The sequence below is a fragment of the Mesorhizobium sp. M0563 genome, assembly GCF_040321065.1.
In the GTDB taxonomy this organism is placed as follows: Bacteria; Pseudomonadota; Alphaproteobacteria; order Rhizobiales; family Rhizobiaceae; genus Mesorhizobium.
Window position 1 is genome coordinate 1 of sequence record NZ_JAMYQV010000007.1, and the last position, 113,021, is coordinate 113,021.

The window sequence follows — 113,021 nt, forward strand, 5'->3', positions numbered from 1 at the left end:
CGCTAAACACGGGGGCTGCGCGGCGGACACGCCGACGTCACAGCTACTGCCACGCCATTTTTGCAGAACTTGACGCACACAACTTAGGGCGGCTTTGATCGGAACGAGATTTTTCTCGCCGAATAGTGGGTGAATGTACCGCCTTGGAGATGGTGAGGCCCGATATCGGAACGGCAAAAATGGGTCGAATTCGGTCGTTCAGAGTGTTTGGTTTTTGACCCTAGAGCATTCTGCCTAATGGTGTTACTTGGCACCGCAGAAATGCGGCTAAACAACAGATAGAGCAGGATGCCTCGTCATTTGAACGCATCCTGGGGTGTCGCTTCATGCGTTGATAGGATCAAGATCAGCACGGCGCGAAAAAGGCGGGAATTTCCCGCCTTTTCATGTTCCATTGTCGTCTGATCAATGCAAGCGGCCGCTGGCGTGGGCCAGCATGGTGTAGACCTTGCCGGTATCCGACGTCAGGTAGGTCTGCGCCATGATGTTGTCGCGGTCGTTGCGCGACACGTCTTTGAGCAGCTTTTCGAAATCGTCGCAGTAACGATCGACAGCAGCGCGGAACTCCGCCTCCGACTGATATTTGCGGCGGATCTCGTCGAACGTCTGCTGGCCCTTCAGCGTGTAAAGACGGCGCGTGAAGACGTCGCGCTCGCCGCGCCGGTATCGGTTCCACAGCTCGATCGAGGCATCGTGATCGATGGCTCGGGCGATATCGACGGAGAGCGAGTTCAGCGATTCCACGACATGAAGCGGCGAACGCGGAGCGGGAGCCGGGCGCGGCGCTTCGGCAGGCGCCGCCGGCTTGGCGTCGTCTTCGCGCGATGCACCGGTCAGGAGGTCGCGCACCCAGCCGCCTTGCGGCGTGCGGCCGTTGGGGTCGCGCTGGCGCAGCGCTGTGTCTGCGGGACGCTCGAGGTCGAGCGTGCCGCGCAGCGCCGTCTCGCCCGAAGGCGCCTGCGGTGCACGGCGCTGTTCCGGAGCCGGAGCCGGGCGGCGTGGCGGCTCGGCGGCGCGTGCGGCAGGCGCTTGCGGCGCCGGACGCAGGTTGCGCTGTTCCGAACTGTCGGCGCTGCGGCCAGATTTGGCAACGATTTCAGAAAGTTCCTTCAGCGCGTTGATCTGCTCGGAAACGGCACGGCGGATAGCCGTGGTTGATTCCTTTGCCTCTTCCGGCATCTCGATGACGCCTTTCTTGAGCTCGGCTCGGGTGAGGTCGAGCTCGCTCTTGATCGAGCCGGCGGTGCGCCGCATTTCCTCGGTCGCATCGGCAAAGCGCTTGGTAGCCGAATCGACCACTTCGGAAATCGCGGCACGGATCTTGTCGGCGGATTCCAGCGTCTTGCCTTCGGCGTTCTGCAGCGTCTGGCCGACCAGATTCTCGAACGAGCGCATGACCCTTTCGAGATCTTCCGACTTCTTAACAAGGCCGACGGCGAGGTCCTCCAGCGACGATTGCCTTTCGAGCGTGTGCTCGAGGTTGCTCTGGGCCGAGCTCAGCAGATCCGAGGCGCTGGACAGCAACCGGCTGTGCTCGTCGAACTTGGTGGCGATAGAGGCAACCTCGCGCAAGGTCGAGGACGACAGCTCGGTGAGCCGCGTCGTGTTCGAATCGACAAGGCGCGCCGAGCTGGCGAAAGTCTGGGCGGTCTTTTCCGTGGTCGCCGCGAAGCTTTGCGTGCTCCCAGTCAGGCGTTCGTCGACCTGGCCGAGATTGGTCGCCGCCTGCTCGATCAATTGACCGAGCTGCGAGCTGGAGGTGGTCATGCGGCCGATGAGGTCGGCAACGCTGTCGGCAAGCGTCGAGCGCGCGCCTTCGACGGCCGACAGAGTTTCGGCCGTGCGGCTGGCGAGGGCGTCGACGAGGGCGGCGTTTTGAGTGCGCAGCTTCTCTGTCGCACGTTCGGTGACCTCTTCCATGCTCTTTTGCAGCTCGGAGCCGCCCTGGGCGAAGCGCTCGACCAGAGGCCGTGCCGTCTCGTCCAGGATTTTCGATATTTCGGCCGAACGTGCCGCAAGCATCGTACTGAGCTCGCGAGTATTGGCACCGATGGTCTTTGCAGCGTCGTTGGTGCTCTGGCCGATATGCTGGCCGACCGCGGTGAAGGTTTCGGCGATCGTGTTGGCACGCGAGACTAACTGCGCCTCGGCGTTCGAGACCTGTTCGTTGAGCTTTTGGCCCATTGTCTCGGCAGTGTAGGCGAGGCGGTTCTCGACGCTGGCGACCTGCTCCTCGACGCGGGCCGCTGTGGCGGCAGCACTCGATGCCAGGCGTTCGTCGGCACCGGCAAGCAGCTGCTCGATTTCACGGGCATGGACGGCGAGTTCCTGGCCAGTCTGCCTGGCGCGTTCGGCAACCCGCTGCTCGGTGCTGGTGAAGGCACCGACAATGTTGTCGGCATGTTCGCCGATTGCGGTGCTGCTGTCGGCGATACGGGACACCAGGCGATGATCGGCCTCCTCGAAGATGCGGCCGATCTCGGACGCACGTGCCGAAAGTGCTTCGGAGCCTTCGGCAATGCGCGAAATAAGTTGCTGGTCGGCGGCATCGAAAATGCGGCCGAGATCCGACGCACGTGCCGCGAGAGCTTCGGCGGATTCGCCGATGCGCACGCCCAGCCGCTCGTCAGCTGTTTCGAAATTGCGCAAGATGTCGCCGGCACGTGCAGCCAGCGACTGGGCCGTTTCGATGGCGCGAGAGACCAGCCTGTGGTCCGCCGCGTCGAAGGTACCGGCAATCTCACTTGCTCGGGTTGCCAGCTGATCGGCCGTCTCCTGGGCGCGCGCGAGCAAGGTGTTCGACGTGTCGTCGGCGCGGGCAATCAGTGCGCTCGACGTATCCTCGGCGCGGGCGGCGAGGCGACGATCCGCCTCCTCGAAGGTGCGGGCGATGTCCTCCGCCCTGGCGAGCAGAGCGGCCGAGGTCTGCTCGGCGCGCTCGGCGATCTTGCGGTCGGCATCGCTGAATGCAGCGCCCGCCTGCTCATGCAGAGCGCTGGTGACTTCCATGACCTTCTCGCGCAGCGCCCCGGCGACGAAGACCGCGCTTCTTTCGAGCACACTGCGAACGTTGTCGACACCCGTCGACAGCGCCCGCTCCATGGTGCTGGCGCGCTCCTCGATGATGCCTGTCTGCCGGCTGAACGCCTGCTCGATCTTTTCCACGTCGGCAGCGATGGCATCGGAGATGTCGGTGCTCCTGGCGGCGATCTGGTCGATATGGCCGGACAGCGAACGGTCGACATCCTTGCGCGTGTCGGCGAGCCTGGAGAGATCGTCCTGCAATGCGCGGGTCAGCATGTCGCGGCCCTCGGTCAGCTTGCCGACATGACCGGCGACAATCTCGTCGACCTCGCTGCGGCTCAATGCAAGCCTCTCCAGATCGGCTTCCAGAGCGCGCCTGAGGATGTCGCGGCCTTCGGCAAGCTTCTCGACCTGGCCGGCAACCAGCCCATCGATGCTCGAGCGGCTTTCGGCCAGCTTGGCGAGATCGTCCTCGAGCGCCTTCGACAGGGTCGAGCGGTCCTGGACGAGCTTCTCCGCGTGGGTAGCGACAAGGCTGTTGACGTTGCCGAGATCGGCCTCTAGGGCGCGCGAAAACTGTGCGCGATTGTCGGTTAATAGCTGCGACTGGTCGGCGATGGCGCCCCTGATCGTGTTGAGATCGGCCTCCAAAGCGCGTTTGAGGATGTCGCGGCCTTCGGCCAGTTTCTCGACCTGGCCGGAAACCAGCCCGTCGATGCTCGAGCGGCTTTCGGCCAGCTTGGCGAGATCGTCTTCCAGCGCGCGCTTGAGGATGTCGCGGCCCTCGGCCAGCTTCTCGACCTGACCGGAAACCAGCCCGTCGATGCTCGACCGGCTTTCTGCCAGCCTGGCGAGATCGTCCTCGAGCGCCTTCGACAGGGCCGAACGGTCCTCGGCGAGCTTGTTCATATGTTCGGAGACGACGCCCCGCACGGTCTCGAGATCGGTCTCCAGTGCGCGCGACAGCTGACCGCGATCCTCCCCCAGCTTCTCGGATTGACTGGCAATGACGCCCTTGACGGTGCTCAGATCGGCTTCCAGAGCGCGTTTGAGGATGTCGCGGCCCTCTGCCAGTTTTTCGACCTGGCCGGCAACCATCACATCGATGCTCGAGCGGCTTTCGGCCAACTTGGCGAGATCGTCTTCGAGCGCCTTCGACAGCGTCGAACGGTCTTCCGCGAGCTTGTTCATGTGATCGGAGACAACGCCGCGCACAGCCTCCAAGTCGCTCTCCAGTGCCCGTGACAGCTGGCCACGGTCTTCCGCCAGCTTTTCGGACTGGCCAGCGATGACGCCCTTGATCGCGTTCAGGTCCGATTCCAGCGCGCGCTTGAGGATATCGCGGCCTTCGGCAAGCTTCTCGACCTGGCCGGCAACCAGCCCGTCGATGCTCGACCGGCTTTCGGCCAGCTTGGCAAGATCGTCTTCAAGCGTCTTCGAAAGCAGGCTGCGATCATCGGCGAGCCTGCCCGAATGATCGGCGATCAGACCTCTGATGTCGGACAGGTCGTTCTCGAGCGACTGGGAAAGACCGCTGCGGTCTTGCGCCAATTTCGCCGAATGGGCCTCGATGAGGCCATTGATGCCGGCGATGTCGGATTCCAGCGCACTGGCGAGTATGGCGCGACCCTCGGCGATCTTTTCGACTTGACCGGCGACAAGGCCGTCGATGCTGGCGCGACTGTCTGCCAGCTTGCCGAGGTCGGCCTCGAGCGCGCGCGAAAGAATGCTGCGGCCTTCGGCGAGCTTTCCGACGTGCCCGGCAACCATTTCATCAATGATCGTGCGGGCTTGTACGAGTTTTCCAGAGTCTTCGTTCAAGGCCTGGGCGAGCCGGTTGCGGCCCTCTTCAAGGCTTTCTAGATGGCTGCCCAGCGAAGCGTCGATCGCTGCACGCGATTCGTTGACCTTGCGCAGATCCTCTTCAAGGGCGCGCGAGATCAGGCCGCGGCCTTCGGCAAGCTTCTGCACCTGGTTGGTCACCGCCGCATCGATTTCGGCGCGGCCCTCGGCGAACTTCGCCAGATCGGCCTGCATTGCCGCCGCCATCCGGTCGCGGCTTTCGGAAAGTTTGCGGCTGTGGTTTTCGACGGCTTCCTCGATGCCGGCGCGAGCATCCGCAAGCCGCTGGATGTCCGTATCGAACGATCGCGATACGACATGGCGCGCCGCTTCCATGCGCCCGGCGAAATCGCCGGCGCGGGCTTCGAGCATGGTCGAGGTCGATGAGATGATGTCGGCCATGTCGGCGCCGATCTGGGTCTTGCCCTGATCGATCATCGCCGACAGCGTCTCCTTGCTATCCTGGAAGGTGTGGGCGATTTCGCGCGCGCGCTCGACCAGCGTCTCGTTGATCTGGCGTGCGCGAGCCTCCAGCGCGGCGTTGAGCTTCTGCGTACCGGTGTCGAGCGCCTCGGCGCGGGTCTGGAACTCGCTGATCAGCGCCTGGCCACGTTCGGCAAGCGTCCGCTCGATGCCGTTGAGGCTGGCTTCGAATTCGGAATTGAGTGTGCGCGCGGCACCGCCGAGCAGCGACACCATGCCGGTCGTGCGGTCGTCGAGCAGGTCGGTCAGCGACCGCGTCAGGCCATCGGTGGTGTCCGTCAGCTTGGCGATGCGGGTGTCGAGCAGGCTGGCGAAGGCCTCGCCCGACGTCGACAGCCGGTCGGTGATCGATTCGAGCCGGCCTTCCACCGAATCGAAGATCGACATCGAGCTCCCGTTGATCCTGTCGATCAGCGTGTCGCCGGATTCGTTGATCGTCATCGACAGCTTGGTCGAGGCGTTGAGAATGCTGTCGCGAATGATATCGCTGGCGGCGTTGATCTCGTCCTTCAGCGTCTCGTGGGCACCGGTGATCGAGGCGCGCACACGCTCGGCATGGGTGACGACCGCTTCGCGCTCGCTGCCCAGCCCGTCGACCAGCGAGCGGATGCGGGACTCGTTCTCCGAATAGGAGCGCTCGATCTGGTTCACCTCGCTGTGAACCAGCGTTTCGAGCTCGACGGCGCGCGCAAGCGTGCGTTCGATGCCTTCGCCCATGGCCGCCACCTCGCGGCGAACCGCTTGGCCGATCATCATGACGCGATCCTGGGCAAGATTTTCCGGCTCGGCCAGACGGAAGGCCACCTCGGTCATCGACTGCGCGGCAAGGCGCATCTCCTGAGCGCGGCGAATCATCACTGCGAATGCCCAGAACAGGATGACGGGCACGATTGCCGCGACCGCCAGGCCGATCAGCTCGGGACGGGCGAAAAACTGATCGAAGGTGCGGATGTTCCAGATGCCAGGTCCGAACAACAGGTTCGCGAGGCCACCGGCGCCGGCGATCCAGGCCAGCGAAACAAAAGCCACGACCCAATAGATCGTGTTCGAGGCGCGCCGGTTGAGGGTGTGCAGGAGCGTCTTATAGTCTTTTTGACGATCGTCGTTGGCCGGCGAGAAAGCTGGCGGCTGCGAGCCATTGCGCGTTGCGACAGGACGCAACTCAGCCGGCTTGGCTTTTGGCGCGGGATTTAGGTTCTGGCTTTGATTGGCGGCGGGTGCTGCATTCTGGGCCTGGTCGGGGGCAGGCGCCTCGTTCTGGCTGCGGCCTTCGCGCGCCAGTTCGTCGGCGGCTTGCGATATCTGCGCTTCCAGATCTTCCATGGATGCCGCGATGTCGAAGTCGCCGCCGGCATCGCCGCTCAGATCGATATCAAGTGCCTTTTCGAGTTCCCTGGCTACGTCGCTGTCGAGCGTTTTTGTCGTCGTTGGTTTCTTCGCCATGCCTTCGCTACCCTCTACAAGCTGCCGCGGGACTTATGGTTGTGCTTATTGATTCTGCCTAGCGTGTCCCGCGCAGGAGGCTGAAAATGGACCTGTCGTATCGTAATGACACAGCGGGGTAAAGAAAACATGCATTCCGTCCGATACGTAAAACTTTAAATATAAGGTTAACACAGCCGTGATTCCGGCGCCGTTATCGCGACATTTTTCCGGGTCAATCATTAACCCGTTGTCCACCGGATACGCCTATTTTTTGCGGCGGTCGAAGAACGGAGTCTCAAAGTGATACGTGGCGAAAACGGCATTGCCTTCTCGATGCCCGGCGGTGACGTGTCAGGGACAGCTGGGGCGCGGCCGATCGATCTGGCGCATCTTGCGCGCCAGACGATGGGCGATCGGAGCCTCGAGCAAGAGGTGCTGGCACTGTTCGTGCAGCAGGCGCTATCGGTGCGCGACAAGATCGTCGATGCGGATGTCAGGCAGCGGCTGCTACTGGCGCACGGGCTCAAAGGCTCGGCGCGCGGGGTCGGCGCCTTCGCCATTGCCGATTGCGCCAGTGCGATCGAATGCCGGCCCGACGACGCCAGCACGCTGAAGCGCCTTGGCTCACTGATCGAAGAAGTGCGCGACTTCGTCGCCGCCATCAGCCGATAGAACTTATTCCCAAAACGCCACGCAGCGGCGCTTTCGCGCCGCAGTTGACTTGTCTGGCAGAGTGATTATGTCGGCTCAGACTCCCTTCAGGTGACAAATGACCAAGCTGACCTTCATCGCCCATGACGGCACGCATTTTGACGTGGATGCCGAAAACGGCTCGACCGTCATGGAAAATGCGATCCGCAATGCGGTGCCGGGAATAGAAGCGGAATGCGGCGGCGCCTGCGCCTGCGCGACCTGCCATGTCTATGTCGACGAAGCCTGGACGGCGGAGGTCGGCGAGCCGGAAGCCATGGAAGAAGACATGCTGGACTTCGCCTACGACGTCCAGCCGAATTCGCGGCTGTCATGCCAGATCAAGGTGCGCGACGCCCTCGATGGGCTGGTCGTGCGCGTGCCGGCCCGCCAAGGCTGAAGCCGATTTTTGCGGCTGCCGCTTGGCAGCGGACCAATGGTCATGCAGTGTCGCGCCGTTTTCCCATAAAGGCGCATGCTTCATGACCGCTATCACCAAGACGGACGTACTCATTGTCGGGGCAGGGCCTGTCGGCCTGTTTGCCGTATTCGAGCTCGGCCTCTTCGACATGAAGTGCCATCTGATCGACATACTCGACCGGCCCGGCGGGCAGTGCGCCGAACTCTACCCGGAAAAGCCGATCTACGACATTCCGGGTTGGCCCTCGATCTCGGCGCAAGGTCTGGTCGACAAGCTGCTTGAGCAGATCGCGCCGTTCAAGCCCGAATTCACCTATAACCGCATGGTTTCGAGCCTGGAAAGGCTGGAGGACGGCAGCTTCCGCGTCACTACCGACGAAAACGAGGTGTTCGAAGCCAAAATTGTGGTGATTGCCGCCGGCGGCGGCTCTTTCCAGCCGAAGCGGCCGCCGATTCCAGGCATCGAACCCTATGAAGGCAAGAGCGTGTTCTACTCGGTGCGCCGGATGGAGGACTTTCGCGGCCATGACCTCGTCATCGTCGGCGGCGGCGATTCGGCGCTCGACTGGACGCTGAACCTGCAGCCGGTGGCCAAGAGCGTGACGCTGGTGCATCGGCGGCCCGAATTCCGGGCAGCGCCCGACAGCGTCAACAAGATGTATGCCATGCAAGAGATGAAGCAGCTGGAATTCCAAGTCGGACAGGTGACGGGCCTGACCGGCAGCGACGGCCAGCTAGCCTCCGCCACGATCAAGGGGCCGGAGGGCGATGTCGAAGTGCCGTGCACGCGGATGCTGCCATTTTTCGGCCTGACGATGAAGCTCGGCCCAATCGCCGAATGGGGCCTCAATCTCCACGAAAACCTGATCCCGGTCGACACCGAAAAATTCCAGACGTCGGTGCCCGGCATCTTCGCCGTCGGCGACATCAACTGGTACCCCGGCAAGCTGAAGCTGATCCTGTCGGGCTTCCATGAGGTCGCTCTAATGGCACAGGCAGCCAAGCGCATCATCAGCCCCGGCGAGCGCATCGTGTTCCAGTATACGACTTCGTCGACCAGCCTGCAGAAGAAGCTCGGCGTGGTCGACTGAAGCTCGCCGGATTTCACCAGGCCGGTCTACTCCGCCAGGGCTGGGGCCGAAGCCTCGGCATGGCCGCGAAGCGTTTTCTCCGGCATCAGCCAGAGCGTGATGAACGACAGCAGCAAGGTCGCGGCGGCGGCAAGAAAGATCATCACGAACGGCGTGGCTGAGGCGATATGGCCGGCCGTCTGCGTGCCTTCGCTGGCCAGCGGCAGCCCGTAACCAAGGGCGACGGCACCAAGCATGGCGACGCCAAGCGCACTGCCCAGCGAGCGGAGGAAGGTGAGAACGCCGGTCGCCACGCCAAGGTGCATGCGATCGACGGCGTTCTGGACCGAGACAGTGGCAACCGGAAAGGTCGTGCCTGTGCCCAGGCCTATGCAGGTCGTCAACACCTCGACAAGCAATAGCGAGGCATGCCCGGCGGCCAGGCTGAGCACGCCGAGGCACAGGATCGAGAAAACAGTTCCGACCATGGCAATGCGCTTGTAGTGGAAAAAGCGTGGGATCATTCGCGCGCTGAATGTCGCACCGGCCACCGTGCCGAGCATCAGCCCAAGCAACGCGGTGCCAGATTCGCTGACTGACAGGCCGACGACCGATTGCAGGTAGACCGGCAGATAGACCGACAAGCCGACATTGGCGGCCTGCAGCAGGAACATCGACAACGTGCCGGCGAGAACGATCGGATTGCCGAGCACTTCCAGCGAGATCAGCGGTTCGGCCGCGCGCATCAGCCGCAGCGCGAACGCGCTCCAGAACACCGCTGAGCAGGCGAGCAGTCCAAGGATTTCACGCGACAGCCACGGATACTCGCTGCCGCCCCAGTTCAAGGCAAGCAGCAGCAGCGAGGTGGCCGCGACCAGAAGCAGCGCGCCGAGGCCGTCGATGCGGTGATGTTTTGCGGCGATCGGCAGCTTCTTGAGCGGATTGTTAATGATCGCCATCGCCAGCAGGCCGAGCGGAATGTTGATCCAGAAGATCAGCGACCAATGCAGATGTTCGGCGAAGGTGCCGCCGAGCAGCGGCCCGGCGATGCTGGCGACGGCCCAGGTGCCCGAAATCCAGGCGGCGTAGCGAGCCCGCTCGCGCGGCGGCACGAGGTCGCCGATCACGGTCTGCGTCAGGGCGAAGAGCCCGCCGCCGCCGGCGCCCTGGATCGCCCGGCCGACAACCAGGACCAGCATGTTGGGGGCCGTGGCGCTGACCAGCGACCCGGCGAGAAAGATCAGGATTGCCGCATAGACGGTCGGCCGGCGGCCATAGATATCGGAGATCTTGCCGTAGAGCGGCGCCACTGCGGTCGCGGTCAGAAGATAGCCGGTTACGATCCACGGCAGATATTCGGCATGCCCGAGCAGACGTGCCATCGTCGGCATCGCCGGCGCGACGATGGTCTGGTCGAGCGCCGCCAGCAGCATTGACAAAAGCACGCCGCCGATGATGGCGTTTTTCTCGGTTTCGGTCAGCGGCGTGCTGGTTTCCACCATCGCTTGCTTGTCGATAGCCTGGTCCATATCCGTTCATCCATTATGCCTGCGTGCACTTCCGCGACGGGCTGGGAAGCATCTAGTACGCCGATTGGCGTTTGCCGGAGGCTGATCCCTGCGAACCTGGCATATGTCGTTCGCTATAGGCCGATTTCGACAGCGGCTCGAAAGTTTTTCGAAGCTGGCACTATGCTTCGCCAAATTGGCTTTGTTCCAAATTTGGCTTTGTCCGACGCGGAGTTCAGCCGGGAGCGAGCCGTCCATTCTCAATGCGCTCGATGCGATAGTGCAAAAGCCGCAGGATGCGGCTTTGGAAATTGACGCTTTCCACACGATCGAAGCGCATCTGGTCCTGGTCGTGCTTGGCAAGCATGGCCGCTGTAATTTTCGCGGCCTTGGCCTTGGCCAATTCGCAGGTCTTTTCAGGGTAGCTCGCCTTCAAGGCGTCTTCTAGTTCGCGGCCATGGTTCTTGGCAATCTCGACGTGGCGTTCCTCATGGCGCTTGATGTCGGAGGACAAAGTCTCCCAGAACAGCTTGACGCCTGCATCGGCTTTGCGCGGGCGGCGCCACTCGGGAAGGATAACCTTGACCTTGACGGTAACGGCAGCGTCGGCAATCCAGCACGAGCCCGGCTTTTGCGCATAACTGACGCGGGTGGTGAACGCCATCTGGGTGGCGCCGGGATGCCGCGACCCGGTGCTTTTCACCTGAGGCCCGAGTTTCGACAGCTGGGTCCCGATGTCATCGAGCGTCCTGCCGCCGATCGGGAAATAACTATATGTCTTGACGAGAGTCGTAGCGCCGGCCGGGAATGCGGTCAGAGCGAGCATCAGGGCGCAGAGGAGGGATCGTTTCATCGTGTTGCCTCTTTACCCACCTTGCTTTACCGCCGTCTCCGGCGCAACGGAATTGATCCCCGGTCATGACGTGGGATCGAACATGGTTGATGGGCAATGATGACAGGGCGATGGCAGCTGGCGCATGGGCGCCATCTTGACCTTGGCGGCAAGGCCATCGTCGTCGGCATCCTCAACGTCACGCCGGACAGTTTTTCCGACGGCGGGCTGTTCGATGCCCCGGAAAAAGCGGTGGACCAGGCGCGCCGTATGGTGGAGGAGGGAGCCTCCGTCATCGACATCGGCGGAGAATCGACGCGTCCCGGTGCCTCTCCGGTGTCTGCAAAGGAAGAGCAGGCCCGCATAGTGCCCATCATCGAGGCGCTCGCGACGTCTGGCGGAACGCTGATCTCGGTCGATACCTATCGCCAGGATACGGCGCGGCTTGCCGTCCAAGCCGGTGCACATATCGTCAACGACGTCTGGGGCCTGCAGCGCGAGCCGGGCATTGCCAGCGTCGCTGCCGAAACCGGCGCCGGCCTTGTCATCATGCACACGGGACGGGACCGGCAGAAACTGCCCGACGTGATTGCCGATCAGCTCTTCTTCCTCAGGAAGTCGCTGGAAATCGCGCAACGGAGCGGTGTTGCCGACGACCACATCGTGCTCGATCCGGGCTTCGGCTTCGCCAAGGAGACAGCCGCGGAAAACCTTGACCTGATGGCACGGTTTTCCGAGCTTCGTGCGCTGGGCTTTCCGCTGATGGCCGGCACATCGCGAAAGCGCTTTATCGGCACCGTCACCGGCCGCGACGCAGCGGCAAGGGGCGCCGGAACCGCCGCCACAAGCGTCATCCTGAGGCTCAAAGGCGCGCATCTTTTTCGCGTCCACGATGTCGCAATCAACGTGGATGCGTTGGCTATTGCCGATGCTATGCTGGCACGTGAGATCGGGGAAAGCTGAGCCATGTATGTCATCCGCATGAAGAACTGCGCCTTCTTCGCCCGGCACGGTGTGCTGGACGAAGAGGAGACGCTCGGCCAGCGCTTTTATGTCGATGCGGCGCTCACGGTAGACCCCGGGCGGGCGCTGGTCGACGATTCTATCGAGGACACCGTCAATTACGGCATCGCCTTTGCGGTCATCGAAAAGATCATTACCGGCGAGCGGCGCTTTCTGATCGAAGCGCTGGCGCTCGAAGTGGCGAGGGCGCTGACGGCGCGGTTTCCGCAGATCAAAAAGGCCGAGATCACCGTGCGCAAGCCGAACGCCCCGGTGCCGGGTGTGCTCGATCATGTCGAGGTGACCGTTGTCTGGCCAGAATAGTAACAACAACACCGTCTATCTCAGCCTTGGCGGCAATCTCGGTGATCCGGCGAAGTCGATGGCTGCGGCACTGGGCATTCTGGATGCCGACGAGAGCACGCGCGTCGTTGCCGTTTCGTCGCTCTACCGAACGCCGCCCTGGGGCAAGCTCGATCAGCCGGATTTCCTCAATGCGGCGGCCGAGATCTCGACCGCGCTTGCGCCGCGGGCTTTGCTCGACCTTTGCCTCGACGCCGAGCGAAAACTGAAGCGGGTGCGGGAGGAGCGCTGGGGTCCGCGCCTGATCGACATCGACATTCTGGTGTTCGGTGACCGCATCATCCACGAGACCGGACTGGAGGTGCCGCATCCGCGCATGCTGGAGCGCGCCTTCGTGCTGGCACCGCTGGCAGAAATTGCACCGAAGCTTGTGGTCGACGGCAAGAGCGTGTCGGAGCGACTGGCCGCCGTCGACACGTCGGGTATTGAACGGCTGCCGTCAGGCCGGAAATGGTGGAAGACCTGACGCTGCCGCCATTGGTGGCCGAAAATCAGCCGGAAAACCCACCACCGTCGAGGAACATTTGTTCGTCCGGTGTCGTCTCCCGGCCAAGCATCCTGTTTCGGTGTGGAAAGCGGCCGAAGCGCTGGATGATGTCGCGGTGTTCTACCGCATATTTCAGATAGGACGGGGCTTTGGCGGCGGTAAGCTCCATCGATTTGAGCTGATCGGCGAGATCCTCCGAATGCTCATAGGGCAGATAAAGAAAGACGCGGAGCTCTTCGTCGAGCGCCAAGTCATGGCCGGCAGCGATCGCCTTCCCGGCAAAATGCCGCGCCAGCGGGTCCGTGGCGTACATGTGGCCAGTGCCGCGAAAGCAGTTTCGCGGAAACTGGTCGAGCAGGATCATCAGTGCCAGCGACCCTTCGGCGTGTTCGGACCAGCCGTCGCATTCGCGGCGGGCGGCGGCGAAGTGCAGATCGAGAAACCGGGTGCGGAAGTCGGCATCAAAAGCGTCGTTCTTCTCGAACCATGCGTCCTCCCCGGCGTGGCGCCAGAATCTGGTGACGGAGAGCGCGCGTTCGTCCAGTTCATCCATCATTCGCATCTTCCCAAGGATTAATCGGCCGGCTCGGATTTCTGCAGCACGCCGGCGGTTTCCTCATTGAGCGCCTGACCCGCGCGGCGTGGTGTGCTGAGCGGCGTCGGGATGGGGGTGCCAATATTGCCTTTGAGGAAGCGCCGTCCGGCGCGGATGCCTTCGGCCTGTTGAAGCTCGAAACGGGCAGCGTCGCGGCGGCGGACGTCCTCGACTACCTCGGCGACCTCTTCCGGGTCGACGCCGAGGGCTTCCAGCGTCGAGCCGCCGAAGACAAGCGCCGATTCGAACGTCTCGCGGAGCTGATAGTCAACGCCGGCACGAATGAGCTGCAACGCGGTGCCGCGGTCGAACGCCCGTGCCAGCACTGTCAGCAAGGGAAACTCCGCCTTGATCAGTTCCGCGATGCGCACGGCGGCATCGGGCTTGTCAACGCAGATCAGCACGGCGCGTGCCCGCCCGGCTCCCGCGGCTCGCAGGATGTCCAGCCGCGTGCCGTCGCCGTAATAGACCTTGAAGCCGAAATCGGCCGCTGCTTGGATCATTTCGACCTCGTTGTCGATGATCGACACGTCGATGCCGCGCAACAAAAGCGGCTGGCTGGCGATCTGGCCGAACCGGCCAAAGCCTATGATCAGCACGCTGCCGGTCAGGCCGTTGGCGACATCCACGCCTTCAAGCGACTGCTCGTCGCGCGGCGTCAGATACCGCTGTGCAATGATCGCCAACGGCGTCAGCACCATGGAAATGATGACAATGGCGGTCAGCATCGCATTGGCTTGGCCGTCGATAATGCCCACCGCAGCCGCCGCGGAATAGAGGACGAAGGCGAATTCGCCGCCTTGCGCCATGAAGACGGCGCGCTCGAGCGCTTCCCGATGGTCGGTTTTGAGGACGCGGGCAACGATATAGATGCCGATCGCCTTCATCACCATGTAGGCGACAACATAGATGGCAATGAGCTGCCAGTTGACGACGACGACATGCAGGTCGAGCGACATGCCGACGGCGAGGAAGAACAGCCCGAGCAGAATGCCGCGGAACGGTTCGATGTCGGCCTCCAGCTGGTGGCGGAAGGTCGATTCCGACAAAAGCACGCCGGCCAGGAAGGCGCCCATGGCCATCGACAGGCCGGAAAGCTGCATGGCGAGCGCTGACCCGAGAACGACCAGAAGGGCAGCTGCGGTCATCACCTCACGGGCGCGCGCATCCGCCAGGATACGGAAGAACGGATTGAGCAGATAGCGCCCGGCAACCACCAGCCCGACGATCGCGGCAAGGCCGATGCCGACCTCCGTCAACCTATCCGACAGGCTCATATCGGCGCCGCCCGGCGCGAGGAAGGCGATCAGCGCCAGCAGCGGCACGATGGCCAGATCTTCCAAAAGCAGGACCGAGACGATGCGCTGGCCCTTGGGCGTTGCCAGGTCGCCGCGTTCTTCCAGCAATTGCATGACGATTGCCGTCGAGGTGAGTACGAAACCGGCGCCAGCGACGAAGGATTGCCCGATCGGGAAACCTCCCGCCAGGCCGACGCCGGTCAGCAGAACCGCGCAGACGCCGACCTGCAGCGCACCAAGCCCGAAAATCTCGCGGCGCAGGCCCCATAGGCGTGACGGCTGCATCTCCAGCCCGATGATGAACAGGAACATGACGACGCCGAGTTCGGCGACATGAAGAATGGCTTCCGATTCCGAAAAGACGCGCAGCCCGAATGGGCCGATCACGACGCCGGCCGCCAAATAGCCGAGGATGGAGCCAAGTCCCATGCGCCTGAAGATCGGCACCGCAACGACGCCGGCGGCAAGCAGCGCCACCACCTGGATCAGATCGCTGTTCGATGCCTCTGCCGCCATGCCTGCCCTTCCGCTCGCCTGGGAGTCAAGCGGCCAAGATAGGGGCTTCGGAGCGGATCGAACAGTGTGAATCCGGCGCATTGTGCAGGCGTTATTGCAGGCGCACTGCACAGGATAATGGGCCTCCGGGCGTTGCTCGTTTTCCGGCGCTAAGGACGCCCGGCTTCGGCCAGTGGAGGGTGAGCGACGATCAAGTCGCGGCCCTTTTTGAGGAGATGACTGACATGAAGAAGTTCTTGCTGGTTGCCGTTGGCATCGCGGCACTTGCCGGCTCTGCCTGTTCGAAGGCACCCGAGTGCACGACCGAGATGCTGACCAAGAAGGCTCAGGACATGACTGCGGCACTTCAGGCTGCGATTACCAAGGATCCGGCCAAGGCAGCCGACCTCACAGCCAAGGTCCAGGCGGTCACAACCAAGTATCAGGGCGGCACGACAGCAGCCGAGGCCTGCAAGGCCTATGACGAGCTGATTGCAGCGATCAAGGGCTGAGCACCCATCTGCATGTCAAGGAGGGCGGCGGCGTTTGGTTGCCGCCTTTTCACGCCGAAAGCTCAGTTCGGAGTTATGGAGCCGACCTCGACTGCATCGATCCGCTTCAACTTCATGCCGATGACCGGGACCAGCTGCTGGTCGACGCGCACGGCAACGGTCACCGTCATCGAATTGTCGTCGGGGACAAGCGCCTGCATCACGCCGCGCAACTGATTGCGATTAATGGTGAAAACCACCTTGTGCGCATCGATGACATTGCCACCGATAATGTCGAGGCCGGAGCCAGCGGCCCCGCCCATGAAGCTGCCCTTGTAGCCCTGCCGGCCCTTGTGTTCGATCGTTGCCGACATCTGCTGGGTGAACATACCGACCCGGCAGCCGCCGTCGAGCGACATGCCGACCTTGCCGTCAGGCGTCGAGCCAATGAAGCTGCAGGTGAATTTCGTGCCCTTGTATTTGCCGGCAACGATTTCTCCGGGGCCGACCCATTTGCCCTCGACCGATCGAAAGAACTGCTTGTCCGGTTCTGCCGCCGAAGCCTTTCCGGCAATGCCGATGGTTGCGACAAGGGCGAGCGCCACGGGCAGCACGCTGGACAAAATAACGCTTTTCATCGACGACACCCGGCAACAAAGAGACTGGTTTGGACGCTTCCGACCATGAACAAGATTGGTTAATGCTTTGTCACCCCAAGGCGATAGTCACGTCTCGGAAGCGGATGTTTCTTTTTCTTTCTTTGCCGCAAAGGAGGTCAGCGCGGAAAGGAAATCGCCCAATCCTGGACGCCTGACGGCGTTAAAGGGCAGGGGCCTTGCCGTTTCCATCGCTGCAATGCCGATGCGCGCCGTCATCATGCCGTTGACGACGCCTTCGCCGAGCTTGGCCGAGAGCCGAGCCGCAAGGCCATGGCCGACGATCTGCTGGACGAAACTGTCGCCGACGGCGATCGACCCAGTGACCGCGAGATGGGCGAGAACGCTGCGCGCCAGGCGAAAAAAGCCAAGCGTGCCGGGGCGGCCGCCATAGAGCTCCGACAGACGGCGAATCAGCCGGCCGGCTTCGAACACGACATAAGCGACGTCGACCAGCGCGCGCGGACTGACCGCGGTCACCAGGGACACGCGCTTCGCCGCTTCGAGGATCATCATCTTGGCGCGGGCATCGAGCGGGCCGAGGATCTCGGTCTCGGCCAGCCGCACCAGATTGCCGCCATCGATGATCTCGCCGCGCAATTCGGCCAGCGAGCGCCTGCCGGCCGCGGTTTCGGGCTTGGCCGCGACAAATGCCGACAACTCGTCGACCACGGCGCGGGCGGCCTTCGGATCATCGCGGGCAATCGCATCGAGCGCCCGCTTCTGCAACTTTTCGACCTCGGCGAGGCGAGCAATCGCCACGAATTCGCGGATAAGGATGACCACAAGCGCCAGGATGGCGATCAATGCCATTCCGGCCGCCAGCCAGCCCAGCCACTCGGCGCGCTCGAACAGGTCGCGAATCAGCTGGTCGGTCCAGAGGCCAAGGGCGAGCGAAACCAGAACGCCCAGCGCGCCGAAGAACAGGCTGCCAAGCAGCGAACGTTTTCGCGGCGCAATCGCCGGCGGCGGTTCGGCAGCGACGACATCAGGCTCGTCGAAGACGTCGATCTCCGCCGGTGTGACCACGGCAAGATCCGCCTTCACGTTACGCGGCTTTCGCGCCGGCGCGGCCTCGGCCCCGGAATGGCGAGCCGTCGGATCTACCTTCGGCTGGGGCTCCGGCTCGATGCGAAAGGCCGCCGGTCTGCGGGGCGCGCTCATGCGAGATGATCTCCGATCAGGAACTGCACCGTGCGGTCGAGCCTGATATGCGGCAGCGACAGCGTCACGCCCTCGGCCGTGCGCTCGAGTTTCGGCGGGCGAAAGCGCACGAAGCGGATCGCCGGGTCGTCATCGTTCTGCTGGTGCTTCGATTCGAAACCATCGAACACCGCATCAACTTTCTCCGGCAAATCACCGGGAAATATGGCTGTTTCGGTCTTTCCGTCAAAGGTTTCGCCATTGATTTTTTCGCCACGCAATGGCGTGCCGATAATGACCGGCAAAGTCTCACGGCCCTGCTTGACCGTGCCTTCCCGAGTCGCGCGCATGGCCGCCATGGCGACGACGTCGACGTCGGCACCAGTGAAATTCGCCCGCGCCACGGCGCGGTCGGCAAGCCGCCGCACGATCGCCTGCAGCCGGTCGTGGCTTTCGTGGTGCAGATGGTCGGCCTTGGTCGCGGCCACCAATATGCGGTCGATGCGTCTTGAAAACAGGTCGGTCAGGAAGTTGCCCCGGCCGGGCCGGAAACAGGACAGGATTTCGGTGACCGCGCGTTCCAGATCGGCCATCGCACCGGGGCCGGCGTTCAATGCCTGTAAGGCGTCGATGAGCACGATCTGCCGGTCGAGGCGCGTGATGTGTTCGCGAAAGAACGGTTTGACGACATACGTCTTGTAAGCCTCGTAGCGCCGCTCCATCATCGCCTGCAGCGATCCGGAGCGGGCGCGCCCGAGGCCGAGTTTCGGCAGCGGCGCAAAGGTCAGCGCCGGCGATCCTTCAAGATCGCCGGGCATCAGGAAGCGGCCGGGCGGTAGGGTCGAAAGCGCCCGCTCGTCAAGCTTGCAGGCCTTGAGGTAGGCGGCGAAGCTCTCGGCGAGACGGCGCGCCGTCATCTCGTCGGCGTCGGCGTTGGGGTCGACGGAGGCAGAGAGCGCCTGCCATTCCCGCGAAAGATCGACACGCACCGGCAACACGGCCATCTCGAAGGCCTCACGCGAAAAATCGGCGTAGGACTTGCCGAGCAGCGGCAGGTCGAGCAGCCATTCGCCGGGATAATCGACGACGTCGACGGACAATTTGCCGGCGGAAAACATGCGGCTCCAACCGGAGGCCGATTCGTATTCGATGGTGAGCCTCAGTTCGGAAATCGCACGCGTCGAGTCCGGCCAGACACGGTCGTCGACAAGAGCCGCGATGTGATCCTCGTACTGGAAGCGTGGTACGGCGTCGTCCGGCTGCTCTTCGAGAAAGGCCCTGGCGATGCGCCCCGATTTTTGTGCCTCAAACAGCGGCAAGCGTCCGCCATGGACCAGATTGTGCACAAGGGCCGAGATGAACACCGTCTTGCCGGCGCGGGACAGCCCGGTCACGCCAAGACGCAGCGACGGAGCGAAAAGCCCGGCAGCGCGGCCTGACAACGTATCCAAGGCGATCTTCGCCTCGTCGGTGAAAGTCGTCAGCGATGATGCCAAAATCTGTTCTCGCGGGGCCGGTCAGCCACCGATATAGGCTTTGAGGCGCGGCTTTGAAATGGCCTCAGATATCGGCAGGCGTCAGGAAGGCTTGGAGATAGCCGGCGCCAGGCGCAGCCTCCGCAAGACTGCCGTTGAACCGGACCACCGCAAGTGCGGAGGTCGGGAAGCCGTGGTTCAGCATGGCCCGCGCGGTCTCGTTGCCGTCGCCTGAGAGCGCCATGGCGAGATCCTCAATCATCGGATTGTGGCCAATGACGAGCAGGGCGTCCAGCCCGCCATTCTGCCGGACGGCAGCGAGGTACGCGGCGGCATCGTCGTTGTAGAGCGCGTCAAAGAACAGCACCCGGCCCGTGTCCGTATGGCCAGCTAAGCTTTCCAGCGTCTGGCGGGCACGCCTGGCGCTTGAGCACAGGGTGAGGCCCGGTACGTATTTGCGAGAACGCATCAGCACGCCCATCGCTTCGGCATCGGCGAAGCCAGATGTATAGAGCGGGCGGTCGAAGTCGGCGACGCCGGGCAGCGCCCAGCCGGCCTTCGCATGCCTCAGCAGGTAAAGTCTGGTCACCGGATCCCCGTTGTGCCGGGCACCGAACCCGTCAATACGCCGCAGGATTTGCCATCAGAAGAGCTCCGTGCGCAATGGCAAGCGTCCTTCAAGCATAGCGAATCATGTATGAATTCGGTCGTATTCTTCGCAAAAAGGGCATCGCGGATGCCGTTTGTCCGGGACTAACAATTGCGTGAAACAGTCGTCGATTGACCTTGTGCAGTTTTCGGTCCGCGAATATATAGGCGCCAAATTTGGGGTTTGTTGGGTGAGTCGAATGAACGACATCGTTACCGCCGATTACGTACCCTCCGAAGACGAGCCGTTCATGAACGAGCGGCAGAAATCCTACTTTCGCCTGAAGCTCGTCACCTGGAAGAACGACATCTTGCGCGAAGCGCGCGAAACTCTCGAAATCCTGCAGCAGGAAAACGCCAACCATCCCGATCTCGCCGATCGGGCTTCCTCAGAAACCGACCGCGCCATCGAACTTCGCGCCCGCGATCGCCAGCGAAAACTCATCTCGAAGATCGATTCCGCCCTCCAGCGCCTTGACGAAGGCACCTACGGCTATTGCGAGGAAACAGGCGAGCCGATCGCGCTGAAGCGGCTCGACGCGCGCCCGATCGCGACCTTGTCGATCGAGGCACAGGAGCGCCATGAGCGGCGCGAGAAGGTGTACCGCGACGACTGAGTCGGCGGGAAAAACAGAGCGGCATCGGTAAAGCGTTCAAAATGGCCGGTTTTCCGGCCATTTTCATTGGCCGTTCGCTATCAGCCTATCTTTTCTGATTGGACAACTCGCCGAGGAGCTTCGTCATCTCGTCGTCGAGAGAGGGCGATGCCTTCGCCACCGGCTTGCTCGGCGTTTGGCTGAAGCGTGGCTCGTCGAGGGAAACCTCCAGCTCCTTCATCAGCGCATCGTCGATCGACTCGTGCTGTGCCGGCGGCTCGTATCTTGCCGGGGAGTCCTGTCTTGTCGGCGGCGGCGCATGCCGTGAAGCATTGGCGTTGACGGATCCATAATTTGGCAACGGTGTGACGTTCGATGGCGGTTTCGGCGCCGGTGCCGGCATTGTTGCCGGCATTGTCGCCGTCTGGCGGGCTCGGACAGGGGTTGCGGCTACGCTTGCCGCCTGCGGCGGCGCTTGCCTCACCGGCGCGGCTGTGGTCTGAGCCGATCTTGCTGCCGGCTGGTGGCTGTTATCTCCGGTCAATGCCGGGCGGCGCAGCGCCGAGAGCCTGATGTCGCGCTCGACGACGACGTCGGTCGGACCACCGATCAAGAGCAGGTGCTCGATATCGTCGCGGCGCACCAGCACCAGCCGCCGGTGACTGTCGACCGCTGTGGCATCCATGACCGCCAGCCGCGTCTTGCGGTTCCTGCCGCCGGCGACGAATGTTCCGAAGGTCAGGCTGCGGACCAGCCTGATGATAAAAAGAATGATGAGCAGAAGGACAAGTACTGCAAACGTCCACAGGATTGCCGCGGCATAACCAGGACCCGCCACGCCATCCAGCCATTGCAGCATTGGTTCCCCCAAAATCAGCTTTCGAAGAGACGCGACACTAGACTGTTGCGGCAGGCCACCGCAAGTTGCCTTTCACGCTTCGTGAACAGCTTGAAACACCGGGAGCGGAACGGCGTCTTTTTAGCGGACATTTGCCGCCGGGCCTTTTCCCGACCCTGAGAATATGATTCAACCGACACCGGAATTCACGAGCAGGGGGAACATGGCCAAGGAAGCGCGCGGCGATTTCTATCCGGTACCTATCGTCGACCAGAACACGCGACCGGGCGCGGTCACCCGGCTCATCGTCTTCATCGTCGTCCTGACGGGGGCAGCGATCGTCTTCGGCCTTTTCCGCGAGCGACTTGGCGACCCATTCCTGCTCGGCATGCTTGGCGTGTTGGCGATGATCGGCGTCGGCTTTCTGTTCGCCACTGCGATCGGCTTCGTGCACGTCACGCCGCGCTCGACAAGCGACGAACTGTCGAAAGCTTTCGTCGATTCGATGTCGCAAGGCCTCCTGGTCACCGATACCAAAGGCCGGATCATCTACGCCAACCGGACCTATGCCGACATGACTGGCGCCGAGTCGGCCGCCGACCTCAAGACGGTCGAAGGTTTGCTTTCAGACGTTCCCGAGGCCTCAGTGACCATATACCGGCTGGCGTCAGGCCTGCGCGACGGCCAGGCGGGCGACGGCGAGTTTCGGCTCGCGCAGTCCATTCGGCCAGGCGCCGAATCGGGCGCGCGCTGGTACCGCGTCCGGGCCCGCGCGTTCAGCGTTCCAGGCCAGCGGCTGCCCATGCTTGCTTGGCAGCTTGCTGATATCTCGCGGGAACGGGCCGAGCAGGAGCGGTTCTTTCTCGACCTGCAAAAGGCCATCGATCACCTCGACCACGCGCCGGCCGGTTTCTTTTCGGCCGACCAGGAAGGCCGCGTCACCTATATCAACGCGACCCTTGCGGAGTGGCTGGGCATCGACCTGGCCAGCTTCACCCCCGGCGCCATCACGCTGCCGGAGATCGTCGCCGGCGACGGCATGGCGCTGGTCCGTTCGGTCAAGGCCGACGCGGGTACCACGCGCAATGCCGTTATCGATCTCGATCTGACGACGATGACCGGGGAGGCGTTGCCGGTGCGCTTCATGCATCGTGTTTCGGCCAGCCGAGAGGGGCTCAACGGCCCGACTCGCACCATCGTGCTCAACCGGACGCAAGGCGAGGACGCTTCGGCCGACCTTCGCGCCTCGGAAATACGCTTCACGCGATTCTTCAACTCGACGCCGATGGCGATTGCCGGCGTCGACCATGCCGGTCGCATCCTGCGCACCAATGCGCCGTTCCTGTCGCTATTTTCCTCGGTCGTCGACCGCGACGCGGTCGATCGGCGTGTGCGGCTGGATACGGTGATCCACGAGCGCGACCGGCCGGCCTTCGCCGCGGCGTTCGAAAAGGCACGCCAGCAACAGGCTGATATCGAGCCGATCGATACGGTGCTGCCCGGCAATGAGGAACGACACATACGCTTCTACGTCAATGCGGTCGCAGACGGCACCGGCGGCGAGGGCGCCGAGGAATCGGCCATCGTCTATGCCGTCGAGACCACCGAGCAAAAGGCCCTCGAGGGCCAGATGGCGCAGAGCCAGAAGATGCAGGCGGTCGGCCAGCTCGCCGGCGGCATCGCGCATGATTTCAACAATGTGCTGACCGCCATCATCATGGCCTCAGACCTGCTTTTGACCAACCACCGGCCGTCCGATCCGTCGTTCCCGGACATCATGAACATCAAGCAGAATGCCAACCGGGCGGCCTCGCTGGTGCGGCAGTTGCTGGCCTTCTCGCGCAAGCAGACGCTGCGACCGGAGGTGCTCAACCTGACCGACGTGCTCGCCGACCTAAGGATGCTGCTTGCCCGTCTGGTCGGCAACGATATCAAGCTCAAGATCGACCATGGCCGCGACCTGTGGCCGGTCAGGGTCGATATCGGGCAGTTCGAGCAAGTGGTGGTCAATCTGGCGGTCAATGCGCGCGATGCGATGCCGGCCGGCGGCGACCTCACCGTTCGCACCCGCAACGTCAGCGCCGGGGAATGCAAGACCTTTTCCTATCGCGAACTTACTCCGGCCGACTATGTGCTGGTCGAGGTCGAGGACAGCGGCAGCGGTATCGCGCCTGATGTGCTGAAAAAGATCTTTGAGCCCTTCTTCACGACAAAGGAGGTTGGCAAGGGAACGGGCCTCGGCCTGTCCATGGTCTATGGCATCATCAAGCAGACAGGCGGCTTCATCTTCTGCGATTCCGAAGTCGGCAAGGGATCCCTGTTCCGCATCTTCCTGCCGCGGCACATTGCGGAGGCAAGGAAGGCGGGCGAGGCTGGAGAAGTGCCGGCCGCACCTGCCAAGATCGCCGACTCAGCCAAGGATCTGTCGGGCTCGGCCACGGTGCTGCTGGTCGAGGACGAGGACGCCGTACGCATGGGCGGCATGCGTGCACTAAAGTCGCGCGGCTACACCGTCCACGAGGCGTCGTCGGGCGTCGAGGCGCTTGAAGTCTACGAAGCGCTCGGCGGCAAGGTCGACATCGTGGTCTCAGACGTGGTGATGCCGGAAATGGACGGCCCGACGCTGCTTGGCGAATTGCGCAAGCGGCAGCCCGACATCAAGTTCATCTTCGTGTCCGGATATGCGGAAGACGCATTCGCCAAGAACTTGCCGGCCGACGCACATTTCGGCTTTTTGCCCAAGCCGTTTTCGCTCAAGCAATTGGCCACGATCGTCAAGGACATGCTGGAATCCTGACCCTTCCAATGCTCCGCTTGCGCAATGCCGTGAGACTGCCATGATTGCAGGCGAAACGGGCGACGGGTTTTGGAAAGCATGCCGTGACGCCACACAACGAGGCCAGCAAGGGCGACTACGCAAGCACGGTGCTGCTGCCGGGCGATCCGCAGCGCGCAGAATGGATGGCGCAGACTTTTCTGGAGGCGCCGCGCTGCGTCAACCGCCGCCGCGGCGCGCTTGGTTTTACCGGCCTGTTTCGCGGCAAGCCTATCAGCATCCAGTCCACCGGCATCGGCGTCCCGTCATTCCTGGTCTACGTGCACGAGCTGCTGGATTTCTATGGTGCGAAAACACTGATCCGCACCGGCACCTGCGGCGGGCTGACCGCCGAGCTGGCGCTGCGCAGTCTGGTGATCGCGCAATCGGTGCGCGGTGAAAGCTCAGAAAGCGTTCAGAGTTTCGGGCTCTATCGTGCCAACGCCAGCCCCGATCCGGCATTGTTGGCCCAGGCGTTGACCCGGGCCGCCGAACTCGGCATCGACCAGCGGGCCGGCCTGACCATCTGCAGCGATATTTTTTATCATCCGCAGGGGCGTGAGCGCTTTGCCGAAGCGCAGGCACAGGGCGCGCTCGCCGTGGACATGGAAACCAGCGCGCTCTACCGCATCGCGGCCGATTTTGGTGCCCGGGCACTGTCGATCCTGACCGTCGTCGACAATGTGGCAACCGGCGAGCAGACCGACTATGCAGAACGCCAGGGGCTTTTCACCAATATGACCCGGCTGGCGCTCGACGTGGCGGCGGAGAGCTAGGCGGCTCTCTGCCTTCCGGTGCTAATTCTCACGAGGTTGCGCATATTTTTTTCAACGTTTGGTGCAGGTCGAGGCGGTAAAGGCACCGTCCGGCTGCTTCATGATGATGTCGAAGGAGGGGGTGGTTCCGCTTTCCAGCGTCGCTTGCGTAAGCGAGATCGAGTTGCCGCCGCTGGTGTAGCCGCCCAGCGGACCCAGCCAAGTGATCACCCCGTCTGCATCCATCTGGTAGTTATAACTCTGCCGCGCGGTGCCGAAGCTCACCGGACCGCTATAGACGTTTCCCTTGATGGTGATGTCGCCGAGGCTGAGGAACATGCCAAGCAGATAGACTTCGCAATGATAGGGGCCGTCCGGCAGCTTGCCGTCGCTGAAGCCGGCGCGCGCTACAGTCGTCGTCGCCAGCAGAAGCATGGTGATGAAAATGCAAGACGTTCGGAAGGCCATGGCGTCGCTCGTTTAAGGGTTCGAACTTGCCCCATTTCGCTGCGGCGCTGCAATCCTCGCCAGTGCTCTTGTGATGCTGCTCAAAATTCGGGCATTGGCCCGTACATGAGTAAAACTTAGGCTGATACGGGTGATCTTTTCTCAGTTCGAACCTGGCAGGCGAGGTTCATCTCCTGCGCCTAATACATTAACCGACTGACAGAGCTGGGAAATCTCAGATCTTCCGATCTTGCTCCGGTAATTGGCACAGCCGTTGCATGGTCTGTTCCGATGCAGTTAACCAGCTTGGGAGTTTAAAAGTATGAGGGGCAGTTTCTCGACAATAACAAAAATGTTTTCGGCCGGCGTGGTCACCGCCGGCCTGCTGATGAGCATTCCCGCCAAGGCGGCCGACGACACCATCAAGGTCGGCATCCTCCATTCGCTGTCGGGAACCATGGCGATCTCGGAGACGACGCTAAAGGACGCCATGCTGATGCTCATCGAAGAGCAGAATGCCAAGGGTGGCCTGCTCGGCAAGAAGCTCGAGGCGGTGGTCGTCGATCCGGCTTCCAACTGGCCGCTGTTCGCAGAAAAAGCGCGCGAGCTGATCTCGAAGGACAAGGTCGCGGCGGTGTTCGGCTGCTGGACCTCGGTGTCGCGCAAATCGGTGCTGCCGGTGTTCAGCGAACTCGACAACATCCTGTTCTACCCGGTTCAATATGAGGGCGAGGAGAGCGAGCGCAACGTGTTCTACACCGGTGCGGCGCCGAACCAGCAAGCCATTCCCGCGGTCGACTATCTGATGAGCGAGGATGGCGGTTCGGTGAAGCGCTGGGTGCTCGAAGGCACCGACTATGTCTATCCGCGCACCACCAACAAAATTCTTGAAGCCTATCTGAAGGCGAAGGGCGTTGCTGCCGAAGACATCATGGTCAACTATACGCCGTTCGGCTTCTCCGACTGGCAGACCGAAGTCTCGGCAATCAAGAAGTTCGGCTCGGCCGGCAAGAAGACCGCTGTCGTCTCGACCGTCAACGGCGACGCCAACGTGCCGTTCTACAAGGAACTCGGCAATCAGGGCATCAAGGCCGAGGATATTCCGGTCATGGCCTTCTCGGTTGGTGAGGAAGAGCTTGCCGGTCTCGACACCGCGCCGCTCGTCGGCCATCTCGCCGCCTGGAATTATTTCGAGAGCGTCGACACGCCCGAGAACGCGAAGTTCATCGCCGATTGGCACAAATTCATCAAGAACGACAAGCGCACCACCAACGACCCAATGGAAGCCCACTATATCGGCTTCAACATGTGGGTGAAGGCGGTAGAGAAGGCCGGTACCACCGATCCGGACAAGGTCATCGACGCCATGGTCGGCGTCTCGGTGCCGAACCTGACCGGCGGTTATTCGACCATGATGCCGAACCATCATATCACCAAGCCGGTGCTGATCGGCGAAATCCAGGCCGACGGCCAGTTCGAAACCGTCTCGCAGACGCCGGGCCTGGTGATGGGCGACGAATGGTCCGACTACCTGCCCGACTCCAAGGACCTGATCTCCGATTGGCGCGCGCCTCTATCCTGCGGCAACTTCAACGTTGCCACCGGCAAATGCGGCGGCAAGGGAACCAACTAATCCTCCCGGTCTGTCCTCCCAGACCGCAAAGCCTCCGGGCGGGCTCCTTTCTCCAGCCTGCCCGGAGGCGACATTCAACCTCCAAGAGCCACCAGAAACCGATGATCCTGATCCGCGCGATTGGCCTGATGCTGCTGCTCCTCCTGGGGGCGCTGCTGCCGTCGAACGCCAGCGAAGCAGATCTGCGCGCCGTCATCGCCAAATTCGCCACTGCCGCCAATTTTCCGGCGATCGAAGCCGTCGTGCGCGAGCTTGCGGCTTCCGGCGATCCGGCCGTCGAACGGCCGCTTGCCGCGCTTGCGGAGGGCAGCCTTTACGTCCGCAAGGCCGATTCACTGGTCTTTGTCGGCAAGGAGAGCGGCGACGGTATTGAGCTGCTCGATGCGCTCACCGGCGAAAAATCGGGCGAAGCTGCCAAGGCCGACATCACCAAGATCAAAGTCAACAACACGCTGCGCCGCGTCATCCGCGACGCGCTGGGCACACTGACGCTTGGCTCCAAGGACCCGGCCGTGCGCATTGCCGCCGCGGACACCATGTTCAAGACGCCGGACGCGGCAAACATCGAGCCGCTCGACACCGCCATCGCCAATGAGAGCGTGGCAAGCGTCAAGGCGCTGCTCGAACATGCCCGCGCCGCGTCGGTTCTCGTTTCCGACAGGCCGGAGGCCGACAAACTGGCGGCTATCGCTCTCATCGGCGCGCGCGGCGACCGCGATGCGGTGTCGCTGCTCACGTCGGTAGAGGCCAATTCCGAAGGTGCGGTGAAGGACGCGGCGACGGCTGCGATCGCCAATATCAATTCGACGCTGGCGCTGTGGGATGCCGGCCAGAATATCTGGTACGGCATATCGCTCGGATCGGTGCTGCTGCTGGCGGCGATTGGCCTGGCCATCACCTTCGGCGTCATGGGCGTCATCAACATGGCGCATGGCGAGATGGTCATGCTCGGTGCCTACACGACCTTCGTCGTGCAGGAGGTGATCCGGAATTCCTTTCCCGGTCTGTTCGACTGGTCGCTGGTCATCGCCTTGCCGCTGGCCTTCCTAGTGGCGGCGCTCGTCGGCCTTGTCATCGAGCGCGGGCTGATCCGCTTCCTCTACGGCCGGCCGCTGGAGACGCTGCTGGCGACATGGGGTGTGTCGCTGATCCTGCAGCAGGCCGTACGCACCATCTTTGGGCCGACCAACCAGGAGGTAGGCAACCCGTCATGGATGTCCGGCTCGTTCAATATCGGCCAGCTTGCCGTGACATGGAACCGGCTCTGGATCCTGGTATTCGCGCTTGGCGTGTTCGCGGTGCTGCTCTACGTGATGAAGCGCACGCCTTGGGGGCTGCAGATGCGTGCAGTCACCGCCAACCGCCGCATGGCCGCCTCGATGGGCATCAGGACGCCGTGGGTCGACGCCCTGACGTTTGCACTCGGCTCCGGCATTGCCGGCATAGCCGGTGTCGCGCTCAGCCAGATCGACAACGTCTCGCCCAATCTCGGTCGTGGCTACATCATCGATAGCTTCATGGTCGTCGTCTTCGGCGGTGTCGGCAATCTCTGGGGCACGCTGGTCGGCGCCTTCTCGCTCGGCATCGTCAACAAGTTCCTCGAACCTTATGCCGGAGCGGTGCTCGGCAAGATCGTCGTCCTGGTGCTGATCATCCTGTTCATCCAGAAACGCCCGCGCGGCTTGTTTGCGCTCAAGGGCAGGTCGGTGGAAGCATGATCACGGGATGTTTCTTTGCCGCCGGCGCCGATCGTCGCGTCGCCATCACCATCTTCGTCCTGCTGGCGGCCGCCATCGTCGTGCCGCTGCTCAACCTTGCGGTCTCGCCGACAAGTTCCTTCTACGTGCCGTCTTATATCGTGGCGCTCACCGGCAAATATCTCTGCTACGCACTGCTCGCCTTGGCGCTCGATCTCGTCTGGGGCTATTGCGGCATCCTCTCACTCGGCCACGGCGCCTTCTTCGCGCTCGGCGGCTATGCGATGGGCATGTACCTGATGCGCCAGATCGGCTCGCGAGGCGTCTACGGCAATCCGCTGCTGCCCGACTTCATGGTGTTCCTGAACTACAAGGAATTGCCGTGGTTCTGGTATGGCTTCGACCATTTCTGGTTCGCGGCGGTCATGGTGCTTGCGGTGCCCGGCCTGCTCGCCTTCGTCTTCGGCTGGTTTGCCTTCCGCAGCCGCGTCACCGGCGTCTATCTGTCGATCATCACCCAGGCGATGACCTATGCGCTGCTGCTTGCCTTTTTCCGCAACGACATGGGTTTCGGCGGCAATAACGGCCTGACCGATTTCAAGGACATTCTAGGCTTCAACGTGCAGGCCGACATGACACGCTCGGCGCTGTTCGCGGCCAGCGCCGTCATGCTCGCGTTTGCCGTCTTCGTCACCTGGGCAATCGTCGGTTCCAAATACGGCAAGCTTTTGATGGCGGTGCGCGACGCCGAAAGCCGCACGCGCTTTCTCGGCTGGCGGGCGGAGAACGTCAAACTGTTCGCCTTCACCGTGTCGGCGGTGATGGCCGGCATCGCCGGTGCGCTTTACGTGCCGCAAGTCGGCATCATCAACCCTGGCGAGTTCGAGCCGTCCAATTCGATCGAGGTGGTGGTGTGGGCGGCCGTCGGCGGGCGCGGCACCATCGTCGGACCGATCATTGGCGCGCTTCTGGTCAATGCCGGTAAATCCTGGTTCACCGGCGTGCTGCCGGAGTTCTGGCTGTTTGCGCTGGGCGGCCTGTTTGTCGCCGTCACGCTGTTCCTGCCCAAGGGCATCATCGGCATGTGGGATTCCTGGCGCGGCAATGCCAAGGCGCTGCGGGCAGCCTCGATTGCCGAGGAAGCCGGCACCGATCCTGACACGCCGGTGCCGCCGAAAACCGATCGCTCGGCGGCGAGAAGGCCGGGCGACTGGTCGGCCTCCGGTGCCGAACCGCAGCCGGCGGAGTGATGGCCTGATGTCGAAGAGCAACACCATCCTCTATCTCGACGGCGTGTCGGTTTCCTTCGATGGTTTTCGCGCCATCAACAACCTGTCGCTGGTGCTCGACAAGGGCGAGATGCGGGCGATCATCGGCCCCAACGGCGCCGGCAAGACGACGATGATGGACATCGTCACCGGCAAGACGCGGCCCGACGCGGGCGAGGTCTTCTTCGACGGCGAGGTCGACCTGACTAAACACGACGAGGCCGAAATCGCCATGATGGGCATCGGCCGTAAATTCCAGAAGCCGACCGTCTTCGAAAGCCACACGATCGAGGACAATCTGATGCTGGCGCTGAAAGGCCCGCGCTCGATCTTCCCGGCACTGTTCCATCGTCGCTCGGCCGCGGAAGCGCGGCAGATCGACGACATTCTCGGCATCATCCGGCTTGGCGACAAGCGCGACGAACTCGCCGCCAATTTGAGCCATGGCCAAAAACAATGGCTCGAGATCGGCATGCTTTTGGCGCAGGATCCGAAGCTGCTGCTGGTCGACGAACCGGTTGCCGGCATGACAGACGCCGAGACTGAGGAAACCGCGCGGCTGCTTAGAGACATCGCGCGCGACCATTCGGTCATCGTCGTCGAGCACGACATGCATTTCGTGCGCGAGCTCGGCGTCAAGGTTACCTGCCTGCACGAAGGCTCGGTACTTTCCGAGGGCTCGCTCGACTTCGTTTCGGCCGACGAGCGCGTCGTCGAAGTCTACCTGGGGAGATGAGCATGGTCTGGCGCGTTCCGTTCCATCATTTCGACCTTTCGTTTTTCAGGCGTTGGAGAAAGCGCTGACCATGCTCGAAGTCTCCAATGCCACGCTGCATTACGGCGCCGCCCAGGCGCTGCGCGGCGTCTCGCTAAAGGCCGGCGCCGGCAAGATCACCTGTGTGCTCGGCCGCAACGGCGTCGGCAAAACCAGTTTGATGAGATCGATCGTCGGCCATCACCGGCTGACGAGCGGAAGTGTTGCCTTCGAGGGGAAGGCGCTCGACCGGAGCGCGGCGTATGATCGCGCCCGGTCGGGCATCGCATTCGTGCCGCAGGGCAGGGAGATCTTTCCACTGCTTACGGTGCGGGAAAACCTCGAATCGGGATTCGCGCCGCTGAAGCGCGCCGACCGCAACATTCCCGGTCACGTCTTCGAGCTGTTTCCGGTGCTGAAGCAGATGCTCGCGCGCCGCGGCGGCGATCTGTCCGGCGGCCAGCAGCAGCAGCTTGCCATCGGCAGGGCACTGGTAATGCGGCCGAAACTGCTGGTGCTCGACGAGCCGACCGAAGGCATCCAGCCGTCGATCATCAAGGATATCGGCCGCGCCATCCGCTATCTGCGCGACCAAGCCGGCATTGCCGTGCTTTTGGTCGAACAATATCTCGATTTCTGCCGGGAATTGGCCGACGAGGTCAATATCATGGACCGCGGCCAGATCGTCCATACCGGCCCCGCCGAGGATCTCGACCGGGCGGACGTGCGGAAATTCCTGACCGTCTGAATTCTTATTGATTCTATTACTTTGCAACTCTGGCGCGCCGAAGATTGCGTGCTAGATTTTGCTTGGCCTTGGTGAGTCGGCCGCTTTCCGTACCAGTTCCAAATTGGCAGATCAGGGGAAGGCGCGGGCCGCTTGCGCGCAAGCCGCTCCCTCCAGCGATCTGTTGTCGTCCAACATTTCGGGTGCTTGGGAGCCAGGGCCAGATGATGGAGCGCTATGTCGAGGACTACCAGAAACGACGGCTCACGGAGCGTGTCGACATCATAACCGCCATCAACATTCTGAAATCGCAGGGATATGAACACGACGAACTTATCGCGGAGATCACCAAGGTCTTCTATGTCGATCTCGATGCTTTCAACGAGATCGTCAGGGTTGATCGGCGTCCGGACGAGCGCGCCGCATAGGCGGTAATCTAGGAGCCGGCCAGCCGGACCGCCGACAGCGGGGCGTCAGCCTGCGACCCGCTTCATCAGCGCGATGGCGCCGAATGGAGCGCGGACCTTGCCCTCGGTGATGAAGTAGACGAACACGTCGCGTGGCTTGACCGGCGCGTCGGTCGAAGGATCGGCGCGCGGCAGCTCGGCCGGTACCTTGCCCTGCGCCCAAGTCTTGGCGCGGGCCGCCCATTCGTCGAGCGCCTTGGGCGTATAGCAATCGGGATTGTCGTCGCTGCCGGTCTGCAGCCGCGCATAGATGAAATCGCCGGTGACGTCGGCAATCGCTGGATATTTAGCATGATCAGCAAAAACGATCGCGACCTTGTGCTTGCGTGCCAAGGCGGCGAACTCGGGCACGACGAAGCTGTCATTGCGCACCTCGACCGCGTGGCGCAGCGCAACGCCGTCCTGCTTCTCCGGCAATAGCTTGAGGAACGCCTCGAAGTCGTCCGGGTCGAACCGCTTGGTCGGCGCGAACTGCCACAGGATCGGCCCAAGCTTGTCGCCAAGTGCCGCGACGCCCGACCCGAGGAAGCGCATCACCGATTCGCCGGCCTCGCCGAGCACGCGGCGGTTGGTGACGAAGCGGTTGCCCTTCAGCGAATAGACGAAACCATCCGGCGCCTCGTTGGCCCATTTGACGAAGGTCGGCTCCTTGAAGCTCGAATAATAGGTGCCGTTGACCTCGATGGTCGGCACCTGCCGGCTGGCGTAATTCAGCTGCTTGGCCTTCGACAATTTGTCCGGGTAGAAGGACGTGTCCCAGGGCTCGAAGGTCCAGCCGCCCATGCCAGCGCGGATTGTTCCTGATTGAGTCATGGTAGTCCTCCCGGTTTGCAGAAAAAGGATCACGCGATGGCGGTCGTCTCGACGGCTTTCGCCATGTCGACGACCGTCCATCCTGGCCGATATGGATTGGGCCGGCGACCCGTTTCGCGAAAGCCGTAGGCCTTATACAACGAAACGTTCCGTTCCATTCTGGAATTGGTGTAGAGTCGGATTTCAGGCAAGCTCCACAGGCGCGTCTGTTGCTCGGCCCAGTCGAGCAGCGCTATGCCGAAACCCTTGCCTTGAAAGGCGGGCGCAACGGCGACGCTGAAGATCACTGTGTGGTCATCGTGCCGTTCGAGAACGATCAGGCCGGCCGGCTGTCCGTACTGCTCCGAAAGCCAGACCTCGCCGCGTTCTATGCGCGGCGCATAGTCCTCGGTGACGGGGATCGGCGGCGCTCCGAACAGGGCAGTGTAGGGCGCGTAGGCGTCGGTGGTGAGCGAGATCACCGTAGGGAGATCATCGGCCCGAGCGGCTCTCATGATCAAAACTGGCCCGCGCCGGCAGCGGCCGCAATCACCTTGTCCATGCCGGCGGCGATCGCAGCGACGGCATTGCGACTAGCGTCGCCCAAGCCGTGGCGTTCCGCCAGCCAGTGTGCGTCATTGTAGGAGAGCCAGACCGTGCCTTGCTCGTCCTCCCAAGCCAGCGCCTTGACCGGCAGATCGATGCCGGCAAGCTGCCGGTCCTGCATCAGTGGCGTACCGCCTTTGGGATTGCCGAAAATCAGGAGCTGGGTTGGACGCAGTGATGTTTCGACATTGCGCGCACCGGCGGCGTGGTCAATGCGGGCGAAGACCAGCAATCCTGCACGTTCCACAGTCTCGACCAGGCGATCGATGGTTTCGGCCACGCCGAAGCTGCTTTGGACCGTGATGAGACCGTTCTTTGCCATCACTCCGCCGCTTCGCGCTTGCCTCCGGGGCGCCGCTCCAGCAATTCCCTCAGGAACTGCCCGGTATAGCTGCGCTTTTCGCGAACGATGTCCTCCGGCGTGCCGGACGCCACCAGCTCGCCGCCGCCGTCACCACCTTCGGGGCCAAGATCGAGAACCCAGTCAGCGGTCTTAATCACCTCTAGATTGTGCTCGATGACGACGACCGTGTTGCCCTGGTCGACCAGCTCGTGCAGCACTTCAAGCAGCTTGGCGACATCGTGGAAATGCAGGCCGGTGGTCGGTTCGTCGAGGATGTAGAGCGTTTTGCCGGTTGCCTTGCGCGACAGTTCCTTGGCGAGCTTGATGCGCTGCGCTTCGCCGCCCGATAAAGTCGTCGCCTGCTGGCCAACATGGATGTAGCCGAGGCCGACCCGTTTCAGCGTCTCCAGCTTGTCGCGCACGCCGGGCACGGCGGCGAAGAAATCGACGCCTTCCTCGACCGTCATGTCGAGCACGTCGGCGATGGACTTGCCCTTGAACAGCACGTCGAGCGTCTCGCGGTTGTAGCGCTTGCCGTGGCAGACATCACAGGTGACATAGACGTCGGGCAGAAAATGCATCTCGATCTTGATGACGCCGTCGCCCTGGCAGGCCTCGCAGCGGCCGCCCTTGACGTTGAACGAGAAACGGCCCGGCTGGTAGCCGCGCGCCTTGGCCTCCGGCAAGCCGGCGAACCAGTCGCGGATCGGCGTGAAGGCGCCGGTATAGGTTGCAGGGTTGGAGCGCGGGGTGCGCCCGATCGGCGACTGGTCGATATCGATGACCTTGTCGAGGAATTCCAGCCCTTCGATGCGGTCGTGATCGGCAGGATGCTCACGCGAGCCCATGATGCGGCGTGACGCCGCCTTGAACAAGGTCTCGATCAGGAAGGTCGACTTGCCGCCGCCGGACACGCCGGTGACGGCGGTAAACGTGCCGAGCGGGATTTCAGCGGTGACGTTCTTCAGATTGTTGCCGCGCGCGCCGACGACCTTCAGCCGGCGGTTCTTTTTCGCCTCGCGCCGAACCGCAGGCGTCGCCACTTCGAGCTCGCCCGACAGATATTTGCCGGTGATCGAGGCGGGAGTCGCCATGATCTGCTGCGGTGTGCCCTGGGCGATGATGTGACCGCCATGGATGCCGGCGGCCGGGCCGATATCGACGACGTAGTCGGCATGCAGGATGGCATCCTCGTCGTGCTCGACGACGATGACCGTGTTGCCGATGTCGCGCAGATGCTTCAGCGTGTCGAGCAGGCGGGCATTGTCGCGCTGATGCAGGCCGATCGACGGCTCGTCGAGCACGTAGAGCACGCCGGTCAGGCCGGAGCCGATCTGCGAAGCGAGGCGGATGCGCTGGCTCTCGCCGCCCGACAGCGTGCCGGAGTTGCGCGACAGCGTCAGATAGTCGAGACCGACATCGTTGAGGAAGCGCAGCCGCTCGCGGATTTCCTTGAGCACGCGCACTGCGATCTCGTTCTGCTTGTCGTTAAGCGAAGCAGGCAAATCGGTGAACCACTGGTCAGCCTTGCGGATCGACAGCTCGGTGACCTCGCCAATGTGCTTGCCGGCGATCTTGACTGCGAGCGCCTCGGGCTTCAGCCGGTAGCCGCGGCAGGCCGGGCAGGGCGTGGCCGACATGAAGCGCTCGATCTCCTCGCGCATCCAGGCGGATTCGGTTTCCTTCCAGCGGCGCTCGAGATTGGGGATGACGCCCTCGAAGGTCTTGGTCGTCTTGTAGGAGCGCAGCCCGTCATCATACTGGAAGGCGATTTCGCGCTCGCCAGTGCCGTGCAGGATGGCTTGCTTTGCCTCTTCGCTCAAATCCTTGAACTTGTCGCCGAGCTTGAAGCCATAGGCAACGCCCAGCGCTTCCAGCGTCTGCGCATAATAGGGTGAGGTCGACTTCGCCCACGGGCTGACGGCGCCGGCACGCAGCGAGACATTCTCGTCGGGCACGACCAGGCTGGCGTCAATGGCGCGCTGGCTGCCGAGCCCGTCACAGGTCGGGCAGGCGCCGAACGGATTGTTGAACGAGAACAGCCTGGGCTCGATCTCGGGAATGGTGAAGCCGGACACCGGGCAGGCGAATTTTTCCGAGAACAGCATGCGCTCATGCGTCTCGTTCTTCGACTTGTTGACCGAATCCTCGCCGGTCTGGCTGGCGTCGAGCGGCTTGTCGGCAAATTCCGCCACCGCCAGCCCGTCGGCCAGCTTCAGCGCGGTCTCGATGGAATCGGCGAGCCGCGTCGCCAGATCGCCGCGCACGACGATGCGGTCGACGACGACGTCGATGTCGTGCTTGTACTTCTTGTCCAGCGCCGGCACGTCGGCCATCTCGTAGAAGACGCCGTCGACCTTGACGCGCTGAAAACCCTTTTTCTGCAGCTCGAGCAGTTCCTTGCGGTACTCGCCTTTGCGGCCGCGCACCATCGGTGCCAGGATGAACAGCCGGGTGCCCTCTTCGACCGCAAGCACCCGGTCGACCATCTGCGAAACCGTCTGGCTCTCGATCGGCAGGCCGGTGGCCGGCGAATAGGGGATGCCGACGCGGGCGAACAAAAGCCGCATATAATCGTAGATCTCGGTGACGGTGCCGACCGTCGAGCGCGGGTTCTTCGAGGTGGTCTTCTGCTCGATGGAGATGGCCGGCGACAGGCCGTCGATCTGGTCGACGTCCGGCTTCTGCATCATCTCGAGGAATTGCCGTGCGTAGGCCGAAAGGCTCTCGACATAGCGGCGCTGGCCTTCGGCATAGATGGTGTCGAAGGCAAGCGACGACTTGCCGGACCCCGACAGGCCGGTCATGACAATCAGGCTGTCACGCGGCAGGTCGAGATCGACATTCTTCAGATTGTGTTCGCGTGCCCCGCGAATGGAGAGATATTTATGGTCGGCCATCGCCGGTCGCCGCCTCAGAATCTGGAATTCGTGGGATGGGCGGGTTTTCCCGACCACCCCCTATGTAGGTAATTTCGCCGCCTTTTCGAGAGACGCCACAACTCTCGACCAATGCGTTTAACCGCCTTTCGCGCGAACGGGCAAGCGGAAAGAACAAAGGCCGAACACGCTCCTGACAAAAGCTGCCCGTACAGCCGGCTTCACAATGCGTCTCGCGATCACATTTTTCGGTAATCGGCTATTCAAGGTTGACGTCCATGCGTCACGGGGGCAGACTCCAAACGTCAACGAAGCCGGCCGTCTTTCGATGGCCTCGCGGCCTGGGGCTAGCCTGCGAGACGCCGCGGGTTTTGCGATGAGCGCTTCGACGACGACAGTCGCAACGAACAGAAGGAGAGCAGAGGCATGACTCCACCGGATAGTTCCTTGAGGCTCCACGTGTCGCTGGAGCCGCGGCAGGTATAAGTAGCCAGGTCAGGCGTTTAGCGCTACCTGCCAACGTTGACCTGCCGCTCCCCACAACAATCAGAGACTGCTAGTCGGATCGTCGGCTGAATGCCGCGAAGCATCCGAAATAAAAAGCCGGCAGTACACTCCCGGCAATTTGGATTTTAGATCCAAGAGGCCCCGTCAGTTGCACAAGCAATGGCGGGGCTGTTCGTTTGAAGCGCACATTTGCGGTGCATACCAGGCGAACTTAGCGGCTGGGTGGCCTGATCCCGCCGGTGGCGACATCGATGGTGATGCTACCGGAAATCCGAACTTCGGTATCGCCGATCTTGAATGTGCCGTAGCCGCTGCTGGGAACCGCCCCGTCGGGCTCGGGCTGCAGCGCTGGCTCGGCGATGCGATAGTCGCTGGTCACACCGGGCAGGGCGCCCCTTTGCGAAGACGTCGAATTATCTTGGGCAAGTGCCATGCCCACCAGCATGTTCGTGCCGGCAACGGTCGCGACGGCAACGCATAACAGGCTGGATGGACGGTTCGCGATCATCACCGGACTATAGTGCCGCGATAGCGGCAAGACCAGACCGACTGCCCTGAAATTGCTGGGCGCTCAGTCGCCTCAGTGCCGGCCGCCGCCTTCGCTCGTTCACGCGGCCTGTTTGCGAGTGTCGAAAACATAGTCAACGAGGCCCCAATCCTTGGCCTCCTGCGCGGTCATGAAAAAGTCGCGGTCGAGCGTGCGTTCCACTTCTTCGTAGGTGCGGCCGCAATGCTGGGCGTAAAGATCGGTCATGCGCCGCTTGGTGCGAAGGATGCCCTCGGCATGGCGCTGGATGTCGGAGGCCTGGCCCTGGAAACCGCCGAGAGGCTGATGCAGCACGATGCTGGCGTTGGGCAATGCGATGCGCCGCCCCGGCGTGCCCGCCATCAAGAGGAACGAGGCCATCGAGGCGGCGAAGCCCATACAAACGGTGGAGACCGGGCAGCTGATGTACTGCATCGTGTCGTAGATGGCGAAACCGCTGGTCACCACGCCGCCCGGCGAGTTGATGTAGAGCGAGACCTCCTTGTCGGGATTGTCGGATTCCAGCGACAGAAGCTGGGCGCAGACCAGCGCCGAGGTGCCGTCGTCGATCGGGCCGTTGATGAAGACGATGCGCTCGCGCAGCAGCCGCGAAAATATGTCGAAGGCGCGTTCGCCGCGGCTCGACTGCTCGATCACCATCGGCACCAGATTGGCAAGGCCGCTCATCGTTTCTCTCCGTTGACTATTGTCGTTCAGGCCGCGCGCAGGAAGAGGCGCGGGATGTTGGCGGCGATCTGCTTGTGCCTGGGATTGCGCGCTTCAAACGAAAGCCGACAGCCGGCGCCTGCCATCGCGATCTCCGGCATCGCTGCCCGAGCAAAACCATCATGGACGATGCGCAGATGCGTGCCGCCGGAAACGGTGCGATCGAGCGTAAAGGTGACGATGCTGTCCACCGGGCTGTCGTCCATTGGGCTGTCCACCGGGCTGCCGGGCGGCGCCTGTGTATCGCCGGGCGCCGGCCGTTCCCGCCAGGAATAGCGCAGCAGCCGTCCGGGATCGGCGTCGAGGATTTCGCATTCGATCGGCGCCTCCGGCGCTTTAAAGGCAAAGCGGCTACCGATCTTTGGTTCAATGTCGTTCGGCATCATCCAGGCCGCGAGCAGGTCCGGCACCGTCAGCGCCCGCCACACCTTTTCCGGCGGCTCCGGCAGCTCGCACTCGAACTCGATCTTGTCTGCCGCCATTTCCGCGCGTTCTTTGCCTCGGCTGGTCATTGGTCCATGTCCTTCAAAACCGTCTTGAGCCTTTCGATGCGCTCTGGCCAGAACGCGCGGTAGCGTTCGATCCAGCCGAGCAGTGGCGCAAGCCCCTTCGGATCGGCGCGGTAATAGGCGTTGCGACCGGCCCGGCGCTCGACCACGAGGCCGGCGCCGCGCAGCACGGCGAGGTGTTGCGATACCGCCGGCTGCGATACCGGCATGCCAGTGCGCAGTTCCGACACCGTCATCTCGCCGCCGGCGAGCCGCTCATAGACGGCGCGACGCGTCGGATCGGCCAGTGCCCGAAAAATCTCTGCTTCGATCATGTCAAAAGCATAAGTCGATACTTATCGGTTTGGCAAGCCGTGTTTTTAAGACAGGCGGTGTTTTTTAAGACGGGCGAGGTTTTACAAACTCGCTGGAAGCCAGCGTCTCACCATGTCAGGGGATCCGTTGAACGTCGCCTCGAAAACTGATGACGCGAGCACGGCATGGATATGAAGCATTTCGGAGCCGACGTTTCGGAAGCCATGTCGCCTGCGCGCGGCAACAACAAGCGACTGTCCGGCAGTCAAGACGACATGCTCTTCGTCGATCCACATCTCGGCCTTGCCAGCGATGACGGTAAGCACTTCCTCGACCGGGTGCCAATGTGTCGGGGCGCCAACCGCTGGTTCGACCCATTGTTCGAATATGCAAAGTTGAGTTGCGCCGTTGCGAGCCGAGACATGCATTCGGGTCTTTACCCCCGCCCGCCATTCTTCTTGCGGCTGATCGTCATGCGCAACCGTCTTCATGCGTTCCCCTCGATCCCATGGTCTGTGGAAATTCGACGCCAAGACACTACTTCTTGCTGACAACTATTGACAGTGCAGGGCCTGTACTATAGAACGAAAAGAGAACAAAAACGTTGTGGGAAAAGGCAGCGACGGCAGGCAGGGCTTATCCATAGCCTGTAAGGTGCAGCGACAGAAATCTGGTTTCGGATGAGCGCGGAGAAGTATCATGGCGGGTAGCGTCAACAAGGTCATTCTGGTGGGCAACCTCGGGGCGGACCCTGAAATCCGCCGCCTGAATTCGGGTGACCCGGTTGTCAACATCCGCATCGCGACGTCGGAAAGCTGGCGCGACAAGACGTCCGGAGAGCGCAAGGAAAAGACCGAGTGGCACAATGTCGTGATCTTCAACGATCAGATCGCCAAGGTGGCCGAGCAGTATCTGAAGAAGGGCATGAAAGTCTACGTCGAGGGCCAGTTGCAGACGCGCAAGTGGCAGGACCAGACCGGCAATGACCGCTATACGACCGAAATCGTGCTGCAGAAATTCCGCGGCGAGCTGCAGATGCTCGATGCACGGGGCGAGGGCGGCGGCCAGGTCGGCAACTATGCCGGTGGTGGTGCCAGCCGCGGGTCCGATTTCGGCCAGTCCGGCCCGGGAGAAAGTTTCAATCGCGGTGGCGCCAACAAGGGCACCGGCGGTGGTTCGTCGCGCGAACTGGACGACGAAATCCCGTTCTGATTTCTCGGGGCGGACTGCCCTTGCGGCGAAAAGCGCCAGCACCTTGGCCACGAAATGGCGTCCCGAAAATCTGTCTTGGATTTTCGGGACGTTGTGCGTTTGAGCGGTGAAAGGACGGATCAGTGAAAGCAAGGGTCAAATGGGTCGAGGAGCGCACTTTCGTCGGCGAGTCCGCCAGTGGGCACAAGCTGGTGCTAGGCACTGCGTTCGGGCCGGAGGGCAAGACGCCGGGGCCGAGCCCAATGGAGCTGGTGCTGATCGGCACCGGCGGCTGTTCGGCTTATGACGTGGTCCATATCCTGGAAAAGGGGCGCGAGGCGGTCGAAGATTGCGTCGTCGAACTCGATGCCGACCGTGCAGAAGCCGATCCCAAGGTGTTCACCCGCATCCACATGCATTTCGTCGTCAAGGGCCGGGCGCTGTCGCACGACAAGGTAAAGCGCGCGATCGAGCTTTCGATCGAGAAATACTGCTCGGCCTCGGCAATGATGGCCAAGACCGCCGTGATCACCCATGACTTCGAAGTGATCGAGACGGCGAAGTAGGGCGGTTCCTACGTCGCCATCAGTGCCTTGATGCCGTCGGCGACGAACTGCACGGCGAGCGCCGCCAGTATGACGCCAAGCAGCCGCGTGAGGATCGAACGGCCGGTCTGGCCGAGGATACGGTCGATGCGCTCTGACAGCACGAACACCAGGTAGGTGATGACAAGGCAGATCGCGATGATGCCGACAAGTGCTGTCTGCGCGCTAAAACCCTGAAACGAGCTTGAGAGCAGGACGGTCGCCGAAATCGCGCCGGGACCCGCAATAAGCGGGATCGCCAGCGGAAAGGCGGCGATGTTGTGGATCATGTCCCTGGTGATGGCGACATCGCCGATCTTCTCCTTGCGGTCCTGCCGGCGCTCGAACACCATTTCGAAGGCGATGAAGAACAGCAGAAAGCCGCCGGCGACGCGGAAGGCCGGCAGGGTGATGCCGAAGACTGACAGGATCGACGCGCCGGCGACTGCGAACAACGCCATCACCAGGAAGGCGATGACCGAGGCGCGCACGGAGACCTGGTTGCGCTCCTCGCGGTTCATGCCGCGGGTCACGGCGAGGAAGAGCGGCGCCAGGCCGGGCGGATCGATCGTCACCAGTATGGTGACGAAGGCGTTGAACAGGCTGTCGAAGCTCGGCATGCTGACCCTCCCCGCCGGCAATGCCGGATAACGGGATTGGTAGAGCAAAGCGGTGCCAGTGGAAACCGTGCGGATCAGGGGCTGGCGGCGCGCCGCGCCAGAAACTCGACTTCGACACGCCAGGTGGCGCCGTCGTCATACGAGCGCTCGCCCAGCCAGCGGAAGGAATCTCCGGTGATCCGGGAAAAGCTCCAGCGTACCGAAGCGCCGGTGCCGTCTGCGCCCAATTGGACGATCGTGTCGCCTTCGACGCGGCCCAGCTGGCGGCTGTAATACTGGTTGCGCGGGTCGCTCCAGAAGATGTGCCAGGCGTCGACGCCTGGGTCATAGACGCGCAACGTCGTGCCATAGAAGGTCCATTTGCCGAGCGACGGCGAGGGGCCGGCGTCGCGAGCGGGCAGGATCCATACGTCCTGGATCGCTCGGCCTTCTAGCACCCAGCCGAAGTGCACCTCGCCGCGCCCGGTCAGCACCTGGCCGTCTTCGAGATGGCGCGTGGCGTCGAACGTCCAGGCGCCGACGAAGCGGCCGTAAAGGTTCAGTTTCTCGGCAAGGGCCGGTGCGGGCCCATCGCTGTGCAGGGCCTTGGCAAAGGAATTGGACATGGCTTCGCTCTCATCTTGTCAGGAGACCGGCAAGCATAGAAGCCGACAGGGGTTCTGCGCTTGGGAAAAATTGCTATGTTTCGGCGATGACGACGAGCGCGCATAGGCTGGCGTCGGGCCGAGGCTGGCAGGTGTTGGATGTCATCTGCACCGCTAGTGCCGCCGACAGGCCATTCGAGGAGGAGCATCGGGATTTCTGCGTCGCCGCCGTGACCAGCGGCACGTTCCGCTATCGTGCGCGCCAGGGCACGGCGATGCTGGCGCCGGGCGCGCTCCTGCTCGGCAATCCCGGCACCTGCTACGAATGCGGGCATGAGCATGGCACCGGCGACCGCTGCCTCTCCTTCCATTTCGGACTGGCCTATATGGAGCGGATCGTCGCCGACGCGGGCGCAAAGCAGCTTGATTTCAGCATGCCGCGCCTGCCGCCTTTGTCGGCGCTGGTGCCGCTGCTCGCCGAAGCGGAGGCGGCGCGCGAGATGGCCGACACCGGCGCGTTCGAGGAACTCGCCCTGCGCATTGCCGGCGCAGCCGTGACAGCGGCTTGCGGCGATACGGATCGGGGACGAGCGCCAAGCCGCCGTGACCAGAAGCGTGTCGCCGAAGCGGTGCGCCGCATCGAAATCGATGCCGACCGGCCGATCTCGCTTGCCGAACTCGCCGACGAGACCGCCACCAGCCCTTACCATTTCCTGCGCACCTTCCGGCACGTTGCCGGCATGACGCCCTATCAGTTCCTGCTGAGAGCGCGGCTGCACAGGGCAGCCGTGCGGCTGCGGACGTCAGATCAGGCGATCTCGGCGATCGCCTTTGCGGCGGGATTCAACGATCTATCAACCTTCAACCGCCGTTTCCGGCGGCTAATGGGCGAGACGCCGGGAACTTATCGCGCCCGCCGGCGACGCTCGTGAAAGGGTGCCACGGCCATATCGTCGCAATTGGTGTATCCTTTTGAATTTGCCGCTAAAAACGACACTGGAAAACTGCCGCGATTATTGGAGTTTCGGGCCGGCTTCCTATATAAGCACCAAGTGATTCCTGATTAGATTGTGATCCGATTTGACCGACCAAAAGACACCGCGCGGCGCCGACGGCGGCCCCACCGGCATCGAGCCGATATCCATCATCGAGGAGATGCAGCGCTCCTATCTCGATTACGCCATGAGCGTAATCGTCAGCCGTGCGCTGCCGGACGTGCGCGACGGCCTCAAGCCGGTGCATCGCCGCATCCTCTACGCCGCCTATGAGAGCGGCTATCACTGGAACCGCAAATATGTGAAATCGGCACGCCCGGTCGCCGACGTGATGGGTAAATACCATCCGCATGGCGACGCCTCGATCTATGACGCTTTGGTGCGCATGGCGCAGGATTGGTCGCTGCGCGTTCCGCTGATCGACGGGCAGGGCAATTTCGGCTCGATCGACGGCGATCCGCCGGCGGCGATGCGCTACACGGAATCGCGGCTGACCAAGGTCGCGCATGAGTTGCTGGAGGACATCGACAAGGACACCGTCGATTTCCAGGACACTTACGATGCGTCGGGCAGTGAACCGAAAGTCCTGCCGGCGCGCTTCCCGAACCTGTTGGTCAACGGCTCCGGCGGTATCGCCGTTGGCATGGCCACCAACATCCCGCCGCACAATCTGGGCGAGGTCTGCAACGGCGCCATTGCCCTCATCGACAATCCGGCGATCGACCTGCCGGCGCTGATGGAGATCATTCCTGGACCGGATTTCCCGACCGGCGGCATCGTGCTTGGCCGCTCCGGCATCTACAGCGCCTATTCGACCGGCCGCGGTTCCATCGTCATGCGCGGCCGCGTCAACGTCGAGCCACGCGGCAACGACCGTGAATCGATCGTCATCACCGAGGTTCCCTACCAGGTGAACAAGGCGTCGATGATCGAGAAGATGGCCGAGCTGGTGCGCGATAAGCGCATCGAGGGCATTTCCGACATCCGCGACGAGAGCGACCGCCAGGGTTACCGCGTCGTTATCGAACTGAAGCGCGACGCCGTCGCCGACGTCATCCTGAACCAGCTTTACCGCTTCACCCCGCTGCAGACGTCCTTCGGCGCCAATATGGTGGCGCTGAACGGCGGCAAGCCGGAATTGCTGACGCTGACCGACATGCTGAAGGCGTTCGTCGCCTTCCGTGAGGAGGTGATCAGCCGGCGCACGAAATTCCTGCTGCGCAAGGCGCGCGACCGCGCCCATGTGCTGGTCGGCCTTGCCATCGCTGTTGCCAACATCGATGAAGTCATCAAGCTGATCCGCACGGCGCCGGACCCGCAGACGGCGCGCGAGCAGTTGATGGAGCGGCGCTGGCCTTCGGGCGACGTGGAATCGCTGATTCTGTTGATCGACGATCCGCGCCATCGCATCAACGAGGACGGAACCTACAATCTCTCCGAGGAGCAGGCCCGCGCCATCCTCGAACTGCGCCTGCAGCGCCTGACCGCGCTCGGCCGCGACGAGATCGCGGACGAGCTGAATACGATCGGCAACGAGATCAAGGATTACCTGGACATCCTGTCGTCCCGCGCCCGCATCCAGCAGATCGTCAAGGACGAACTCATCGCCGTGCGCGACGAGTTCGGCACACCGCGCCGCACCGAGCTCGCCGAGGGCGGGGCCGACATGGAAGACGAGGACCTCATCCAGCGCGAGGACATGGTCGTCACCGTCAGCCATTCCGGTTACATCAAGCGCGTGCCGCTGTCGCTCTACCGGGCGCAGCGCCGCGGCGGCAAGGGCCGCTCCGGCATGTCGACCAAGGACGAGGATTTCGTCACCCGGCTGTTCGTCGCCAACACGCACACGCCGGTGCTGTTCTTCTCCTCACGCGGTATCGTCTACAAGGAAAAGGTCTGGCGCCTCCCGATCGGCAACCCGCAATCGCGCGGCAAGGCGCTGATCAACATGCTGCCGCTCGAACAGGGCGAGCGCATCACCACCATCATGCCGCTGCCGGAGGATGAGACGAGCTGGGGCGAGCTCGACGTGATGTTCGCCACCACGCGCGGCACGGTGCGTCGCAACAAGCTTTCGGACTTCGTCCAGGTCAACCGCAACGGCAAGATCGCCATGAAGCTGGACGAGGAAGGCGACGAGATCCTCGGCGTCGAGACCTGCACCGACAATGACGACGTGCTTTTGACGGCAAGTTCCGGCCAGTGCATTCGCTTTTCGGTCAGCGACGTACGCGTCTTCCAGAGCCGCAATTCGGTCGGTGTACGCGGCATAGCCATGGCCGATGGCGACCGGGTGATCTCGATGGCGGTGATCGAGCATGTCGATGCGCCGCCGGCCGAGCGGGCCGCCTACCTCAAGCGGGTGGTGGCTGAACGCCGGCTTGTCGTCGACATTGCCGCCGGTGAGGAGGAAGAAATCCAGCTTACCAATGAGGAGGTCGGCGAAGAGGCGGAGCTTTCCGACGAGCGCTACGAATTCCTCAAGGCACATGAGCAGTTCGTGCTGACGGTTACGGAATATGGCTACGGCAAGCGTTCGTCGTCCTACGATTTCCGTCTGACCGGCCGTGGCGGCAAGGGTATCCGCGCCACCGACGTGTCGAAAACGGCCGAAATCGGCCGCCTGGTGGCGACTTTCCCGGTCGGCAATGACGATCAGATCATGCTGGTTTCGGATGGCGGCACCGTCATCCGCGTCCCGGTCAACGGCATTCGTTTTGCCAGCCGCGCCACCAAGGGCGTTACGATCTTTAATACCGCAGAGGGCGAGAAGGTCGTTTCGGTGGAGCGGATTTCAGAGCCGCAAGCCGACGAAGAGATCGAAGAGAGTGTCCATGCTGAAGGTGGCGCTGCTACCGATGCCGAAGGTGGGGAGCCTGACACTACCGTCGAGTGAGTTTGCCGCGACGGCGCCAGCCCTATGGGCCGGCGTTCTCAAGAAACCCCAGCAATCTAGAAGTGGCGATAAGGCTTGCGGATGCCGAAGCCTTCGAACCGTTTGGTATTGGCCTTGGCGCGGACTCGCTGTGCTTCCTGATGCAACCCGAATACGGTAGCGATCAGCATGGCGACGGTCATTGCGGTGGCGAGCATGTAGATCAGCATGTGCGTGTTCTCCTGCGCCTAACAACGGTTAGATGGGTGTTTGGTTTCATCTTTCGAAGCTGCAACTTAGTGAACACTGCGTGAAGCCGTTGTGAGCGGCACATTCATCTGTCGTTCACGTCGGCCAAAAGGTTCATGGGGCGGGCCTGCCGATCGGATTTGCCTTTAGGGGAGAGGCTCGCTAGAAGCACCTGCCATGACCGAACGCATCGCCCTTTATGCCGGCTCTTTCGACCCGCTGACCAACGGCCATCTCGACGTGCTGAAGGCGTCGCTGGCCGTGGCGGACACCATCTATGCGGCGATCGGCATCCATCCCGGCAAGAAGCCATTGTTTTCCTTCGAGGAACGGGTCGATCTGATCGAAACGGCAACGAAGGCGGAATTCGGCAGCGACGGTGCGCGCATCAAAGTGGTCGCCTTCGACGGTCTGGTCATCGACGCGGCCAGGAAGCATGGCGCCTCGATCATGATCCGCGGCCTGCGCGACGGCACCGATCTCGACTACGAGATGCAGATGGCCGGCATGAACGAGACCATGGCGCCTGAGCTGCAGACGGTTTTCCTGCCCGCCAGCCCCTCGGTGCGCACCATTACCGCCACACTTGTGCGCCAGATAGCTTCGATGGGAGGCGACATCCGCCACTTCGTGCCGGCGGCCGTGGCCGGCGCGCTCACCGCCAAATTCGCGAAATAAATGCATGTCGCTCAAAAGTGGAGCCCGGTTTTGGGTAACGACATGCATGGACGAAGATATTCGGAGAAAGATCCCATGCAGCTGAAAAAGCTTGCCTTCTTGCTTGCCGTGCTTGCCGGTCTTGTGACGGCATCCGTGTCGGCCTTTGCCGCCGATCCGGAAAACACCATGATCGTAACGCTGAAGGACGGCGACGTGACCGTCGCGCTGAGGCCCGACCTTGCGCCGAAGCACGTCGCGCAGATCAAAAAGCTGGTGCGCCAGGGCGCCTACGACAACGTCGCCTTCCACCGCGTCATCGACGGCTTCATGGCGCAGACCGGCGACGTCAAGTTCGGCAATATGAAGAGCGGCTTCAATGCCGACGCCGTCGGCACCGGCGGTTCCGATCTTCCCGACCTGCCGGCCGAATTCTCCAGCACCGAGCACTACCAGCGCGGCGTGGTCGGCATGGCCCGCTCCGACGATCCGAATTCCGCCAATTCGCAATTCTTCATCATGTTCGCGCCGGCACCGCCGCTCGACGGCCAGTACACCATCGTCGGCAATGTCGTCAGCGGCATGGAGCTGGTGGACCACATCAAGAAAGGCGAAGCGGCGCAGAACGGGACGGTGACCGACCCCGATCGCATGATCAAGGTGCGTATCGCCGCTGACGGTAAGTAAACCCAAGTTTCAAAAGGATATTTCTGACATGGCCGAGATCAAGGACCGCGAGAACGCGCTTATCATGGACACGACCAAGGGCAAGGTCGTCGTCGAATTGTTTCCAGACCTGGCGCCCGGCCATGTCGGCCGTATCAAGGAACTGGCACGCGAAGGCGCCTATGACGGCGTGGTCTTCCACCGCGTCATCGACGGCTTCATGGCGCAGACCGGCGACGTCAAGTTCGGCAATTCCAACAAGCCGTCTTTCGCGCCGTCGCGCGCCGGCACTGGCGGTTCCGACAAACCCGATCTGAAGGCCGAGTTCTCCAACGCCAACCACGGTCGCGGCACCTGCTCGATGGCCCGCTCGCAGAACCCGAACTCGGCCAATTCGCAGTTCTTCATCTGCTTCGACGATGCCGCCTTCCTCAACCGCCAATACACGGTATGGGGCCAGGTCATCGAAGGCATGGACAATGTCGACAAGATCAAGCGCGGCGAACCGGTGCAGGATCCGGACAAGATCGTGTCGCTCAAGGTCGCGGCCGACGTGAAATGACCGGCCGGGCTGTCGCGGCCATCGCATTTGTGCTCGTCGCGGCGGCCACTCCGGCGCTGGCGACGGAATCGATCGTCTGCAGCGCCGACGGCGGCGCCGCATCGATCGACGTTTTGATGGGACACACGGCCGTCATTGCGGTGGCGCGTGTGTGGCTGGAGGCCGGCGGCAAGACATGGACCACGGACGGCCAGCCGGGTTCAACGAAAGTCATCGTCGGACAGGCATTCGAAGACGACGACCGCATGCTGATTGATCTCACTGATGAGGGCCTCAGCTCGGTCGTCGCCAAATTGCAACTGGTCAAGGCCAGCGAGCAGTCCAGCTTCGCAATGGGCGGTACGCTGAGCATAGACGGTGTCGGCGCCTGGGCGGTGACCTGCCCGGAACCTTGAGGCGGGGATTTCTTGCGCGTCGATCTTTTCGACTTCGATCTGCCGGACGAGCGCATCGCGCTTCGCCCAGCCGAACCGCGCGACAGTGCCAGGATGCTGGTGGTCAGGCCGGGCGCAGGGCTCGAGGACATGACCGTGCGCGACCTGCCGTCCCTGCTCAAGGCTGGTGATGTGCTGGTCTTCAACGACACCAAGGTCATTCCTGCGCAGCTGAAAGGCATCAGGCGGCGCGGCGAAGCAGCGGCGCAGGTCGAAGCCACGCTGCACATGCGGACGGCGCCCGACCGCTGGCTCGCCTTCATGCGGCCGGGCAAGCGCATCGCCGCCGGCGATCGTATCCATTTCGGTCATGACGCCAACTCCTGCTTTCTCGGCCAACTCGATGCGACCGTGATCGAGAAGGGGGAAGGTGGCGAGGTGCTGCTCGGCTTCGACCTGTCAGGTCCGTTCCTCGACGAGGCGCTGCGCTCCGTCGGCCACATCCCGCTGCCGCCCTACATCGCCTCCAAGCGTGACGACGACGAACGCGACCGCAACGATTACCAGACCATTTATGCGAGGGAGGAGGGCGCCGTGGCCGCGCCGACGGCAGGGCTGCATTTCACGCCGGAGCTGTTTGCGACGCTCGACGCCAAGGGCATAGAGCGCCGTTTCGTCACGCTGCATGTCGGCGCCGGCACGTTCCTGCCGGTGAAGGCGGACGACACCGCCGACCACAAGATGCACGCCGAAACCGGTTCGGTCAGCCCGGAAACCGCCGAGGCGCTGAATGCGGCGAAAGCAAAAGGAGGGCGCATTATCGCCGTCGGCACGACATCGCTACGCTTGTTGGAGAGCGCGGCTGGCGAGGACGGCAGGCTGGCAGCATGGTCAGGCCCGACCGACATCTTCATCACGCCCGGCTATCGCTTCAAGACCGCAGACATGCTGATGACCAATTTCCATCTGCCGCGTTCGACGCTGTTCATGCTGGTTTCGGCCTTCTGCGGTTTGCAGACCATGCGCGCGGCCTATGCGCATGCCATCGAGAACCGCTACAGGTTCTATTCCTATGGAGACGCAAGTCTTCTGTTCAGGGAGGATAACGATGGACGATGACCTGGAAACTTTCGGCCGCGAAGCCTTGCTCGCCGAGGTCAGGAAACTGCGCGCCGGCATCCGCCAACACCGCGACGCCACCGGCCATGATCTGTGCTGGCATCACCCCGACCTCTGGTCGCTTTTACCCGAAAAGACCGAGCCGGCGATTGCCGTGCCGCCCTGGCCGAAATTCATGCGCGGCTGCATCCGCTACCGGCAGTCGCTCGACCGACAGGCTCCGGACGCGCCGGTGTTCGACAAGGAGTTCGATGGCTAGGGAATTCAATGACTAACGCATTCGCCTTCAAGGTGCTGGCGACCGAAGGCAGAGCCCGGCGCGGCTCAATCACCATGCCGCGCGGGGAAATCCGCACGCCCGCTTTCATGCCGGTCGGCACCGGCGGCACGGTGAAAGCCATGTATATGGATCAGGTGCGCGGTGTCGGCTCGGACATCATCCTTGGCAATACCTACCACCTGATGCTGAGACCCGGCGCCGAGCGCGTGGCTCGGCTCGGCGGCCTGCATGAATTCGCCCGCTGGCCCTATCCGATCCTCACCGACAGCGGCGGCTTCCAGGTGATGTCGCTGTCGAAGCTGAGGAAACTGACCGAGAACGGCGTGACCTTTCGTTCGCATATCGACGGCGGCGCCTACGAGATGTCGCCGGAGCGTTCCATCGAGATCCAGGGGCTGCTCGATTCAGACATCCAGATGCAACTCGACGAGTGCACGGCGCTGCCGGCCAAGGAAAAAGAGATCGAGCGTGCCATGGAGTTGTCGTTGCGCTGGGCCGAGCGCTGCAAGACGGCGTTCGGCGAGCAGCCCGGCAAGGCGATGTTCGGCATTGTGCAAGGCGGCGATATACCGGACCTGCGGCTGCGCTCGGCGCAGGCGCTGAAGGCGATGGAGCTGAAGGGCTACGCGGTCGGCGGGTTGGCCGTCGGCGAGCCGCAAGCGGTGATGCTGGAGATGCTCGACATCACTTGCCCGGAGTTGCCGGCTGATCGGCCGCGGTACCTGATGGGTGTCGGTACGCCGGACGACATCTTGAAGTCGGTGGCGCGCGGCATCGACATGTTCGACTGCGTGATGCCGACGCGGGCAGGGCGGCATGGCCTTGCCTATACACGGCGCGGCAAGGTCAATCTGCGCAACGCCCGCCATGCCGACGATCCGCGCCCGCTCGATGAGGAAAGCGACTGCCCGGCCGCACGCGACTATTCGCGCGCCTATCTGCACCACCTGGTGCGCTCGCAAGAGGCGCTCGGGGCGATGCTCCTGACCTGGAACAATCTGTCCTACTACCAGCAGCTGATGCGCGACGTTCGCGAAGCGATCGGGGCTGGCAGGTTCGCCGGACAAGCTGAGATCATCACGCAGCAATGGGCAAACGGTGACCTCCCCGTCCGGTAGGCGTGCTCGCCAGGAATCCGGCTCCAGGGAGGAGTCGCACCTGCCATGAACTGTTTTGAAACGTCTGCCTAATAAGCATTGCCGGACGACATCGGGCGAGGATCAAGAACCTGTTCGTTTCGGGGCAAGTTTCAGTTCCTGGCACGACGGTGCGGACGAATGGCAGCGCCGAGCCTTCGCCTTCGCCCTCCGTGGCGGTCCAGCAATGGACGGCGGGGTCGTTGCTTGCCGTTCTGGTCATCGCCGTGACCGGCTTGGTTTTGCGCTTGCTTGGCGCGCGCGGCGACCTTTGGCTGGACGAGATCTGGAGCTTTGCGCTGATTGAGCCGCTGACCTCGATCGACCAGATATTCTGGCGCGTCAATCACGACAACAATCATTTCCTCAACTCGGTCTATCTCTATCTCATCGGCCCCGACGCTTCGCCTTTGATCCAGCGAGGCCTGTCGATAGCACTAGGTGTTGCCACGACAGTTGCGGCGGCAGCGACCGCCGCACCGCACGGACGACGGGCGATGATTGCCACAAGCCTGTTGTTTGCCGTGAGCTATCCGATGGTGCACTACGGCTCGGAGGCGCGTGGCTATGCCGGCCTTGTGCTCTTTACGCTGCTTTCGGTGGTTTTTCTGGAGCGCCGGCTCGACAACAAACGGTTGTCTGGCACGGCCTTGGCAGCGGCGATCCTTTTCGGGTTCCTATGCCATCTCACCATGATCGGAATGGTGGCAGTCCTCGCAATCTGGACCGCGTGGCTCGCCTGGCAGCGTACGGCGAGGGTCAGCCGTGTCGTTGCGGATCTGGCGTCGATCTTCCTGCCGGCCTTGCTTGCCGTGCTGCCGCTGGCTGCCTGCGTGTTTATCGGCGGCAGGCTGTTCGGCTTCAGTGTCGGTGGTGTTTCGCCGTTCTCGATTGCCGCCTTCGCGCAGGGCTATGGCGGAATGATCCGCTCTCTGTTCGGGCTGCCCCCCTGGTTCGGCGACTGGCCGTATATCGTTGCCGCCTGCGGTCTTGTTGGCCTCTCCGCTGGTGTCTGGTGCGATCGCCGGGCCAGCCTCTATGTCATCGGGATTATCGGACTGCCTTTGCTCATGGCGGCGACACATCTGCCCAATCTCGAGTTTCCGCGCTATTTCATCATCAGCGAAACATTGCTGCTGCTCTGGGCCGGCGAGATGATCGGTCGCGGCTTGGCTGCTCGCGGGACTGCCAGGCTATTTGCGGTGGGAGCACTGGCGATCGTGGTGAGTGGAAGCATTTCGTCGCTGCTCCAATTCTATCAGTACGGACGCGGCTCGTACGCTGCTATGGTCGATGAAATGACCAGGAACGGCGCTGCCGCCTATGCGAGCAACAGTGATTTCCGCACCGCCATGGTCGTCGATTATTTTGCGGCGCGGACGGATCGTCGGGCTTGGCTGGTTCCGGAAAACAGGATGTGCGCCGACCGGCCGGCTTGGCTGATCCTCGAGGGGGATGTGGACAAGCAAGCCGAACATGTTGAACCGACGGCCTCATGCGCTTTGGCGTATGAACGGGCCGACGCGTCGAGACACTGGGGGTTTTCAGGCCTGAGCTGGACGCTCTACCGGCGACAGGATTGAGACAACTTTGCCCTCCTCAAGCACCCTCAGGTGCTGAGCGACGTGGACGCGCGCAGGCTGCAGCCGGTGATCCGAAAGCTGCCGTCAGGCTGTAGTTCGAGCGTGTAGACCGCCTCATAGTCCTTGCCATCCGGGCCGACGATCAGCACCTGCTGGATGATCGAGGTCGGGCTCGTCTCGCGAACCTTGCCGAAGGAGTAGGTCTGCGGTTGGCGCACCGGCGGGTAGCCGTTGGTCACCATGTTCATGAAGGTATCGACAGTTGGAAAGATGCGTTTCACATTTGGTGCGGCAAAGCTGTAGGCCGTCGCTCCGTCGTTGGCGATGAAGGCCTTCAATTGACCATCGATGACCGTTTGCGCCGCCTTGACTTCGGCGTCGCCAGCAAAGGCCTGGGATGCGAAAATGAATGGAACGACTGCGAATGCGAAAAACGCGCGGCGCATGGCCTGTCTCCGTTGTCCCTGAGAAATCGCTGTCCGAGGTACATGATACTATACGCTTTGCAGTGCTCGAGGGTTTCAGCCGAGCGCAAACATTCGGCGCCGCGAGCTGTGTCCAGACCGAGAAAGCATTGTCGAGGCTAGAACAGCCTGAGCGATGGCCGATGCTTGAAAGCCGGGCGGCAGTCTGCCACAAGGGCCGCTCGATTTTACCTAGAGCGTGCGATGTTGGGCAGGACCAGGCGATGAAAGCATTTTTCGTGCAGATAAAGTGCGATCTGGGCAAGGCCTATGACGTTGCCAGCGCCCTGGCCGATGCCGAGATCGCTTCCGAAATCTACTCGACAGCCGGAAATTACGACCTGCTCGCCAAATTCTATGTCGACGACGAGGAAGACATCGGCCACTTCGTCAACGAGAAAGTGCAGATTCTTCCCGGCATCAAAGACACGTTCACGGTCGTCACCTTTCGCGCGTTTTGATCCGCATCCGGCATCTGCCCGGACACGAAGCAAAGCCTGACTACGGCCCGATCGGCACTGCCTTAATTTTAGGCAAGAGCGATATACTGATCGCCGGCGCCCACCAAATCACCGATTGCGCTTGATTTTCTCCAGCGAGGCCAGTGAAATGGCGCCACAGGGGAGTATGCGATTGGCAGCGTTCGATGAAATGCTTCCGGAAGTTTCCGGGCTGAGAAAACCGTATTCGGCTTACGATCGCTGGCTGAAGGAACAGGACCCGGCCAGGCTTAACGAGAAGATGCAGGACGCCGAACGCGTCTTTCGCAAGACCGGCATCACATTCGCCGTTTACGGCGAGCAGGAAGCATCGGAGCGGCTGATACCCTTCGACATCGTTCCGCGCATCATTTCCGGCAACGAATGGCGACGGCTGACGCAAGGCATCGAGCAGCGCGTCCAGGCGCTGAACGCCTTTCTCGACGACATCTACCATCGTCAGGAAATCTTGCGTGCCGGCCGCGTGCCGAAGGAGTTGATCGCCAAGAACGAGGCGTTCCTGCCCGAAATGATCGGGGTGCGGCCGCCGGCCGGCGTCTATACCCATATCATCGGCGTCGACATCGTACGCATCAGCGAGAACGAGTTCTACGTGCTGGAGGACAATGCGCGCACGCCGTCCGGCGTCTCCTACATGCTGGAGAACCGCGAGACGATGATGCAGCTCTTTCCCGAGTTGTTCCAGCAGATCAAGGTGCGGCCGGTGGAGAATTATCCGCAGCTCTTGCGCCAGTCGCTGGCCGCAGTGCGGCCGCAAAGCACCAAGGGCGCGCCGACCATTGCCGTGCTGACGCCGGGCAGCTTCAACTCGGCCTATTTCGAACATGCTTTCCTTGCCGACCAGATGGGGGTGCAACTCGTCGAAGGGCAGGATCTGCGCGTCGTCGATGGCCATGTCGCGATGCGCACGACCGAGGGCTACAAGCAGATCGACGTGCTCTACCGGCGCGTCGACGACTCGTTCCTCGATCCGCTGACCTTCCGCCCGGACTCAGCCCTTGGCGTGCCGGGCATTATGGACGTCTACCGCGCCGGCAATATCACGATCGCCAATGCGCCCGGAACCGGCATTGCCGACGACAAGGCGATCTATTCCTACATGCCCGAAATCGTCGAATTCTACACCGGCCGCAAGGCGATGCTCGGCAACATCCCGACCTGGCGCTGCTCGGAACCGGACAGCCTGAAATATGTGCTGGAGCACATCGACGAACTGGTGATCAAGGAGGTCCACGGGTCCGGCGGTTACGGCATGCTGGTAGGACCTGCGGCGACCAAGAAGGAATGCGAGGATTTTTCCAAAAAGCTCGCGGCAAAACCGTCGAACTACATTGCCCAGCCGACGCTGGCGCTGTCGACCTGTCCGATCCTGACGGACAAGGGGCTGGCGCCGCGCCATGTCGATCTGCGCCCCTATGTGCTGGTGTCCGACCGTATCCAGATCGTGCCCGGTGGACTGACGCGAGTAGCGCTCAAGGAAGGCTCGCTGGTCGTCAATTCCTCGCAAGGCGGCGGCACGAAGGATACTTGGGTGTTGGATGATTAGAGCGAATAGCGAATAGTGAGTAGCGAATAGCGAATAGTGAGTAGCGAATAGGGAAGAGGGCACCAACACGACTATTAACTCTTACAGGGACTTGATTGTTTGGAAGGCGGCCGTTGAATTGGCTGTAGATTGCTATTCGGCAACGAAAGCCTTTCCGAGCAGCGAAGTTTACGGGATGACGTCTCAGATACGGCGATCATCTGTATCGATTGCGGCAAATGTCGCCGAAGGGCACGGGCGAGAAAACACGGGATCGTTCGTTCAATATCTTCGCATAGCGCAAGGTTCTCTCAAAGAGTTGGAAACGCACCTAATCTTGTCTGGAAGGGTAGCGCTGATGGTTGAGCAGGACGTATTGCGTTTGCTTGGCCAGGCCGATGAGATCGGGAGAATGCTGCGTTCGATGATCAGGAGTCTGCAACAGAAATCATGAAGCCGATTTTCCCCTATTCGCTATTCGCTATTCGCTACTCACTCAGCATCGAGGCACGTTGACATGCTTCTCGGCCGCACCGCCAACGGGCTCTATTGGATGAACCGCTATATCGAGCGGGCGGAGAACATGGCGCGGTTGGTGGATGCCGGCCTGCGCATGGCGCTCACTCGCACGCAGAATGCTTCGGAGGAGTGGAATTCGGTGCTGCTCAGCGCCGGCTCGGACGCCAGCTTCACGCAGAAATATTCGGACTACACCGCCGCCAATGTCGCCGACTACCTGCTGCGCGATACGTCGAACCCGTCGAGCACGATGTCGTCTATCGAAACGGCCCGTAACAATGCCCGCATGGTGCGCACAGCATTGACGCGTGAAACCTGGGAAAGCATCAACGAAGCCTGGATGTCGCTGAAACGGATGTTGGCCAAGCCGATCGACGAGCGCGACCTGCCCAGCGCGCTCGACGCAATCAAGCGCGAGACGGCGCTGATCCGCGGCTCGTTCTACGGCACCATGCTGCGCAACGAGATCTTCGATTTCTCGCAGCTCGGCACCTATGTCGAACGCGCCGACAACACCGCGCGCATCCTGGACGTGAAGTACTATGTTCTGTTGCCGTCGATCTCCTGGGTCGGCTCGACGCTCGACAACTACCAGTGGGAATCGATCCTGCGCTCGGTGTCGGCGCACCGCTCCTACCGCTGGGTCTATGACGCCGACTACAAGCCGAGCAACATCGCCGACTATCTGATCCTCAATGTCCGCATGCCGCGCTCGCTGACCTTTTGCTACCGCTTCCTGACGGAGCATCTCAAATTCCTGGGTGACGACTATGGTGAGCGCCACGCCTGTCATGCGACGGCCGCCAAGACCCATTCCATGCTGACGGCCGGCTCGATCAAGGATATTTTCGACGCCGGCCTGCACGAATTCCTGGCCAATTTCATCCGCGACAACACCAGGCTCGGCGATGAGATCGCGCAGGATTACAGGTTCTATTGAGCATGATCCCAAAAAACGAAGACCGGTTTTCGGTAAGGCTCATGCTCCAGGGACGAGAGCGATGCGGCTGAAGATCACCCACCGGACCGAATACCGCTACGATGCGCCGGTGCATTATCTGTTGCAGCGTTTGCGGCTGCTCCCGGTGAACGGGCGCACCCAGACGGTGCTGTCCTGGGCGCTGAAGATCGAAGGCGCGCGCGAGGAAGTGCGGTTCACCGACCATTTCGGCAATGATACCCGGCTGTTGAGCGTCGAGGGCGAGCGCGACTTCATCACAGTCGAAGCAGCCGGCGAAGTGGTGACGCGCGATACCGCCGGTGTCTGCGGACCGCATCAGGGTTTCGCGCCGCTCTGGCTGTTCGGCCATGAAACGCCGCTGACGACGATCGGCAGCGGCATTCGTGAGCTTGCTGCCTCGGTGGGCAAGGGCACCGACATCGAAAGGCTGCACCGGCTAATGGCCGTGATCGGCGAGCGTGTCGCTTATACACCCGGCACCACCAACGCGACGACGCCGGCCGAAGAGGCCCTTGCGCTCAAGACCGGCGTTTGCCAGGACCACAGCCATATCTTCGTTGCCGCGGCTCGCGCCATGGATTTCCCGGCGCGCTACGTCAGCGGCTATCTGATGATGGATGCAGCGATCGAGCAGGCGGCAAGCCACGCTTGGGCCGAGGCGCATGTCTCGGGCCTGGGCTGGGTCTCCTTCGATGTCGCCAACGGCATTTCTCCCGACGAGCGCTATGTAAAGGTGGCGATCGGCCGCGATTATCGCGACGCCACGCCGGTATCGGGAATTCGGCTGGGACAGGCGGAAGAACAGCTTGCGGTCACCGTCACCGTGGAGCAGTAATCCCGGCAAGATTGTTGCCAAAGAGATTCGATGACCTATTGCGTCGGCCTGAAGATCGATCGCGGGCTCGTGTTCATGTCGGACACGCGCACCAATGCCGGCATGGATTCGATCTCGACCTTCAGGAAGATGCATGTCTGGGAGGAGCCGGGCGAGCGCGTCATCGTTTTGATGTCGGCCGGCAATCTGGCGACAACCCAGGCCGTAGTCAGCCTGCTCGACGAACGCACCAAGGCAGTGGCGGAGCGCCATGCCACGCTGCTCGAAACGCCCTCCATGTACCAGACAGTCCGGTTGGTCGGAGACACCGTCAAGGAGGTCATCGCCAGTTCGTCGCCGGCCGGCGAAAAGGCGGATTCCTATTTCAACGCCTCCTTCATCCTCGGCGGTCAGATCAAGGGCAGCGCGCCGCGCCTGTTCATGATCTATCCGGAAGGCAATTTCATCGAATCGACCGACGATACGCCGTTCTTCCAGATCGGTGAGACCAAATACGGCAAGCCGATCATCATCCGGGCCTACGAAAAGACGATGAGTTTCGCCGAGACGGTAAAGCTGTTGCTGGTGTCGTTCGATTCGACGCTGAAGTCGAACCTGTCGGTCGGCCTGCCGCTCGACCTGCTGTTCTATGAAAAGGACACTTTCAAGGTCGGCCTCAAAAAGCGAATAAACCATGACGATCAATATTATCGCACGATCTCGGATAGCTGGTCGAACGCGCTGAAGACCGCCTTTGCGAGCTTGCCTGATTTTCCCGAATGAAACCTTCGTTTTTCGTGCTCTTTGATCGCGGCTCGATGAGGCGCTACGGAGGCGAAGATGAATAGCAACGAATTCCGCGAATGGTCGCTGCGAGCGGCTGAATGGGGCGCCGACTACAGAAACAGCCTTCGCGAAAGACCGGTGCGGCCGCTTGTCGAGCCGGGCGAAATCTTCAAAAGCATCGATGTCGCGCCGCCGGAAGACGGCGAAACGATGCAGGCAATCTTTGCCGATTTCGAGCAAAAGATCCTGCCGGGCATGACGCACTGGCAGCATCCGCGTTTCTTCGCCTATTTTCCGGCCAATGCGGCACCGGCCTCCGTCGTGGCCGAGTATCTGGTTTCCGCGATGGCTGCGCAATGCATGCTCTGGCAGACCTCGCCGGCAGCAACCGAGCTCGAGATGCGGGTCGTCGACTGGATGCGGCAGGCGCTTGGTCTGCCGGAGGGATTTTCCGGCGTCATGCAGGATTCGGCTTCATCGGCGACGCTTGCCGCCGTGCTGACCATGCGCGAGCGCGCGCTCGACTGGCAAGGCAACAAGAGCGGCCTGCAAGGCCAGCCGATCGTGCGGGTCTATTCTTCCGACCAAGTCCATACTTCCATAGACCGGGCGATCTGGGTGTCGGGCATCGGCGAGGCGAACCTCGTGCGCATTCCGGTCGCCGGACGCTTTCGCGCCATGCAGACGGCGGCTCTGGAAGCGGCGATCGTCACCGACCGCGAAAACGGCATGCTGCCGGCCGGCATCATCGCCAGCGTCGGCGGCACCAGTACCGGCGGCACCGACGATGTCGCGGCTGTTGGCGCGGTGGCGAAGCGGCACGGGCTCTACCTGCATGTCGATGCCGCATGGGCCGGCTCCGCCATGATCTGCCCCGAGTTCCGGCATTTCTGGGCCGGCGCCGAACATGCGGATTCGATCGTCTTCAATCCGCACAAATGGCTGGGCGCACAGTTCGATTGCTCGATGCAGTTTGTTCGCCAGCCGGAAGACCTCGTGCGTACGCTGGCGATCAAGCCCGAATTCCTGAGAACACATGGCCGCGACGGGGTCATCAATTATTCCGAATGGTCGGTGCCGCTCGGACGGAGGTTCCGCGCGCTGAAACTTTGGTTCCTGCTGCGTGCACATGGCTTGGAAAATCTGCGAACCATGATCCGCAATCATGTCGCCTGGAGCGAGAGCCTTGCCGCGCGGCTGGCTCGGGAACCGGATTTCGAGATCGTAACGGAGCCGATGCTGTCGCTGCTCTCGTTCCGGCATCTTACGGCTGCGGGCATCGACTCTGACGAGCACAATTTGCGGTTGGTCAGCGCGATCAACGATGACGGCCGCATCTACCTGACGCAGACTCGGGTGGACGGGCAGGTGGCGATCCGCTTTCAGGTCGGGCAGTTCGAAACGACTGCGGCGGACGTCGATACTGCTTTCGAGGTCATCACTGAGATCGCCCGGGGCCTGAGTTGATAGCCTCGTCGAGATTGCGCCGGAGCTTTTCTCTCTGCAGTCGCCCGATTTTCATTAGCCGGCTCATACCTGTTCATGGCTTTCGTTTTCAGCTATAGACGAGAAAAACGAAAATGAGAGGTTGCTAGATGTATCTGTCGCCGCGTCATTCCGAAATCATCCAGATGGCCAAAGATCATGGCCGCGTACTGGTCGAGGAGTTGGCGACGCATTTCAACGTGACGCCGCAGACGATCCGCAAGGATCTCAACGATCTCTGCGACCAGCGGCTTTTGTCCCGCATCCATGGCGGGGCATTGTTCCCGTCCGGCATCGAGAACATGGAATATGAGGCCCGGCGTAAGATCGCCGCCGAGGAGAAGGAGGCGATCGGCCGCGCGGCAGCCCGGCTGATCCCTGACAACGCCTCTCTGTTCATCAATATCGGGACCACGACGGAAGCGGTCAGCAAGTCGCTGCTCGATCATATTGGCCTGATGGTCATCACCAATAACATCAATGTTGCCAACAGAATGCGCATATATCCTTCGATCGAGGTGGTGATCGCCGGCGGTGTCGTGCGCGGTTCCGACGGCGGCGTGGTCGGCGAGGCAGCGGTCGATTTCATCAGGCAGTTCAAGGTCGATTTTGCGGTGATCGGCGCCTCGGCCATCGACCATGACGGCGCACTGCTCGACTTCGATTTTCGCGAGGTGAAGGTGGCTCAGGCGATCATCGCCAACGCGCGGCATGTGATCCTGGTGTCGGACCAGACCAAATTCGAGCGCACCGCGCCCGTCCGCATCGGCCATCTGTCGCAGGTCAACACCTTCATCACCGATCGTTGCGACATCCCGTCGGTGCGCAAGATCTGCCAGGAGGCAGAGGTTCAGCTGATCGAAACGTCGCTCTCCTAGAGATGCCGCTGCGGCATCTGCCGCCGATCATATTTCGTTTGACATTCGTTATCATTTCGAAATAATCCCGCCACGGTTTCGCAAAACTCAAAAATGCTGCAATGCGAAATCGAGGGAGGACTTCTTTGGGCGCATCACCGATCCATGACATTTTCGTCATCGGTGGCGGCATCAATGGCTGCGGCATTGCCCGCGATGCCGTTGGGCGTGGCTTTTCGGTCTTCCTTGCCGAGATGAACGATCTGGCCAGCGGAACCTCTTCCGGCTCGACCAAACTGATCCATGGCGGCTTGCGCTATCTCGAATTCTACGAATTCCGCCTGGTGCGCGAAGCGCTGATGGAACGCGAGATCCTGTGGAGGAACGCGCCGCATATCATCTGGCCGATGCGCTTCGTGCTGCCATACGCCAAGGGGCTGCGTCCGGCCTGGCTGATCCGGCTCGGGCTTTTTCTCTACGACCATATTGGCGGGCGCAAATTGCTGCCGCCGACGAAAACGCTGGACATGGCCAAGGATCCGGCCGGCAAGCCGCTGAAGCCGCTTTTTCGAAAGGCGTTCGAATATTCCGACGGTTGGGTCAACGATGCCCGGCTGGTTGTGTTGAACGCCCGTGACGCTGCCGAGCGCGGTGCAACCGTTCGAACCCGAACAAGGGTCGTCAGCGCACGCCGCGAAGGCAATCTCTGGACGGTCAGGCTTGAAAACGTGCGGACCGGCGATACCGAGGAGGTCAAGGCGCGGCTGCTGGTCAATGCCGCCGGCCCGTGGGTCGATCAGGTGCTTTCAGCCACCGTCGGCTTGAACGACGTGCACAATGTCCGCCTCGTGCAAGGCAGCCACATCGTCGTTGGCAAGAAATTCGACGACCCACGCGCCTATTTCTTTCAGAACAAGGACGGGCGCATCATTTTCGCCATCCCATACGAAGACGAGTTCACGCTCATCGGCACCACCGACCGGGACTATCCCGGCGATCCGCACGACGTCAGGATCAGTGATGCCGAGATCGACTATCTCTGCGCTGCGGCAAGCGAATATTTCGCGCAGCCGGTCAATCCGTCGGATATCGTCTGGACCTATTCCGCGGTGCGCCCGCTCTACGACGATGGCGCCTCAAAGGCGCAGGAAGCCACCCGCGACTATGTGCTGAAGGCCGATGGAGGCGAGGGTGCCGCCCCGATCGTCAACGCCTTTGGCGGCAAGATCACGACCTACCGCCGATTGTCGGAATCGATGCTCGAGAAGATCGAGGGTTTTCTCGGCAAGCGCGGCAAACCATGGACGGCAAACGCGCCGCTGCCCGGCGGTGACTTTCCCGTCACCGGCTTCGATGCCGAGGTGGCGAAACTGAAAACGGCGTACCCGTTCCTCGACGCGCGGCTGGCCCGCCGGTTGACTCGGCTCTACGGCACCCGCGCAAGGAAGCTGCTGGGCCTCGCCAAGTCGAACGTCGATCTTGGCCGCAACTTCGGCGCCGATCTCTACGAAGCCGAGGTGCGCTACCTCGTCGAAAACGAATGGGCGATGACCGCCGAGGATGTATTGTGGCGCCGGACCAAGCGCGGCCTGCGTCTCAGCCGTGAGCAGGCGGCAGTGCTCGACGAGTTCATGCGCGGAATAAGCCGGCAGCACGTAGCGGCTGCCGAATAGGGACGGCCGACTGATGCAGAAAGCCTGGGAGGAGGCATCATGCTTGAACTGAGAAACGTGACGAAGACGGTGGGTGCGGCGGAACATATCCGCGACGTCTCGCTGACGCTTCAGCACGGCTCGCTCAACGTCCTGCTCGGGCCGACGCTCTCCGGCAAGACCAGCCTGATGCGGCTGATGGCGGGCCTCGACGTGCCGACCTCCGGCTCGGTCTGGTTCGATGGCAAGGATGTCACCGGCATGCCTGTGCAAAAGCGCAACGTCGCCATGGTCTACCAGCAATTCATCAACTATCCGGCGATGACGGTCTACGAAAACATCGCCTCACCGCTGCGGGTGGCCGGCACGGATCAGGCAACGATCGACAGGGAGGTGCGCAATGCCGCCGCCCTTCTCAAACTCACGCCCTATCTCGATCGCACGCCTCTCAGTCTGTCGGGCGGCCAGCAGCAGCGCACCGCGCTGGCCCGCGCCATCGTCAAGAATGCCAGCCTCGTGCTGCTCGACGAGCCGCTCGCCAACCTAGACTACAAGCTGCGCGAAGAATTACGCGCGGAACTGCCGAAGATATTCGCGGCCGCCGGCACAATCTTCGTTTATGCCACGACCGAGCCGCACGAGGCCTTGCTGCTCGGCGGCAACACGGCGACGCTTTCCGAAGGCAGCATCACCCAGTTCGGGCCGACCATCGAAGTGTTCCGCAAGCCGGTCGATCTGGTGACGGCGAGAACCTTCGCCGATCCGCCGCTCAACACCATCGTGCTTGCCAAGAAGGGCCTGGATTTCCTGCTCGAGGGCGGCGTGAAATTGCCGGTGCCGGCCGAACTCTTCGGCATTGCCGATGCGATCTATACGATCGGCTTCCAGCCTCATCATCTTTCCCTCGATCGGCCCGACGCCGCCGCGGTGCCGGTGCGCGCAAAGGTGACGATCACCGAGATCACGGGATCGGAAAGCTTCATCCATCTCGATTTTGCCGATGCGCGCTGGGTCATGCTGACCCACGGCATTCGCGACTTCGAGCCGGACGAGGAGGTCGAGGTGTTCATCGACCCGCGCCACATCATGGTCTTCGACGAGCACGGCCGCGCCGTGGCCGCGCCGAAGCTGGCGGCTTAGGAGGAAGCGATGGCGCGCATCGATGTCAATCATATCCGCCACTCTTATCTGCAGAACCCCCGCACGGATGCCGATTTCGCGCTGAAGGAAGTGCACCACACGTTCGAGGATGGCGGCGCCTATGCGCTGCTAGGCCCGTCCGGCTGCGGCAAGACTACGCTGCTCAACATCATTTCGGGATTGCTGCATCCCTCGCACGGCCAGTTGCTGTTCAACGGCAGGGACGTGACCAATCTGTCGACCCAAGAGCGCAACATTGCCCAGGTCTTCCAGTTCCCGGTGATCTACGACACGATGACCGTCTACGACAATCTGGCGTTCCCGCTGCGCAATCGCGGCGTGCCGGAGGCCGACGTCGACCGCAAGGTGCGCGAGACGCTGGAGATGACCGGGCTGGCCGATATGGCCAAACGAAAGGCGCGCGGACTGACCGCCGATCAGAAGCAGAAAATCTCGCTCGGACGCGGGCTGGTGCGCTCCGACGTCAATGCCATCCTGTTCGACGAGCCTTTGACCGTCATCGACCCGCATATGAAATGGGTGCTGCGCTCGCAGTTGAAGCAGCTTCACCGCCGCTTCGGCTACACCATGGTCTATGTCACGCACGACCAGACTGAGGCGTTGACCTTCGCCGACAGGGTGGTCGTCATGTATGACGGCGAAATCGTGCAGATCGGCACACCGGCGGAGCTGTTCGAGCGCCCGCGCCACACCTTTGTCGGCTATTTCATCGGCTCGCCCGGCATGAATGTCATGCCGGTGGCGATCGACGGCAAGACCGCGAAGCTGGGCTCGCAGCAGATCGAACTGCCGGGCGTGCCCAAGGCGGGCGGCGGCGCCATCGAGCTCGGCATCCGTCCCGAATATGTGCGCCTGGGCAGCCAGGGCATGGCCGTCCGGGTCAGCAAGGTCGAGGACGTCGGCCGCCACAAGGTGGTCCGTGCCAATCTCGAAGGGCGCGAGATCGCCGCCATCATCGGCGAGGACGAGACAGTTCCGGCTGATCCGAAGGTGCGGTTCGACCCGGCCGGCATCAACATCTATGCCGATTCCTGGCGCGTCGAGATGGGAGCCTGAAGTGGAAAAGACCTGGAACAACAGAGCCTGGTTCCTGGTGCTGCCGGTGCTGCTGCTGGTGGCGTTCTCGGCGGTCATACCGCTGATGACGGTTGTCAATTATTCGGTGCAGGACACTTTCGGCAACAACGTCTTCTTCTGGGCCGGCACCGAGTGGTTCGAGGAACTGCTTTCCTCCAGCCGCTTCTGGCAGGCGATGATCCGCAACCTTGTCTTCTCCTTCATCATCCTGGCGATCGAAGTGCCGCTCGGCATCTTCATTGCGCTCAATATGCCGAAGAAGGGTTGGGGCGTGCCGGTCTGCCTGGTGCTGATGGCGCTGCCGCTGCTGATTCCATGGAACGTCGTCGGCACCATCTGGCAGGTGTTCGGTCGCAACGACATCGGCCTGTTCGGCTACTACGTCAATGCGCTCGGCATCGACTACAACTATGTGCAAGATCCCTACGACGCCTGGGTCACCGTCATCATTATGGACGTCTGGCATTGGACCAGCCTTGTGGTGCTGCTCTGCTATGCCGGCCTGGTCTCGATCCCGGATGCCTTCTACCAGGCTGCCAAGATCGACGGTGCCTCGCGCTGGGCGGTGTTCCGCTATATCCAGTTGCCGAAGATGAACCGGGTGCTGCTGATTGCAGTGCTGTTGCGCTTCATGGACAGCTTCATGATCTATACCGAGCCGTTCGTGGTGACCGGCGGCGGACCCGGCAACTCGACGACGTTCCTGTCCATCGACCTCGTCAAGACGGCGCTTGGCCAGTTCGATCTCGGCCCGGCGGCGGCGATGTCGCTGGTCTACTTCCTCATCGTCCTGTTGTTGTCATGGGTATTCTACACCGTGATGACCAATTACGACGCGGAGCGCTGAAATGAGCCGCACCGAAGAGAGAGCCGACAGAGTGAGCGAGACGACAGCTTCGGAAGGGCTCGTCAGCACACTGCGGCAGGACGAGATCGCACGGCTGATGCGCCGTCGCGGCGAGGAGTCGCGCTGGTGGTGGATCGTGCCGACGCTCTACATCATCGTCCTGCTTTTGCCGATCTACTGGCTCATCAATATGAGCTTCAAGACCAATGGCGAGATCGTCTCGTCGCTGACGCTCTACCCGCACGCGCCGACATTGGCGAATTACCGCACCATTTTCACTGACGCGTCCTGGTATTCGGGCTACATCAACTCGATCACCTATGTGGTTATGAACATGGTGATTTCGGTGGCCGCAGCACTGCCTGCTGCCTATGCTTTTTCGCGCTATCGCTTCCTCGGCGACAAGCATCTGTTCTTCTGGCTGCTGACCAACCGCATGGCGCCGCCGGCGGTGTTCGCGCTGCCATTCTTCCAGCTTTATTCGGCCTTCGGCCTTATCGACACCCATATCGCCGTGGCTCTGGCGCATTGCCTGTTCAACGTGCCGCTGGCGGTGTGGATCCTCGAAGGCTTCATGTCGGGGGTGCCGAAGGAGATCGATGAGACCGCCTATATCGACGGCTATTCGTTCCCGCGCTTCTTCATCAAGATCTTCATGCCGCTGATTGCGAGCGGCATCGGCGTGGCGTGCTTCTTCTGCTTCATGTTCTCGTGGGTCGAGCTGCTGATCGCCCGCACGCTGACGACCACGGACGCCAAGCCGATCGCCGCGACCATGACCCGCACCGTTTCGGCCGCCGGCATGGATTGGGGGCTGCTCGCCGCAGCCGGCGTGCTGACGCTGATTCCCGGCGCGCTCGTCATCTGGTTTGTGCGCAACTACATCGCCAAGGGCTTTGCCCTGGGGAGGGTATGATGGAGCAGGTCGACAGAAGCCCATGGTGGTGGGCCGTGCTGTTTCTCGCCCTGGTCGTCGTGGCCTGGGTGGCCCTTCAAATCGATTTCGTGGCAATAACGGTAGGCTTCAGCGATCCGGCCAATATCCGCCTGTGGGGATTTAACCTCTCGTCCAACCTCGATTTTTCGTGGATGGCCTGGACGTGGCCGACCGCGGCCTTCTTTGGAACCATCTTTCTGCTGCTTTGCGGCATGGCGGTGTGGGAATACGTCTCGCCGGGCGGCAATCCGCGCGTCGGCGTGCTGCGCTTCGAAACGACGCGCGGCGACCGCTTGTTCCTGTCGCTGCTTGGCAGTGCCTTTATCCATCTCGCTTGGCTGGGTCTAGTCGGACCCAATCTGTGGTGGGCTCTCGCTCTCTCCGTGGTCTACGCCGTCGGCGTGTTCCGCTACGTATAGAGGGGGAAACTGTTGGAACGGCGGCGTGCCGGCCGCCGATCCAGATCGCACTTTGAACTTAACAGTGGAGGAAATACATGCGACGGCAATTCTTGACATCAACAACTGCGCTTGTCCTGTTGCTCGGGGCAAGCAACGCCTATGCCGGAATGGACGAGGCCAAGGCCTTCCTGGACAAGGAAATCGGCGACCTGTCGACGCTCGACCGCGCCGGCCAGGAAGCCGAAATGCAATGGTTCATCGATGCCGCGAAACCTTTCGCCGGCATGGATATCAAGGTGGTTTCCGAAACCATCGCCACGCATCAGTATGAATCGCAGGTGCTGGCGCCGGCCTTTACAGCCATCACCGGCATCAAGGTTACGCACGACGTCACCCAGGAAGGCGACGTTGTCGAGAAGATCCAGACCCAGATGCAGACCGGCCAGAACCTCTATGACGGCTGGGTCAACGATTCCGATCTGATCGGCACGCACTGGCGCTACCAGCAGGTGCGCAACCTGACCGACTGGATGGCAGGCGACGGCAAGGATGTCACCAATCCGAATCTCGATCTGAAGGATTTCATCGGCACCTCGTTCACCACCGCGCCCGACAAGAAACTCTACCAGCTTCCTGACCAGCAGTTCGCGAACCTCTACTGGTTCCGTTACGACTGGTTCAACGACGAGAAGAACAAGGCGGACTTCAAGGCCAAATACGGCTACGACCTCGGCGTGCCGGTGAATTGGTCGGCCTATGAGGACATTGCAGCGTTCTTCACCGGGCGTGAGATCGACGGCAAGAAGGTCTACGGCCATATGGACTATGGCAAGAAGGACCCGTCGCTCGGCTGGCGGTTCACCGACGCCTGGCTGTCGATGGCCGGCAATGGCGACAAGGGCATTCCGAACGGTCTGCCCGTCGACGAATGGGGCATCAAGGTCGACGAGAATTCGCGTCCGGTCGGTTCCTGCACGGCGCGCGGCGGCGACACTAATGGTCCGGCTTCCGTCTACTCCATCCAGAAGTATCTCGATTGGCTGAAGGCCTATGCACCGGCGGAAGCCCAAGGCATGACCTTCTCCGAATCGGGGCCAGTTCCGGCGCAGGGCGCGGTTGCCCAGCAGATCTTCTGGTACACCGCCTTCACCGCCAGCATGGTCGACGCCAGCGCCAAGGCCGTGCTGAACGACGACGGCACGCCGAAGTGGCGCATGGCGCCGTCGCCGCATGGCGTCTACTGGAAGGACGGCATGAAGCTCGGCTATCAGGACGTCGGTTCCTGGACGCTGATGAAGTCGACGCCGACCGACCGCGCCAAGGCCGCCTGGCTCTACGCGCAGTTCGTCACCTCGAAGACGGTCGACGTGAAGAAGAGCCATGTCGGCCTGACCTTCATCCGCGAGAGCACGATCCACGACAAGAGCTTCACCGAACGTGCGCCAAAGCTCGGCGGCTTGATCGAGTTCTACCGCTCGCCGGCGCGCGTCCAGTGGTCGCCGACCGGCACCAACGTGCCGGACTATCCGAAGCTGGCACAGCTCTGGTGGCAGGCGATCGGCGATGCTTCGTCGGGCGCCAAGAGCCCGCAGGAAGCGATGGACTCGCTCTGCGCCGAGCAGGAAAAGGTGATGAGCCGCATCGAGAAGTCGGGCGTCCAGGGCGATATTGGCCCGAAGATGGCCGAAGAGCATGACCTCGCCTACTGGAACGCCGACGCGGTCAAGAAGGGCAATCTCGCTCCTCAGCTCAAGATCGAGAACGAGAAGGAAAAGCCGGTCACCATCAACTACGACGAGCTGGTGAAGAGCTGGCAGCAATAGGACCGTTTGATGCGGGCGTCCGCGCCCGTATCGCCATGCTCAGGGGAGGCGGCATGTTGCCGTCTCCCCTGTTTGCGTGAACGGCTCCGCGCCGTCTGGCGTCGAGACACCGTAGCACCTTTGAATTCGCTTCGACGGGAGAGAGAATGACCGGATACATCCTTGCAATCGACCAGGGGACGACATCGAGCCGGGCGATCCTGTTCGCCGACAAGATGAAGGTCGTCGGCAGCGGGCAAAAGGAATTCACTCAATATTATCCGGCCTCCGGCTGGGTCGAGCACGATCCCGAGGAGATATGGGCAAGCGTCGTGGAAACGGTGAAGGCCGCGCTGAAGACAGCTGGCCGCAACGCAGCCGAAGTCGCCGCGATCGGCATTACCAACCAGCGCGAAACCGTCGTCATCTGGGACAAAGAGACCGGCAAGCCGATCCACAACGCGATTGTCTGGCAGGACCGCCGCACCGCGCCGCTATGCCAGAAACTGAAGAAGCTGGGGCTGGAGAAGAAATTCACAAAAAAGACCGGCCTGCTACTCGATCCCTATTTCTCCGGCACCAAGATCGCCTGGATGCTGGACAAGGTGAAGGGCGCCAGAAAACGCGCCGAGAAGGGCGAACTGCTGGCCGGCACCATCGACAGTTTTCTGATTTGGCGCCTGACTGGCGGCAAGGTCCACGCCACTGACGCCACCAATGCCTCGCGCACACTGGTCTACAACATCGAACAAAATGCCTGGGACGACGAGCTGCTGGCCATTCTTGGCATACCTGCAAGAATGCTGCCGCAGGTGAAAGATTGTGCCGATGATTTTGGAATCACAGACAAAAGCCTGTTTGGTGCAGAGATCAGAATCCTCGGTGTGGCCGGCGACCAGCATGCGGCGGCGATCGGCCAGGCCTGTTTCGATCCGGGCATGATGAAATCCACCTACGGCACCGGTTGCTTCGCGCTGCTCAACACCGGCAGCGATCTGGTGCGTTCGAAGAACCGGCTTTTGACCACCATCGCCTATAGGCTGAACGGCAAGACCACCTATGCACTGGAGGGCTCGATCTTTATCGCAGGCGCCGCCGTACAATGGCTGCGCGACGGCATCAAGGTGATCGGCAAGGCCGAGCAGAGCGGCAAATTGGCGGCGGAAGCCGATCCAACGCAGAACGTCTATCTGGTGCCGGCTTTCGTCGGGCTCGGCGCACCGCACTGGGATGCCGAGGCGCGCGGCGCCATCTTCGGGCTGACCCGCAATTCGGGGCCGGCGGAATTTGCCCGCGCGGCACTGGAATCCGTTGCCTTCCAGACCCGCGACCTGCTTGACGCCATGCGAAAGGACTGGAAGGGCGCCTCGGCCAAGACCGTGCTCAGGGTCGATGGCGGCATGGTGGCGTCGGACTGGACCATGCAGCGGCTGGCCGACATTCTCGATGCGCCGGTCGACCGGCCGACAATTCTCGAGACGACGGCGCTTGGTGCGGCTTGGCTGGCCGGCTCGAAGGCGGGTGTCTGGCCGAAGGCCGCGGAATTCGCCAGGAGTTGGGCGCTCGAGCGCCGGTTCAAGCCGGACATGGATGCTTCGACACGTGCCGCCAAGCTGGCAGGTTGGCGCCACGCTGTACGCAGGACGCTCAGTACTCAATAGGCAGGGATGCCACCGGATACGCACTAATGAAACACCCGCGCCGTTTCGGGCGCGGGCCTGCAGCCTCTAATCTAATGCATGTCGCGCAAACAGCGGTTTTGCGATAGCGCGTCGCATGAGGCCGATCGAACGCGACGCGCTTTAGGACTCAGTAAGGCGACCGGCACTGCCGGCGCGGACCGTAGTTGGGCTGGTAAGTGTTGTCAGAAGCGCGATAGCTCCGATAACGGTCGTAGCACCACTGCACGTGGGCATCGCCACGATAGACACGATTCTGGCTGTTGACGATGGCGCCCGTAATCAGCGCTCCGGTGGCGAAGGCGGCCAGCGGGAACCAGTAGTCACCGTGACGGCGATAGCCGCGACGATATTCGCGATAGCCGCGATGGCCACGCCAATACATGCCATCGTCACGCGCAAAACTGCGCCGGGAGAAATCGCGACGCGAGAAATCGCGGTTGAAACTCCGGTGCCTCCGCCACGGCTCGTACTGGACGGTCTGGACATTCGAGGTGATCCCCTGGGCCGGGGGCGCATAGCTGGGCTGAGCGTTGACTGGCACGATCTCCGCGGCAGCGAATGAGATCGAAAGAGTGGTCGCCAGCAGGCCCGACATGATCCTATTCATGGTCTTCTCCTTGAAACGCATGTCCCTTATCGCGGGAAACGGGCAGGCTGCGCAAATTGTTCCGCCAAAAATCCCAAGTTGCTGATCCGCAAAGGTTCTCCCGATTTGCTGCTTGCCTTTGTCGCCATAGAGCGCGAGCTTCGGCCTTGTGCGAGAGGGAGGCAGTCCGTCAACGCCGAAGCGCTCCGCAAGGCATGATGACACTGCTGCAAAGCCCGGTGTGCGAGCCGTCTTTTTCCGGTTGACCGGCAGAGGCACTCTCCCTATGTTCCGCGCAATTTCGAGGGCGGCCTTTCTGAGCCCGCGGGAGCGCGTAGCTCAGCCGGTAGAGCAACTGACTTTTAATCAGTAGGTCATGGGTTCGAATCCCATCGCGCTCACCAAAATCCAGAGGTGTACGGCCCGGAGACATGGGTAACAGTTTGTACCTAAGAAATGGGTGACAACCTCGTGCCGAACGCATGCGGTGGCCTTAACCACCCGCCCCATCGTCCATCATCGTGCCGGTGAGCGCCTCATCGGCTCTGCTGCACAGCTGCGAATGCGGACAATCCTTCACGATAAGCGCCGGCACCACCGTGAGAACCGCTGCGGCAAGGATTTGCGGGCAAAGACCGACGGCGCTTACCTTTCTGCCGAACACGCCGGCCAGGAAAAAGTAGAGACCCTGGGCCATGCAGGCTGCCGTCAAAATGCCCAGAAGCGTGCTCGTCCCTCTTGCGAAGGGCGTTGTATAGCTGTCGGGAAAACCCAGCGTGCCGAGATCCATCGACCATTGCAGCGCCAGCACGACGCTCAATGCCGCCCAAACGAAGGCCGTCTTACGAGTGAACAGCGTCCGCTTTGGTTTGTTGCTTAGATCGGTCATGAAATCACGTCTGAATGCGCGCCGGGACATGCGCAAGCTCCCGGTCAAATCAGCGAGACACTACCGCCGGCATGGCGTTCGAGCCGGCCGGCGAGGTCGAGCTCCAGCAGCACCATGAACACTTGGGCGGGATGCAGGCCGGTGTGGCGGATGATCTCGTCGACTGCTACCGGCGTCGGGCCGAGTGCCTCGACGACGCGGTCGCGGTCATCCTCGCGCGGCGGCGGCGTTGCCGAAAAGTCGGGCGGCTCTTCAAGCGGCGATGTCCTTGGCGCCCAGGCGCCGACCAGCGGCGCGATCGCACTGGTGACATCGGCGGCCTCGGTGACAAGGGTGGCGCCGTCCTTGAGCAGGCCATTGGTGCCGGCGGCGCGCGGATCGAGCGGCGAACCGGGAACGGCGAAGACCAGTCGGCCCATCTCACCGGCAAGCCGGGCGCTGATCAGCGAGCCGGAGCGCTGTGCGGCCTCGACCACCACCAATCCCAATGCGGCGCCAGCAACAAGCCGGTTGCGGCGCGGAAAATCCTGCGCGCGCGGCTGCCAGCCAAATGGCATTTCCGAGACGATGGCGCCACCGCGCTCGGCAATCTCGTCGCACAGCCCGGCATTTTCGGGCGGGTAGGGCAAATCGAGGCCGCCGGCGAGCACACCGATCGTGCCGGTCGAAAGGCTGCCCTGGTGCGCGGCCGTATCGATGCCGCGCGCCAAGCCGGAGACGATGCCATAGCCGTCGCGGCCGAGATCCGCCGCCAGCCTCCGCGCCATCTTGATGCCGGCCAGCGAGGCGTTGCGAGCGCCGACGATGGCGACCGCGGGCAAGCGGAAAACCGCACTACTGCCCCTGACCGCGAGCAACGGCGGCGGATGGTCCATGCTCTTCATCAGCGGCGGATAATCCGCCTCGCCGATGCCGACGAAGCGGGCGCCCGCCCGCCTGGCTGCCTCCAGCTCGGCCTCGGCCTCGGCAATGGACGGAATGCGGACGATTTTTTTGGCGCCACCCGAAATCATCAGCTCCGGCAGCATCGCAAGCGCTGCTTCGGCCGAACCGAACCGGTTGATCAGGTCGCGAAAGGAAGCCGGGCCGACATTCGGCGTGCGGATCAGGCGAAGCCAGCTCAGCCGCTGCCGGTCGCTGAGGCGCGGCCCGGCGGCGGGCTCGCTCACTCCTTTGCCCCGATCTTACCCTCGGTGCCGGCAAGCAGCCGCGCAATGTTGGCGCGATGTTTCAGGATGACGATCAGGCTCATCGCCGCGAAAAGCCCGGCAATCTGCGGCGTGCTCAGGAAGTACAAGGCCACTGGCACGACGACCGCTGCCGTCAATGCCGCCCGCGAGGAGTAGCGGAACAGGAAAGCCACCGCGAGCCAGACAACGGCGAAGATCACCGCCACCTGCCAGGCAAGGCCGATCAGCACGCCGAGGTAGGTGGCGACACCCTTGCCGCCCTTGAAGCCGAGCCAGACCGGAAAGAGGTGGCCTAGAAACGCACCGAAACCGGCCCAGAGTCCGAGCTCAGGTGCAAAGCGGCCGGCGATCAGCACAGCCGCGGTGCCTTTAAGGGCGTCGAGCAGCAGGGTGGCCGCCGCCAGACCCTTGTTGCCGGTGCGCAGCACATTGGTGGCGCCGATGTTGCCGGAGCCGATGTTGCGCACGTCGCCGAGGCCGGCGGCACGGGTGATCAGCAGCCCGAAGGGGATCGAGCCGAGAAGATAGCCGAACACCAATGCCAAGACGGGACTGTAAGCCATTGTTCCCCCGAAGTTTCCTTGGCTGAACGGATTTGAAGGCGTGACGCCTGTTCCGTCCTAGGCCGAAAACACTGTGCGGCCCGCCACCATCGTTTGCAAGACCTTGCCTTGCAGCCGCGCGCCTTCGAAACAGGTGTTTTTCGAGCGCGAGCGGATGCCGCTCTCGCTGACGATCCATGGCTCGTCCAGATCGACGAGTGCAAGGTCGGCCAAAGCCCCCGGTTTCAGCGTGCCGCCGGGCAGGCTGAACAATCTTGCCGGCGCGGTGGATAAGGTCTCGACCAGCCGGAGCAGCGTCACGTCGCCATTGTGATAGAGCCGCAGCGCCGCGCCCAGCAGCGTTTCCAGCCCGATGGCGCCGGCCGCAGCATCGGCGAAGGGCAGGCGCTTGGTGTCGACGTCCTGCGGGTCGTGCGAGGAGACGATGAGGTCGATGGTGCCGTCCTTGACCGCCTCGATCATCGCCAGCCGGTCTTCCTCGGCGCGCAGCGGCGGCGTCAGCCGGAAGAAGGTGCGGTACTCGCCGACATCATTCTCGTTGAGCGACAGATTGTGGATCGACACGCCTGCTGTGACGTTGGCGCCGTCGGCTTTTGCGCGCGCTACCGCGTCTGCCGCCATAGCCGTCGAGATCTTGGCAGCGTGATAGGAGCCGCCGGTCAGGCGAGCCAGCGCGAGATCGCGCTCCAGGGGGATTGATTCGGCCTCGCGAGGAATGCCGGCAAGGCCAAGCCAGCTTGCGTAAAGGCCTTCGTTCATCACGCCGGCCGAGGCGAGATCGGCGTCCTGGGTTTCATGCGCGATGACGCCGTCGAAATCGCGCGCGTAGGTCAGCGCGCGACGCATCACCAGCGCGCTGGCGATAGAATGCCGGCCGTCGGTGAAGGCGACCGCTCCAGCCTCGCGCAATAGGCCGAATTCGGTCATCTCGCGGCCTTCCAGCCCCTTGGTGATCGCTGCCGCCGGAAAGATGTTGACGATTGCCGTGTCCTTGGCGGTGCGCAGCACAAACTCGACCAGTGCGACATTGTCGATCACCGGGTCGGTATCGGGCATCATGACGATTGAGGTGACGCCGCCCGCCGCCGCAGCAATGCTCGCCGATGCGATGGTTTCGCGGTGTTCGCCGCCCGGTTCGCCGATGAAGACACGTGCATCGATCAGGCCGGGGATGATCGCCTTACCAGCGCACTCGATGATCGTGGCGTCTTCGGGCGCGCCCTGGTTCAAGGCCGCCTTGCCGGCGGCAACGATTTTGCGCCCTTCGACGATGACGGTGCCTATCTCGTCGATGCCGCGCGATGGGTCGACGATGCGGGCGCGGCTGAAGACCGTTGTGCTCATCAGGCAACCTCGCGATTGCGGCGAGGATCGAGCAGCGCTTCCATCACCGCCATGCGCACGGCGACGCCCATCTCAACCTGTTCCTGGATAACGCTTTGCGGGCCGTCGGCGATCTCGGAGGCGATCTCGACGCCGCGGTTCATCGGGCCGGGATGCATGACCAGCGCACCCTCCTTGGCCGCTTTCAGCTTCTCGGCGTCGAGCCCGAAATAGCGGAAATATTCACGCACCGAGGGTACGAAAGCGCCTTCCATGCGTTCGCGCTGCAGGCGCAACATCATCACCACGTCGGCGTCCTTCAGACCCTCGCCCATCGAGCGGGTGACGATGACGCCCATCTTCTCGATGCCGGCGGGCAAAAGCGTCGAAGGGGCGACGACCCGTACTTGGGCACCGAGTGCGTTGAGCAGAATGATATTGGAGCGGGCCACGCGCGAATGCAGGATGTCACCGCAGATCGCCACGATCAGCTTCGACAACGGACCCTTGGCGCGGCGGATGGTCAGCGCGTCGAGCAGCGCCTGCGTTGGATGTTCATGAGCGCCGTCGCCGGCATTGACCACCGAGCAGCCGACCTTTTGAGCAAGAAGTGCCGCCGCGCCCGCCGATTGGTGGCGGATGATCAATATGTCGGGGCGCATGGCGTTCAGCGTCATCGCGGTATCGATCAGCGTCTCGCCCTTCTTCACCGACGAGCTTGCCACCGACATGTTCATGACGTCGGCGCCGAGCCGTTTGCCGGCCAGCTCGAACGACGATTGCGTACGGGTCGAGGCTTCGTAGAAGAGATTGATCTGGGTGCGGCCGCGCAGCGTCGATGTCTTCTTGTCCGATTGCCGCGAGATGGCAACGGCGCGGTCCGCCCGGTCGAGCAGAAGCTCGATGTCGGCGGGGGAAAGATCGCGGATGCCTAGAAGATGGCGGTGGGGATAAAGTGGAAGGGACGATGCGTCAGTCATCTCAAGTCGCTGCTATAGGGGGGAGGCTCCGCGGCTGCAAGCACCGGCTTGGGATTGGATCGGTTCTCCCCGGTATTTTCGTCGCGCGCCGCCGGCCATAGGCTATAAACCGCGATGACTTTGGATTCGCAGACTTCAGGTGATAAGGACGAAGCGTGACCGACGACGTGACCAACCAGCCGCCGCCGCTGGCCGGCGGCAACGCCTGGCGGGGCGATCCGTTGCTGATCCAGCTTGCCGAGCGCTTTTCCGATCCGGTGCGCAAGGACCTCGACGGGCTTGGCCGTTTCGTTTTGACGCATGAGGCGCAGGAGCTGGCCCGTCTTGCCAATGTCGAGACGCCGAAGCTCAGGACCCATGATCGCCAGGGCCGGCGCATCGACCAGGTCGAGTTCCACCCCGCCTATCACGCGCTGATGCGCCGCTCGGTCGCCAACGGGCTGCATTCGTCGGTCTGGGAGAATGGCGACGCCGAGATCGGCCGCCGCCACCAGGTGCGCGCCGCGCGCTTTTACCTCACGGCTGAGCTCGAAACCGGGCATCTTTGCCCGATCACCATGACCAGCGCTTCGCTGGCAGCGCTGATGGCCAGCCCGAAACTGTTTCGCGAATGGGCGCCTCGGGTGACGACGCGCAAATACGATCAGGGCCAAAAGCCGCCGGTCGAAAAAGCCGGGCTGACGCTCGGCATGGGCATGACCGAGAAGCAAGGCGGTACCGATGTTCGTGCCAACGTCACCAAGGCCGAGCGCGCCGGCAGCGGTTTTTATCGCCTGACCGGCCACAAATGGTTCATGTCGGCGCCGATGTCGGATGCCTTCCTGGTGCTCGGACAGGCGCCGGAGGGACTGTCGTGCTTTCTCGTTCCCCGCTTGCTTGGCGACGGATCCGGCAACGGCTTCCGCTTTCAGCGGCTGAAGGACAAGCTCGGCAACCGCTCCAATGCGTCCTCCGAGGTGGAATTCGTCAATGCCATCGGCGAGATGGTTGGCGAGCCCGGCGCCGGCGTGAAGACGATCATGGACATGGTGACCCTGACGCGGCTCGACTGTGCCGTCGCCTCCTCGGCGATCATGCGGGCCGGACTGGCCGAGGCCGTCCACCATACGCGCCACCGCCAGGTGTTCGGAACCAATCTGATCGAGCAGCCGCTGATGCAGCGTGTTCTGGCCGACATGGCGCTCGACGTTGCCGCCGCTACCGCGCTGTCGTTCCGGCTGGCGCGCTCCTTCGACGAGGCGGCCGGCGACCGCGGCGAGGCGGCCTTCGCCCGCGCCATGACGCCGGTCGTCAAATACTGGGTCTGCAAGATTGCGCCGCCGCTGCTCTATGAGGCGATGGAATGCCTCGGCGGCAATGGCTATGTCGAGGAGGGGCCGCTCGCCCGCTACTATCGCGAAGCTCCGGTCAACGCGATCTGGGAGGGTTCAGGCAACGTCATGGCGCTCGACGTGTTGCGAGTGCTCGGCCGCGCGCCAGGCCTGTTCGATGACGTGCTGGCCGGCATCGACCGCGATCTCGGCGCTGGCGGACGCGGCACCGTCGGCGTGCTCAAGGCAGCAATGCAGGTCGCTGCAACCGACGAGGGCTCAGCGCGGCTGTTGACCGAGCAATTGGCATTGTCGGCGGCGGCGGCAGAGCTTCGCAGGCTGGGGGCAGGGCGGATCGCCGACGCCTTCGTCGAGACGCGCCTCGCCGGCCAGTGGCGCAACACCTATGGAATGCTCGATTCGCGCCACGATGCGCGGATGATCATCGACACGCTCTACCCGCCGATCAACTAGTGCCGTCGCCCGGGTCGTAGCCGCTTTTTTTCGCGCGCCCTGTGGATGATCGTTAACCTTAACAAATGGTTTCCATTGCGGCGGCCGGTGGCAAAGCCCAGTGTTATGGTTAAGGCAAGGACTGTTCGGCTGAGCGGTCTTTGTCCTGCGAAGCAGGAGCGTCATGCGGCATATTTTGAGCTCTTTTCTGGCATTGCATTGGGCGGCCGTTTTCGCCCTGCTGGCGTTCATCTGCATCGATGGGAATCGTGGCGTCGCGGCGGCCCTTGGCGTGCTCGGCGTTCCCGTCCAGAACACTCGCTTTGCCGATCTTGAAAACGCCGTCGTCGTGGCGCCGCTCGCCGTGGCATTGCTTGTCGTCGCGGTGCTGTTCTGCTGGGCCTTTGTTGAAGCATTGACCAGCGACGCCACCAACCCGGACCCAGCCGACAGTGTTGTGCGGATCGCCTTCATCTCGGTCTCGGGCGTGCTGTCGTTGATCGTCATCGGCGGCGCTGCGCAAGGTATCAATGGGCTGTTCATGGTTGTCGCCGTGCAATTGGCGGCACTTCTGGCGTCATATGTCGCGATGCTCGCCGAGCGGCGCTCAGCCGCTGCCGCGGCAGTTCCAGTGACCGGCGAAATCCGCGCGGCCGCGCATATCATGGCCAAGGCAGCGGCGTACAATTCCTCGCTTGCGCGCATTTCGGGCCGGCCGGATTCGAGGGACGATCGCTGATGCGCACCTTGTTCGCGCTGTGGGCGGCTCCGCTCCTCCTGTTCTGGGGCTGGTTCTTTCTGTCGCTCAACGACATCAATTTCGGCTATGTCATGCTGAGCCGCCAATTGCACGATCTCGTTTTCCAGCTTTATGGGCAGATGCTCGGCGTCGATCCGGCGCTCATCCCGGGCATGGTGGCGAAGGCTTGCGTCTTCGACGGCCTACTGCTGATGGCGTTCTGGGCATTTCGCCGCCGCAAGGCGATCGGCAGCTGGATCAAGGCAACGCGCAATCGCTATTTCGACCAGGCATCGACTCCGAGCGCCTGAAGCCGGTCGAGAACACCCTGCAGGATGAAGGCCGCCGCCGCTGAATCGATCTTGCCGGCGCGTTTCTTGCGGGAAAAATCCATCTCGATCAGTGTCCGCTCGGCCGCCACCGTCGACAGCCTTTCGTCCCAAAAGACGAACGGCAGATCGGTCAATCCAGCCATGTTGCGGACGAAAGCGCGGGATTTTTGGGCGCGTGGGCCTTCCGAGCCGTCCATGTTGATGGGGAGGCCGATCACCACTGCGCCGGCATTTTCCTTCTGCAGCAGAGCGAGCAGCACCGCGGCATCGAGCGAGAATTTCTTGCGCATGATGACAGGGCGCGGGTGCGCGAAGGACAAGCCGCGGTCCGAAACCGCCACGCCGATCGTCTTGTCGCCGAGGTCAAGCCCAGCCAGGGTCTTGCCGCCGCCGAGCCGGCCCGGCAACTCCTCGATCGTGATGATGCCCAACGGCTTTTCCTTTGACCGCGACGCCGCACTTCCTATACGCGCAACATATGCCGCGGCACTTTAATTTCGCCGTCGGCGTTCTAGCCTCTACCGAAGCAAAAATCGAGGAAGGCATTGATGAAACTTACCTGGTACGGACACTCGGCATTCCGCGTCGAAATCGAAGGCGCGAAAATCCTCATCGACCCGTATCTGGTCGGCAATCCGTCATGGACAGGCGGCTGGGAAGAGCCGGCCGAAGGGGTCACGCACGTGTTGCTTACCCATGGCCACAGCGACCACATCAGCGGCGCCGTCGAAGTGCTCAAGAAAAGCGGCGCGATGCTTGTCGCCAATTTCGAGATTTGCATGTACCTGGTCGGCAAAGGCGTCAGTGACAAGCAAATCAATCCCGGCAATATCGGCGGTACCGTCGATTGCGGCGGCTTCACCACCACTTTCGTTCAGGCTCTGCATTCATCGTCCTTTCTAGGCGAGAGCGGCCAGAACACCTATCTCGGCAATCCGGGCGGGCTCGTCCTGCACTTCCCCGAGGATAAGACGCTCTACCATATGGGCGACACAGACATCTTTTCCGATATGGCGCTGATCAACGAGTTGCATGAGCCGAAGATCGGCATCGTGCCGATCGGCGACCGCTTCACCATGGGTGGCGCGGTGGCAGCTCTTGCCTGCCAGCGTTTCTTCAAGTTCGAGACGGTCGTTCCCGCTCACTTCGGCACATTTCCGATGATAGATCAGACCGCCGACAAGTTTGTGGCCGGGCTGGACGGATCGGGTGTGAAAGTGGCGTTGCCGAAGATCGGCGAGACGATTACGCTGTAGGAATAGCGAACCGGAATGACGACATGGGTCTGAGAAACTCTCTTTGCATTTCTATGCTGGTTGCCGCATCGCCGGCGCTGGCCGCCGAGGATTTCATCGAGGGCATCTATCTGCAATCGGAGGATCTCTGCGCGCAGGCCAAAAAGGATACGCTGCAGACGGTGATCGAGGGCGGCAATATCGTACTGTCGGCAAACGGACTGGAAAGCATCGAATATAACTGCGAGTTCCTGCAGATCACCAAGGCGACACGGTCGCCAAGCTGGGCGGTGACCGCCATCTGCCAGGAGCCGGGCTACGTCTTTCCGGATGTTCTCTCACTGACTCAGATGAACCCGAAGCAGATCGACCTGGTTTCGGTTCGGCCTGCCGCGGACGAAAGCGAGCAGAGCGGCAACGGTGGCAGCTATTTCCTCTGCGACGGCGTGGCGATGCCGTAGGGCAGTTGTCGGCACGATGCATGTTGCGCGGCACGCGCTGCGCCGCTATAGCGCTGGTTTTCCCCGAGGCACAACATGTCCGTTGATATTAAAACCGTGAAGCGCGTCGCGCACCTTGCCCGCATTGCGGTGAGCGAGGAGGATGCAGAGCGCGTGACCGGCGAATTGAACGCCATTTTGGGCTTTGTCGAGCAGTTGAACGAGGTCGATGTTTCCGGCGTCGAGCCGATGACCTCGGTCACGCCGATGGCAATGAAGAAGCGCCAGGACGTCGTCACCGACGGCAGCAAGGCAGCCGACATCGTCGCCAACGCGCCGGCAACCGAAGAGAACTTCTTTCTCGTGCCAAAGGTCGTGGAGTAGCTGGCCGATGGTAATCGAGATCGCCGCGGAGACGCCGCTGCAGGACGATGTGCGTGGGCTGGTCGAGGAGCTCAACGCCACATTGCTGGAGTTGACGCCGCCGGAGCATTGCTACCATTTGACGGTCGAGCAGATGGCGGACCGCGACACGACCGTCTTCATCGCCCGCGATAACGGCCTTGCCATCGGTTGCGGCGCGCTGAAGCGCCACGATGCTGTCGTCGGCGAGGTCAAGCGTATGTATACGCGGCCTTCGCATCGCGGCCGCAAAATCGGTGCGATGATCGTCGAGCGGATTGAGGGCTTGGCGCGCCAAGAAGGGCTGAAGCGTCTGGTGCTGGAGACGGGCGACCGTCATCCCGCCGCCTGGACCGTCTACGAACGCGCCGGTTTTTCGCGCTGTGGGCCGGTGCTGAATTATCCCAATTCCGAGTGGTCGGTGTTTTACGAAAAGAGTCTTGCCTGATGAGCGACCTGACCCAGCTGACGATTTCGCAGGCCCGCGCCAAATTGCGCTCCAGGGAGATCACCGCCACCGAAGTCACCGAGGCTTATCTTTCGGCTATCGAGCGAGCCAATCCGGCGCTCAATGCCTATGTGGTGGTCACTGGCGACAAAGCGCGCGACATGGCCAAGGCCTCCGACGCGAAACTGGCCAAGGGCGAGGGCGGGTCGCTCGAGGGTATCCCGCTCGGCATCAAGGATCTGTTCGGCACCGAAGGCGTCCACACCCAGGCCTGCAGCCACGTGCTTGACGGGTTCAAGCCGCGCTACGAATCGACTATCACCGCCAATCTGTGGGCGGATGGCGCCGTCATGCTCGGCAAGCTCAACATGGACGAGTTCGCCATGGGCTCGTCCAACGAGACCTCGTATTACGGGCCTGTCATCAACCCGTGGCGGCGTTCGCGGCTCGACACGGTGGTAATGCCGACGACACATCAGGGCGAGGGCGGCTTCGTTTCGGCGGGCGGCACCAGGACCGCGCGCACGTTGGACAATGCCCAGCTGGTGCCGGGCGGTTCGTCCGGTGGCTCGGCATCAGCCGTCTCGGCCTTCCTGTGCGCCGGCGCTACCGCCACCGACACCGGCGGCTCGATCCGCCAGCCCGCCGCCTTCACCGGCACGGTCGGCATTAAGCCGACCTATGGCCGCTGCTCGCGTTGGGGCGTCGTCGCCTTCGCCTCGTCGCTCGACCAGGCCGGGCCGATCGCGCGCGACGTGCGCGATGCCGCGATCCTGTTGAAGTCGATGGCTTCGGTCGACCCGAAGGACACGACCTCCGTCGACCTGCCGGTGCCGGATTACGAGGCGGCGATCGGCCGCTCGATCAAGGGGATGAAGGTCGGCATCCCCAAGGAATACCGTGTCGACGGCATGCCCGAGGAGATCGAGGCGTTGTGGCAGAAGGGCATTGCCTGGCTGAGGGATGCCGGCGCCGAGATTGTCGACATCTCGCTGCCGCACACGAAATACGCGCTGCCGGCCTATTACATTGTTGCGCCCGCCGAAGCCTCGTCCAACCTCGCCCGTTACGACGGCGTCCGCTATGGATTGCGCGTGCCCGGCAAGGACATTGTCGACATGTATGAAAAGACCCGCGCCGCCGGCTTCGGGCGTGAGGTCAAGCGCCGCATCATGATCGGCACCTATGTGCTTTCCGCTGGCTACTACGATGCCTACTATCTGCAGGCGCAGAAGGTTCGTAACCTGATCAAGCGCGATTTCGAAAATGTGTTTGTCGCAGGTGTCGACGTCATCCTGACGCCGGCAACGCCGTCCGCCGCCTTCGGCATCGCAGACGAAGACATGGCCGCCGACCCGGTCAAGATGTATCTCAACGACATCTTTACGGTGACGGTGAACATGGCCGGCTTGCCCGGCATCGCGGTTCCGGCCGGGCTCGACGCCAAGGGGCTGCCACTCGGCCTGCAGCTGATCGGCCGGCCTTTCGACGAGGAAACGCTGTTCCAGACCGCCCATGTCATCGAACAGGCGGCCGGCACATTTCAGCCGGAAAAATGGTGGTAGGATCGTTTCTCATCTGAGGGGGTGAGGGATGTTCTTCTATGTCTCCAAGGTCCTGTGGCTCTTCGTCCAGCCGCTTAATCTCGCGATCATCCTGCTGCTGGCTGGATTGCTTGCGGCATTGGTCGGGCGCAAAAGGCTATTTGCCACCGGCAGCGTGCTGGCCTTCCTTGTCCTGGCACTGTCAGCATGGACCTCGCTCGGCGCAGTGATGCTCAATCCGCTCGAGGAGCGTTTCCCTAAGCCACCCCTGCCGGAAAGGGTTGACGGAATCGTTGTGCTCGGCGGCGGTATGGACGGCGCCATCAATTTCGTTCGCGGCGGTTATGAACTCAACGCCAGTGGCGATCGAATTGTCGAGGCAGCCGTGCTGGCGCGGCGTTTTCCGACAGCGAGAGTCGTCATTTCAGGCGGCCCCGTTGCAATAATCGGTGAGGACGAAGGCGACTCAACCACGGCGCCACGCGTACTCACTGCGCTCGGCGTGGCGGCCGATCGTCTGATCCTGGAAGACAAGTCACGCAACACCTACGAGAATGCCGTCTTCACCAAGCGGCTGATTACGCCGAAACCCGGCGAGATCTGGCTGCTGGTGACCTCAGCCTTCCACATGCCGCGCGCCAAGGCGCTGTTCGACAGAGCCGGCTTCCCGACGGTTCCATGGCCGGTCGACTACCGCACCTCCGGTAAGGAAGGTATCAGCCTGTTCCGCAAATCTACCAACGAAGCGCTGCAGACCACGACCATCGCGATTCGCGAATGGATCGGGCTCGTCGCCTATTGGCTGTCGGGCCGCATTGATCAGCCTTTTCCCGGGCCAGGCGGCTGACCGAGCACCGCCTGCCGCGCCGCCGAGAAAAATTGGCGGCGCACCAGCACCGCCAGAAGCAGCAGCGTCGATAGCACGAAAACGGCGGGATCGACGAACCAGCCAAGATAACCGATCGAGAAGAACACGCCGCGCAGCCCGGAATTGAAATGCTTCCCGGCCAGCATGTTCATGCGGGCCGCGCGCCACACCGCCGTTTCGGTGACCGGATTGCGCGACGCCTCGCCATGCGGAATCGGCACCGCGCCGATCAGGATCGAGCAATAGTTGAACAGCCGGTAAGCCCAGCCGAACTTGAAGAAGGAAAAGGCCAGGATCAGCACCAGCCCGAACACCTTCGTCTGGAAGGCGGCGCGTGAGGATGTGGCGCCAAACGGCAGGTCGCTCAGAACAGTGAGAACCTGATCGGAAGTGCCGAGCAAGGCAAAACAGCCGCCGATCGCAATTAGCGAACTGGAGGCAAAGAAGGCGGTCCCCTGTTGCAGGCCGCTCATGATGGCGGTGTCGACGATGCGGATCTCGCGTTCGGCCATGGTCCTCATCCAGGCCTCGCGCTGCGCGTTCATCGCCCTCGTCAGCGACATGCGGCTGACCAGCATTCCGTCGGCGGCGAGCGTATGCAGCACCCACGCGGCAAGGAAGAACCCCAGCGCAGCAAGGTCGGCCGTCGATAAATGAAAGGAATCGCTCATGCGGTGCTTTTACCACAGGCGGAGGGGACGCTTCGATGGCCGAAGCCGGAATGTCGCTGCCGGAGCAAACAAGGTCGGCAGGCGCAGCGCCGCGATCTTCAAAACAGCGGAAAACATCATGGGAATTCCTATATGTAGATCTCAACAGGGTCCCAGGAGAAAACGCCCACGTGTTCCTTTCGGTTTTCGACCTGTTCAAGATCGGCATCGGCCCATCGAGTTCGCACACGATGGGGCCGATGACGGCTGCGCGGCGGTTTCTCGACGAGATTGCGGGAGACGACTGGCCGCGTCCGGCCGACGCCAGGGTCGACCGAATCGCGGCCAGCCTGCATGGCTCGCTCGCCTATACCGGTATCGGCCATGGCTCCGATCGCGCCGTGGTGCTCGGCCTCGCCGGCCAGACGCCGCAGACGGTGGATCCTGACCACGCCGACGGCATCGCCGCTCGCATCGCCGCCGAGAAGCGGATTTCGCCGCCCGGCCATCCGTCCTATCGTTTCGACCCGGCAACGGATCTGGTGCTGGATCGCAAGACGCCGCTGCCGGGTCACGCCAATGGCATGGCGTTTTCTGCCTATGATGCCGGAGACCGGTTGCTGCTGAGGCGCGTCTACTATTCGATCGGCGGCGGCTTTGTCGTTTCCGAGGAAGAATTGCAGCGGATGAAGGCGAGGGGCTCGGCGACAACCGAAGGCAAGAAGGTTCCATATCCGTTCAAGAACGCCGTCGAAATGCTCTCAATGGCAGCGAAAAGTGGCCTTTCCATCGCCGAGATGAAGCGCGTCAACGAGGAGACGCAGATGTCGCGCGAGGAGCTCGACGCCGGCCTCGACGGCATCTGGAGCGCCATGAAGGGATGCATCGAGCGCGGCCTGTCGCAAGACGGCATCATGCCCGGCGGACTGAAGGTGCGCCGCCGTGCCCGGATGCTGCACGACAAGTTGCAGGAGCAATGGCAGCAGAACCGGCCCAACCCGCTGCTCGCCAATGACTGGCTGTCGATCTATGCAATGGCGGTCAACGAGGAGAACGCCGCCGGCGGCCGTGTCGTCACCGCGCCAACCAATGGGGCGGCCGGCACTCTGCCCGCGGTGTTGCGCTATTGGCTGCATTTCCATCCCGAAGCCGACCAGCCGAGTATCCGCGATTTCCTGCTGACGGCGGCGGCCGTTGGCGGCATCATCAAGACCAATGCTTCGATCTCGGGGGCCGAGGTAGGCTGCCAGGGCGAGGTCGGTTCGGCTTCGGCGATGGCTGCGGCGGGATTGTGCGCCGTCATGGGCGGCACGCCCGAGCAGGTCGAGAACGCTGCCGAAATCGCGCTGGAACATCATCTCGGCATGACCTGCGATCCGGTCGGCGGCCTGGTGCAGGTGCCGTGCATCGAGCGCAACGCGCTTGGCGCTGTCAAGGCGGTGACCGCCGCTTCGCTGGCCATCAAGGGCGATGGCGTTCATTTCGTGCCGCTCGATGCGGCGATCGAGACGATGCGCCAGACCGGCCTCGACATGAACGAAAAGTACAAGGAAACCAGCCTTGGCGGATTGGCCGTCAATGTCGTGGAGTGCTGAGCGCCAGTCTGGCGGCCTGGACCACCACTGTGGAGAAGTCGATCAGGCCGTTGACGCGTTCGCGTGCTGGGCTAAACCTTAAACGATGTCTCTCAATCTCATAAAGCTTTGCGTCGGCTGTGACAGCGTCGAGGATCTGGAAGAGTGGATTGCCTTCCGCCTCGACGAGCGGCGCCGCGCCGGCGAACCGGCCGAACACTACCACACCACCCGCATGGTGCCGACGCGCGGCGCCGAGATCACCGACGGCGGCTCGCTCTACTGGGTGGTCAAGGGCAATGTCCAATGCCGTCAGCTGATCACCGAAATCCGGCCCTTCACCGATGACGATGGCATCGGCCGCTGCCATCTGATCCTCGATCCCGAGGTCGTGCGCACCGACCGGCAGCCGCGCCGTGCATTCCAAGGGTGGCGCTACCTGAAGCCGGCGGACGCGCCGGCCGATCTCGGCAAGGGCAAAGCCGGGCTGATCGAAATGCCGCCGAAGCTCAGGCGTGAGCTTGCCGATCTCGGCCTACTCTGACGCCAAGAACCGTAACGCCAAGGGCACCGGCCGAACGCTTGTCCGCAGTTGCCATCATCACCGGTCCTGCAGGTCGCCTGATCTGGGCTTGCAAGCTGGGGAACAACGCCACATCTTGAATGTCATGAGCGACAAGAAGCAGCCCGTGCCTGCAAAGGCCAATCCTGCGCCGGTCGAGTCCCAATCGAGCACCGGCGAGATCGACGCCTTTCTCCGTCAGGCAAGGACGCTCGCTGCATCCGCCACCGGTTCAGGCAGGCTGATCCTGTCCCTCGACGCTACGATGAGCCGCCAGCCGACCTGGGATCTCGCCTGTGCGCTGCAGGCCGAGATGTTCGACGCCGTCGGCAAGGCTGGGGTGCTCAAGGTTCAACTGGTCTATTTCCGCGGGCTTGGCGAGTGCCGTTCCTCCGCATTCGTCACCGATACCGAAGCTCTGAAGCAGCTGATGACGCGCATCGACTGCCGTAGCGGCCACACCCAGATCGGCAAGGTGCTCGCCCATGCGCTGAAACAGACGGCGGCGGCCAAGGTCAACGCGCTGGTCTATATCGGCGATGCGATGGAAGAAAACATAGATGATCTGGCCGAAAAGGCCGGTAGCCTAGGTCTGCACGGCGTTCCTGTCTTCGTTTTTCAGGAAGGCCATGATGCCGGTGCAGAAAAGGCGTTCAAGGAAATTGCACGGCTGTCCAAAGGGGCCTGGTTCCGGTTTGATCGGCGGGCTGCCGCGACCTTGGCCGGCCTGCTTTCGTCCGTCGCCGTGTTTGCGACCGGCGGTCTGAAAGCACTGGAGGACCGGGGCAGGCCGGAGGACCGGCTGATGATCGAGCATCTACGGGGCGGCGGAAACTGATGGGCGCGATTATCGCTTTTGTAGCATTGCTTCTGGTGCTTCTCGGCATGCTCACCATCTTCCTGCGCGCCGATCCGGGGAAGCTTGCAGGCGGCATGAGGACCCTTGGACCCGTGCTGCTCGGGCTGGTCGGCGTTGCCGTGCTGCTGGTCGGGCGCGAGGGCCTCGGCGGCTTGATCCTGTCGGCCGCGCTCGCCTGGTATGGCTCCATGCGCATGAATCAGCCGGCCGCGAAACTGGCACCGGGCAAGCGTTCGACGGTGCGTACCGCGGCGCTTGAGATGGAACTCGATCACGACACCGGCGGCCTCGAAGGCCTCGTGCTGGCTGGGCGCCATGAAGGCAAGATGCTTGGCTCGATGGGGCTTGCCGAATTGCAGCAACTTTATCGCGAACTCTCCGGCGATCCGGAGAGCCGCCAGCTGCTAGAGACGTATCTTGACGGCAGATTTCCCATCTGGCGCAAAGACGCTGACGCGAATGGTGGCGAAGGGCTGGGTGTTGCGCCAGGTTCGGGCGCCATGACTAAGGAGGAGGCCTACAAGATCCTTGGTCTTGAAGCGGGGGCTGCCGCGGCGGATGTCCGCAAGGCGCACCGCCGCCTGATGCAGCGCCTGCACCCCGATATCGGTGGCACGTCTTTCCTGGCGGCGCGGATCAACGAAGCCAAGGACGTCTTGCTCTCCAATCACAACTAGTCTCCTTCGACGCAGAACTTTCGGGAAAGATATCGTTTCGCGCCCTTACTGCTGGACGGCGTAGCACTCGATCTTCTTCTTTTTCAAAGCGTTACAAGCCTTCCAGGCGGCGGTCTTCGAACCAAAACCACCGAACCGGGCGCGGTAATAGGTGACGCCGTCTTTGTCGAAGGCGACGGTGAAACCGGAGGCATCGGCCAGAACGGAGGGCACCTGCTTCGTCGCCTTGTCGAGGAAAGCCTTTGCTTCGGATTGCTTTGGCGAAGAGGCGACCTGTATTGCCCAGCCGGATGGCACCGACGCCGTGCTGACCGGATCGACCTCTGCAGCCGGTTCGGCATAGGCTGCGGCGACCCGGGCCGTCGCCACATCGTCCGCTGTCGCCACGGCCGCCGTCTTGACCTTTCTGGTCTGAACGACCGGAGTGGTTTCTTCAACGACGGGAGCATTTTCCTCGACGAGGGAGGCAACGGCATCGTCGTCCGGCTTACTATCCGGCGTCGGCGCGTCATGCTTCGGCAGAAGCACCTTGGCCAGGGCTGAAATCGGATTGCCGCCACCGGCTTTGGCAATCAGCATGCCGCCGCCGCGCGACGACGCCTTCGGCATGTAGGCATTGATCAACCCGGCCATCTGGCTGTCGCGGCTGCCGCCGGACCTGCCGCCCATGACCACCGCTACGATGCGCCGGTCGCCATCCGATACCGAGGAGACCAGGTTATAGCCGGAGGCGCGGGTATAACCGGTCTTGATGCCGTCGACGCCCTTGATGCGTCCGAGCAGACGGTTATGGCCGTTGATGCGCTGTCGCCCGTAAAGAAAGGAGCGCTGCGAGAAATAGCCGTAATATTGTGGAAAATGCTCTCTCAGGGCGATACCGAGCAGCGCCATGTCGCGCGCCGTCGTGAACTGCCCGGGATCAGGCAAGCCGTTGGCGTTGCGGAAAACGGTTCCCCGCATGCCCAGCGCCCGCGCCTTGGCGGTCATCATGCGGGCGAAATTGGCCTCATTGCCGCCGAGCATCTCGCCAAGCGCAGTTGCGGAATCGTTTGCCGATTTGGTCACCATCGACAGGATGGCGGTCTCGACCGTGACCGAGCCGCCCCGCTTGACGCCGAGCTTTGTTGGCGGTTCGGCAGCGGCATTGGCCGAGAACACGACCGGAGAATTCCTGCTGATCCTGCCCTTCGCCAATGCCTCGAACGTCAGATAGAGCGTCATCATCTTGGTAAGCGAGGCCGGATAGCGCCGGCCATCGGCATCCGACGAATAAAGCACCTTGCCGGACTTGGCATCGATGACGATGGCCGCCGACTTGGCCGCCATGGATGAAGCCGCGTCCGCGACGACGAAGCTCATCGCCATAGCGAGAATCATGATCGTTTTGAGGGGGGACGCGGATTTGGAAACGAAGCCCGACAACGCCTTACGCACTGATAGTTCCTTTGAATTTCCGTTGCCTTGGAGGCGGCAAAGGGTCCTGCCTCACCTCGGGCCACGCTAACGCGGGCAGCGTTACCAATCCGTTTATGGTAACCGCCGCGTTCACCCTTTTCTGCGGGATTGAGCCTCTCTTTATTCGAATCTTAGCGATTGCCGGCGGCTCACGATGCGCATTGCCGCGGAAATCTTGACTTTTTGTGCACTGCACAATATATTTACACGCATTGCACAACGCGGCCCGGACAAGGCGCGTTCATCGTCCAAAGGCAACCGTTCAGGGAATGCGTGAAATGACCCAGACCTATGAAGATTTCAGCAAATACGGCAAGGAATTTGCCGACACCGGATTGAAGAGCTTTGCATCGCTGTCCAAGGGTGCGCAGGCCATCGCCACCGAGGCGGGCGAGTACACCAAGAAAAGTTTTGAGGCCGGCAGCGCCGTTGTCGAGAAGCTCTTCTCCGCCAAGTCGCTGGATAAGGCGATCGAAATCCAGTCCGACTACGCCAAGCAGTCCTATGAGAGCTTCGTCACCGAGGCCACCAAGCTTGGCGATCTCTATGCCGAACTCGCCAAGGAAGCCTACAAGCCGTTCGAATCGATTGTCGCCAAGGCGAAGTAAATTCGACGAACGTTCCAAGCCGGCCCTTGGGCCTCAAAAGACAGACCCGGTCGCGAACGCGCGGCCGGGTTTTTTCATGCCAGCTCGAAATCGGGGTCCTTGCGGTCTTCACGATTTGAAAAATCGGTCAAGTTTGGCCACCTAGCCATATTGTCAGCTAAACAGAAGGGCTTAAAATCGTCCATCGAGCACCTACATGTCGAGCATGCATGAGGATTCGAAAGAGGCAGGACTACGTGACTACAGGTTTGACTGCCACGAGCTACGTGGTGCGAATGCAGAACGGCAGCAACGGCAATGAGGCCGGTCGCGGCACGGCCGTCATCACGCGCACAAAAACCAAGACCAAGAAGCCCAGTCTGTATCGGGTCCTCATCCTTAACGACGACTACACACCCATGGAGTTCGTGGTTCACGTGCTGGAGCGTTTTTTCCAGAAGGATCGCGAAGCCGCCACACGCATAATGCTTCATGTTCACAATCATGGGGTGGGCGAGTGCGGGGTCTATACATTCGAGGTGGCCGAGACCAAAGTGTCTCAGGTCATGGATTTCGCCCGACAGAATCAGCATCCGCTGCAATGCGTGATGGAGAAGAAGTGAGGTAACATGCCGGCTTTCTCCCAAGGCCTGGAAAAGGCGCTTCACCAAGCGCTGACGCTCGCCAATGAGCGGCACCATGAATATGCAACCCTTGAACATTTGCTGCTCGCCCTGATCGACGACACCGAGGCGGCCGCAGTCATGCGTGCCTGCAACGTCGATCTCGACGAGTTGAAGCATACGGTTCTCACCTATATCGACACCGAGCTCGACAATCTCGTCACCGGCTACGATGAAGATTCCAAGCCGACGGCCGGTTTTCAGCGCGTCATCCAGCGCGCGGTGATCCATGTGCAGTCGTCAGGCCGCGAGGAGGTGTCCGGCGCCAACGTGCTCGTCGCCATCTTCGCCGAGCGCGAGAGCCACGCCGCTTATTTCCTGCAGGAACAGCAGATGACCCGCTACGACGCGGTCAACTACATCTCGCATGGCATTGCCAAGCGCCCAGGCGCTTCCGAGACGCGGACGCCGCGCGGCGCCGACGACGAGCAAGGCAGCCAGGGCGGAGCTGAGCCGCAAGAAGAAGGCGGCAAGAAGAAGCAGCAGCAGGACGCGCTGACTGCCTATTGCGTCAACCTGAACAACAAGGCCAAGGCTGGCAAGATCGATCCGCTGATCGGTCGCGAGAGCGAGATCAACCGGACTATCCAGGTGCTGTGCCGCCGGTCCAAGAACAACCCGCTCTATGTCGGCGATCCCGGCGTCGGCAAGACGGCGATCGCCGAAGGCCTCGCCAAGCGCATCGTCGAGGGCGACGTTCCCGAAGTGCTGCACAATGCCACCATCTTCGCGCTCGACATGGGCACGCTGCTGGCCGGCACCCGTTATCGCGGCGATTTCGAGGAGCGGCTGAAGCAGGTCGTCAAGGAGCTCGAGGACTATCCCGGCGCCGTGCTGTTCATCGATGAGATCCACACCGTGATCGGGGCAGGAGCCACCTCTGGTGGCGCCATGGATGCGTCGAACCTGTTGAAGCCGGCGCTGTCGTCCGGCGCGATCCGCTGCATCGGCTCGACCACCTACAAGGAGTTCCGGCAGTTCTTCGAGAAGGACCGCGCGCTGGTGCGGCGATTCCAGAAGATCGACGTCAACGAGCCGACCGTCGAGGACGCCATCGAGATCATGAAGGGACTGAAGCCCTATTTCGAGGAGTTCCACAAGGTTCGCTACACGAGTGAAGCGATCAAGGCTTCGGTCGAGCTCTCGGCCCGTTACATCAACGACCGCAAGCTGCCGGACAAGGCGATCGACGTGATCGACGAGACCGGCGCCTCGCAGATGCTGGTGCCCGAAGCCAAGCGCAAGAAGACCATCGGCATCAAGGAGATCGAAGCGACGATCGCCACGATGGCGCGCATCCCGCCGAAGACGGTTTCCGCCGACGACGAGAAGGTGCTGCAAGGTCTCGACATCGAGTTGAAGCGCGTCGTCTATGGCCAGGACACCGCGATCACCGCGCTGACTTCGGCCATCAAGCTGGCGCGGGCCGGCCTGCGGGAACCGGAAAAGCCGATCGGCTCGTACCTGTTCTCCGGTCCGACCGGTGTCGGCAAGACGGAAGTGGCCAAGCAGCTCGCCGCCTCGCTCGGCGTGGAGCTGATCCGCTTCGACATGTCGGAATATATGGAACGCCACACCGTTTCGCGGCTGATCGGCGCGCCTCCCGGCTATGTCGGCTTCGACCAGGGCGGCCTTCTGACCGACGGCGTCGACCAGCATCCGCATTGCGTGCTGTTGCTGGACGAAGTCGAAAAGGCGCATCCGGACCTGTTCAACATCCTGTTGCAGGTCATGGATCACGGCAAGCTGACCGACCATAACGGTAAGCAGATCGACTTCCGCAATGTCATCCTGATCATGACCACCAATGCGGGCGCATCCGACGCGCAGCGCGCGGCGATCGGTTTCGGTTCGACCAAACGCGAAGGCGACGATGTCGAAGCGATCAACCGGCTGTTCACGCCGGAGTTCCGCAACCGTCTCGATGCGATCATTCCGTTCGGCTCGCTGCCGGTGCCGGTCATCCATCAGGTGGTGCAGAAGTTCGTCATGCAGCTGGAAGCGCAGCTTTCCGAACGCGGCGTGACCTTCGACCTGTCGCAGGATGCAATCGCCTGGCTGGCCGACAAGGGCTATGACGAGCGCATGGGTGCGCGGCCACTTGGCCGTGTCATTCAGGAGCACATCAAGAAGCCGCTGGCCGACGAGGTGCTGTTCGGCAAGCTCAAGAAGGGCGGCACGGTGCGTGTCACCGTCGAGAAGAAGGAAACCGGCGAGACCGGCCTGAAGCTCGAATCGCTCGCCGACGAGGCGCCGGTGAAGCCGAAGAAGGAAGAGCCGGACGACGTGCCGAAAGCAAAGAAGGCGGTGGCGAAAAAGCCCGCCGGGAAAAAGGCGGTGGCGCAGAAGTCGGAGCCGAAGGGCAAGGATGGCGGCAAGCGCAGCCTGGTGCCGCAACTGCCGCGTAAGAACTGACAATCCTGCAAGTAAAAAAGCCCCGGCAACGGGGCTTTTTTCATGAAGCTTGTGGTCGAGTGTCGGCCGAGCGGCTTCGCCCCGATTCAGTTTGCCAGCGCCGTCCGTATCTTGCCGGCGTTCTCAGCCAGGACTTCAGGCTGTTCCATCTGTCCGCTGTGCGGCTTCAAGGGGATGCCTTCGAAGCGCGGAATGACATGGACATGGAGGTGGTAGACGGTCTGGCCCGAAGCTGGTTCGTTGAACTGCATGACCGTGACGCCATCGGCATCGAAGGCCTTCTTTACTGCCCGCGCAACTTTCTGCACGTGAGCGAAGAGGGGGCCAAGCACCGCCGGATCCGCGTCGAGCAGGTTGCGCGACGGCGCTTTCGGCACGACCAGCGTGTGACCCGGTCCTTGCGGCATCACATCCATGAAGACGATGACCGCATCATCCTCGTAGACGCGGTGCGAAGGGATTTCTCCGCGCAGGATTTTTGCGAAAATGTTGCTGCTGTCGTAGGTTGCTTCGGCCATGGCGCACGCTCCGGTTCTTGGCTCGCGGTCTCGTGTAGCGAAGCTGTTGCGGGCGGGCAAGACGATCGGTCGACATCGGCCATGCAGGCTCGAACGTGGTTGAGCGATCGGGCGGGTTTTGCTACTCCGCCATGTCCTTGCGGAACGGGGTGTGCTCTTCCAGATATTCGCTCATCCGCTCGACTTCGCGCCGCTCGCGCTGGAGGTAGTCGGCCACTGCATTGCGCAGACCTGGATGGGCGATGTAGTGCGCCGAATGCATCGTCACCGGCCGGTAGCCGCGCGCCAGCTTGTGCTCGCCCTGCGCACCGGCTTCAACCACCTTCAGCTTTCGCGAGATGGCGAAATCGATCGCCTGATGGTAGCAGACCTCGAAATGCAGGAACGGGTGGTCCTCGATGCAGCCCCAATTGCGGCCGTAGAGCGCGTCTGAACCGATGAAGTTGATGGCGCCGGCTATGTAGCGCCCGTTGCGTTTGGCCATCACCAGCAGGATGTCGTCGGCCATGCGCTCGCCGATCAAGGAGAAGAAATCGCGGTTGAGGTAGGGCCGGCCCCATTTCCTGCTGCCGGTATCCATGTAGAACGCGTAAAAGTCGTCCCAGGCTTTTTCGGTCAGATCCTTGCCGGTCAGCCAGTCGATCGAGATGCCGTCGGCGAGCGCCTCACGCCGCTCCTTTTTCATCGCCTTGCGCTTGCGCGAGGCCAACGTCGAGAGAAAATCGTCGTAGCTCGAAAAGCCTTCGTTGAAGAAGTGAAACTGCTGGTCGGTGCGATGCAGGAAGCCGGCTGCCGCCAAGATCTGGACATCATCCTCCGGCGCGAAGGTGACATGCGCGGAAGACACGCCGAGCTTATCCGTCACCGCCTTTACGCCGGCCGCAAGGCCGGCCTTGACGGTGGGGCTGTCCTCGCGCTTGCCGACCAGCAGGCGAGGGCCGGTGACGGGTGTGAACGGCACCGCGCATTGCAGCTTCGGATAGTAGCGCCCGCCGGCGCGTTCGAATGCGTCCGACCAGCCATGGTCGAAGACATATTCGCCCTGGCTGTGCGACTTCAGATAGCAGGGGACCGCACCGAGCAGCTTGCCTTGCGCGGTTTCCAGCCTGAGATGATGACCCTGCCAGCCGGTGCGTCGAACGGCGCAGCCGGAATCTTCTAGCGCGCTCAAAAAAGCGAATGAAACAAGCGGGTTGTAGGCGTTTTCTGCCTCGCCCCGCGTAGTGCCACCAAGGCTGTCCCATTCCGCGCTGGTGAAGGCGCCGATGCCCGCGGCGATGCGGATCGACAGCTCCGCATTCGCCGTTTGTCTGTCGCAGTCGTCCCCTTGATCCATGTGGCTTACTTAAGCTCGCTGCGAACCCATACAAGCCCGTTCAAGCAAGCCGCACAAGATCGGGCTCGAATCCTTCGAACGTCATCTGGTCGGCATATTTGAAGGTCAGGTCGACGGCAGGTTGGTCATGCACTGTCCAGGTGATCACCGGCATGCCGAGCCTTTCACGTACGAACGACACGAACCGGTTCGGCAGGTCGCCGGCGGCGTAGGAGATAAAGGCGATGTCATGCGCCAGCATGGCGAAATGCGCCTCGATCAGATGGTTGTCGTTGCCGTAGGCGGTCAACCCGCCGGGTATGCCGGGTGCATGTTTCGGGAACTCGCGGATCAGCCAATGGTCGAACGACATGATCGCGGTCTTGCCCTTATAGCGCTTGAGCATCTTGCCGACGCCTTCGACCAGGCCTTCGTCGTGTCCGGCAGCGCCTTTCAGCTCGACAACCATCGGCACACGCCCGTCGACCAGATTAAGCGCCTGCTGCAGCGTCGGCAAATGGTCGGCGGTGCCGCCGACCTTCAGCGCCGTGATCTCAGCAGCCGTACGCTGCCAGACGAAGCCGTCCTCGCCGGTCAGCCGCCGCAGATCGCCATCGTGGATGATGACGGGGACGCCGTCGGATGACAGGTGCACGTCGCACTCGATCGCATAGCCGCGCTCGGCTGCCGCGGCGAAGGCGGAAAGAGTGTTCTCCCAGCGCGCCTTGTTCATGTCGTGGAGGCCGCGATGGGCGACGGGCCGGGCAGTCAGCCAGGAAAGGTCGGTCATGGTCGCAGTCCCGGTCATTCGACTTCGAAGATCGCTTCGATTTCCACTGCGGCATTAAGCGGCAGGGAGGGGGTGCCGACGGCGGAGCGGGCGTGCTTGCCGCGGTCGCCGAGCACGGCGACGAGAAAATCCGAGGCGCCGTTGGCGACCAGATGCTGTTCGACAAAATCCGGTGCCGAGGCGACGAAGACGGTGATCTTCACCAGGCGGCGGATCTTGTCGAGATCGCCAAGTGCCGCCTGGGCCTGCGCCAATATGTTGATCGCACAGTATTTTGCGGCTTCCTTTCCGGTCGCGGTGTCGACATCGCGGCCAAGCAGCCCGCTCGCCTGGAGCTTGCCCTCCTTGAGCGGCAACTGCCCGGCGGTGAACAGCAGATTGCCGGTCCTGCAATAGGGAACGTAGTTGGCGGCGGGCGCAGCGGCAGCCGGCAGCGTCACGCCGAGATCGCTTAGCCGCTTTTCGATTGTTTCGCTCATGCTATTTCCCTATTGCTTGAAGGTGCCGCGCAGGCCGGGCCGAAATTGCTATTTTTGCCTCGCTTCCGCCACGACTTTTTTTAAGCTGGACCATCTTTCCATGCGGCCTGCCATTAGCCGCGATGATCGGAGCACCCCATGCGCGCAACGCGCCTCGCATTCAACGCCGTTCTTCTGACAGCGGCTTCCTGGGCGGCTCCCGCTTTTGCGGTGCCGGCGCTGCAGGCGCACCGTGCCGTCTATGATATCACCCTGGACAAGGCGTCGGATCGCTCGGGGATCACCGGCATATCGGGCCGTATGGTCTACGAGTTCAATGGCTCGCCTTGCGAGGGCTACACGGTAAAGTTCCGCCTGGTCACCCAGATCGTCACCAACGACAATACTAGGCTGACCGACCAGCAGATGACCACCTTCGAGGATGCCGAAGGCAAGACCTTCTCCTTCGTCAACAAGTCCTTTGTCGACCAGAACCTCGACAAGGAGGTCAAGGGGACGGCAACGAAGGAGGCCAATGGTCTCAAGGTCGAAATCGACAAGCCCGAGAAGAACAGCCTGGAACTCGCCGCGACCCAGTTCCCGACCCAGCAAATGGTTGAAATGATCGGCAAGGCGGAAAAGGGCGAGCGTTTTTACGAAACCAACCTGTTCGACGGCTCGGAGGATGCCAACAAGGTGATGACCACCACCGTCGTCGTCGGCAAGCAAGCCAATGCCGACAAGACTGATCCGGAAGTGCCGGCGCTGGCCAAGCTCGCCAGCGACAAATACTGGCCGGTTGACATCGCCTATTTCGACGATACCGACAAAGGCGGCGAGGAAGTGCCGGAATACCGGATCAGCTTCAAGCTGCACGAGAACGGCATCACGCGCGGTCTCGTAATGGACTATGGCGAGTTCTCGATGACCGGCAAGCTGGTCAATCTGTCGCTGTTCGATCAGCCAAAGACCTGCCCGTCGAAATAGGCTCGAACCGACGGCAAGCTGCTGCCGGCTGCTCTCCGCGATAGTGGCGCTTGATCTTGCGGGCATGTTGCACCGACTTGAGCATGCCGCAATTGCATATCAACGTCTTACGACGGTAAGCGCCGCGGGGGGAGCAGGTTGAGCAGGATCGACGTTTTTGTGGCGCCGCGGCCCAATGCGACGCTGATCAAGGCCATGACATTCGTCAACCGCATTGTCATGCTGCACGGCATTCCGGGGCTTCGCGACCTGTTGCCGTTCAACCGTCTGGCCGGTCTGCGCGGCGTCGCCAATGTCCGCCACATCGATTTTCCGGAGGACGACCGGCAAAGGTTGAAGGCTTGTTGCGGCGCGGGCAAGGCGACGTTCATCACGCCCAACCATCCGGAGTTCTTTACCGACTGGATGATCGACAAGGAGGTCGTCTCGCGGGTAAGCCCGCTGGCGGCATCCTGGGCCACGCACGGCGTCGTCAACGGGCTTGGCCGGCTGATGCAGAAATTCTGGCTGGCCAACAATCTAATCGCCCAAATCCCGGGCAATAGCGGGGCCGCCAAGGAACATTCGGTGGCCTGGGCGCTGAAAGGGCACGGCGTTCTCCTGCATCCCGAAGGCGGCGTCGGCTGGCATGCCAACATCGTTGCCCCGCTGCTGCCGGGCGCGGTCGAGATGGGGCTCGAAGCGCTGAAGCGCGGCCGCCTGACGGATCCGGATTTCAAAGTTTGGATCGCGCCCGTGATCTGGAAGCTCGCTTTCACGGGGAATGTCGAGGCAGCGCTGGCAAAGGAGTGCGCCTACGTCGAGCGCAGCCTGAAGATCGAACGCCATGCCGCCGATTCGCTGCCGGAGCGCGTCCATCGTATCTATGCGACATTGCTGTCGCGCGATGAGGCTGCATATGGCCTGCGGTCCGATGAGCGGGTTTCGTATGACGCACGTCAGAAGGACCTGCTCGTGGAACTCGGCCGTCGCCTTGCTGAACTTGTCTCGGTCGGCGCCGGCACGCTCGACAGTGGCGAGCTTTTGCGCCGGTCGCGCCGCTGGCTGCGAGAAAACACGGATGATACCGGAAGCCGGAAGCAGGTCCGAACGCTGGCGGATACGATCCAGCGCTTGCGGCGTGTCGGGCCCTGGGCTTCAGCCAATCCGCGCATCACGCAGGAGGAGATCGCCGAACACTTGAAGCGGATCCGCAACGATTATTGCAAGGGTACACTGCGCGATACGATCGACCGTTTCGTGCCGCAGCCGGCAGGCCCACGCCGCGCCCATATCCGGGTGCCGGACCCTTTAGGCTTGCACGCCTATAAAGGCTCCGTCGAGGCGGCACTCGTCGAACTGCACGACCGCATGCAGGAGACCATCACCAGCACCATAGCGCAACTCCAGGCCGGCGGCGGCTTCATTTTCTATGCTAATCCCTTCTATCATCGTTAGCGGCGTGTTGGTCGGCGCAAGATGAAGGAGTGCGGCAAGCCCCATGGCGGTCTATGTCGATGCGGCGATCTGGAAATGGGTCGGCCACCGCTGGTGTCATCTGCTGGCAGACGACACCGACGAGCTGCATCGCTTCGCCGCGCAGCTCGGCATCAAGCGCTCGTCCTACCAAGGGCCGCCGAAGACATCGGCGCCGCATTATGACATAACCGGGTTCGAGCGCGACCGCGCGGTGCGGCTCGGCGCCATCGAGTGCAGCCGCGAGGAGATCGTCGCTGTTTTCCGGCGTGTGCGCGTGCCGAGGGGGAAGATGCGACGATGACATTGACGGCATTTTTGGCTTACTGCGCCGCGATCACATTTGCCGCCGCCACGCCTGGTCCGGCGATGTTCACGGTTATCGCCAATGGCGTCTCGCTTGGCTTCGTTCGCGCTTTCCTGGCTGGACTCGGCATCGCCGCAGGCGACGCGGTGCTGGTCACCTTGGCACTGCTCGGTCTCGTGGCGCTGGTACAGGCCTTCGAATGGGTTTTTTTAATCCTGAAGTATGCGGGTGCTGCCTATCTGGTGTTTCTCGGCATCCGGATGTGGCGATCGGCCTCCGCGCGATCGCATGGACAGCACGCAACCCAGGCAAGACTGTCTCGATCGTTTTTCCTCGGTATCTCCATCGCATTGGGCAATCCCAAGGCGATCCTGTTCCACGCCTCTATCATGCCGCTGATTCTTGACCTCAATACGATGACCTTCGCCGATGGGCTGCTCGTGGTTGCGGTCGTGATCTGCGTCAACATCGTCACCATGGGCTTCTACGCAGCGCTCTCCGGGCGGGCTTCGAGCTGGTTCAAGACGCCAAGGCGCATGCGGCTGATGAACAGGTTTGCCGGCGGCGCCATGATAGGCACCGGTGCGCTGATCGCCGCACGCTGAGCCGCAAGACGCCACAGCGCTTGCGTTTGTCGCGCATCCCCTCTATATGCGCGCACATTCCACACACGGACTTTGGTGTCTGCCCGGGAGAAATCCGGCGGAAACCTCCGGTGGCGTTGGAGGACCAAGTCCAAAAAATGCCTGTGTCCGTGGAGGCTAACCGGAAAGGAAATAAGAATGGCTCTGCCTGATTTCAGCATGCGCCAGCTATTGGAAGCTGGCATTCACTTCGGCCACCAGACCCACCGCTGGAATCCGAAAATGGCGCCCTATATCTATGGCGCCCGCAACAACATCCACATCATCGACCTCTCGCAGACGGTGCCTTTGCTGCACCAGGCGCTGAAGCAGGTTTCCGACACTGTTGCCAAGGGCGGCCGCGTGCTGTTCGTCGGCACCAAGCGCCAGGCCTCCGACATCGTCGCCGATGCCGCGCAGCGCTCGGCTCAGTACTATGTTAACTCGCGCTGGCTCGGCGGCATGCTGACCAACTGGAAGACGATCTCGAATTCCATCCAGCGCCTGCGCAAGCTCGACGAGATGCTGGCCGGCGAGGCTCAGGGCCTGACCAAGAAGGAGCGCCTCAACCTCGACCGCGAGCGTGAGAAGCTCGACAAGGCGCTGGGCGGCATCAAGGATATGGGTTCGACGCCCGATTTGATGTTCGTGATCGATACCAACAAGGAAGCGATCGCCATCCTCGAGGCCAAGCGTCTCGGCATCCCGGTCGTTGCCATCATCGATTCCAACTGCGACCCGGACAAGATCGACTTCCCGATCCCCGGCAATGACGATGCGGCCCGCGCCATCCAGCTCTATTGCGATCTGATTGCCAAGGCTGCGATCGACGGCATCGCCCGCCAGCAGGGCGCACTCGGCGTCGACGTCGGCGCATCGGTCGAGGCTCCGGTCGAGCCGGCGCTCGAACCGACCCCGGCCGCCGAGAGCCCGGCAACCCAGACCCCGGAAGCATAATAGCGAAGGCCGGCTGCGGCCTTCATCTTTCCAATATGTTGGCGCGGTAAGCGCTACCGGCACCAGGCGCATCATCGAAACTCGATGGTGCGTCGGTGCATTTAGACAAAGAGGCGACAATGAGCATTTCGGCTGCACAGGTCAAAGAACTCCGCGACTTGACCGGCGCGGGCATGATGGACTGCAAGGCGGCGTTGAACGAGACCAACGGCAACATGGAAGAAGCCATCGACTGGCTGCGCAAGAAGGGCATTTCCAAGGCCGACAAGAAGGCTGGCCGTACTGCTGCCGAAGGCCTGATCGGCGTCGATTCCGGCGTCCGCGAGGCAGCGATCGTCGAGGTCAATTCCGAGACGGATTTCGTTGCGCGCAATGCTGCGTTCCAGGAGATCGTCGCCAATGTCGCGAAGGTCGCGCTTGCCTATGGCGGCAAGACCGAGGCCGTTGCCGCTGCTCCCTATCCGGGCTCGGGCAAGTCGGTCACCGAGACCATCAAGGACGCAGTCGGCACCATCGGCGAGAATCTGGGCTTCCGCCGCTCGGCCAAGCTCACCGTCGAGCACGGCGCTGTCGCAACCTACGTCCACAATGCGGTTGCCGACGGCCTTGGCAAGCTCGGCGTGCTGGTCGCCATCGAGACGACAGGCAACGCGCAGGCCGCCAACGCCTTTGCCCGCCAAGTCGCCATGCATGTCGCCGCCACCAACCCGATGGCCTTGACCACCGAAGAGCTCGATCCGGCCGCGGTCGAGCGCGAGAAGGCGATCTTCGCCGACCAGGCGCGCCAGTCCGGCAAGCCGGAAGCGATCATCGAGAAGATGGTCGAGGGCCGTTTGCGCAAGTTCTACGAAGAGGTCGTGCTGCTCAAGCAGGCTTTCGTGCTCAATCCCGACATCACCGTCGAGAAGGCGCTGAAGGATGCCGAAAGCGAGATCGGCGCGCCGGCCAAAATCGCCGCCTATCTGCGCTTCGCGCTCGGTGAGGGCATCGAGAAGGAAGAGACCGATTTCGCGGCGGAAGTCGCGGCAGCGGTCAAGAAGTAAACTATTCGTTTGAAAGGCTTTTTCGGCCGGGTGTCCGCGAGGATGCCCGGCCGATTTCTTGCGCGGTGTCGATAAAGGCGCGGAGCTTCGGGGCCATCGCGGCGCGGCGCGGGAAATAGAGGAACAGTCCCGGTTCCTCGATCGATGCCTCGCCAAGGACTTCGACCAGCCGGCCTGCCTCGATGTCGGGCTTGACAAGCGGCTCGAACAGATATGCGAGGCCGATGCCGGCAAGGGCCATGTCTTTTGCCGACAGCGGTTCGCTGACGACGACGCTGCCGCGCGTCTCGACGCCGATATCCTTGCCCTGGTCTGACAGATCCCAACGGTAGAGCGCACGTGATCGCAACAGCCGATAGCCGATGCAGTTGCGGGTGGAGAGATCAGCAATTGTTCGCGGCTTTCCGTGGCGGCCGATATAGGCCGGAGAGGCGACAATGGTCGTCCGGAACGGCTGAGTCAGCCGCACCGTCACCATATCCTCGGCGATCATCTCGCCCAGCCGGATGCCGGCGTCGAAACCCTCGCCGACGATATCGCTCAGACGTTCGTCGGTGACGATCTCCACCGTCACGTCAGGGTAACGTTCCGCCATCGCCGTCAGGATGGGCATCAGCGCCAGAGGCAGCGCCAAACGCGGCGCGTTGATCCTGAGCAGTCCGCTTGCCCGGCCTTTGACAGAGCGGATGCGTTCGATCCGGTCGGCAATGTCTTCCAGCGCCGGCTCCGCCGCAGCGACGAGGGCGGTGCCAGCCTCGGTCAGCGAGACGCTGCGTGTGGTGCGGGCAAACAACGGCTGGCCGATTCGCTCCTCCACCAGCCGCACCGCATGGCTGACCGCTGACGGGCTCATGCCGAGCTCGGCGGCCGCCGAGGCGAAGCCGCCACGCCGCGCGACGGCAACGATTATAGGTAGGTGGCTAAGCAGATCGCGATCCATTCATGCATGGTATCGCATAGTCCATTCGGATAATGCAATCTTATCGGATAGGGAAGAAGAACGCATCTTTGGCTGCATCACACGGCAATCGCCGAGCAGCCAAGGAGACGTCCAATGACCGACCTCAAGTCCGAACGAACCCGTAATCTCGAGACAGTGCGTAAATTCTTTGACCTGATGCACCGCAAGGACATTGAGGCATGGGGCAACCTTTGGGCTGAAGATGGCCGAATCCTTGTCTTCTACCCGCCGGCAGGATTTGGAAGCAGCATCGATGGTAAGGCCGCGATCCTGGCGGCCTTCCGAGGCCTCTTCGGCAATTTCGAATCCTTCGACTCCCAGCTGACAGCCGTCTATCCGGCAGCGGATTCGGACGCGATCGTCGTTGAGTACAAGAACCGCGCGATGCTGATTGGCGGCTCTGAATACACCAACAGCAATATCGCGATCTTCCGCTTCGAGAGCGGTCTGATCAGCGCCTACCACGACTATTTCGATCCGCGTCGGTTCCAGGTGGTGGTCGATGCGCTGGCCAAGGCCTGACTGCATATCCCAGGCAAGGACCTCAATCCCGTTTTCAAATTTCAGGAGAAAATCCATGACCATGTCCTACTACACGCTCGGCAACAGCGGGCTGCGTGTCACTCGTCTGGCGCTCGGCACCATGACGTTCGGCACGGAATGGGGCTGGGGCGCGGAGAAGGAAACGGCGCGCGCCTTGGTTGATGCCTATGTCGAAGCCGGTGGCAATTTGTTCGATACCGCCGATCTCTATACCGGTGGCACGGCCGAAACCTGGCTCGGCGAATTCATCGCCGAGCGTGGGCTGCGCGACAAGGCGGTGATCAGTACCAAATTCACCTACAACGCCGAACCGGGTAATCCAAATGCCGGCGGCAACGGCCGTAAGAACATCCTGCGGGCGGTAGACGGTTCGCTGAAGCGGCTCGGCACCGATTACATCGACCTCTACATCCTCCATACCTGGGACAGGCTGACGCCACCGGAGGAGGTGATGCGGACGCTGGACGATCTGGTGCGCGCCGGAAAGATCCGGCATGTCGGTCTGTCCGACGTGCCGGCCTGGTACGCAAGCCGGGCGCAGGCGATCGCCGAGCATCGCGGCTATGAACCGGTTTCGGCGCTTCAGGTCGAATATTCGCTGGCCGAGCGCAACATCGAGCACGAGTTCGTGCCGTTCGGCACGCGCTATGGCGCTGGAATCATGGTCTGGAGTCCGTTGGCCAGCGGCCTGCTCAGCGGAAAATGCCGTTTCGATACAATCGTCAAGGATGGTGGCCGGCTGGAGACAATGCGTGGTTCGACCAATCCCGGTTTCCAGAAATTCACCGACCGCAACTGGCAAATCGTCGCCGAACTGGAGAGGGTTGCCGGCCAGCTCGGCCGCAGCATGGCCCAGGTCGCCCTGAACTGGGCGGCAAACAGGCCAGGCATTGCGTCCGTCATCGTCGGCTCCACCAGGCTTGACCAGCTCAAGGACAATCTCGGCGCGCTTGATTTCGACATTCCCGAAGACCTTCGCGCACGGCTCGATGCGGTGAGCCGGCCGGTCACGCCCTTTCCGTATTCGTTCTTCGGCCCTGAAATACAAGGCGGCTTGACCGGTGGGCAGGCGGTTGGCGACAAGCCGGCAAGCTATCTGCCGGATCTGCTCATGCAAGGCACTTTTGCCGGCGTGAGCTAACGGCTATCCCAGTCCACGATCTCAACTTTCCGGCTCGGGCGCCGCGTGACATCGCGGCGCCCTTCGTGTATCGGAACGCCCAGTGTTTCGGGGCGCCACCGAAGCGCGTCACACGCATGATGACGAGGACCAGATGACGGTGAAGCCCCTCTACCGACGTGTCTTGCTGAAAGCGTCGGGCGAAGCGTTGATGGGCGAACAGCATTTCGGCATCGACGTATCGGTGGTCGACCGCATCGCCGCCGACATTGCCGAGGCCCGCGCACTGGGCATCGAGGTCGGTGTCGTCATCGGCGGCGGCAACATCTTTCGCGGCGTCGCGGTTGCATCAAAAGGCGGAGACCGCGTCACCGGCGACCATATGGGCATGCTTGCCACGGTCATCAATTCGCTGGCGCTACGCACCTCGCTCAACAAGATCGGCGTCGACGCCGTGGTGTTGTCGGCGATCGCCATGCCCGAGCTGTGCGAAAGTTTTTCGCAGCGTCAGGCAACCGCCTACATGAACCAGGGCAAGGTCGTCATCTTCGCCGGTGGCACCGGCAATCCGTTTTTCACTACCGATTCGGCTGCAGCCCTTCGCGCCGCCGAGATCGGCGCCGATGCTTTGTTCAAGGGCACTCAGGTCGATGGCGTCTATTCGGCTGATCCCAAGAAGGACCCGAACGCGACACGCTTCGAGCGCATCAGCCATAGCGACGTCATAAAACGCGGGCTTTCGATCATGGATACCGCGGCGATTGCACTTGCGCGCGAAAACAACATTCCGATAATCGTCTATTCGATCCACGAGAAGGGTGGTTTCGGTGATATCCTGCGTGGCGGCGGCCGTTGCACGGTTGTCGCCGACGATTAATCCGGACCGTGAACCCGAAAGAGGGACCAGTTCGCGGATTGAGGCTCGAACAGGGTTTTACCCTCAAGGCAGTGAACCCGGGCTAAACGGGTCGAGGAGACGATGATGAGTGGCGAATACGACGATCTCAAACGGCGCATGGACGGGGCGATCGCCGCGTTCAAGCATGATCTGGCTTCGCTGCGCACCGGCCGCGCCTCGAGCAGCCTGCTCGACGCCATCCAGGTGCAGGCCTACGGCACCGCCATGCCGATCAACCAGGTGGCAACCGTGTCGGTGCCGGAGCCGCGCATGATCTCGGTTTCGGTCTGGGACAAGTCGATGGTCAGTGCCGTCGACCGCGCCATCCGTGAATCCAATCTCGGCTTCAATCCTATCGTAGACGGCACCAATCTCAGGATCCCGTTGCCTGAACTCAACGAGCAGCGCCGCAAGGAGCTTGTCAAGATCTCGCACGGCTATGCCGAGAATGCCCGCGTCGCTGTGCGTCACGTTCGCCGGGACGGCATGGACTTTCTGAAAAAGGCGGAAAAGGACGGCGACATCAGCGAGGACGACCACCGCAAACGGGCCGACCAGGTTCAGAAACTAACCGACGAGACAATCAGCACCATCGACCACCTGCTTTCCGACAAGGAAGCGGAAATCATGCAGGTCTAGGGTCTGGCCACGGCTGGCCCGGAAGCGAGAACATGGCAACGCCCGCGCATGTCGCGATCATCATGGACGGAAACGGACGCTGGGCCAAGGCGCGCGGCTTGCCGCGGCTCGCCGGTCACCGCGCCGGCGTCGAAGCGCTGCGCAAGACGGTGCGCGCCGCCCCTAGCCTCGGCATCTCCTTCCTGACCGTCTACGCTTTCTCGTCGGAAAACTGGTCACGGCCGAAATCCGAAGTCAGCGACCTCATGGGCCTGCTGAAGCTTTTCATCCGACGCGATCTCGCCGAGTTGCACCAGAGCGGCGTCCGAATCAGGGTCATCGGTGACAGGGCAGGGCTGCAGCCCGACATAAGAGGCCTGCTCGAGGAAGCCGAAACGCTCACTCTCCGCAACGAGGCGCTGACGCTGGTCATCGCCTTCAATTATGGCGGGCGCGACGAGATCGTCCGCACAGCGCGCAAGCTCGCCGCGGCGGTGGCGCGTGGCGAGATCGACAGCGAAGCGATCACGGCAGAGTCCTTCGCCAACTCGCTCGATACAGAGGGCATTCCGGACCCGGAACTGGTTATCCGCACCAGCGGCGAGCTTCGGCTGTCGAATTTCCTGTTATGGCAGGCCGCCTACAGCGAACTTGTTTTTTTGCCTTGCTACTGGCCCGACTTCAGTCGCGAGCACCTGTCCGATGCACTGCGCGATTTCGCCGGCCGCGAGCGCCGCTTCGGCGGACTTGCCGCCCAAGACGTCGCCTCGGGCTGAGGGATGAGCAACCTTCAGCTCCGCGTCATTTCGGCCGTCGTGCTTGCCATCGTTACGCTCGGCCTGACCTGGCTTGGCGGACTGCCCTTCCGGTTGCTTTGCGCTGCCATGGCGGCGGTGATCTTCTACGAGTGGACGCGGATGAGCCGCCCCGTTGCGCCGGCAGGTGCTAATGCTACGGCAGGTTTCCGCTTTCTGCCCGAGGCGCTGATCGTGGTCTTTATCGGTGCCCTCATCGCCGGCCTGCCTGCGTCTTTGCTGCTGCCGCTCGTCGCGGCTCTGGTTGCTGTCGCTGCCATCGCGGCGTCGATGCGCAAGGCAGGACCGTGGGAAGCATCCGGCCTTGCCTATGCGGCGGTTTCCGGCCTGTCGCTGGCCTTCTTGCGCGACGGCGACCGTTCCGGGCTGCTGGCCATCCTCTTTCTGTTCGCCGTGGTTTGGGCGACCGATATTTTTGCATATTTCGTCGGCCGCTCCGTCGGTGGTCCAAGGCTGGCGCCGTCGATCTCGCCGGGCAAGACGCGGAGCGGGGCGCTCGGCGGGGCGATCGGCGGCGTGGTGGCCGGGCTGCTTCTGGCCGCCATAGCCGGAACGGGCAACGTTGTCGTGCTTGGCGTGATCGCACTGGTGCTTTCGATCGTCGCGCAAGCCGGCGACCTGTTCGAATCATGGGTCAAGCGACGCCACGGCCGTAAGGACTCCGGCGCGCTAATACCCGGCCATGGCGGCATCATGGACCGGGTCGACGGGCTTGTCGCGGCGGCTTTCGCCCTATACGTCATCGGCTGGATTTCCGCGACCGCCGACCATCCCGCACAGGGACTGTTCCCGGTTTGAGCGGCATCCGACGGCGGGTTGGCGCGGGTTGCGCCATGGATTCGCCTGGATTGATGTCACAGTCGCGGCGTGACCTGCGCCGTGGATGAATTTGAGGGCATGAATTGAACGAGATTCTTCACGCGGTTTTCAGCACAGAGGGCTTTGTCCTCGGCACGCTGGTGCCTTTCCTGTTCGTGCTGACCGTGGTCGTTTTCGTCCACGAAATGGGCCACTACCTCGTCGGCCGCTGGTGCGGTATCGGCGCAAAGGCCTTTTCGATCGGTTTTGGTCCTGAAATCATCGGCTTCAACGACAGCCGCGGCACGCGCTGGAAGCTTTGCGCCATACCGCTCGGCGGCTACGTCAAGTTCGTCGGCGACATGAACGCGACGTCGAGCCAGCCCAGCTCGGAGGAGATCGAGGCGCTGAGCGACGAAGAACGCAAGGTCGCCTTCCACACGCAGCCGATCTGGAAGCGCGCGGCGACAGTGGTGGCGGGGCCGCTGTTCAACTTCCTGCTGACGATCGCTGTCTTTTCCGTGCTTTTTTCTGTCCATGGCCGTCCCGTGCTGGAGCCGATGGTGGCTGAGGTTACCGTCGGCAGTCCGGCGGCGGCGGCCGGCATCATGCCCGGCGACCGATTCGTCAGCGTCGACGGCAGCAAGGTCGAGACCTTTGCCGACGTCCAGCGTCTGGTCTCCGGCCGTGCCGGCGACAGCATCACCTTCGTCATGCTACGCGGCGGCAAGGAAATCACCGTCACGGCGACGCCGCGCTTGATGGAACAACAGGACGCACTGGGCAACAAGGTCCAGGTGGCCGTGATCGGCGTCGTCAACAACAAGGAACTCGGCCAGCCACGGCTGATCACCTACAGTCCGGCCGGGGCGGTCGGGGCAGCGGTCCAGGAAACCGGACACGTCATTCAGCGCACCGGCCAGTTCCTGCAACGTTTCGTTGTCGGTCGCGAGGACAAGTGCCAGCTGGGCGGCCCTATCAAGATCGCCAAGATGTCGGGTCAGGCGGCAAAGCTCGGCTTTGAATGGCTCGTACAGCTTGTTGCATTCCTGTCAGTCGGGATCGGGATTCTCAACCTTTTGCCGATTCCCCCCCTCGACGGAGGGCATCTTCTGTTCTACGGCGTGGAGGCTGTCATCCGGCGGCCGGTGTCCGAACGGATGATGGAAATGGCTTACCGAAGCGGCCTCATATTGGTGCTCGGCTTCATGGGCTTTGTTTTCTGGAACGATCTGTTTGGGTGCTGAAATCATGAAGGAATTTGGCTTCGGCACGAGCAATGTTGAGACGCCGTTTACCATGCGTGGGGATATGCGTGACGCGAAAGCCACGCCACAGGGTTAAGTAAATACAAATTAACCAGAAGCCTTGCGTGTAGGGAAAATCCGGTTAATACGGTAGGGGAAATTACCGCACGTCCGGTTTTCTCGCCGTGGGGACTTCGAGAAAAGGTACAAAAGCCCGATGAAGGCAGCATCCAAGTTTCTGAGCGCCGCGTCCGCGGTGGCTATGTCCGCCGCTCTGGTTGTACCAGGCGCGCTCGCAGTGCAGTTCGTTGCCACATCGGCCGCCGAGGCGGCTGTCGTCTCCAGAGTCGAAGTCACCGGCAATCAGCGTGTCGACGCGGACACCATCCGCAATTACGTGACGATCAAGCCGGGCAAGGCGTTTTCCAGCTCCGACATCGACGATGCGGTCAAGGCGCTGTTCGGCACCGGGCTGTTTTCGGACGTGCAGATCAACCAAGTCGGATCGACGCTGGTCATCAAGGTTTCCGAATACCAGGTCGTCAACCAGGTGCTGTTCCAGGGCAACAAGAAGCTCAAGGACAACGCGCTTGAAGCTGCGGTGCAATTGAAGCCGCGCAGCACCTTCTCGCAACAGCAACTCGACACCGACGTTGAGGCGGTCAAGGCCGCTTACAGGCGTATCGGCCGCGACGACGCCGCCGTGACCACCCAGATCATGGATCTCGGCGATAACCGCGTGAACGTGGTCTTCAACATCAACGAAGGCGGCCGCACCCAGATCGCAGCGATCAATTTCGTCGGCAACAGCGCCTATTCGAGCCGCCGTCTGTCGGACATCATCTCCACCAAGCGCTCGTCCTTCCTTTCCTTCGTGCTGCGCGACGACGTCTATGACGAGGACAAGCTGCGGGCCGACCAAGAGCTGTTGCGCCGCTTCTATTACAATCACGGCTATGCCGACTTCCAGGTCGTCTCGGCTGTCGGCGAACTCGACGACACCACCAACAAATACACCGTCACCATCACGGTGCAGGAGGGCGAGCGTTATACGTTCGGCGATGTCAGTGTCGAAAGCACAATCCCCGAGGTCGACAGCAAGTCGCTTGAATCGGTAGTCCAGACCCACAAGGGCGATGTCTATAACGCCAAGGACGTCGAGGACACGATCATCGCGCTGACCGAGAAAGTCGCCGGTTCGGGCTATGCCTTCGCCCAGGTGACGCCGCGCGGCGATCGCAACTTCGAAAACCACACGATCTCGGTTGTGTATACAATCGACCAGGGCACCAAGGCCTATATCGAGCGCATCGAGATCCGCGGAAACGATCGAACGCGCGACTACGTCATTCGCCGCGAATTCGATGTCAGCGAAGGCGATGCGTTCAACCAGGTTCTCATCCAGCGCGCGAAGAGGCGGCTGGAAGCGCTCGATTATTTTGAGAAAGTCGAGATTTCCACCGTTCCGGGCTCTGAGCCGGACCAGGTCGTGTTGGTGGTCGACGTAGTCGAGAAGTCGACCGGTGAATTCTCGATCGGTGCCGGCTATTCGACTGGTGGCGAAACGTCAGGTCCGTCCGTCGAAGGTTCTATCAGTGAGCGCAATTTCCTCGGTCGCGGCCAATTCATCAAGGTGGCGGCGGGCGGCGGCAAGAACTCGCGCGACTACAGCTTCTCTTTCACCGAACCTTATTTCCTTGGGCGGCGCATCGCGGCCGGCTTCGACATCTACAAGCAGAGCCGAAACTACGACCATTACGACAGCGATACGACGGGCGCGACAGTGCGTTTCGGTCTGCCGATCACCGACAACATCACGACGCAGCTCGCGTACAATATCGCGCAAGAGAAGTACGAGTTCGACGAAGACTGCGACCCAATGGCCGGTTGCAACGTCTCCCAGGCGATCCAAAACGGAGTTAACGAGAGCCCATGGCTCAAGTCGTCGGTCAGCCTCGGCCTGATCTACAACACCATCGACGACATGAAGAACCCGCATGACGGGCTTTATGCCAATGTCAACACCGAAGTGGCCGGCGTCGGCGGCGACGCCAAGTTCATCAAGGTCACGGCGCGCGGCAGCATCTATCAGACGTTGTCCGAACAATTGGATCTGGTAGGCCTCATTTCCGGCGGCGCCGGCCATGTCCAGGGATATGGCGGCGGCGATCTACGTGTCTTCGACCATTTCCAGAGCAGCGACCGTATGATCCGCGGCTTCGAATATGGTGGCATCGGTCCGGTTGCCTTGGACAACCGCAACGACCATCTCGGCGGAACCACTTATTTCAACGCCTCGGCCGAAGCCCAGTTCCCGCTGCCGGTTATCCCGGAAAGCTTCGGCCTCCGCGGGGCAGTGTTTGCCGATGCGGCAACGCTCTACGGCAGCAAGATTGCAAGTGGCCTCGTCGATCAGTCGACAACCGGAATGGAATGGCGCGCTTCTGTCGGTGTCGGCCTGATGTGGGCATCGCCCTTCGGTCCGATCCGCATCGACTATGCGATCCCGGTCAAGAAGGAAAAGACCGACGACGTGCAGGAATTCAACTTCGGTATATCGACCCGCTTCTGATGAGCGGGTAACGATGCTTCCGGCTCGTTTGGATCCGGATGGGCGGTGACCCGACACTACAGCGCAGCGCGTCCTATTGGACACGCAAAGGATGTTGTAGCACTTTGTTTTTGCGCATGATCCTTTCCGAGGATCGACTTCCGATTTCCGGGGTCATGCGCTAGCTGGATATTGCTTCTGGAATGACCGATCCGGTGTTCTTCGCGCCCTCACGCCGGTATACGGCCGGCGAAGTCGCGAATCTGACCGGCTCGACGCTTGTCGATTCCGGTCTCTCCGATGTATCGATCGAGGCTCTGGCGCCCGCCAACGAAGGCGGCGAGAACGCGCTTGTCTTCGTCGATGGGAGGCGCAATTTCGCGCTGATGCAGTCACTGCGGGCGGCAGCGGTTCTCTGCCCCGCCGAATTTGCCGGCAAGGCGCCGGCGGGCATTGCGGTGCTGGTGCATCCGCGCCCGCAGCAGGCTTTCGCAATGGTCGGGCGCCTGCTTTTCCCGGCGGCTGCAACGCCTGGACCGATGACCGGCGAAACCGGTATCTCGCCGCACGCCCATCTCGATCCGACCGCCCATGTCGAGGCCGGTGCGATCATCGAAGCAGGCGCGGTCATCGGGCCGCGCGCTGCCATCGGCAGCGGAACCGTCATTGCCCCGCATGCGGTTATCGGTCCTTCCTCTCAGATCGGCCGCGACGGCTATGTCGGTCCAGGTGCAAGCGTGCAATATGCGTTGATCGGCAATCGCGTCATCATCCATGGCGGTGCCAGGATCGGCCAGGATGGCTTCGGTTTCGTTGCCGGCGCCAAGGGTCCGGAGCGGGTTCCGCAGATCGGCCGCGTCATCATTCAGGACGACGTCGAGATCGGCTCGAATACGACCGTCGATCGCGGCGCCATGTCCGACACGATCATCGGCCAGGGCACCAAGATCGACAATCTGGTGCAGATCGCCCACAACGTTCGCATCGGCCGCAATTGCATTATAGCCGGGCTTTCGGGTATTTCCGGTTCCGTGACGGTAGGCGACAACGTCACCATGGGTGGCGGCGTCGGCCTTGCGGATCATTTGACCATCGGGTCCGGGGCCAAGCTTGCCGCAAGAAGCGGGTTTATGAGCAATGTGCCTGCAGGTGAGATTTGGGGAGGATATCCGGCGCAGCCGATGGCGGAAGCCATGCGCGAGATAGCGGCCTTGCGCAGACTTGCACGGACGCGCAAACAGGGTGAGGGGGGAAATGGCTGAGATCGCAGCGGCGACGCTCGAAGCGGTTGACATAATGCGGCTGATGAAGCTCCTGCCGCACCGCTATCCGTTCTTGATGATCGACCGCATTGTCGACATAGATGGCGACGAATCCGCCATCGGCATCAAGAACGTCACCATAAACGAGCCGCATTTCCAAGGTCATTTCCCCGACCAGCCGGTCATGCCCGGCGTGCTCATCATCGAGGCGATGGCGCAGACGGCCGGCGCCATCTGCATCCGCAGCCTCGGTACGGAAAAGCCGTCGCTGGTTTATTTCCTGACCATCGACAACGCCAAGTTCCGCAAGCCGGTCGTTCCAGGCGACCAATTGAAAATTCATGTGAAGAAAATCAAGAAACGCGGCAATCTTCTCAAATTCGCCTGCGAGGCCCTCGTCGATGGCACCAAGGCGGCGGAAGCCGAGATCTCGGCAATGATGGTCGCAAGCGGCTGACAAACGAATGCTAATGAAAATCCAGACAGTCATCCATCCATCGTCGGTCATCGAGGCAGGCGCCCAAATCGGCGAAGGCGCCCGCATCGGACCCTTCTGCTACGTCGGCCCCGACGCCGTGATCGGCGACCGTGTCGAACTGGTCAGCCATGTGTCGGTGATGGGCGCGACCACCATCGGTGCATCGACCAAGGTCTATCCGATGGCGATACTGGGCGGGCCGCCGCAGAACACCAAGCACAAGGGCGGCCGTACCACGCTGGTGATCGGCGAGAACTGCGCGATCCGCGAAGGCGTCACCATGCATCTCGGCACCGATTCCAGCCGCGGCGAAACGACGATCGGCGACAACGGCAATTTCCTCGCCTATGCCCACATTGCACATGACTGCGTGGTCGGCAGGAACGCCACCTTCGCCAATCAAGCGACGTTAGGCGGGCATTGCGAAGTCGGTGACAATGTC

General features: G+C 62.1%; 115 protein-coding genes and 1 tRNA gene (1 of these 116 running past the window's edge). 78 read left to right on the forward strand and 38 right to left on the reverse strand.

Annotation, left to right across the window (positions count from 1 at the left end; genetic code table 11):
* Positions 1–405 precede the first annotated feature (405 nt).
* The gene (locus NKI50_RS11490; protein WP_352716584.1) at positions 406–6,792 is read right to left on the reverse strand and encodes an apolipoprotein A-IV repeat region-like domain-containing protein; all 6,387 of its coding nucleotides are present in this window, start codon (positions 6,790–6,792) and stop codon (positions 406–408) included.
* Between the two features lie 285 nt (positions 6,793–7,077).
* On the opposite strand from NKI50_RS11490, the gene NKI50_RS11495 reads away from it, so the two are divergent.
* The 3 genes from NKI50_RS11495 to NKI50_RS11505 all read left to right on the forward strand — a co-directional run bounded on the left by NKI50_RS11495 (position 7,078) and on the right by NKI50_RS11505 (position 8,975).
* Entirely contained in the window at positions 7,078–7,446 is a 369-nt protein-coding gene (locus tag NKI50_RS11495) for an Hpt domain-containing protein (RefSeq protein WP_023717831.1), read from the forward strand.
* 97 nt (positions 7,447–7,543) lie between these two features.
* Positions 7,544–7,864, forward strand: a complete 321-nt coding sequence (locus NKI50_RS11500; RefSeq protein WP_006334837.1) for a 2Fe-2S iron-sulfur cluster-binding protein — start codon at positions 7,544–7,546, stop codon at positions 7,862–7,864.
* Between the two features lie 82 nt (positions 7,865–7,946).
* Complete coding sequence (locus NKI50_RS11505; protein WP_023717829.1) at positions 7,947–8,975, forward strand: NAD(P)/FAD-dependent oxidoreductase; 1,029 nt, start codon at positions 7,947–7,949, stop codon at positions 8,973–8,975.
* 26 nt (positions 8,976–9,001) lie between these two features.
* Here the strand turns inward: NKI50_RS11505 and NKI50_RS11510 are convergent, their stop codons facing one another.
* Complete coding sequence (locus NKI50_RS11510) at positions 9,002–10,483, reverse strand: MDR family MFS transporter (protein ID WP_352642077.1); 1,482 nt, start codon at positions 10,481–10,483, stop codon at positions 9,002–9,004.
* Positions 10,484–10,697: 214 nt separating this feature from the next.
* The gene (locus NKI50_RS11515) at positions 10,698–11,315 is read right to left on the reverse strand and encodes a DUF922 domain-containing Zn-dependent protease (protein WP_352642079.1); all 618 of its coding nucleotides are present in this window, start codon (positions 11,313–11,315) and stop codon (positions 10,698–10,700) included.
* Positions 11,316–11,411: 96 nt separating this feature from the next.
* Here NKI50_RS11515 and folP point away from each other — a divergent pair, with 96 nt between their 5' ends.
* Genes folP through folK form a run of 3 tightly spaced genes read left to right on the forward strand, consistent with a single transcriptional unit; the run spans position 11,412 to position 13,125 of the window.
* Complete coding sequence (gene folP / locus NKI50_RS11520) at positions 11,412–12,257, forward strand: dihydropteroate synthase (protein WP_023717826.1); 846 nt, start codon at positions 11,412–11,414, stop codon at positions 12,255–12,257.
* A 3-nt stretch (positions 12,258–12,260) separates the two neighbouring features.
* A complete protein-coding gene (gene folB, locus NKI50_RS11525) occupies positions 12,261–12,620 on the forward strand; it encodes a dihydroneopterin aldolase (protein ID WP_023717825.1) in 360 nt (119 codons plus the stop codon).
* Complete coding sequence (gene folK, locus NKI50_RS11530) at positions 12,604–13,125, forward strand: 2-amino-4-hydroxy-6-hydroxymethyldihydropteridine diphosphokinase (RefSeq protein ID WP_023717824.1); 522 nt, start codon at positions 12,604–12,606, stop codon at positions 13,123–13,125. The genes folB and folK overlap by 17 nt, the downstream gene beginning before the upstream one ends.
* Before the next feature lie 25 nt (positions 13,126–13,150).
* Here the strand turns inward: folK and NKI50_RS11535 are convergent, their stop codons facing one another.
* Positions 13,151–13,699: a DUF924 family protein gene (locus NKI50_RS11535; RefSeq protein ID WP_031193615.1), complete on the reverse strand. Its 549-nt coding sequence runs from the start codon at positions 13,697–13,699 to the stop codon at positions 13,151–13,153.
* Positions 13,700–13,719: 20 nt separating this feature from the next.
* The gene (locus tag NKI50_RS11540; protein ID WP_352642080.1) at positions 13,720–15,555 is read right to left on the reverse strand and encodes a monovalent cation:proton antiporter-2 (CPA2) family protein; all 1,836 of its coding nucleotides are present in this window, start codon (positions 15,553–15,555) and stop codon (positions 13,720–13,722) included.
* Positions 15,556–15,779: 224 nt separating this feature from the next.
* Between NKI50_RS11540 and NKI50_RS11545 the strand changes: the two genes are divergently transcribed.
* Entirely contained in the window at positions 15,780–16,046 is a 267-nt protein-coding gene (locus NKI50_RS11545) for a hypothetical protein (protein WP_023717821.1), read from the forward strand.
* A gap of 62 nt (positions 16,047–16,108) precedes the next feature.
* Here the strand turns inward: NKI50_RS11545 and NKI50_RS11550 are convergent, their stop codons facing one another.
* The 4 genes from NKI50_RS11550 to NKI50_RS11565 form a co-directional block, all read right to left on the reverse strand.
* Positions 16,109–16,663 carry a hypothetical protein gene (locus NKI50_RS11550; protein ID WP_352482234.1) on the reverse strand — a complete coding sequence of 185 codons (555 nt, stop codon included), beginning with the start codon at positions 16,661–16,663 and terminating at the stop codon, positions 16,109–16,111.
* Positions 16,664–16,750: 87 nt separating this feature from the next.
* A complete protein-coding gene (locus tag NKI50_RS11555) occupies positions 16,751–17,845 on the reverse strand; it encodes a YcjF family protein (protein ID WP_352482235.1) in 1,095 nt (364 codons plus the stop codon).
* Positions 17,842–19,320: a YcjX family GTP-binding protein gene (locus tag NKI50_RS11560; RefSeq protein ID WP_352642082.1), complete on the reverse strand. Its 1,479-nt coding sequence runs from the start codon at positions 19,318–19,320 to the stop codon at positions 17,842–17,844. Before NKI50_RS11560 ends, NKI50_RS11555 begins: the two co-directional genes overlap by 4 nt.
* Positions 19,321–19,384: 64 nt before the next feature.
* Positions 19,385–19,888 (reverse strand): SixA phosphatase family protein, encoded by a 504-nt coding sequence (locus NKI50_RS11565; RefSeq protein WP_352642084.1) that lies wholly within the window; start codon positions 19,886–19,888, stop codon positions 19,385–19,387.
* 259 nt (positions 19,889–20,147) lie between these two features.
* Here NKI50_RS11565 and dksA point away from each other — a divergent pair, with 259 nt between their 5' ends.
* Complete coding sequence (gene dksA / locus NKI50_RS11570; RefSeq protein WP_023717816.1) at positions 20,148–20,564, forward strand: RNA polymerase-binding protein DksA; 417 nt, start codon at positions 20,148–20,150, stop codon at positions 20,562–20,564.
* Positions 20,565–20,649: 85 nt separating this feature from the next.
* On the opposite strand, the gene NKI50_RS11575 is transcribed toward dksA, so the two are convergent.
* Positions 20,650–21,402, reverse strand: coding sequence for a hypothetical protein (locus NKI50_RS11575; RefSeq protein WP_352716589.1), 753 nt, complete (start codon positions 21,400–21,402; stop codon positions 20,650–20,652).
* Positions 21,403–21,604: 202 nt separating this feature from the next.
* Here NKI50_RS11575 and cckA point away from each other — a divergent pair, with 202 nt between their 5' ends.
* Entirely contained in the window at positions 21,605–24,178 is a 2,574-nt protein-coding gene (cckA, locus tag NKI50_RS11580; protein WP_352494572.1) for a cell cycle histidine kinase CckA, read from the forward strand.
* Between the two features lie 83 nt (positions 24,179–24,261).
* Positions 24,262–24,972 carry a purine-nucleoside phosphorylase gene (locus NKI50_RS11585; RefSeq protein WP_023717814.1) on the forward strand — a complete coding sequence of 237 codons (711 nt, stop codon included), beginning with the start codon at positions 24,262–24,264 and terminating at the stop codon, positions 24,970–24,972.
* 51 nt (positions 24,973–25,023) lie between these two features.
* Here the strand turns inward: NKI50_RS11585 and NKI50_RS11590 are convergent, their stop codons facing one another.
* Complete coding sequence (locus tag NKI50_RS11590) at positions 25,024–25,419, reverse strand: hypothetical protein (RefSeq protein ID WP_352482241.1); 396 nt, start codon at positions 25,417–25,419, stop codon at positions 25,024–25,026.
* A 301-nt stretch (positions 25,420–25,720) separates the two neighbouring features.
* Between NKI50_RS11590 and urtA the strand changes: the two genes are divergently transcribed.
* The 6 genes from urtA (at position 25,721) to NKI50_RS11620 (ending at position 31,905) form a co-directional block, all read left to right on the forward strand.
* Positions 25,721–27,031 (forward strand): urea ABC transporter substrate-binding protein, encoded by a 1,311-nt coding sequence (gene urtA, locus NKI50_RS11595; protein WP_352448748.1) that lies wholly within the window; start codon positions 25,721–25,723, stop codon positions 27,029–27,031.
* Between the two features lie 101 nt (positions 27,032–27,132).
* Positions 27,133–28,749: an urea ABC transporter permease subunit UrtB gene (urtB, locus tag NKI50_RS11600; RefSeq protein WP_352494573.1), complete on the forward strand. Its 1,617-nt coding sequence runs from the start codon at positions 27,133–27,135 to the stop codon at positions 28,747–28,749.
* Positions 28,746–29,978 (forward strand): urea ABC transporter permease subunit UrtC, encoded by a 1,233-nt coding sequence (urtC, locus tag NKI50_RS11605; protein WP_352716591.1) that lies wholly within the window; start codon positions 28,746–28,748, stop codon positions 29,976–29,978. The genes urtB and urtC overlap by 4 nt, the downstream gene beginning before the upstream one ends.
* Before the next feature lie 7 nt (positions 29,979–29,985).
* Complete coding sequence (gene urtD, locus NKI50_RS11610; protein ID WP_023717809.1) at positions 29,986–30,732, forward strand: urea ABC transporter ATP-binding protein UrtD; 747 nt, start codon at positions 29,986–29,988, stop codon at positions 30,730–30,732.
* 70 nt (positions 30,733–30,802) lie between these two features.
* The gene (gene urtE, locus NKI50_RS11615; protein WP_126041867.1) at positions 30,803–31,498 is read left to right on the forward strand and encodes an urea ABC transporter ATP-binding subunit UrtE; all 696 of its coding nucleotides are present in this window, start codon (positions 30,803–30,805) and stop codon (positions 31,496–31,498) included.
* Between the two features lie 206 nt (positions 31,499–31,704).
* Entirely contained in the window at positions 31,705–31,905 is a 201-nt protein-coding gene (locus NKI50_RS11620) for a hypothetical protein (RefSeq protein WP_023717807.1), read from the forward strand.
* A gap of 45 nt (positions 31,906–31,950) precedes the next feature.
* Here the strand turns inward: NKI50_RS11620 and NKI50_RS11625 are convergent, their stop codons facing one another.
* From NKI50_RS11625 to NKI50_RS11665, 9 genes are all read right to left on the reverse strand, one after another.
* Positions 31,951–32,757, reverse strand: a complete 807-nt coding sequence (locus NKI50_RS11625; protein ID WP_352494575.1) for a DUF72 domain-containing protein — start codon at positions 32,755–32,757, stop codon at positions 31,951–31,953.
* Between the two features lie 29 nt (positions 32,758–32,786).
* A complete protein-coding gene (locus tag NKI50_RS11630; protein WP_352494576.1) occupies positions 32,787–33,257 on the reverse strand; it encodes a GNAT family N-acetyltransferase in 471 nt (156 codons plus the stop codon).
* Positions 33,254–33,664, reverse strand: a complete 411-nt coding sequence (locus tag NKI50_RS11635) for a DUF302 domain-containing protein (protein ID WP_352494577.1) — start codon at positions 33,662–33,664, stop codon at positions 33,254–33,256. The genes NKI50_RS11630 and NKI50_RS11635 overlap by 4 nt, the downstream gene beginning before the upstream one ends.
* The gene (gene uvrA, locus NKI50_RS11640; RefSeq protein WP_352716593.1) at positions 33,664–36,585 is read right to left on the reverse strand and encodes an excinuclease ABC subunit UvrA; all 2,922 of its coding nucleotides are present in this window, start codon (positions 36,583–36,585) and stop codon (positions 33,664–33,666) included. The genes NKI50_RS11635 and uvrA overlap by 1 nt, the downstream gene beginning before the upstream one ends.
* A 697-nt stretch (positions 36,586–37,282) precedes the next feature.
* Positions 37,283–37,579 carry a hypothetical protein gene (locus NKI50_RS11645; RefSeq protein WP_352642126.1) on the reverse strand — a complete coding sequence of 99 codons (297 nt, stop codon included), beginning with the start codon at positions 37,577–37,579 and terminating at the stop codon, positions 37,283–37,285.
* Positions 37,580–37,678: 99 nt separating this feature from the next.
* Positions 37,679–38,284 carry an ATP-dependent Clp protease proteolytic subunit gene (locus NKI50_RS11650; protein WP_352642091.1) on the reverse strand — a complete coding sequence of 202 codons (606 nt, stop codon included), beginning with the start codon at positions 38,282–38,284 and terminating at the stop codon, positions 37,679–37,681.
* A 26-nt stretch (positions 38,285–38,310) separates the two neighbouring features.
* Complete coding sequence (locus NKI50_RS11655) at positions 38,311–38,835, reverse strand: SRPBCC family protein (RefSeq protein ID WP_023717800.1); 525 nt, start codon at positions 38,833–38,835, stop codon at positions 38,311–38,313.
* Entirely contained in the window at positions 38,832–39,146 is a 315-nt protein-coding gene (locus NKI50_RS11660; protein WP_023717799.1) for an ArsR/SmtB family transcription factor, read from the reverse strand. The genes NKI50_RS11655 and NKI50_RS11660 overlap by 4 nt, the downstream gene beginning before the upstream one ends.
* A gap of 81 nt (positions 39,147–39,227) precedes the next feature.
* On the reverse strand, positions 39,228–39,617 hold the full coding sequence (locus tag NKI50_RS11665; protein ID WP_023717798.1) for a cupin domain-containing protein: 390 nt from the start codon (positions 39,615–39,617) through the stop codon (positions 39,228–39,230).
* A 208-nt stretch (positions 39,618–39,825) separates the two neighbouring features.
* Between NKI50_RS11665 and NKI50_RS11670 the strand changes: the two genes are divergently transcribed.
* Positions 39,826–40,338, forward strand: a complete 513-nt coding sequence (locus NKI50_RS11670; protein WP_023717797.1) for a single-stranded DNA-binding protein — start codon at positions 39,826–39,828, stop codon at positions 40,336–40,338.
* 122 nt (positions 40,339–40,460) lie between these two features.
* Complete coding sequence (locus NKI50_RS11675) at positions 40,461–40,883, forward strand: OsmC family protein (protein WP_352482253.1); 423 nt, start codon at positions 40,461–40,463, stop codon at positions 40,881–40,883.
* Between the two features lie 8 nt (positions 40,884–40,891).
* Here NKI50_RS11675 and NKI50_RS11680 read toward each other — a convergent pair whose 3' ends face one another.
* Positions 40,892–41,521 carry a MarC family protein gene (locus NKI50_RS11680; RefSeq protein ID WP_023717795.1) on the reverse strand — a complete coding sequence of 210 codons (630 nt, stop codon included), beginning with the start codon at positions 41,519–41,521 and terminating at the stop codon, positions 40,892–40,894.
* Positions 41,522–41,595: 74 nt separating this feature from the next.
* Positions 41,596–42,126: a hypothetical protein gene (locus tag NKI50_RS11685; RefSeq protein WP_352642095.1), complete on the reverse strand. Its 531-nt coding sequence runs from the start codon at positions 42,124–42,126 to the stop codon at positions 41,596–41,598.
* Between the two features lie 86 nt (positions 42,127–42,212).
* Here NKI50_RS11685 and NKI50_RS11690 point away from each other — a divergent pair, with 86 nt between their 5' ends.
* Positions 42,213–43,037, forward strand: coding sequence for a helix-turn-helix transcriptional regulator (locus tag NKI50_RS11690; protein WP_352642097.1), 825 nt, complete (start codon positions 42,213–42,215; stop codon positions 43,035–43,037).
* A gap of 148 nt (positions 43,038–43,185) precedes the next feature.
* Positions 43,186–45,996 (forward strand): DNA gyrase subunit A, encoded by a 2,811-nt coding sequence (gyrA, locus tag NKI50_RS11695; protein WP_352716597.1) that lies wholly within the window; start codon positions 43,186–43,188, stop codon positions 45,994–45,996.
* 56 nt (positions 45,997–46,052) lie between these two features.
* Here the strand turns inward: gyrA and NKI50_RS11700 are convergent, their stop codons facing one another.
* On the reverse strand, positions 46,053–46,205 hold the full coding sequence (locus NKI50_RS11700; protein WP_023717791.1) for a hypothetical protein: 153 nt from the start codon (positions 46,203–46,205) through the stop codon (positions 46,053–46,055).
* A 196-nt stretch (positions 46,206–46,401) separates the two neighbouring features.
* Between NKI50_RS11700 and coaD the strand changes: the two genes are divergently transcribed.
* The 8 genes from coaD to NKI50_RS11740 all read left to right on the forward strand — a co-directional run bounded on the left by coaD (position 46,402) and on the right by NKI50_RS11740 (position 52,601).
* Positions 46,402–46,902 (forward strand): pantetheine-phosphate adenylyltransferase, encoded by a 501-nt coding sequence (gene coaD, locus NKI50_RS11705; RefSeq protein ID WP_023717790.1) that lies wholly within the window; start codon positions 46,402–46,404, stop codon positions 46,900–46,902.
* Between the two features lie 75 nt (positions 46,903–46,977).
* The gene (locus NKI50_RS11710) at positions 46,978–47,568 is read left to right on the forward strand and encodes a peptidylprolyl isomerase (RefSeq protein WP_023717789.1); all 591 of its coding nucleotides are present in this window, start codon (positions 46,978–46,980) and stop codon (positions 47,566–47,568) included.
* Positions 47,569–47,596: 28 nt separating this feature from the next.
* Positions 47,597–48,109, forward strand: coding sequence for a peptidylprolyl isomerase (locus NKI50_RS11715; protein ID WP_352642103.1), 513 nt, complete (start codon positions 47,597–47,599; stop codon positions 48,107–48,109).
* Complete coding sequence (locus NKI50_RS11720; RefSeq protein WP_352642105.1) at positions 48,106–48,504, forward strand: hypothetical protein; 399 nt, start codon at positions 48,106–48,108, stop codon at positions 48,502–48,504. The genes NKI50_RS11715 and NKI50_RS11720 overlap by 4 nt, the downstream gene beginning before the upstream one ends.
* Before the next feature lie 12 nt (positions 48,505–48,516).
* Positions 48,517–49,602 carry a tRNA preQ1(34) S-adenosylmethionine ribosyltransferase-isomerase QueA gene (gene queA, locus NKI50_RS11725; RefSeq protein ID WP_352642107.1) on the forward strand — a complete coding sequence of 362 codons (1,086 nt, stop codon included), beginning with the start codon at positions 48,517–48,519 and terminating at the stop codon, positions 49,600–49,602.
* Positions 49,592–49,861: a hypothetical protein gene (locus tag NKI50_RS11730; protein WP_023717785.1), complete on the forward strand. Its 270-nt coding sequence runs from the start codon at positions 49,592–49,594 to the stop codon at positions 49,859–49,861. The genes queA and NKI50_RS11730 overlap by 11 nt, the downstream gene beginning before the upstream one ends.
* Before the next feature lie 8 nt (positions 49,862–49,869).
* The gene (tgt, locus tag NKI50_RS11735) at positions 49,870–51,000 is read left to right on the forward strand and encodes a tRNA guanosine(34) transglycosylase Tgt (protein WP_352482259.1); all 1,131 of its coding nucleotides are present in this window, start codon (positions 49,870–49,872) and stop codon (positions 50,998–51,000) included.
* A gap of 221 nt (positions 51,001–51,221) precedes the next feature.
* The gene (locus NKI50_RS11740) at positions 51,222–52,601 is read left to right on the forward strand and encodes a glycosyltransferase family protein (RefSeq protein WP_352642110.1); all 1,380 of its coding nucleotides are present in this window, start codon (positions 51,222–51,224) and stop codon (positions 52,599–52,601) included.
* Positions 52,602–52,627: 26 nt separating this feature from the next.
* Here NKI50_RS11740 and NKI50_RS11745 read toward each other — a convergent pair whose 3' ends face one another.
* Positions 52,628–53,047 (reverse strand): DUF4864 domain-containing protein, encoded by a 420-nt coding sequence (locus NKI50_RS11745; RefSeq protein ID WP_023717782.1) that lies wholly within the window; start codon positions 53,045–53,047, stop codon positions 52,628–52,630.
* A gap of 242 nt (positions 53,048–53,289) precedes the next feature.
* Between NKI50_RS11745 and NKI50_RS11750 the strand changes: the two genes are divergently transcribed.
* The 16 genes from NKI50_RS11750 (at position 53,290) to glpK (ending at position 70,050) form a co-directional block, all read left to right on the forward strand.
* Entirely contained in the window at positions 53,290–53,526 is a 237-nt protein-coding gene (locus tag NKI50_RS11750) for an Lrp/AsnC ligand binding domain-containing protein (RefSeq protein WP_023674883.1), read from the forward strand.
* A 172-nt stretch (positions 53,527–53,698) separates the two neighbouring features.
* On the forward strand, positions 53,699–55,111 hold the full coding sequence (locus tag NKI50_RS11755; RefSeq protein ID WP_023717781.1) for a circularly permuted type 2 ATP-grasp protein: 1,413 nt from the start codon (positions 53,699–53,701) through the stop codon (positions 55,109–55,111).
* 73 nt (positions 55,112–55,184) lie between these two features.
* A complete protein-coding gene (locus tag NKI50_RS11760; RefSeq protein ID WP_352482308.1) occupies positions 55,185–55,544 on the forward strand; it encodes a four helix bundle protein in 360 nt (119 codons plus the stop codon).
* A 63-nt stretch (positions 55,545–55,607) separates the two neighbouring features.
* A complete protein-coding gene (locus tag NKI50_RS11765) occupies positions 55,608–56,549 on the forward strand; it encodes an alpha-E domain-containing protein (protein ID WP_023717779.1) in 942 nt (313 codons plus the stop codon).
* A gap of 61 nt (positions 56,550–56,610) precedes the next feature.
* Positions 56,611–57,405 (forward strand): transglutaminase family protein, encoded by a 795-nt coding sequence (locus tag NKI50_RS11770; RefSeq protein WP_023717778.1) that lies wholly within the window; start codon positions 56,611–56,613, stop codon positions 57,403–57,405.
* Positions 57,406–57,435: 30 nt separating this feature from the next.
* The gene (locus NKI50_RS11775) at positions 57,436–58,167 is read left to right on the forward strand and encodes a proteasome-type protease (RefSeq protein WP_352482263.1); all 732 of its coding nucleotides are present in this window, start codon (positions 57,436–57,438) and stop codon (positions 58,165–58,167) included.
* 57 nt (positions 58,168–58,224) lie between these two features.
* Positions 58,225–59,637 (forward strand): pyridoxal phosphate-dependent decarboxylase family protein, encoded by a 1,413-nt coding sequence (locus tag NKI50_RS11780; RefSeq protein WP_352642116.1) that lies wholly within the window; start codon positions 58,225–58,227, stop codon positions 59,635–59,637.
* A gap of 128 nt (positions 59,638–59,765) precedes the next feature.
* Positions 59,766–60,533, forward strand: coding sequence for a DeoR/GlpR family DNA-binding transcription regulator (locus tag NKI50_RS11785; RefSeq protein ID WP_023717776.1), 768 nt, complete (start codon positions 59,766–59,768; stop codon positions 60,531–60,533).
* 125 nt (positions 60,534–60,658) lie between these two features.
* Positions 60,659–62,185, forward strand: a complete 1,527-nt coding sequence (gene glpD, locus NKI50_RS11790; protein WP_023717775.1) for a glycerol-3-phosphate dehydrogenase — start codon at positions 60,659–60,661, stop codon at positions 62,183–62,185.
* Positions 62,186–62,224: 39 nt separating this feature from the next.
* On the forward strand, positions 62,225–63,304 hold the full coding sequence (locus NKI50_RS11795; RefSeq protein ID WP_352482266.1) for an ABC transporter ATP-binding protein: 1,080 nt from the start codon (positions 62,225–62,227) through the stop codon (positions 63,302–63,304).
* A gap of 9 nt (positions 63,305–63,313) precedes the next feature.
* Positions 63,314–64,381 carry an ABC transporter ATP-binding protein gene (locus NKI50_RS11800; protein ID WP_023717773.1) on the forward strand — a complete coding sequence of 356 codons (1,068 nt, stop codon included), beginning with the start codon at positions 63,314–63,316 and terminating at the stop codon, positions 64,379–64,381.
* A 1-nt stretch (position 64,382) separates the two neighbouring features.
* Positions 64,383–65,249 carry a carbohydrate ABC transporter permease gene (locus NKI50_RS11805; protein ID WP_352642119.1) on the forward strand — a complete coding sequence of 289 codons (867 nt, stop codon included), beginning with the start codon at positions 64,383–64,385 and terminating at the stop codon, positions 65,247–65,249.
* Between the two features lies 1 nt (position 65,250).
* On the forward strand, positions 65,251–66,165 hold the full coding sequence (locus tag NKI50_RS11810) for a carbohydrate ABC transporter permease (RefSeq protein WP_352642121.1): 915 nt from the start codon (positions 65,251–65,253) through the stop codon (positions 66,163–66,165).
* A gap of 173 nt (positions 66,166–66,338) precedes the next feature.
* Entirely contained in the window at positions 66,339–66,605 is a 267-nt protein-coding gene (locus NKI50_RS11815) for a DUF2160 domain-containing protein (RefSeq protein ID WP_031193610.1), read from the forward strand.
* A 77-nt stretch (positions 66,606–66,682) separates the two neighbouring features.
* Positions 66,683–68,410 (forward strand): ABC transporter substrate-binding protein, encoded by a 1,728-nt coding sequence (locus NKI50_RS11820; RefSeq protein WP_023717770.1) that lies wholly within the window; start codon positions 66,683–66,685, stop codon positions 68,408–68,410.
* A gap of 146 nt (positions 68,411–68,556) precedes the next feature.
* Positions 68,557–70,050: a glycerol kinase GlpK gene (glpK, locus tag NKI50_RS11825; protein WP_023717769.1), complete on the forward strand. Its 1,494-nt coding sequence runs from the start codon at positions 68,557–68,559 to the stop codon at positions 70,048–70,050.
* A gap of 148 nt (positions 70,051–70,198) precedes the next feature.
* On the opposite strand, the gene NKI50_RS11830 is transcribed toward glpK, so the two are convergent.
* Complete coding sequence (locus NKI50_RS11830; protein WP_023717768.1) at positions 70,199–70,678, reverse strand: BA14K family protein; 480 nt, start codon at positions 70,676–70,678, stop codon at positions 70,199–70,201.
* A 307-nt stretch (positions 70,679–70,985) separates the two neighbouring features.
* Between NKI50_RS11830 and NKI50_RS11835 the strand changes: the two genes are divergently transcribed.
* A tRNA-Lys gene (locus tag NKI50_RS11835) sits at positions 70,986–71,061 on the forward strand.
* Between the two features lie 89 nt (positions 71,062–71,150).
* Here NKI50_RS11835 and NKI50_RS11840 read toward each other — a convergent pair.
* The 5 genes from NKI50_RS11840 to NKI50_RS11860 are packed head-to-tail and all read right to left on the reverse strand — an operon-like array spanning position 71,151 to position 75,602.
* Entirely contained in the window at positions 71,151–71,546 is a 396-nt protein-coding gene (locus tag NKI50_RS11840; protein ID WP_352642124.1) for a hypothetical protein, read from the reverse strand.
* A gap of 44 nt (positions 71,547–71,590) precedes the next feature.
* Entirely contained in the window at positions 71,591–72,715 is a 1,125-nt protein-coding gene (dprA, locus tag NKI50_RS11845) for a DNA-processing protein DprA (RefSeq protein WP_352716602.1), read from the reverse strand.
* Complete coding sequence (plsY, locus tag NKI50_RS11850; RefSeq protein WP_352716604.1) at positions 72,712–73,299, reverse strand: glycerol-3-phosphate 1-O-acyltransferase PlsY; 588 nt, start codon at positions 73,297–73,299, stop codon at positions 72,712–72,714. The genes dprA and plsY overlap by 4 nt, the downstream gene beginning before the upstream one ends.
* Positions 73,300–73,356: 57 nt before the next feature.
* On the reverse strand, positions 73,357–74,643 hold the full coding sequence (locus NKI50_RS11855) for a dihydroorotase (RefSeq protein WP_352716606.1): 1,287 nt from the start codon (positions 74,641–74,643) through the stop codon (positions 73,357–73,359).
* Positions 74,643–75,602, reverse strand: a complete 960-nt coding sequence (locus NKI50_RS11860) for an aspartate carbamoyltransferase catalytic subunit (RefSeq protein WP_352643323.1) — start codon at positions 75,600–75,602, stop codon at positions 74,643–74,645. Before NKI50_RS11860 ends, NKI50_RS11855 begins: the two co-directional genes overlap by 1 nt.
* A gap of 155 nt (positions 75,603–75,757) precedes the next feature.
* On the opposite strand from NKI50_RS11860, the gene NKI50_RS11865 reads away from it, so the two are divergent.
* The 3 genes from NKI50_RS11865 to NKI50_RS11875 all read left to right on the forward strand — a co-directional run bounded on the left by NKI50_RS11865 (position 75,758) and on the right by NKI50_RS11875 (position 78,415).
* Positions 75,758–77,386 carry a DNA alkylation response protein gene (locus NKI50_RS11865; RefSeq protein ID WP_023717762.1) on the forward strand — a complete coding sequence of 543 codons (1,629 nt, stop codon included), beginning with the start codon at positions 75,758–75,760 and terminating at the stop codon, positions 77,384–77,386.
* A gap of 163 nt (positions 77,387–77,549) precedes the next feature.
* The gene (locus NKI50_RS11870) at positions 77,550–78,104 is read left to right on the forward strand and encodes a hypothetical protein (protein WP_352643321.1); all 555 of its coding nucleotides are present in this window, start codon (positions 77,550–77,552) and stop codon (positions 78,102–78,104) included.
* Positions 78,104–78,415, forward strand: coding sequence for a DUF6105 family protein (locus NKI50_RS11875; protein ID WP_023717760.1), 312 nt, complete (start codon positions 78,104–78,106; stop codon positions 78,413–78,415). Before NKI50_RS11870 ends, NKI50_RS11875 begins: the two co-directional genes overlap by 1 nt.
* Here NKI50_RS11875 and ruvX read toward each other — a convergent pair.
* Complete coding sequence (ruvX, locus tag NKI50_RS11880) at positions 78,382–78,867, reverse strand: Holliday junction resolvase RuvX (protein ID WP_023717759.1); 486 nt, start codon at positions 78,865–78,867, stop codon at positions 78,382–78,384. The two genes, NKI50_RS11875 and ruvX, sit on opposite strands and share 34 nt — an antisense overlap.
* 117 nt (positions 78,868–78,984) lie before the next feature.
* On the opposite strand from ruvX, the gene NKI50_RS11885 reads away from it, so the two are divergent.
* The 6 genes from NKI50_RS11885 (at position 78,985) to NKI50_RS11910 (ending at position 83,352) form a co-directional block, all read left to right on the forward strand.
* Positions 78,985–79,692 (forward strand): metal-dependent hydrolase, encoded by a 708-nt coding sequence (locus NKI50_RS11885; protein ID WP_023717758.1) that lies wholly within the window; start codon positions 78,985–78,987, stop codon positions 79,690–79,692.
* A 23-nt stretch (positions 79,693–79,715) separates the two neighbouring features.
* Positions 79,716–80,132 (forward strand): hypothetical protein, encoded by a 417-nt coding sequence (locus tag NKI50_RS11890; protein ID WP_023717757.1) that lies wholly within the window; start codon positions 79,716–79,718, stop codon positions 80,130–80,132.
* Between the two features lie 75 nt (positions 80,133–80,207).
* Positions 80,208–80,495, forward strand: coding sequence for an Asp-tRNA(Asn)/Glu-tRNA(Gln) amidotransferase subunit GatC (gene gatC / locus NKI50_RS11895; RefSeq protein WP_352643315.1), 288 nt, complete (start codon positions 80,208–80,210; stop codon positions 80,493–80,495).
* Positions 80,496–80,502: 7 nt separating this feature from the next.
* Positions 80,503–80,961 (forward strand): GNAT family N-acetyltransferase, encoded by a 459-nt coding sequence (locus tag NKI50_RS11900; RefSeq protein WP_352482278.1) that lies wholly within the window; start codon positions 80,503–80,505, stop codon positions 80,959–80,961.
* Positions 80,961–82,526 carry an amidase gene (locus tag NKI50_RS11905; RefSeq protein WP_023717754.1) on the forward strand — a complete coding sequence of 522 codons (1,566 nt, stop codon included), beginning with the start codon at positions 80,961–80,963 and terminating at the stop codon, positions 82,524–82,526. The genes NKI50_RS11900 and NKI50_RS11905 overlap by 1 nt, the downstream gene beginning before the upstream one ends.
* A 28-nt stretch (positions 82,527–82,554) precedes the next feature.
* A complete protein-coding gene (locus tag NKI50_RS11910) occupies positions 82,555–83,352 on the forward strand; it encodes a YdcF family protein (RefSeq protein ID WP_023717753.1) in 798 nt (265 codons plus the stop codon).
* Here the strand turns inward: NKI50_RS11910 and NKI50_RS11915 are convergent.
* Positions 83,325–84,044, reverse strand: a complete 720-nt coding sequence (locus NKI50_RS11915) for a DUF599 domain-containing protein (RefSeq protein ID WP_023717752.1) — start codon at positions 84,042–84,044, stop codon at positions 83,325–83,327. The genes NKI50_RS11910 and NKI50_RS11915 overlap by 28 nt on opposite strands.
* A gap of 170 nt (positions 84,045–84,214) precedes the next feature.
* Between NKI50_RS11915 and NKI50_RS11920 the strand changes: the two genes are divergently transcribed.
* From NKI50_RS11920 to NKI50_RS11935, 4 genes are all read left to right on the forward strand, one after another.
* Positions 84,215–85,618, forward strand: coding sequence for an L-serine ammonia-lyase (locus NKI50_RS11920; RefSeq protein ID WP_352482280.1), 1,404 nt, complete (start codon positions 84,215–84,217; stop codon positions 85,616–85,618).
* Between the two features lie 85 nt (positions 85,619–85,703).
* A complete protein-coding gene (locus NKI50_RS11925; RefSeq protein WP_352643312.1) occupies positions 85,704–86,141 on the forward strand; it encodes a DUF1489 family protein in 438 nt (145 codons plus the stop codon).
* A gap of 124 nt (positions 86,142–86,265) precedes the next feature.
* Positions 86,266–86,997, forward strand: coding sequence for a vWA domain-containing protein (locus NKI50_RS11930; RefSeq protein ID WP_352482282.1), 732 nt, complete (start codon positions 86,266–86,268; stop codon positions 86,995–86,997).
* Entirely contained in the window at positions 86,997–87,695 is a 699-nt protein-coding gene (locus NKI50_RS11935; RefSeq protein ID WP_023717747.1) for a DnaJ domain-containing protein, read from the forward strand. The genes NKI50_RS11930 and NKI50_RS11935 overlap by 1 nt, the downstream gene beginning before the upstream one ends.
* A gap of 45 nt (positions 87,696–87,740) precedes the next feature.
* On the opposite strand, the gene NKI50_RS11940 is transcribed toward NKI50_RS11935, so the two are convergent.
* Positions 87,741–89,129, reverse strand: coding sequence for an SPOR domain-containing protein (locus NKI50_RS11940; RefSeq protein WP_352494596.1), 1,389 nt, complete (start codon positions 89,127–89,129; stop codon positions 87,741–87,743).
* Positions 89,130–89,428: 299 nt separating this feature from the next.
* Here NKI50_RS11940 and NKI50_RS11945 point away from each other — a divergent pair, with 299 nt between their 5' ends.
* The 3 genes from NKI50_RS11945 (at position 89,429) to clpA (ending at position 92,835) form a co-directional block, all read left to right on the forward strand.
* Positions 89,429–89,758: a phasin family protein gene (locus NKI50_RS11945; RefSeq protein WP_023717745.1), complete on the forward strand. Its 330-nt coding sequence runs from the start codon at positions 89,429–89,431 to the stop codon at positions 89,756–89,758.
* 275 nt (positions 89,759–90,033) lie between these two features.
* Complete coding sequence (gene clpS, locus NKI50_RS11950) at positions 90,034–90,360, forward strand: ATP-dependent Clp protease adapter ClpS (RefSeq protein ID WP_023717744.1); 327 nt, start codon at positions 90,034–90,036, stop codon at positions 90,358–90,360.
* Between the two features lie 6 nt (positions 90,361–90,366).
* Positions 90,367–92,835 carry an ATP-dependent Clp protease ATP-binding subunit ClpA gene (gene clpA / locus NKI50_RS11955; protein WP_023717743.1) on the forward strand — a complete coding sequence of 823 codons (2,469 nt, stop codon included), beginning with the start codon at positions 90,367–90,369 and terminating at the stop codon, positions 92,833–92,835.
* Positions 92,836–92,921: 86 nt separating this feature from the next.
* On the opposite strand, the gene NKI50_RS11960 is transcribed toward clpA, so the two are convergent.
* From NKI50_RS11960 to NKI50_RS11975, 4 genes are all read right to left on the reverse strand, one after another.
* Positions 92,922–93,353: an HIT family protein gene (locus NKI50_RS11960; RefSeq protein WP_352482287.1), complete on the reverse strand. Its 432-nt coding sequence runs from the start codon at positions 93,351–93,353 to the stop codon at positions 92,922–92,924.
* Between the two features lie 121 nt (positions 93,354–93,474).
* On the reverse strand, positions 93,475–94,689 hold the full coding sequence (locus NKI50_RS11965; protein WP_352643309.1) for a GNAT family N-acetyltransferase: 1,215 nt from the start codon (positions 94,687–94,689) through the stop codon (positions 93,475–93,477).
* A gap of 40 nt (positions 94,690–94,729) precedes the next feature.
* Positions 94,730–95,458: a glycerophosphodiester phosphodiesterase gene (locus NKI50_RS11970; protein ID WP_023717740.1), complete on the reverse strand. Its 729-nt coding sequence runs from the start codon at positions 95,456–95,458 to the stop codon at positions 94,730–94,732.
* 14 nt (positions 95,459–95,472) lie between these two features.
* Positions 95,473–95,937: a RidA family protein gene (locus NKI50_RS11975; protein WP_023717739.1), complete on the reverse strand. Its 465-nt coding sequence runs from the start codon at positions 95,935–95,937 to the stop codon at positions 95,473–95,475.
* Between the two features lie 138 nt (positions 95,938–96,075).
* Here NKI50_RS11975 and NKI50_RS11980 point away from each other — a divergent pair, with 138 nt between their 5' ends.
* The 6 genes from NKI50_RS11980 (at position 96,076) to tsf (ending at position 101,288) form a co-directional block, all read left to right on the forward strand.
* Positions 96,076–96,903, forward strand: a complete 828-nt coding sequence (locus tag NKI50_RS11980; protein WP_023717738.1) for a cell envelope integrity EipB family protein — start codon at positions 96,076–96,078, stop codon at positions 96,901–96,903.
* 138 nt (positions 96,904–97,041) lie between these two features.
* A complete protein-coding gene (locus tag NKI50_RS11985; protein WP_023717737.1) occupies positions 97,042–98,340 on the forward strand; it encodes a lysophospholipid acyltransferase family protein in 1,299 nt (432 codons plus the stop codon).
* Positions 98,341–98,383: 43 nt separating this feature from the next.
* Positions 98,384–98,662: a DUF4031 domain-containing protein gene (locus NKI50_RS11990; protein WP_023717736.1), complete on the forward strand. Its 279-nt coding sequence runs from the start codon at positions 98,384–98,386 to the stop codon at positions 98,660–98,662.
* Positions 98,659–99,270, forward strand: coding sequence for a LysE family translocator (locus NKI50_RS11995; protein WP_352587146.1), 612 nt, complete (start codon positions 98,659–98,661; stop codon positions 99,268–99,270). Before NKI50_RS11990 ends, NKI50_RS11995 begins: the two co-directional genes overlap by 4 nt.
* 177 nt (positions 99,271–99,447) lie before the next feature.
* Positions 99,448–100,245, forward strand: a complete 798-nt coding sequence (gene rpsB / locus NKI50_RS12000) for a 30S ribosomal protein S2 (protein WP_352643304.1) — start codon at positions 99,448–99,450, stop codon at positions 100,243–100,245.
* Positions 100,246–100,364: 119 nt separating this feature from the next.
* Positions 100,365–101,288 (forward strand): translation elongation factor Ts, encoded by a 924-nt coding sequence (gene tsf, locus NKI50_RS12005; protein ID WP_023717733.1) that lies wholly within the window; start codon positions 100,365–100,367, stop codon positions 101,286–101,288.
* 1 nt (position 101,289) lies between these two features.
* On the opposite strand, the gene NKI50_RS12010 is transcribed toward tsf, so the two are convergent.
* Complete coding sequence (locus NKI50_RS12010) at positions 101,290–102,228, reverse strand: LysR family transcriptional regulator (RefSeq protein WP_023717732.1); 939 nt, start codon at positions 102,226–102,228, stop codon at positions 101,290–101,292.
* A 114-nt stretch (positions 102,229–102,342) separates the two neighbouring features.
* Between NKI50_RS12010 and NKI50_RS12015 the strand changes: the two genes are divergently transcribed.
* The 11 genes from NKI50_RS12015 to lpxA all read left to right on the forward strand — a co-directional run.
* Positions 102,343–102,771, forward strand: a complete 429-nt coding sequence (locus NKI50_RS12015; protein WP_352482295.1) for a nuclear transport factor 2 family protein — start codon at positions 102,343–102,345, stop codon at positions 102,769–102,771.
* Positions 102,772–102,826: 55 nt separating this feature from the next.
* The gene (locus NKI50_RS12020; protein WP_352643301.1) at positions 102,827–103,933 is read left to right on the forward strand and encodes an aldo/keto reductase; all 1,107 of its coding nucleotides are present in this window, start codon (positions 102,827–102,829) and stop codon (positions 103,931–103,933) included.
* Between the two features lie 133 nt (positions 103,934–104,066).
* Complete coding sequence (gene pyrH, locus NKI50_RS12025) at positions 104,067–104,789, forward strand: UMP kinase (protein ID WP_023717729.1); 723 nt, start codon at positions 104,067–104,069, stop codon at positions 104,787–104,789.
* Between the two features lie 105 nt (positions 104,790–104,894).
* The gene (gene frr, locus NKI50_RS12030) at positions 104,895–105,449 is read left to right on the forward strand and encodes a ribosome recycling factor (RefSeq protein WP_084642476.1); all 555 of its coding nucleotides are present in this window, start codon (positions 104,895–104,897) and stop codon (positions 105,447–105,449) included.
* A 32-nt stretch (positions 105,450–105,481) separates the two neighbouring features.
* Positions 105,482–106,204: an isoprenyl transferase gene (locus NKI50_RS12035; protein ID WP_352640924.1), complete on the forward strand. Its 723-nt coding sequence runs from the start codon at positions 105,482–105,484 to the stop codon at positions 106,202–106,204.
* A 3-nt stretch (positions 106,205–106,207) separates the two neighbouring features.
* A complete protein-coding gene (locus tag NKI50_RS12040) occupies positions 106,208–107,041 on the forward strand; it encodes a phosphatidate cytidylyltransferase (RefSeq protein ID WP_023717726.1) in 834 nt (277 codons plus the stop codon).
* A 104-nt stretch (positions 107,042–107,145) separates the two neighbouring features.
* Positions 107,146–108,288 carry an RIP metalloprotease RseP gene (gene rseP / locus NKI50_RS12045; protein WP_352482672.1) on the forward strand — a complete coding sequence of 381 codons (1,143 nt, stop codon included), beginning with the start codon at positions 107,146–107,148 and terminating at the stop codon, positions 108,286–108,288.
* A 217-nt stretch (positions 108,289–108,505) separates the two neighbouring features.
* Entirely contained in the window at positions 108,506–110,860 is a 2,355-nt protein-coding gene (gene bamA / locus NKI50_RS12050) for an outer membrane protein assembly factor BamA (RefSeq protein WP_352482671.1), read from the forward strand.
* Between the two features lie 182 nt (positions 110,861–111,042).
* Positions 111,043–112,101: a UDP-3-O-(3-hydroxymyristoyl)glucosamine N-acyltransferase gene (gene lpxD / locus NKI50_RS12055; protein WP_023717723.1), complete on the forward strand. Its 1,059-nt coding sequence runs from the start codon at positions 111,043–111,045 to the stop codon at positions 112,099–112,101.
* Positions 112,094–112,558, forward strand: a complete 465-nt coding sequence (gene fabZ / locus NKI50_RS12060; RefSeq protein WP_023717722.1) for a 3-hydroxyacyl-ACP dehydratase FabZ — start codon at positions 112,094–112,096, stop codon at positions 112,556–112,558. Before lpxD ends, fabZ begins: the two co-directional genes overlap by 8 nt.
* A 13-nt stretch (positions 112,559–112,571) precedes the next feature.
* Positions 112,572–113,021, forward strand: partial view of an acyl-ACP--UDP-N-acetylglucosamine O-acyltransferase gene (gene lpxA / locus NKI50_RS12065; RefSeq protein WP_023717721.1) — the 5' portion only. Its footprint extends 384 nt past the window's final position; the window shows 450 of its 834 coding nt (coding positions 1–450); the start codon lies at positions 112,572–112,574; its stop codon lies beyond the right edge, outside the window.

Bases quoted from the DNA above. Each gene is read 5' to 3' on its own strand.
- NKI50_RS11645 (WP_352642126.1), bottom strand. From the start codon at position 37,579: ATGATCGCGAACCGTCCATCCAGCCTGTTATGCGTTGCCGTCGCGACC.
- NKI50_RS11515 (WP_352642079.1), bottom strand. From the start codon at position 11,315: ATGAAACGATCCCTCCTCTGCGCCCTGATGCTCGCTCTGACCGCATTC.
- NKI50_RS11500 (WP_006334837.1), top strand. From the start codon at position 7,544: ATGACCAAGCTGACCTTCATCGCCCATGACGGCACGCATTTTGACGTG.
- NKI50_RS11860 (WP_352643323.1), bottom strand. From the start codon at position 75,602: ATGACTGACGCATCGTCCCTTCCACTTTATCCCCACCGCCATCTTCTA.
- NKI50_RS11765 (WP_023717779.1), top strand. From the start codon at position 55,608: ATGCTTCTCGGCCGCACCGCCAACGGGCTCTATTGGATGAACCGCTAT.
- NKI50_RS12040 (WP_023717726.1), top strand. From the start codon at position 106,208: ATGAGCAACCTTCAGCTCCGCGTCATTTCGGCCGTCGTGCTTGCCATC.
- NKI50_RS11540 (WP_352642080.1), bottom strand. From the start codon at position 15,555: ATGGCGGCAGAGGCATCGAACAGCGATCTGATCCAGGTGGTGGCGCTG.
- urtB (WP_352494573.1), top strand. From the start codon at position 27,133: ATGATCCTGATCCGCGCGATTGGCCTGATGCTGCTGCTCCTCCTGGGG.
- plsY (WP_352716604.1), bottom strand. From the start codon at position 73,299: ATGGCTTACAGTCCCGTCTTGGCATTGGTGTTCGGCTATCTTCTCGGC.
- urtD (WP_023717809.1), top strand. From the start codon at position 29,986: ATGTCGAAGAGCAACACCATCCTCTATCTCGACGGCGTGTCGGTTTCC.
- NKI50_RS12010 (WP_023717732.1), bottom strand. From the start codon at position 102,228: ATGGATCGCGATCTGCTTAGCCACCTACCTATAATCGTTGCCGTCGCG.
- urtE (WP_126041867.1), top strand. From the start codon at position 30,803: ATGCTCGAAGTCTCCAATGCCACGCTGCATTACGGCGCCGCCCAGGCG.
- gatC (WP_352643315.1), top strand. From the start codon at position 80,208: ATGTCCGTTGATATTAAAACCGTGAAGCGCGTCGCGCACCTTGCCCGC.
- NKI50_RS11750 (WP_023674883.1), top strand. From the start codon at position 53,290: ATGAAAGCATTTTTCGTGCAGATAAAGTGCGATCTGGGCAAGGCCTAT.
- NKI50_RS11980 (WP_023717738.1), top strand. From the start codon at position 96,076: ATGCGCGCAACGCGCCTCGCATTCAACGCCGTTCTTCTGACAGCGGCT.
- NKI50_RS12035 (WP_352640924.1), top strand. From the start codon at position 105,482: ATGGCAACGCCCGCGCATGTCGCGATCATCATGGACGGAAACGGACGC.
- NKI50_RS11885 (WP_023717758.1), top strand. From the start codon at position 78,985: ATGAAACTTACCTGGTACGGACACTCGGCATTCCGCGTCGAAATCGAA.
- NKI50_RS11490 (WP_352716584.1), bottom strand. From the start codon at position 6,792: ATGGCGAAGAAACCAACGACGACAAAAACGCTCGACAGCGACGTAGCC.
- NKI50_RS11855 (WP_352716606.1), bottom strand. From the start codon at position 74,643: ATGAGCACAACGGTCTTCAGCCGCGCCCGCATCGTCGACCCATCGCGC.
- NKI50_RS11960 (WP_352482287.1), bottom strand. From the start codon at position 93,353: ATGGCCGAAGCAACCTACGACAGCAGCAACATTTTCGCAAAAATCCTG.
- NKI50_RS11745 (WP_023717782.1), bottom strand. From the start codon at position 53,047: ATGCGCCGCGCGTTTTTCGCATTCGCAGTCGTTCCATTCATTTTCGCA.
- fabZ (WP_023717722.1), top strand. From the start codon at position 112,094: ATGGCTGAGATCGCAGCGGCGACGCTCGAAGCGGTTGACATAATGCGG.
- NKI50_RS11655 (WP_023717800.1), bottom strand. From the start codon at position 38,835: ATGACCAGCCGAGGCAAAGAACGCGCGGAAATGGCGGCAGACAAGATC.
- NKI50_RS11715 (WP_352642103.1), top strand. From the start codon at position 47,597: ATGGCCGAGATCAAGGACCGCGAGAACGCGCTTATCATGGACACGACC.
- bamA (WP_352482671.1), top strand. From the start codon at position 108,506: ATGAAGGCAGCATCCAAGTTTCTGAGCGCCGCGTCCGCGGTGGCTATG.
- NKI50_RS11915 (WP_023717752.1), bottom strand. From the start codon at position 84,044: ATGAGCGATTCCTTTCATTTATCGACGGCCGACCTTGCTGCGCTGGGG.
- NKI50_RS11800 (WP_023717773.1), top strand. From the start codon at position 63,314: ATGGCGCGCATCGATGTCAATCATATCCGCCACTCTTATCTGCAGAAC.
- NKI50_RS11975 (WP_023717739.1), bottom strand. From the start codon at position 95,937: ATGAGCGAAACAATCGAAAAGCGGCTAAGCGATCTCGGCGTGACGCTG.
- NKI50_RS11665 (WP_023717798.1), bottom strand. From the start codon at position 39,617: ATGAAGACGGTTGCGCATGACGATCAGCCGCAAGAAGAATGGCGGGCG.
- NKI50_RS11785 (WP_023717776.1), top strand. From the start codon at position 59,766: ATGTATCTGTCGCCGCGTCATTCCGAAATCATCCAGATGGCCAAAGAT.
- NKI50_RS11590 (WP_352482241.1), bottom strand. From the start codon at position 25,419: ATGGCCTTCCGAACGTCTTGCATTTTCATCACCATGCTTCTGCTGGCG.
- NKI50_RS12020 (WP_352643301.1), top strand. From the start codon at position 102,827: ATGACCATGTCCTACTACACGCTCGGCAACAGCGGGCTGCGTGTCACT.
- NKI50_RS11930 (WP_352482282.1), top strand. From the start codon at position 86,266: ATGAGCGACAAGAAGCAGCCCGTGCCTGCAAAGGCCAATCCTGCGCCG.
- frr (WP_084642476.1), top strand. From the start codon at position 104,895: ATGAGTGGCGAATACGACGATCTCAAACGGCGCATGGACGGGGCGATC.
- NKI50_RS11670 (WP_023717797.1), top strand. From the start codon at position 39,826: ATGGCGGGTAGCGTCAACAAGGTCATTCTGGTGGGCAACCTCGGGGCG.
- urtA (WP_352448748.1), top strand. From the start codon at position 25,721: ATGAGGGGCAGTTTCTCGACAATAACAAAAATGTTTTCGGCCGGCGTG.
- NKI50_RS11910 (WP_023717753.1), top strand. From the start codon at position 82,555: ATGTTCTTCTATGTCTCCAAGGTCCTGTGGCTCTTCGTCCAGCCGCTT.
- NKI50_RS11505 (WP_023717829.1), top strand. From the start codon at position 7,947: ATGACCGCTATCACCAAGACGGACGTACTCATTGTCGGGGCAGGGCCT.
- NKI50_RS11730 (WP_023717785.1), top strand. From the start codon at position 49,592: ATGGACGATGACCTGGAAACTTTCGGCCGCGAAGCCTTGCTCGCCGAG.
- NKI50_RS11620 (WP_023717807.1), top strand. From the start codon at position 31,705: ATGGAGCGCTATGTCGAGGACTACCAGAAACGACGGCTCACGGAGCGT.
- NKI50_RS11690 (WP_352642097.1), top strand. From the start codon at position 42,213: ATGACGACGAGCGCGCATAGGCTGGCGTCGGGCCGAGGCTGGCAGGTG.
- NKI50_RS11510 (WP_352642077.1), bottom strand. From the start codon at position 10,483: ATGGACCAGGCTATCGACAAGCAAGCGATGGTGGAAACCAGCACGCCG.
- NKI50_RS11815 (WP_031193610.1), top strand. From the start codon at position 66,339: ATGGCCTGGACGTGGCCGACCGCGGCCTTCTTTGGAACCATCTTTCTG.
- NKI50_RS11625 (WP_352494575.1), bottom strand. From the start codon at position 32,757: ATGACTCAATCAGGAACAATCCGCGCTGGCATGGGCGGCTGGACCTTC.
- NKI50_RS11935 (WP_023717747.1), top strand. From the start codon at position 86,997: ATGGGCGCGATTATCGCTTTTGTAGCATTGCTTCTGGTGCTTCTCGGC.
- NKI50_RS11660 (WP_023717799.1), bottom strand. From the start codon at position 39,146: ATGATCGAAGCAGAGATTTTTCGGGCACTGGCCGATCCGACGCGTCGC.
- NKI50_RS11680 (WP_023717795.1), bottom strand. From the start codon at position 41,521: ATGCCGAGCTTCGACAGCCTGTTCAACGCCTTCGTCACCATACTGGTG.
- NKI50_RS11775 (WP_352482263.1), top strand. From the start codon at position 57,436: ATGACCTATTGCGTCGGCCTGAAGATCGATCGCGGGCTCGTGTTCATG.
- NKI50_RS11545 (WP_023717821.1), top strand. From the start codon at position 15,780: ATGAAGAAGTTCTTGCTGGTTGCCGTTGGCATCGCGGCACTTGCCGGC.
- NKI50_RS11900 (WP_352482278.1), top strand. From the start codon at position 80,503: ATGGTAATCGAGATCGCCGCGGAGACGCCGCTGCAGGACGATGTGCGT.
- tgt (WP_352482259.1), top strand. From the start codon at position 49,870: ATGACTAACGCATTCGCCTTCAAGGTGCTGGCGACCGAAGGCAGAGCC.
- NKI50_RS11995 (WP_352587146.1), top strand. From the start codon at position 98,659: ATGACATTGACGGCATTTTTGGCTTACTGCGCCGCGATCACATTTGCC.
- NKI50_RS11575 (WP_352716589.1), bottom strand. From the start codon at position 21,402: ATGCTGCAATGGCTGGATGGCGTGGCGGGTCCTGGTTATGCCGCGGCA.
- NKI50_RS11820 (WP_023717770.1), top strand. From the start codon at position 66,683: ATGCGACGGCAATTCTTGACATCAACAACTGCGCTTGTCCTGTTGCTC.
- coaD (WP_023717790.1), top strand. From the start codon at position 46,402: ATGACCGAACGCATCGCCCTTTATGCCGGCTCTTTCGACCCGCTGACC.
- lpxD (WP_023717723.1), top strand. From the start codon at position 111,043: ATGACCGATCCGGTGTTCTTCGCGCCCTCACGCCGGTATACGGCCGGC.
- NKI50_RS12015 (WP_352482295.1), top strand. From the start codon at position 102,343: ATGACCGACCTCAAGTCCGAACGAACCCGTAATCTCGAGACAGTGCGT.
- NKI50_RS11965 (WP_352643309.1), bottom strand. From the start codon at position 94,689: ATGGATCAAGGGGACGACTGCGACAGACAAACGGCGAATGCGGAGCTG.
- NKI50_RS11905 (WP_023717754.1), top strand. From the start codon at position 80,961: ATGAGCGACCTGACCCAGCTGACGATTTCGCAGGCCCGCGCCAAATTG.
- NKI50_RS11925 (WP_352643312.1), top strand. From the start codon at position 85,704: ATGTCTCTCAATCTCATAAAGCTTTGCGTCGGCTGTGACAGCGTCGAG.
- NKI50_RS11555 (WP_352482235.1), bottom strand. From the start codon at position 17,845: ATGAGCGCGCCCCGCAGACCGGCGGCCTTTCGCATCGAGCCGGAGCCC.
- rpsB (WP_352643304.1), top strand. From the start codon at position 99,448: ATGGCTCTGCCTGATTTCAGCATGCGCCAGCTATTGGAAGCTGGCATT.
- urtC (WP_352716591.1), top strand. From the start codon at position 28,746: ATGATCACGGGATGTTTCTTTGCCGCCGGCGCCGATCGTCGCGTCGCC.
- NKI50_RS11945 (WP_023717745.1), top strand. From the start codon at position 89,429: ATGACCCAGACCTATGAAGATTTCAGCAAATACGGCAAGGAATTTGCC.
- NKI50_RS11840 (WP_352642124.1), bottom strand. From the start codon at position 71,546: ATGACCGATCTAAGCAACAAACCAAAGCGGACGCTGTTCACTCGTAAG.
- NKI50_RS11870 (WP_352643321.1), top strand. From the start codon at position 77,550: ATGCGGCATATTTTGAGCTCTTTTCTGGCATTGCATTGGGCGGCCGTT.
- NKI50_RS11990 (WP_023717736.1), top strand. From the start codon at position 98,384: ATGGCGGTCTATGTCGATGCGGCGATCTGGAAATGGGTCGGCCACCGC.
- clpS (WP_023717744.1), top strand. From the start codon at position 90,034: ATGCAGAACGGCAGCAACGGCAATGAGGCCGGTCGCGGCACGGCCGTC.
- NKI50_RS11830 (WP_023717768.1), bottom strand. From the start codon at position 70,678: ATGAATAGGATCATGTCGGGCCTGCTGGCGACCACTCTTTCGATCTCA.
- NKI50_RS11890 (WP_023717757.1), top strand. From the start codon at position 79,716: ATGGGTCTGAGAAACTCTCTTTGCATTTCTATGCTGGTTGCCGCATCG.
- NKI50_RS11810 (WP_352642121.1), top strand. From the start codon at position 65,251: ATGAGCCGCACCGAAGAGAGAGCCGACAGAGTGAGCGAGACGACAGCT.
- cckA (WP_352494572.1), top strand. From the start codon at position 21,605: ATGGCCAAGGAAGCGCGCGGCGATTTCTATCCGGTACCTATCGTCGAC.
- NKI50_RS11795 (WP_352482266.1), top strand. From the start codon at position 62,225: ATGCTTGAACTGAGAAACGTGACGAAGACGGTGGGTGCGGCGGAACAT.
- NKI50_RS11635 (WP_352494577.1), bottom strand. From the start codon at position 33,664: ATGGCAAAGAACGGTCTCATCACGGTCCAAAGCAGCTTCGGCGTGGCC.
- NKI50_RS11770 (WP_023717778.1), top strand. From the start codon at position 56,611: ATGCGGCTGAAGATCACCCACCGGACCGAATACCGCTACGATGCGCCG.
- NKI50_RS11685 (WP_352642095.1), bottom strand. From the start codon at position 42,126: ATGTCCAATTCCTTTGCCAAGGCCCTGCACAGCGATGGGCCCGCACCG.
- glpK (WP_023717769.1), top strand. From the start codon at position 68,557: ATGACCGGATACATCCTTGCAATCGACCAGGGGACGACATCGAGCCGG.
- NKI50_RS11700 (WP_023717791.1), bottom strand. From the start codon at position 46,205: ATGCTGATCTACATGCTCGCCACCGCAATGACCGTCGCCATGCTGATC.
- NKI50_RS11780 (WP_352642116.1), top strand. From the start codon at position 58,225: ATGAATAGCAACGAATTCCGCGAATGGTCGCTGCGAGCGGCTGAATGG.
- NKI50_RS11550 (WP_352482234.1), bottom strand. From the start codon at position 16,663: ATGAAAAGCGTTATTTTGTCCAGCGTGCTGCCCGTGGCGCTCGCCCTT.
- clpA (WP_023717743.1), top strand. From the start codon at position 90,367: ATGCCGGCTTTCTCCCAAGGCCTGGAAAAGGCGCTTCACCAAGCGCTG.
- dksA (WP_023717816.1), top strand. From the start codon at position 20,148: ATGAACGACATCGTTACCGCCGATTACGTACCCTCCGAAGACGAGCCG.
- NKI50_RS11650 (WP_352642091.1), bottom strand. From the start codon at position 38,284: ATGAGCGGCCTTGCCAATCTGGTGCCGATGGTGATCGAGCAGTCGAGC.
- NKI50_RS11970 (WP_023717740.1), bottom strand. From the start codon at position 95,458: ATGACCGACCTTTCCTGGCTGACTGCCCGGCCCGTCGCCCATCGCGGC.
- pyrH (WP_023717729.1), top strand. From the start codon at position 104,067: ATGACGGTGAAGCCCCTCTACCGACGTGTCTTGCTGAAAGCGTCGGGC.
- NKI50_RS11720 (WP_352642105.1), top strand. From the start codon at position 48,106: ATGACCGGCCGGGCTGTCGCGGCCATCGCATTTGTGCTCGTCGCGGCG.
- folB (WP_023717825.1), top strand. From the start codon at position 12,261: ATGTATGTCATCCGCATGAAGAACTGCGCCTTCTTCGCCCGGCACGGT.
- tsf (WP_023717733.1), top strand. From the start codon at position 100,365: ATGAGCATTTCGGCTGCACAGGTCAAAGAACTCCGCGACTTGACCGGC.
- uvrA (WP_352716593.1), bottom strand. From the start codon at position 36,585: ATGGCCGACCATAAATATCTCTCCATTCGCGGGGCACGCGAACACAAT.
- NKI50_RS11535 (WP_031193615.1), bottom strand. From the start codon at position 13,699: ATGGATGAACTGGACGAACGCGCGCTCTCCGTCACCAGATTCTGGCGC.
- NKI50_RS11875 (WP_023717760.1), top strand. From the start codon at position 78,104: ATGCGCACCTTGTTCGCGCTGTGGGCGGCTCCGCTCCTCCTGTTCTGG.
- folP (WP_023717826.1), top strand. From the start codon at position 11,412: ATGATGACAGGGCGATGGCAGCTGGCGCATGGGCGCCATCTTGACCTT.
- NKI50_RS11710 (WP_023717789.1), top strand. From the start codon at position 46,978: ATGCAGCTGAAAAAGCTTGCCTTCTTGCTTGCCGTGCTTGCCGGTCTT.